The sequence below is a fragment of the Streptomyces sp. CNX435 genome (assembly GCF_059570575.1).
Map to the genome: position 1 here is coordinate 115,343 of NZ_JCANTA010000006.1, position 110,680 is coordinate 226,022.

Annotated in this window: 109 protein-coding genes, 4 tRNA genes and 3 pseudogenes (1 of these 116 only partly in view); 53 read left to right on the forward strand and 63 right to left on the reverse strand. The window is 73.3% G+C overall.

Going from position 1 to position 110,680, the window contains the following annotated elements:
* Positions 1–38 precede the first annotated feature (38 nt).
* Positions 39–320 (forward strand): HU family DNA-binding protein, encoded by a 282-nt coding sequence (locus T328_RS13075; RefSeq protein WP_027741684.1) that lies wholly within the window; start codon positions 39–41, stop codon positions 318–320.
* 132 nt (positions 321–452) lie between these two features.
* On the opposite strand, the gene murA is transcribed toward T328_RS13075, so the two are convergent.
* Positions 453–1,817, reverse strand: a complete 1,365-nt coding sequence (gene murA, locus T328_RS13080; RefSeq protein WP_496496171.1) for a UDP-N-acetylglucosamine 1-carboxyvinyltransferase — start codon at positions 1,815–1,817, stop codon at positions 453–455.
* A 643-nt stretch (positions 1,818–2,460) separates the two neighbouring features.
* Between murA and T328_RS13085 the strand changes: the two genes are divergently transcribed.
* From T328_RS13085 to T328_RS13110, 6 genes are all read left to right on the forward strand, one after another.
* The gene (locus T328_RS13085; protein WP_496496172.1) at positions 2,461–3,057 is read left to right on the forward strand and encodes a YqgE/AlgH family protein; all 597 of its coding nucleotides are present in this window, start codon (positions 2,461–2,463) and stop codon (positions 3,055–3,057) included.
* A 30-nt stretch (positions 3,058–3,087) separates the two neighbouring features.
* Positions 3,088–3,399, forward strand: coding sequence for a DUF3039 domain-containing protein (locus tag T328_RS13090; protein ID WP_496496173.1), 312 nt, complete (start codon positions 3,088–3,090; stop codon positions 3,397–3,399).
* 110 nt (positions 3,400–3,509) lie between these two features.
* Positions 3,510–5,183: a beta-N-acetylhexosaminidase gene (locus tag T328_RS13095; RefSeq protein WP_496496174.1), complete on the forward strand. Its 1,674-nt coding sequence runs from the start codon at positions 3,510–3,512 to the stop codon at positions 5,181–5,183.
* A 252-nt stretch (positions 5,184–5,435) separates the two neighbouring features.
* Complete coding sequence (locus T328_RS13100) at positions 5,436–6,347, forward strand: FAD binding domain-containing protein (RefSeq protein WP_496496175.1); 912 nt, start codon at positions 5,436–5,438, stop codon at positions 6,345–6,347.
* On the forward strand, positions 6,344–8,104 hold the full coding sequence (locus T328_RS13105; protein ID WP_496496176.1) for a 2Fe-2S iron-sulfur cluster-binding protein: 1,761 nt from the start codon (positions 6,344–6,346) through the stop codon (positions 8,102–8,104). The genes T328_RS13100 and T328_RS13105 overlap by 4 nt, the downstream gene beginning before the upstream one ends.
* A gap of 421 nt (positions 8,105–8,525) precedes the next feature.
* The gene (locus T328_RS13110) at positions 8,526–10,835 is read left to right on the forward strand and encodes a xanthine dehydrogenase family protein molybdopterin-binding subunit (RefSeq protein ID WP_496496177.1); all 2,310 of its coding nucleotides are present in this window, start codon (positions 8,526–8,528) and stop codon (positions 10,833–10,835) included.
* 70 nt (positions 10,836–10,905) lie between these two features.
* Here the strand turns inward: T328_RS13110 and T328_RS13115 are convergent, their stop codons facing one another.
* Positions 10,906–11,268 (reverse strand): DoxX family protein, encoded by a 363-nt coding sequence (locus T328_RS13115; protein ID WP_496496178.1) that lies wholly within the window; start codon positions 11,266–11,268, stop codon positions 10,906–10,908.
* Positions 11,269–11,348: 80 nt separating this feature from the next.
* Between T328_RS13115 and T328_RS13120 the strand changes: the two genes are divergently transcribed.
* The gene (locus T328_RS13120; protein ID WP_496496179.1) at positions 11,349–12,200 is read left to right on the forward strand and encodes a LysR family transcriptional regulator; all 852 of its coding nucleotides are present in this window, start codon (positions 11,349–11,351) and stop codon (positions 12,198–12,200) included.
* Between the two features lie 166 nt (positions 12,201–12,366).
* Here T328_RS13120 and T328_RS13125 read toward each other — a convergent pair whose 3' ends face one another.
* The gene (locus T328_RS13125) at positions 12,367–12,681 is read right to left on the reverse strand and encodes a DUF1330 domain-containing protein (protein WP_496496180.1); all 315 of its coding nucleotides are present in this window, start codon (positions 12,679–12,681) and stop codon (positions 12,367–12,369) included.
* Between the two features lie 78 nt (positions 12,682–12,759).
* Here T328_RS13125 and T328_RS13130 point away from each other — a divergent pair, with 78 nt between their 5' ends.
* Positions 12,760–13,482 (forward strand): TetR/AcrR family transcriptional regulator, encoded by a 723-nt coding sequence (locus T328_RS13130; RefSeq protein WP_496496181.1) that lies wholly within the window; start codon positions 12,760–12,762, stop codon positions 13,480–13,482.
* 376 nt (positions 13,483–13,858) lie between these two features.
* Here T328_RS13130 and T328_RS13135 read toward each other — a convergent pair whose 3' ends face one another.
* Together T328_RS13135 and T328_RS13140 are read right to left on the reverse strand one after the other, a co-directional pair.
* Positions 13,859–16,240, reverse strand: coding sequence for an NB-ARC domain-containing protein (locus T328_RS13135; protein ID WP_496496182.1), 2,382 nt, complete (start codon positions 16,238–16,240; stop codon positions 13,859–13,861).
* A 345-nt stretch (positions 16,241–16,585) separates the two neighbouring features.
* Positions 16,586–16,714, reverse strand: a complete 129-nt coding sequence (locus tag T328_RS13140; protein WP_496496183.1) for a hypothetical protein — start codon at positions 16,712–16,714, stop codon at positions 16,586–16,588.
* 6 nt (positions 16,715–16,720) lie between these two features.
* Here T328_RS13140 and T328_RS13145 point away from each other — a divergent pair, with 6 nt between their 5' ends.
* Entirely contained in the window at positions 16,721–16,876 is a 156-nt protein-coding gene (locus T328_RS13145) for a hypothetical protein (protein ID WP_496496184.1), read from the forward strand.
* Between the two features lie 129 nt (positions 16,877–17,005).
* Here the strand turns inward: T328_RS13145 and T328_RS13150 are convergent, their stop codons facing one another.
* Entirely contained in the window at positions 17,006–17,872 is an 867-nt protein-coding gene (locus tag T328_RS13150; protein WP_496496185.1) for a dihydrofolate reductase family protein, read from the reverse strand.
* On the reverse strand, positions 17,859–18,569 hold the full coding sequence (gene folE, locus T328_RS13155; RefSeq protein WP_496496186.1) for a GTP cyclohydrolase I: 711 nt from the start codon (positions 18,567–18,569) through the stop codon (positions 17,859–17,861). Before folE ends, T328_RS13150 begins: the two co-directional genes overlap by 14 nt.
* 342 nt (positions 18,570–18,911) lie before the next feature.
* Between folE and tal the strand changes: the two genes are divergently transcribed.
* Together tal and T328_RS13165 are read left to right on the forward strand one after the other, a co-directional pair.
* Positions 18,912–20,054, forward strand: coding sequence for a transaldolase (gene tal, locus T328_RS13160; RefSeq protein ID WP_496496187.1), 1,143 nt, complete (start codon positions 18,912–18,914; stop codon positions 20,052–20,054).
* On the forward strand, positions 20,051–21,289 hold the full coding sequence (locus T328_RS13165; RefSeq protein WP_496496188.1) for an NAD(P)/FAD-dependent oxidoreductase: 1,239 nt from the start codon (positions 20,051–20,053) through the stop codon (positions 21,287–21,289). Before tal ends, T328_RS13165 begins: the two co-directional genes overlap by 4 nt.
* A 21-nt stretch (positions 21,290–21,310) precedes the next feature.
* Here T328_RS13165 and T328_RS13170 read toward each other — a convergent pair.
* A pseudogene (locus tag T328_RS13170) lies at positions 21,311–22,139 on the reverse strand (uracil-DNA glycosylase).
* Positions 22,140–22,359: 220 nt separating this feature from the next.
* Here T328_RS13170 and T328_RS13175 point away from each other — a divergent pair.
* Positions 22,360–22,731, forward strand: coding sequence for a DUF488 domain-containing protein (locus T328_RS13175; RefSeq protein ID WP_496496189.1), 372 nt, complete (start codon positions 22,360–22,362; stop codon positions 22,729–22,731).
* Between the two features lie 341 nt (positions 22,732–23,072).
* On the opposite strand, the pseudogene T328_RS13180 reads toward T328_RS13175, so the two are convergent.
* The 4 genes and pseudogenes from T328_RS13180 to T328_RS13195 form a co-directional block, all read right to left on the reverse strand.
* A pseudogene (locus tag T328_RS13180) lies at positions 23,073–23,231 on the reverse strand (hypothetical protein); the annotation flags it as partial.
* Positions 23,191–23,262, reverse strand: a tRNA-Cys gene (locus T328_RS13185). The gene T328_RS13185 and the pseudogene T328_RS13180, both read right to left, overlap by 41 nt.
* Positions 23,263–23,543: 281 nt before the next feature.
* Positions 23,544–24,023: a pyridoxamine 5'-phosphate oxidase family protein gene (locus T328_RS13190; protein ID WP_496496190.1), complete on the reverse strand. Its 480-nt coding sequence runs from the start codon at positions 24,021–24,023 to the stop codon at positions 23,544–23,546.
* Positions 24,020–24,898, reverse strand: a complete 879-nt coding sequence (locus tag T328_RS13195; protein ID WP_496496191.1) for an NAD(P)-dependent oxidoreductase — start codon at positions 24,896–24,898, stop codon at positions 24,020–24,022. Before T328_RS13195 ends, T328_RS13190 begins: the two co-directional genes overlap by 4 nt.
* Positions 24,899–25,005: 107 nt before the next feature.
* On the opposite strand from T328_RS13195, the gene T328_RS13200 reads away from it, so the two are divergent.
* The 4 genes from T328_RS13200 (at position 25,006) to T328_RS13215 (ending at position 31,550) form a co-directional block, all read left to right on the forward strand.
* Positions 25,006–26,004 carry a GlxA family transcriptional regulator gene (locus T328_RS13200; protein ID WP_496496371.1) on the forward strand — a complete coding sequence of 333 codons (999 nt, stop codon included), beginning with the start codon at positions 25,006–25,008 and terminating at the stop codon, positions 26,002–26,004.
* A 71-nt stretch (positions 26,005–26,075) separates the two neighbouring features.
* Positions 26,076–27,533: an MFS transporter gene (locus T328_RS13205; protein WP_496496192.1), complete on the forward strand. Its 1,458-nt coding sequence runs from the start codon at positions 26,076–26,078 to the stop codon at positions 27,531–27,533.
* A gap of 59 nt (positions 27,534–27,592) precedes the next feature.
* Complete coding sequence (locus T328_RS13210; protein ID WP_496496193.1) at positions 27,593–29,368, forward strand: serine/threonine-protein kinase; 1,776 nt, start codon at positions 27,593–27,595, stop codon at positions 29,366–29,368.
* 400 nt (positions 29,369–29,768) lie between these two features.
* Positions 29,769–31,550 carry a DEAD/DEAH box helicase gene (locus T328_RS13215; protein ID WP_496496194.1) on the forward strand — a complete coding sequence of 594 codons (1,782 nt, stop codon included), beginning with the start codon at positions 29,769–29,771 and terminating at the stop codon, positions 31,548–31,550.
* Positions 31,551–31,862: 312 nt separating this feature from the next.
* On the opposite strand, the pseudogene T328_RS13220 reads toward T328_RS13215, so the two are convergent.
* Positions 31,863–32,471, reverse strand: a pseudogene (locus tag T328_RS13220) (MFS transporter); the annotation flags it as partial.
* Here T328_RS13220 and T328_RS13225 point away from each other — a divergent pair.
* Complete coding sequence (locus T328_RS13225; protein ID WP_496496372.1) at positions 32,436–32,900, forward strand: TetR/AcrR family transcriptional regulator; 465 nt, start codon at positions 32,436–32,438, stop codon at positions 32,898–32,900. The pseudogene T328_RS13220 and the gene T328_RS13225 overlap by 36 nt on opposite strands.
* A 29-nt stretch (positions 32,901–32,929) precedes the next feature.
* On the opposite strand, the gene T328_RS13230 is transcribed toward T328_RS13225, so the two are convergent.
* Positions 32,930–33,397: a winged helix-turn-helix transcriptional regulator gene (locus T328_RS13230; RefSeq protein ID WP_496496195.1), complete on the reverse strand. Its 468-nt coding sequence runs from the start codon at positions 33,395–33,397 to the stop codon at positions 32,930–32,932.
* A 24-nt stretch (positions 33,398–33,421) separates the two neighbouring features.
* Between T328_RS13230 and T328_RS13235 the strand changes: the two genes are divergently transcribed.
* Both T328_RS13235 and T328_RS13240 read left to right on the forward strand, forming a co-directional pair.
* The gene (locus tag T328_RS13235; protein ID WP_496496196.1) at positions 33,422–33,832 is read left to right on the forward strand and encodes a YybH family protein; all 411 of its coding nucleotides are present in this window, start codon (positions 33,422–33,424) and stop codon (positions 33,830–33,832) included.
* Between the two features lie 26 nt (positions 33,833–33,858).
* Positions 33,859–34,500: a GyrI-like domain-containing protein gene (locus T328_RS13240; protein ID WP_496496197.1), complete on the forward strand. Its 642-nt coding sequence runs from the start codon at positions 33,859–33,861 to the stop codon at positions 34,498–34,500.
* 194 nt (positions 34,501–34,694) lie between these two features.
* Here T328_RS13240 and T328_RS13245 read toward each other — a convergent pair whose 3' ends face one another.
* The 4 genes from T328_RS13245 to T328_RS13260 form a co-directional block, all read right to left on the reverse strand.
* A complete protein-coding gene (locus tag T328_RS13245; RefSeq protein ID WP_496496198.1) occupies positions 34,695–35,747 on the reverse strand; it encodes an SGNH/GDSL hydrolase family protein in 1,053 nt (350 codons plus the stop codon).
* Between the two features lie 164 nt (positions 35,748–35,911).
* The gene (locus T328_RS13250; protein ID WP_496496199.1) at positions 35,912–36,823 is read right to left on the reverse strand and encodes a DUF8692 domain-containing protein; all 912 of its coding nucleotides are present in this window, start codon (positions 36,821–36,823) and stop codon (positions 35,912–35,914) included.
* A gap of 162 nt (positions 36,824–36,985) precedes the next feature.
* Positions 36,986–37,495 carry a DinB family protein gene (locus T328_RS13255; RefSeq protein WP_496496200.1) on the reverse strand — a complete coding sequence of 170 codons (510 nt, stop codon included), beginning with the start codon at positions 37,493–37,495 and terminating at the stop codon, positions 36,986–36,988.
* A 751-nt stretch (positions 37,496–38,246) separates the two neighbouring features.
* A complete protein-coding gene (locus T328_RS13260) occupies positions 38,247–38,630 on the reverse strand; it encodes a winged helix-turn-helix transcriptional regulator (RefSeq protein ID WP_496496201.1) in 384 nt (127 codons plus the stop codon).
* Positions 38,631–38,722: 92 nt separating this feature from the next.
* Between T328_RS13260 and T328_RS13265 the strand changes: the two genes are divergently transcribed.
* The 5 genes from T328_RS13265 to T328_RS13285 all read left to right on the forward strand — a co-directional run bounded on the left by T328_RS13265 (position 38,723) and on the right by T328_RS13285 (position 42,147).
* Positions 38,723–39,415: an NADPH-dependent F420 reductase gene (locus T328_RS13265; protein WP_496496202.1), complete on the forward strand. Its 693-nt coding sequence runs from the start codon at positions 38,723–38,725 to the stop codon at positions 39,413–39,415.
* 208 nt (positions 39,416–39,623) lie between these two features.
* On the forward strand, positions 39,624–40,376 hold the full coding sequence (locus tag T328_RS13270) for a phosphotransferase family protein (protein ID WP_496496203.1): 753 nt from the start codon (positions 39,624–39,626) through the stop codon (positions 40,374–40,376).
* Between the two features lie 134 nt (positions 40,377–40,510).
* Entirely contained in the window at positions 40,511–41,077 is a 567-nt protein-coding gene (locus T328_RS13275) for a COG4315 family predicted lipoprotein (RefSeq protein ID WP_496496204.1), read from the forward strand.
* 27 nt (positions 41,078–41,104) lie between these two features.
* Entirely contained in the window at positions 41,105–41,641 is a 537-nt protein-coding gene (locus tag T328_RS13280; protein WP_496496205.1) for a DUF6529 family protein, read from the forward strand.
* Positions 41,642–41,664: 23 nt separating this feature from the next.
* Positions 41,665–42,147 carry a pyridoxamine 5'-phosphate oxidase family protein gene (locus tag T328_RS13285; RefSeq protein WP_496496206.1) on the forward strand — a complete coding sequence of 161 codons (483 nt, stop codon included), beginning with the start codon at positions 41,665–41,667 and terminating at the stop codon, positions 42,145–42,147.
* 1 nt (position 42,148) lies between these two features.
* Here T328_RS13285 and T328_RS13290 read toward each other — a convergent pair whose 3' ends face one another.
* Both T328_RS13290 and T328_RS13295 read right to left on the reverse strand, forming a co-directional pair.
* A complete protein-coding gene (locus tag T328_RS13290; protein WP_496496207.1) occupies positions 42,149–42,355 on the reverse strand; it encodes a DUF397 domain-containing protein in 207 nt (68 codons plus the stop codon).
* Entirely contained in the window at positions 42,352–43,194 is an 843-nt protein-coding gene (locus tag T328_RS13295; RefSeq protein ID WP_496496208.1) for a helix-turn-helix domain-containing protein, read from the reverse strand. Before T328_RS13295 ends, T328_RS13290 begins: the two co-directional genes overlap by 4 nt.
* Before the next feature lie 174 nt (positions 43,195–43,368).
* Between T328_RS13295 and T328_RS13300 the strand changes: the two genes are divergently transcribed.
* Complete coding sequence (locus T328_RS13300; protein ID WP_496496209.1) at positions 43,369–43,800, forward strand: ATP-binding protein; 432 nt, start codon at positions 43,369–43,371, stop codon at positions 43,798–43,800.
* Between the two features lie 16 nt (positions 43,801–43,816).
* On the opposite strand, the gene T328_RS13305 is transcribed toward T328_RS13300, so the two are convergent.
* Positions 43,817–44,437: a hypothetical protein gene (locus T328_RS13305; RefSeq protein WP_496496210.1), complete on the reverse strand. Its 621-nt coding sequence runs from the start codon at positions 44,435–44,437 to the stop codon at positions 43,817–43,819.
* Between the two features lie 176 nt (positions 44,438–44,613).
* Between T328_RS13305 and T328_RS13310 the strand changes: the two genes are divergently transcribed.
* Both T328_RS13310 and T328_RS13315 read left to right on the forward strand, forming a co-directional pair.
* Positions 44,614–45,903, forward strand: coding sequence for an ankyrin repeat domain-containing protein (locus T328_RS13310; RefSeq protein WP_496496211.1), 1,290 nt, complete (start codon positions 44,614–44,616; stop codon positions 45,901–45,903).
* A gap of 116 nt (positions 45,904–46,019) precedes the next feature.
* Positions 46,020–46,466: a DUF1877 family protein gene (locus T328_RS13315; RefSeq protein ID WP_496496212.1), complete on the forward strand. Its 447-nt coding sequence runs from the start codon at positions 46,020–46,022 to the stop codon at positions 46,464–46,466.
* Positions 46,467–46,471: 5 nt separating this feature from the next.
* Here T328_RS13315 and T328_RS13320 read toward each other — a convergent pair whose 3' ends face one another.
* Together T328_RS13320 and hppD are read right to left on the reverse strand one after the other, a co-directional pair.
* On the reverse strand, positions 46,472–47,908 hold the full coding sequence (locus T328_RS13320; protein ID WP_496496213.1) for an FAD-binding oxidoreductase: 1,437 nt from the start codon (positions 47,906–47,908) through the stop codon (positions 46,472–46,474).
* Positions 47,909–47,978: 70 nt separating this feature from the next.
* Positions 47,979–49,124 carry a 4-hydroxyphenylpyruvate dioxygenase gene (gene hppD / locus T328_RS13325; protein WP_496496214.1) on the reverse strand — a complete coding sequence of 382 codons (1,146 nt, stop codon included), beginning with the start codon at positions 49,122–49,124 and terminating at the stop codon, positions 47,979–47,981.
* Positions 49,125–49,249: 125 nt separating this feature from the next.
* On the opposite strand from hppD, the gene T328_RS13330 reads away from it, so the two are divergent.
* The gene (locus T328_RS13330) at positions 49,250–49,792 is read left to right on the forward strand and encodes an Lrp/AsnC family transcriptional regulator (RefSeq protein ID WP_496496215.1); all 543 of its coding nucleotides are present in this window, start codon (positions 49,250–49,252) and stop codon (positions 49,790–49,792) included.
* Here T328_RS13330 and T328_RS13335 read toward each other — a convergent pair.
* The 3 genes from T328_RS13335 to T328_RS13345 form a co-directional block, all read right to left on the reverse strand.
* Positions 49,776–50,282 (reverse strand): FBP domain-containing protein, encoded by a 507-nt coding sequence (locus tag T328_RS13335; RefSeq protein ID WP_496496216.1) that lies wholly within the window; start codon positions 50,280–50,282, stop codon positions 49,776–49,778. The two genes, T328_RS13330 and T328_RS13335, sit on opposite strands and share 17 nt — an antisense overlap.
* Positions 50,283–50,357: 75 nt before the next feature.
* A complete protein-coding gene (locus T328_RS13340; protein WP_496496217.1) occupies positions 50,358–51,137 on the reverse strand; it encodes a S16 family serine protease in 780 nt (259 codons plus the stop codon).
* 148 nt (positions 51,138–51,285) lie between these two features.
* Positions 51,286–51,945 carry an IclR family transcriptional regulator gene (locus T328_RS13345; protein WP_496496218.1) on the reverse strand — a complete coding sequence of 220 codons (660 nt, stop codon included), beginning with the start codon at positions 51,943–51,945 and terminating at the stop codon, positions 51,286–51,288.
* Between the two features lie 308 nt (positions 51,946–52,253).
* Between T328_RS13345 and T328_RS13350 the strand changes: the two genes are divergently transcribed.
* The 3 genes from T328_RS13350 to T328_RS13360 all read left to right on the forward strand — a co-directional run bounded on the left by T328_RS13350 (position 52,254) and on the right by T328_RS13360 (position 56,568).
* Positions 52,254–53,294, forward strand: coding sequence for a GlxA family transcriptional regulator (locus T328_RS13350; protein ID WP_496496219.1), 1,041 nt, complete (start codon positions 52,254–52,256; stop codon positions 53,292–53,294).
* A 103-nt stretch (positions 53,295–53,397) separates the two neighbouring features.
* Complete coding sequence (locus T328_RS13355) at positions 53,398–55,287, forward strand: RDD family protein (protein WP_496496220.1); 1,890 nt, start codon at positions 53,398–53,400, stop codon at positions 55,285–55,287.
* 69 nt (positions 55,288–55,356) lie between these two features.
* On the forward strand, positions 55,357–56,568 hold the full coding sequence (locus tag T328_RS13360) for an RDD family protein (protein ID WP_496496221.1): 1,212 nt from the start codon (positions 55,357–55,359) through the stop codon (positions 56,566–56,568).
* A gap of 126 nt (positions 56,569–56,694) precedes the next feature.
* Here T328_RS13360 and T328_RS13365 read toward each other — a convergent pair whose 3' ends face one another.
* A complete protein-coding gene (locus T328_RS13365; protein WP_496496222.1) occupies positions 56,695–56,919 on the reverse strand; it encodes a hypothetical protein in 225 nt (74 codons plus the stop codon).
* A 373-nt stretch (positions 56,920–57,292) separates the two neighbouring features.
* Between T328_RS13365 and T328_RS13370 the strand changes: the two genes are divergently transcribed.
* Positions 57,293–59,704: an immune inhibitor A domain-containing protein gene (locus T328_RS13370; protein ID WP_496496223.1), complete on the forward strand. Its 2,412-nt coding sequence runs from the start codon at positions 57,293–57,295 to the stop codon at positions 59,702–59,704.
* Positions 59,705–59,818: 114 nt separating this feature from the next.
* On the forward strand, positions 59,819–60,124 hold the full coding sequence (locus tag T328_RS13375) for a hypothetical protein (protein WP_496496224.1): 306 nt from the start codon (positions 59,819–59,821) through the stop codon (positions 60,122–60,124).
* Positions 60,125–60,251: 127 nt separating this feature from the next.
* Here T328_RS13375 and T328_RS13380 read toward each other — a convergent pair whose 3' ends face one another.
* The gene (locus T328_RS13380) at positions 60,252–60,839 is read right to left on the reverse strand and encodes an isochorismatase family protein (RefSeq protein WP_496496225.1); all 588 of its coding nucleotides are present in this window, start codon (positions 60,837–60,839) and stop codon (positions 60,252–60,254) included.
* Positions 60,840–60,932: 93 nt separating this feature from the next.
* Positions 60,933–62,267, reverse strand: a complete 1,335-nt coding sequence (locus T328_RS13385; RefSeq protein WP_496496226.1) for a nicotinate phosphoribosyltransferase — start codon at positions 62,265–62,267, stop codon at positions 60,933–60,935.
* Between the two features lie 137 nt (positions 62,268–62,404).
* On the opposite strand from T328_RS13385, the gene clpS reads away from it, so the two are divergent.
* The 3 genes from clpS to T328_RS13400 all read left to right on the forward strand — a co-directional run bounded on the left by clpS (position 62,405) and on the right by T328_RS13400 (position 64,818).
* A complete protein-coding gene (clpS, locus tag T328_RS13390) occupies positions 62,405–62,713 on the forward strand; it encodes an ATP-dependent Clp protease adapter ClpS (protein ID WP_018834043.1) in 309 nt (102 codons plus the stop codon).
* On the forward strand, positions 62,713–63,312 hold the full coding sequence (locus T328_RS13395; RefSeq protein WP_496496227.1) for a DUF2017 domain-containing protein: 600 nt from the start codon (positions 62,713–62,715) through the stop codon (positions 63,310–63,312). Before clpS ends, T328_RS13395 begins: the two co-directional genes overlap by 1 nt.
* Positions 63,313–63,384: 72 nt before the next feature.
* Positions 63,385–64,818, forward strand: a complete 1,434-nt coding sequence (locus T328_RS13400; protein WP_496496228.1) for an amino acid permease — start codon at positions 63,385–63,387, stop codon at positions 64,816–64,818.
* A 59-nt stretch (positions 64,819–64,877) separates the two neighbouring features.
* Here the strand turns inward: T328_RS13400 and T328_RS13405 are convergent, their stop codons facing one another.
* The 5 genes from T328_RS13405 to T328_RS13425 form a co-directional block, all read right to left on the reverse strand.
* Positions 64,878–65,828, reverse strand: a complete 951-nt coding sequence (locus T328_RS13405; protein WP_496496229.1) for a PLP-dependent cysteine synthase family protein — start codon at positions 65,826–65,828, stop codon at positions 64,878–64,880.
* The gene (locus T328_RS13410) at positions 65,828–66,133 is read right to left on the reverse strand and encodes a MoaD/ThiS family protein (RefSeq protein ID WP_496496230.1); all 306 of its coding nucleotides are present in this window, start codon (positions 66,131–66,133) and stop codon (positions 65,828–65,830) included. The genes T328_RS13405 and T328_RS13410 overlap by 1 nt, the downstream gene beginning before the upstream one ends.
* 117 nt (positions 66,134–66,250) lie before the next feature.
* Positions 66,251–66,385 carry a putative leader peptide gene (locus T328_RS13415; protein WP_496496231.1) on the reverse strand — a complete coding sequence of 45 codons (135 nt, stop codon included), beginning with the start codon at positions 66,383–66,385 and terminating at the stop codon, positions 66,251–66,253.
* A 71-nt stretch (positions 66,386–66,456) separates the two neighbouring features.
* A complete protein-coding gene (locus T328_RS13420; RefSeq protein WP_496496232.1) occupies positions 66,457–66,909 on the reverse strand; it encodes a M67 family metallopeptidase in 453 nt (150 codons plus the stop codon).
* Positions 66,910–67,009: 100 nt separating this feature from the next.
* Entirely contained in the window at positions 67,010–67,453 is a 444-nt protein-coding gene (locus T328_RS13425; protein ID WP_496496233.1) for a type II toxin-antitoxin system PemK/MazF family toxin, read from the reverse strand.
* A 199-nt stretch (positions 67,454–67,652) separates the two neighbouring features.
* Between T328_RS13425 and T328_RS13430 the strand changes: the two genes are divergently transcribed.
* From T328_RS13430 to rdgB, 4 genes are all read left to right on the forward strand, one after another.
* Positions 67,653–68,405, forward strand: a complete 753-nt coding sequence (locus T328_RS13430) for an MBL fold metallo-hydrolase (protein ID WP_496496234.1) — start codon at positions 67,653–67,655, stop codon at positions 68,403–68,405.
* 168 nt (positions 68,406–68,573) lie between these two features.
* Entirely contained in the window at positions 68,574–69,332 is a 759-nt protein-coding gene (gene rph, locus T328_RS13435) for a ribonuclease PH (protein WP_496496235.1), read from the forward strand.
* Positions 69,332–69,718: a hypothetical protein gene (locus T328_RS13440; protein WP_496496236.1), complete on the forward strand. Its 387-nt coding sequence runs from the start codon at positions 69,332–69,334 to the stop codon at positions 69,716–69,718. Before rph ends, T328_RS13440 begins: the two co-directional genes overlap by 1 nt.
* Positions 69,715–70,335, forward strand: a complete 621-nt coding sequence (rdgB, locus tag T328_RS13445; RefSeq protein WP_496496237.1) for an RdgB/HAM1 family non-canonical purine NTP pyrophosphatase — start codon at positions 69,715–69,717, stop codon at positions 70,333–70,335. Before T328_RS13440 ends, rdgB begins: the two co-directional genes overlap by 4 nt.
* Positions 70,336–70,413: 78 nt before the next feature.
* Here rdgB and T328_RS13450 read toward each other — a convergent pair whose 3' ends face one another.
* The 4 genes from T328_RS13450 to T328_RS13465 all read right to left on the reverse strand — a co-directional run bounded on the left by T328_RS13450 (position 70,414) and on the right by T328_RS13465 (position 74,181).
* Positions 70,414–71,271: a fumarylacetoacetate hydrolase family protein gene (locus tag T328_RS13450; RefSeq protein WP_496496238.1), complete on the reverse strand. Its 858-nt coding sequence runs from the start codon at positions 71,269–71,271 to the stop codon at positions 70,414–70,416.
* Between the two features lie 48 nt (positions 71,272–71,319).
* Positions 71,320–72,138: a membrane protein insertase YidC gene (yidC, locus tag T328_RS13455; protein ID WP_496496239.1), complete on the reverse strand. Its 819-nt coding sequence runs from the start codon at positions 72,136–72,138 to the stop codon at positions 71,320–71,322.
* A 136-nt stretch (positions 72,139–72,274) separates the two neighbouring features.
* Positions 72,275–72,589 (reverse strand): DUF6412 domain-containing protein, encoded by a 315-nt coding sequence (locus T328_RS13460; protein WP_496496240.1) that lies wholly within the window; start codon positions 72,587–72,589, stop codon positions 72,275–72,277.
* A gap of 287 nt (positions 72,590–72,876) precedes the next feature.
* On the reverse strand, positions 72,877–74,181 hold the full coding sequence (locus tag T328_RS13465) for a DUF445 domain-containing protein (protein ID WP_496496241.1): 1,305 nt from the start codon (positions 74,179–74,181) through the stop codon (positions 72,877–72,879).
* A 141-nt stretch (positions 74,182–74,322) separates the two neighbouring features.
* Here T328_RS13465 and T328_RS13470 point away from each other — a divergent pair, with 141 nt between their 5' ends.
* The 3 genes from T328_RS13470 to T328_RS13480 are packed head-to-tail and all read left to right on the forward strand — an operon-like array spanning position 74,323 to position 77,866.
* Entirely contained in the window at positions 74,323–74,865 is a 543-nt protein-coding gene (locus tag T328_RS13470) for a TetR/AcrR family transcriptional regulator (RefSeq protein ID WP_496496242.1), read from the forward strand.
* Positions 74,866–74,910: 45 nt separating this feature from the next.
* On the forward strand, positions 74,911–76,494 hold the full coding sequence (locus T328_RS13475; RefSeq protein WP_496496243.1) for an MFS transporter: 1,584 nt from the start codon (positions 74,911–74,913) through the stop codon (positions 76,492–76,494).
* 58 nt (positions 76,495–76,552) lie between these two features.
* Complete coding sequence (locus T328_RS13480; protein ID WP_496496244.1) at positions 76,553–77,866, forward strand: SGNH/GDSL hydrolase family protein; 1,314 nt, start codon at positions 76,553–76,555, stop codon at positions 77,864–77,866.
* Between the two features lie 75 nt (positions 77,867–77,941).
* On the opposite strand, the gene T328_RS13485 is transcribed toward T328_RS13480, so the two are convergent.
* The 3 genes from T328_RS13485 to T328_RS13495 are packed head-to-tail and all read right to left on the reverse strand — an operon-like array spanning position 77,942 to position 80,568.
* Positions 77,942–78,904, reverse strand: a complete 963-nt coding sequence (locus tag T328_RS13485) for an ABC transporter ATP-binding protein (protein WP_496496245.1) — start codon at positions 78,902–78,904, stop codon at positions 77,942–77,944.
* A 10-nt stretch (positions 78,905–78,914) separates the two neighbouring features.
* Complete coding sequence (locus T328_RS13490) at positions 78,915–79,730, reverse strand: ABC transporter permease (RefSeq protein ID WP_496496246.1); 816 nt, start codon at positions 79,728–79,730, stop codon at positions 78,915–78,917.
* A complete protein-coding gene (locus T328_RS13495; RefSeq protein WP_496496247.1) occupies positions 79,723–80,568 on the reverse strand; it encodes an ABC transporter permease in 846 nt (281 codons plus the stop codon). Before T328_RS13495 ends, T328_RS13490 begins: the two co-directional genes overlap by 8 nt.
* Before the next feature lie 160 nt (positions 80,569–80,728).
* Between T328_RS13495 and T328_RS13500 the strand changes: the two genes are divergently transcribed.
* Entirely contained in the window at positions 80,729–82,840 is a 2,112-nt protein-coding gene (locus tag T328_RS13500) for a transglycosylase domain-containing protein (RefSeq protein ID WP_496496248.1), read from the forward strand.
* Between the two features lie 91 nt (positions 82,841–82,931).
* On the opposite strand, the gene T328_RS13505 is transcribed toward T328_RS13500, so the two are convergent.
* Both T328_RS13505 and T328_RS13510 read right to left on the reverse strand, forming a co-directional pair.
* A complete protein-coding gene (locus T328_RS13505) occupies positions 82,932–83,234 on the reverse strand; it encodes a GroES family chaperonin (protein WP_101426562.1) in 303 nt (100 codons plus the stop codon).
* 55 nt (positions 83,235–83,289) lie between these two features.
* On the reverse strand, positions 83,290–83,634 hold the full coding sequence (locus T328_RS13510; RefSeq protein ID WP_496496249.1) for a DUF3618 domain-containing protein: 345 nt from the start codon (positions 83,632–83,634) through the stop codon (positions 83,290–83,292).
* Positions 83,635–83,736: 102 nt separating this feature from the next.
* Between T328_RS13510 and bcp the strand changes: the two genes are divergently transcribed.
* Positions 83,737–84,216, forward strand: coding sequence for a thioredoxin-dependent thiol peroxidase (bcp, locus tag T328_RS13515; protein ID WP_496496250.1), 480 nt, complete (start codon positions 83,737–83,739; stop codon positions 84,214–84,216).
* On the opposite strand, the gene T328_RS13520 is transcribed toward bcp, so the two are convergent.
* The 4 genes from T328_RS13520 to T328_RS13535 form a co-directional block, all read right to left on the reverse strand.
* Entirely contained in the window at positions 84,200–84,859 is a 660-nt protein-coding gene (locus T328_RS13520; protein WP_496496251.1) for a class F sortase, read from the reverse strand. The genes bcp and T328_RS13520 overlap by 17 nt on opposite strands.
* Positions 84,849–85,457: a hypothetical protein gene (locus T328_RS13525; protein WP_496496252.1), complete on the reverse strand. Its 609-nt coding sequence runs from the start codon at positions 85,455–85,457 to the stop codon at positions 84,849–84,851. The genes T328_RS13520 and T328_RS13525 overlap by 11 nt, the downstream gene beginning before the upstream one ends.
* 141 nt (positions 85,458–85,598) lie before the next feature.
* Positions 85,599–86,378, reverse strand: a complete 780-nt coding sequence (locus T328_RS13530; protein WP_496496253.1) for an HAD-IIA family hydrolase — start codon at positions 86,376–86,378, stop codon at positions 85,599–85,601.
* A 216-nt stretch (positions 86,379–86,594) separates the two neighbouring features.
* Positions 86,595–87,740 carry a hypothetical protein gene (locus T328_RS13535; protein WP_496496254.1) on the reverse strand — a complete coding sequence of 382 codons (1,146 nt, stop codon included), beginning with the start codon at positions 87,738–87,740 and terminating at the stop codon, positions 86,595–86,597.
* A 245-nt stretch (positions 87,741–87,985) separates the two neighbouring features.
* On the opposite strand from T328_RS13535, the gene T328_RS13540 reads away from it, so the two are divergent.
* Both T328_RS13540 and T328_RS13545 read left to right on the forward strand, forming a co-directional pair.
* Complete coding sequence (locus T328_RS13540) at positions 87,986–89,098, forward strand: Gfo/Idh/MocA family protein (RefSeq protein WP_496496255.1); 1,113 nt, start codon at positions 87,986–87,988, stop codon at positions 89,096–89,098.
* Positions 89,099–89,142: 44 nt separating this feature from the next.
* Positions 89,143–89,216: transfer RNA gene (locus tag T328_RS13545), tRNA-Lys, on the forward strand.
* 194 nt (positions 89,217–89,410) lie between these two features.
* On the opposite strand, the gene T328_RS13550 is transcribed toward T328_RS13545, so the two are convergent.
* Positions 89,411–90,097, reverse strand: coding sequence for a nucleoside/nucleotide kinase family protein (locus T328_RS13550; protein WP_496496256.1), 687 nt, complete (start codon positions 90,095–90,097; stop codon positions 89,411–89,413).
* Positions 90,098–90,209: 112 nt separating this feature from the next.
* On the opposite strand from T328_RS13550, the gene T328_RS13555 reads away from it, so the two are divergent.
* Positions 90,210–90,294: transfer RNA gene (locus T328_RS13555), tRNA-Leu, on the forward strand.
* Positions 90,295–90,896: 602 nt separating this feature from the next.
* On the opposite strand, the gene T328_RS13560 is transcribed toward T328_RS13555, so the two are convergent.
* From T328_RS13560 to ehuB, 5 genes are all read right to left on the reverse strand, one after another.
* Positions 90,897–91,694, reverse strand: a complete 798-nt coding sequence (locus T328_RS13560; protein ID WP_496496373.1) for an IclR family transcriptional regulator — start codon at positions 91,692–91,694, stop codon at positions 90,897–90,899.
* A 250-nt stretch (positions 91,695–91,944) separates the two neighbouring features.
* Positions 91,945–92,754, reverse strand: coding sequence for an ectoine/hydroxyectoine ABC transporter ATP-binding protein EhuA (ehuA, locus tag T328_RS13565; protein ID WP_496496257.1), 810 nt, complete (start codon positions 92,752–92,754; stop codon positions 91,945–91,947).
* The gene (ehuD, locus tag T328_RS13570; protein WP_496496258.1) at positions 92,741–93,391 is read right to left on the reverse strand and encodes an ectoine/hydroxyectoine ABC transporter permease subunit EhuD; all 651 of its coding nucleotides are present in this window, start codon (positions 93,389–93,391) and stop codon (positions 92,741–92,743) included. Before ehuD ends, ehuA begins: the two co-directional genes overlap by 14 nt.
* The gene (gene ehuC / locus T328_RS13575; RefSeq protein WP_496496259.1) at positions 93,388–94,134 is read right to left on the reverse strand and encodes an ectoine/hydroxyectoine ABC transporter permease subunit EhuC; all 747 of its coding nucleotides are present in this window, start codon (positions 94,132–94,134) and stop codon (positions 93,388–93,390) included. The genes ehuD and ehuC overlap by 4 nt, the downstream gene beginning before the upstream one ends.
* Positions 94,134–95,051, reverse strand: a complete 918-nt coding sequence (gene ehuB / locus T328_RS13580; protein WP_496496260.1) for an ectoine/hydroxyectoine ABC transporter substrate-binding protein EhuB — start codon at positions 95,049–95,051, stop codon at positions 94,134–94,136. The genes ehuC and ehuB overlap by 1 nt, the downstream gene beginning before the upstream one ends.
* Before the next feature lie 97 nt (positions 95,052–95,148).
* Between ehuB and T328_RS13585 the strand changes: the two genes are divergently transcribed.
* Complete coding sequence (locus tag T328_RS13585; RefSeq protein WP_496496261.1) at positions 95,149–95,649, forward strand: DUF3830 family protein; 501 nt, start codon at positions 95,149–95,151, stop codon at positions 95,647–95,649.
* 85 nt (positions 95,650–95,734) lie between these two features.
* Here the strand turns inward: T328_RS13585 and T328_RS13590 are convergent, their stop codons facing one another.
* Positions 95,735–97,210 carry an amidase gene (locus T328_RS13590; RefSeq protein ID WP_496496262.1) on the reverse strand — a complete coding sequence of 492 codons (1,476 nt, stop codon included), beginning with the start codon at positions 97,208–97,210 and terminating at the stop codon, positions 95,735–95,737.
* 17 nt (positions 97,211–97,227) lie between these two features.
* A complete protein-coding gene (locus tag T328_RS13595) occupies positions 97,228–98,169 on the reverse strand; it encodes a D-2-hydroxyacid dehydrogenase (RefSeq protein ID WP_496496263.1) in 942 nt (313 codons plus the stop codon).
* 237 nt (positions 98,170–98,406) lie between these two features.
* Here T328_RS13595 and T328_RS13600 point away from each other — a divergent pair, with 237 nt between their 5' ends.
* Positions 98,407–99,378, forward strand: a complete 972-nt coding sequence (locus T328_RS13600; protein ID WP_496496264.1) for a maleate cis-trans isomerase family protein — start codon at positions 98,407–98,409, stop codon at positions 99,376–99,378.
* 82 nt (positions 99,379–99,460) lie between these two features.
* Positions 99,461–100,201: a maleate cis-trans isomerase family protein gene (locus tag T328_RS13605; RefSeq protein ID WP_496496265.1), complete on the forward strand. Its 741-nt coding sequence runs from the start codon at positions 99,461–99,463 to the stop codon at positions 100,199–100,201.
* A gap of 130 nt (positions 100,202–100,331) precedes the next feature.
* On the opposite strand, the gene T328_RS13610 is transcribed toward T328_RS13605, so the two are convergent.
* Positions 100,332–102,092 carry a putative bifunctional diguanylate cyclase/phosphodiesterase gene (locus T328_RS13610; RefSeq protein ID WP_496496374.1) on the reverse strand — a complete coding sequence of 587 codons (1,761 nt, stop codon included), beginning with the start codon at positions 102,090–102,092 and terminating at the stop codon, positions 100,332–100,334.
* Between the two features lie 446 nt (positions 102,093–102,538).
* On the opposite strand from T328_RS13610, the gene T328_RS13615 reads away from it, so the two are divergent.
* Positions 102,539–103,906 (forward strand): M6 family metalloprotease domain-containing protein, encoded by a 1,368-nt coding sequence (locus T328_RS13615; protein ID WP_496496266.1) that lies wholly within the window; start codon positions 102,539–102,541, stop codon positions 103,904–103,906.
* Between the two features lie 98 nt (positions 103,907–104,004).
* Here T328_RS13615 and T328_RS13620 read toward each other — a convergent pair.
* The 7 genes from T328_RS13620 to T328_RS13650 form a co-directional block, all read right to left on the reverse strand.
* Positions 104,005–104,078, reverse strand: a tRNA-Lys gene (locus T328_RS13620).
* Between the two features lie 75 nt (positions 104,079–104,153).
* On the reverse strand, positions 104,154–104,534 hold the full coding sequence (locus tag T328_RS13625) for a DUF8844 domain-containing protein (protein ID WP_496496267.1): 381 nt from the start codon (positions 104,532–104,534) through the stop codon (positions 104,154–104,156).
* 110 nt (positions 104,535–104,644) lie between these two features.
* Positions 104,645–106,198 (reverse strand): AAA domain-containing protein, encoded by a 1,554-nt coding sequence (locus tag T328_RS13630; protein WP_496496268.1) that lies wholly within the window; start codon positions 106,196–106,198, stop codon positions 104,645–104,647.
* On the reverse strand, positions 106,195–107,721 hold the full coding sequence (locus tag T328_RS13635; protein WP_496496375.1) for a hypothetical protein: 1,527 nt from the start codon (positions 107,719–107,721) through the stop codon (positions 106,195–106,197). The genes T328_RS13630 and T328_RS13635 overlap by 4 nt, the downstream gene beginning before the upstream one ends.
* A 5-nt stretch (positions 107,722–107,726) precedes the next feature.
* Complete coding sequence (locus T328_RS13640; protein ID WP_496496376.1) at positions 107,727–109,121, reverse strand: hypothetical protein; 1,395 nt, start codon at positions 109,119–109,121, stop codon at positions 107,727–107,729.
* A 291-nt stretch (positions 109,122–109,412) separates the two neighbouring features.
* Positions 109,413–110,477: a phosphatase PAP2 family protein gene (locus tag T328_RS13645; protein WP_496496269.1), complete on the reverse strand. Its 1,065-nt coding sequence runs from the start codon at positions 110,475–110,477 to the stop codon at positions 109,413–109,415.
* A gap of 169 nt (positions 110,478–110,646) precedes the next feature.
* Positions 110,647–110,680: the 3' end of an NsdA family TPR-like regulatory protein gene (locus tag T328_RS13650; protein ID WP_496496377.1), read on the reverse strand. Its footprint extends 1,289 nt past the window's final position; the window shows 34 of its 1,323 coding nt (coding positions 1,290–1,323); its start codon lies off the right edge, out of view; the stop codon is at positions 110,647–110,649.

The following is a 110,680-nucleotide window of genomic DNA, read 5'->3' on the forward strand; positions in this document are numbered from 1 at the left end:
TCTCACGCCTCAATGGCAAGAAAACACGGGAGACAGATATGAACCGCAGTGAGCTGGTGGCCGCGATCGCAGAGCGCGCCGAGGTGACCCGCAAGGACGCCGACGCCGTGGTGGCCGCCCTCGCCGAGGTCGCCGGGGAGGTCGTCAGCAAGGGCGACGAGAGGATCACTATCCCCGGCTTCCTGACCTTCGAGCGCACGCACCGCAAGGCGCGCTCCGCCCGGAACCCGCAGACCGGCGAGCCGATCCAGATTCCCGCTGGCTACAGCGTGAAGGTCACGGCCGGCTCGAAGCTGAAGGAAGCGGCGAAGGGCAAGTAAGCCCGCAGACCGAGGAAGGGCGGCCGGACCCAGCGGGGGCGGCCGCCCTTCGCCCTTCTCTGCTCTCTGTGCCTGTGCCTGTGCCTGTGTGACGAACGTCTCTGCCTGCCCGACGCCCGTTCCGGCCTTACGTCACCCGGCCGCCACGGCGGCGCCGGCGGGGACGTTCGGCAGCTCGGCGCGGGCACCGAGGTCCGCGAGCTTCTGCAGGAAGTTCTCGTAGCCGCGGTTGATCAGGTCGATGCCGTGCACCCGCGAGGTGCCCTGCGCCGCCAGCGCCGCGATGAGGTACGAGAAGCCGCCGCGCAGGTCCGGGATGACCAGGTCGGCGCCCTCCAGTTTCGTCGGCCCGGAGACGACCGCGGAGTGCAGGAAGTTGCGCTGCCCGAAGCGGCAGGGCGTGCCGCCCAGGCACTCGCGGTAGAGCTGGATGTGCGCGCCCATCTGGTTGAGCGCGGAGGTGAAGCCGAGGCGCGACTCGTACACCGTCTCGTGCACGATCGACAGCCCCGACGCCTGCGTGAGGGCGACGACCAGCGGCTGCTGCCAGTCGGTCTGGAAGCCGGGGTGGACGTCGGTCTCCAGCGCGATGGCGTTCAGCGGGCCGCCGGGGTGCCAGAAGCGGATGCCGTCGTCGCCGATCTCGAAGGCGCCGCCGACCTTCCGGAAGGTGTTGAGGAACGTCATCATCGAGCGCTGCAGCGCGCCGCGTACGAAGACGTCGCCCTCGGTGGCCAGCGCCGCGGACGCCCAGGAGGCGGCCTCCAGGCGGTCCGGCAGGGCGCGGTGGGTGTAGCCGCCGAGCTTGTCGACGCCGGTGATGCGGATGGCCCGGTCGGTGTCCATCGCGATGATCGCGCCCATCTTCTGCAGCACGCAGATGAGGTCCTCGATCTCCGGCTCCACGGCCGCGTTGGACAGCTCGGTGACGCCCTCGGCCAGCACGGCCGTCAGCAGCACCTGCTCGGTGGCGCCGACCGACGGGTACGGCAGCCGGATCTTCGTACCGCGCAGCCGCTGCGGCGCCTCCAGGTACTGCCCGTCCGCGCGCTTGTCGATCCGGGCGCCGAACTGCCGCAGCACGTCGAAGTGGAAGTCGATGGGCCGGCCGCCGATGTCGCAGCCGCCGAGGCCGGGGATGAAGGCGTGGCCGAGGCGGTGCAGCAGCGGGCCGCAGAAGAGGATCGGGATACGGGACGAGCCGGCGTGCGCGTCGATGTCCGCGACGTGCGCGCTCTCGACGTGCGTCGGGTCGAGCACCAGCTCGCCCGGCTCCTCGCCGGGGCCGACCGTCACGCCGTGCAGCTGCAGCAGGCCGCGTACCACCCGCACGTCGCGGATGTCCGGGACGTTGCGCAGCCGGCTGGGGGAGCTGCCGAGCAGCGCGGCCACCATCGCCTTGGGCACGAGGTTCTTGGCCCCGCGGACGTGGATCTCGCCACGGAGGGGCGTACCGCCGTCGACGAGAAGGACATCGGCGCTGTCAGGAGCTGTCATGAGGCTCGCGATCCTGGAGACGGGCTGGGACAGACAGAAATGCTAATGCCCCGCGGGCACCCCTCACCCGCGCCGGGGGCGGGTAGCGGCGGCCCCAAGGGCCCGGGGGCCTCGGGGCGGAGCCCCCGAGGTTGGTGCGCGGACGCGCGAGGGGCCCGGGGGGCGGAGCCCCTGAGGTTGGTGCGCGGACGCGCGCCAAGGGGGGGCCTGGGGGCGGAGCCCCCGGTTTCGGGAAGGGGCGGGATCGGGGACAGACCCCCGCCCCGGGGCCCCGCGCTTGCGCACCCCGCCGCACCGCCCGGGGGCCCCGGGGGGCGGAGCCCCTGAGGTTGGTGCGCGGACGCGCGCGAGGGGGGGCCTGGGGGCGGAGCCCCCGGTTTCGGGAAGGGGCGGGATCGGGGACAGACCCCCGCCCCGGGGCCCCGCGCTTGCGCACCCCGCCGCACCGCCTGGGGGCCCGGGGGCGCGCCCAGCCCCCGACGCACGCGCCCGCACGCCCCGCCGGCGCCGCGTACGGACCCCGTGGGCCTGGAGAGGCGCCCGGGGCCGCCGCGCGCGGCGTGCGGCGGCGCGCGGTGCGCGCATTGCCGTATTCCTCGGCCGTCCGCTCCCCACGCGCCCGTAACTGCGGGATCATGTCCGCATGACGGAGGTGTCATCCCTGACGGGCCGGCTGCTCGTCGCGACGCCGGCGCTCACCGATCCGAACTTCACCCGGACCGTGGTGCTCCTGCTCGATCACGACGAGGAGGGGTCGCTCGGCGTTGTGCTCAACCGCCCGACGCCCGTCGGCGTCGGCGATGTGCTGCGGGACTGGGCCGACCTCGCCGGCGACCCCGGCGTGGTCTTCCAGGGCGGCCCGGTCTCCCTCGACTCGGCGCTCGGCCTCGCGGTGGTGCCCGGCGAGCAGGGCGACGGGCTCGGCGGCGGGCAGGGCGGCGGGGAGGGGCCGCTCGGCTGGCGCCGGGTGCACGGCGCCATCGGGCTGGTCGACCTGGACGCGCCGCCGGAGCTGTTGGCGGCGGAGCTGGGCACGCTGCGGATCTTCGCGGGGTACGCGGGGTGGGGCCCCGGGCAGTTGGAGGAGGAGCTGGACGACGGCGCGTGGTACGTCGTGGAGTCCGAGCCCGGCGACGTGTCCTCGCCTGCGCCGGAGGGGCTGTGGCGCGCGGTGTTGCGGCGGCAGCGCAGCGAGCTTGCCATGGTCGCGACATATCCGGACGACCCGAGCCTCAACTAATCCGCGGTGCCGTCGGTACCCTTGGCCAACATGAGCACTCCTCTCCCCGAGCCCGATCGCGGAACCGGCACCGGCACCCTCGTCGAACCGACGCCGGAGGTGTCGCATGGCGACGGCGACCACGAGCGCTTCGCCCACTACGTCCAGAAGGACAAGATCATGGCCAGCGCGCTCGACGGCACGCCCGTCGTGGCGCTCTGCGGCAAGGTGTGGGTCCCGGGTCGCGATCCGAAGAAGTACCCCGTCTGCCCCATGTGCAAGGAGATCTACGAGTCCATGGGCGCCGGTGGCGGCAGGGACAGCGGTAAGGGCAACGGTAAGGACAGCGGCAAGAAGAAGTAGCCGCACCCCGGCCGCGGCCAACGGGCCGCGGCCCCCGGTGCCGGGCCACGGCCACGGGCCACGGCCGGAATGGTCTAGTCCAAATCGCTTTCCTGGGGCAGGATGAATTCATGGACCTCATCCCCGCGCCCCGCAGCGCCGCCCGCTCCAGCGACACCGCGACCTTCGCCCTGGGCCAGGGCACCGTCCTCGCCGCAGGCGACGGGGCGGAAGGCGTCGCCCGGTGGCTGCGCGCCGAGCTCGGCGCGGCCACCGGGCTGCCGCTCGCCCCGGGGAACCCGGACACCGACGCCGCCGCCGGTGCCGTACGCCTCGACGTCGACCCCGCGCTCGCCCTCGCCGGCGCCCCCGCGGGCGCTGCCGGCCCCGAGGCGTACCGGCTGACCGTCGGCGCCGACGGCGTGCGGATCATCGGCGGCGGCCCCGCCGGGCTCTTCTGGGGCGCGCAGACCCTGCGCCAGCTGCTCGGCCCCGCGGCGTACCGCACCGCCCCCCTCGGCGAGCGCACCTGGGAGCTGCCGCACGGCAGGATCGAGGACGCCCCGCGGTTCGGCTGGCGCGGCTTCATGCTCGACGTCTCCCGGCACTTCCTCACCAAGCGCGAGGTGCTGCGCCACCTCGACCTGATGGCCGCGCACAAGCTCAACGTGCTGCACTTCCACCTCACCGACGACCAGGGCTGGCGCATCGAGATCAAGCGCCACCCCAGGCTCACCGAGGACGCCGGCTGGCGCCCGCGTACCCGGGTCGGGCACGGCGCCTCCGACGTGTGGGACGAGCGCCCGCACGGCGGCTTCTACACCCAGGACGACATCCGCGAGATCGTCGCGTACGCCGCCGCCCGGCACATCACCGTCGTCCCGGAGATCGACATCCCCGGCCACTCGCAGGCCGCCATCCACGCCTACCCCTGGCTCGGCAACACCGACGTCGTCGACACCGAGGCGCTCGGTGTGTGGTGCGAGTGGGGCGTCTCGGAGAACGTCCTCGCGCCCACCGAGGAGGTGCTGCGCTTCTACGAGGGTGTCTTCGAGGAGGTGCTCGACCTCTTCCCCGCCGACATCGCCGAGCACGCGGCCTTCGTGCACGTCGGCGGCGACGAGTGCCCCAAGCACCAGTGGAAGTCCTCGCCGGCCGCCCAGGCCCGTATCCGCGAGCTGGGCCTGGCCGACGAGGACGAGCTGCAGTCGTGGTTCATCCGGCACTTCGACCGCTGGCTCGCCGACCGCGGCCGGCGCCTCATCGGCTGGGACGAGATCCTGGAGGGCGGCCTCGCCGAGGGCGCCACCGTCTCCTCCTGGCGCGGCTACGCCGGCGGCGTAGCCGCCGCCCGCGCGGGCCACGACGTCGTCATGTGCCCCGAGCAGCAGGTCTACCTCAACTACCGCGAATCGGGCGCCCCGGACGAGCCGATCCCCATCGCGCAGGTGCGCACGCTGGAGGACGTCTACCGCTTCGAGCCCGTACCGCCGCAACTCGAAGGCGAGGCGGCGAAGCACGTCATCGGCACCCAGGCCAACGTCTGGAGCGAGGTGCTCGAAAGCCCGCAGCGCTTCGACTACCAGGTCTATCCGCGGCTCGCCGCCTTCGCCGAGGTCGCCTGGTCCGCCCTGCCGTCGCCCGCGGAGCGGGACTTCGTCGGCTTTACGGCTCGCATGGCGGAGCACTACGGGCGCCTCGACGCCCTCGGCGTCGACTACCGCCCGCCCGGCGGCCCGCGGCCGTGGCAGCAGCGCCCGGGAGTGCTCGGACGCCCGATCGAAGGGCCGCCCCCGATCGTGTGAGCCGGTCAGCCACCCCGAGAAGTCATACAAGACTCCCCGAAGGGTGACAATCCCCACTCGGCGCCGACCAGGTCCCAATCCGGGCCCCCGAGTTGGGTGTCGAGCGGGGTACGCTCGTGTTCTTCCGCGCCGCCTTCAGGCGGCCCCCGACCGTGACAAATGTGCCAGAGTTGCCTCGTCCCGGCCGGGAGCCCGTACCGTACGGCGGAACGGCCGGAACTCCAGGGGGACACTGCGGAAGGGGCAGCAGGGTTGACCACTCATGCACCGCAGGCGGCGCAGACGGTGGTGCTGCCGGACTCGCTCGACGAAGCGGTCGCGGCGCTCACCGCCATGCCCGCCGCCGTGCCCGTCGCCGGCGGGACCGACCTCATGGCCGCCGTCAACGCCGGCCTGCTGCGCCCCTCCGCGCTCGTCGGCCTCGGCCGGATCAGCGAGCTGCGCGGCTGGCACTACCAGGACGGCGCCGCCCTCCTCGGCAGCGGCCTGACCCACGCGCGCATGGGCCGGCCCGACTTCGCCGCGCTCATCCCGGCGCTCGCCGCCGCCGCCCGCGCCGCGGGCCCGCCGCAGGTGCGCAACGCCGGGACGCTCGGCGGCAACATCGCCTCCGCCGACCGCACCGGTGACGCGCTGCCGGTGCTCGCCGCGCTCGACGCCACCGTGCTGATCGCCGAGCCCGCCGGCGGGCACCGCGAGATCCCCGTCAGCCACCTGCTCGCGGGCGTGGAGATGATGCGTGCCGGCGAGTTGATCGCGTTCGTACGGGCGCCGCTGCTGCACGCCCCGCAGGTGTTCCTGAAGGCCACGGGGCGCACCGGGCCGGGGCGCGCCGTCGCCTCGGTCGCGTTGGTGCTCGACCCGGCGCGCCGCTCGGTGCGGTGCGCCGTCGGCGCGGTGGCGCCGGCGCCGCTGCGGCCGATGGAGGCCGAGCAGTGGGTCGCCGGGCTGATGGACTGGGACGGCCACCGCGGGCTGCCCCCGGAGGCGCTGGCCGCCTTCGGCGAGTACGTCGCCGCCGCGTGCATCCCCGACCCGCCGCCCACGGCGGACGGCGGCGGGGCCGCAGGTGCAGCGCCGCCGCGGCTGCCGGCGACGGCGCTGCACCTGCGGCGTACGGTGGCGGCGCTGGCGCGCCGGGCACTGGGGAGGGCACTGTCGTGAGCCGGGACCAGACGGGCGGACAGCAGCCGGACGACCAGCAACAGCAGCAGTACGGCAGCGGGGGCTGGCAGCCGATGCCGCAGGGCGCGGACGGCGACCCGGACGCCACGGCGTTCGTGCAGCTGCCGCCGGAGGTGTTCGCCGAGGGCGACGCGGGTGTGCCGCTGGCGGCGCCGGGGCACGGGTACGTGCCGCCGCCGATAGCGGTTCCGGCGACGGACCCGGGGGAGACGGGGCAGTTCCAGATCCCCGAGGGTCTCAGTGCGCAGGCGGGCGGCCCGGCGGGTCCGGCCGACCCGGCCGAACCCGGGGGTGCGACCGGTCCCGGCGCGGGGGAGTACGGGCAGGGCGCGGCGTACGGATACGGGCAGGGGACGGCCGCGGGGCAGGGCGGCCGGTCCGGGGCGGGCGGCTTCGGGCAGGCGGGTAGGCGCGCGGTGGCGGAGAGCCGGCGCGCGACGCGGGCCGAGGGGTACGCGCAGGGCGACGCCGGCGCCGGGACGGTGCCGGATGCCGGTGCGTACGGACCGCCGGCCGCGGCGGCGCCGGCCGGTGCGGCGGAGGACCACGGCGCTCCCCGGTGGAGCGCGGGCCCGGCGGACCACCCCGCCGAGCACGCCCAGGGTGCGGGCACATGGCCCGGCGCCGCCGGCCACGCGGACCCCGGCGCCGGCCCGTACGACGCCGGCCCGTACGGCGACGTGCCCCCGGGTCCCGCCCAGCACCCCGCCGACCGCGAAGGGCCGCCCACCGAGGGGCAGATCAGCGCCTGGCGCCCGGTGCAGCCGGGCGAGCGCACGGCGCCGTCCTGGGCGATCCCGACCGCCCCCGACGACCTGCCGGAGGACTCCGGCGAGTACGCGCTGCACGACCGCTCCACGGCCGCCGGGCCGCCGGGCGGCGACACGGAGACCGGGTACGTACCCGGGCGGGCCGGGGACGGCGGCCCGCACGTGGAGACAGACGCCGGGACGGACGCCGGAACGGACGCCGGGACGGATGCCGCGGCCGGCACGGGCTCCGCCGCCCCCGACGGCGCCGGCGAGCCGGAGACGGCCCCGGCGCCGCCGCCCGCACCGGCCCCGCCGCCGGACGAACACCCCCTGGCCTCGTACGTCCTGCGCGTGAACGGCGCTGACCGCCCGGTGACCGGCGCGTGGATCGGGGAGTCCCTGCTGTACGTGCTGCGCGAGCGGCTCGGGCTCGCGGGCGCGAAGGACGGATGCTCGCAGGGCGAGTGCGGCGCGTGCTCGGTGAAGGTCGACGGCCGGCTCGTGGCCGCGTGCCTGGTGCCGGCGGCGACGGTCGCGGGCGCGGAGGTCCGCACGGTCGAGGGCCTGGCGGACCAGGGCGTGCACTCCGACGTGCAGCGGGCGCTGGCGGCGTCGGGCGCGGTGCAGTGCGGGTTCTGCGTGCCGGGCCTGGCGATGACCGTGCACGACCTGCTGGAGGGCAACCACACGCCGAGCGAGCTGGAGGCCCGCCGGGCGCTCAGCGGCAACCTGTGCCGCTGCACGGGCTACCGCGCCGTCCTCGACGCCGTCCAGGAGGTCATCGCGGGCCGCCGCGCCCCGGACGGCGAGCGCGCCCCGAACGGCGCGGACGGCGCGAGCGACGCGCACGGCGCGGACGACACCGGACGCGCCCGCATCCCGCAGCAGGCGGGCCCCGGCGAAGGCGGCGCGCGCCCCGTCGCCGAGGGCCTTCGCATGCCCCCGCCCCGCCCCCCGAACCCCGACGAGGGAGGCCCCCGGTGACCCACCTCCCCGCACCCCGAGGCCCGCAGGGCGCAGGGGCAACGCCGGCCGTGCCCCGCGGTTCGCGGCGCGCCGCGGCGCAGCCGCGCGTGCGTGCCGTCGTGGTCGCCTCCGCCCGACGCGCCCTGCCGCCTGCGGCGCACACCCCGGCGGCGGAGCCGCGGGCGCCGGGTGCCTCCGCGCACCCGCTTCCGGGGCTTCCGGGGTGCTTCGCGCCCGGAACGCCGCGTGCCCGTTACGTGCCTTCCGCCGCATCCGCGCGGCACCCCGCCGCCGAAGGCAGCCCGTCCTGTCGCGCTCCGCGCCCCGTGCAACCCGCAGGAGTGCAGCCCGCAGGACGTGCGCCGAGAGGCACCCGCCCGCACCGCTCCGCGCCCCGGCCGTGCGGCCCCCGCGCACCGCGCACGAGGGAGCGTCTGTCGTGACCGTTCCGCAGGAGCCCGGCACCGCCACACCCGCCGCCACGACCGCCGTCCCCCCCGGCGACCCGGAGGGACGCGGCATCGGGGCCTCCCTCACCCCCACCGACCTCGCCGCCAAGTCCGAGGGCACCTTCCCGTACGCCGCCGACCTGTGGGCCGAGGGCCTCCTGTGGGCCGCCTTGCACCGCTCCCCGCACGCCCACGCCCGCATCGTCTCCGTCGACACCTCCGCCGCCGAGGCCATGCCCGGCGTCCGCGTCGTCGTCACCCACCGCGACCTGCCCGACGCCGCCGCCCACGGCCGCGGCGTCCGCGACCGGCCGGTCTTCGCCCACGACGTCGTACGGCACCACGGCGAGCCCGTCGCCGCCGTCGCCGCCGACCACCCCGACACCGCGCGGCTCGCCGCCGCCGCCATCGCCGTCGAGTACGAGCTGCTCGACCCCGTCACCGACCCCCAGGCCGCCTTCGAGGCCGAGCCCCTGCACCCCGACGGCAACCTGATCCGGCACATCCCCCTGCGCTTCGGCGACCCGCAGGCCGCCGGCGAGGTCGTCGTCGAGGGCATGTACCGCATCGGCCGCCAGGACCCCGCCCCCATCGGCGCCGAGGCGGGCCTCGCCGTGCCGCGCCCCGACGGCGGCGTGGAGATCTACGCCGCCGCCACCGACCCGCACTCCGTACGCGACCAGGTCTCCGCCTGCCTGGGCCTCGCCCAGGACCGGGTCAAGGTCGTCGTCACCGGCGTCCCCGGCGCCACCGGCGACCGCGAGGACGGCTCCATGCAGCTGCCCCTCGGGCTGCTCGCGCTGCGCACCGGGTCGCCCGTGAAGCTCCTCGCCACCCGCGAGGAGTCCTTCCTCGGCCACGCCCACCGCCACCCCACCCTCCTGCGCTACCGCCACCACGCCGACGCCCGCGGCAAGCTCGTCAAGGTCGAGGCGCAGATCCTCATGGACGGCGGCGCCTACGCCGACACCTCCGCCGAGGCCCTCGCCGCCGCGGTGTCCTTCTCCTGCGGCCCGTACGTCGTCCCGCACGCCTTCGTCGACGGCTGGGTGGTCCGTACGAACAACCCGCCGTCGGGCCACGTCCGCGGCGAGGGCGCGCTGCAGGTCTGCGCCGCGTACGAGGGGCAGATGGACAGGCTCGCCGCCGCGCTGGGCATGGACCCGGCCGAGCTGCGCGCGCGCAACGCCATGGCCACCGGCGACCTGCTGCCCACCGGTCAGACCGTCACCTGCCCGGCGCCCGTCGCCGAACTGCTCACCGCCGTACGGGAGACGCCGCTGCCCGCCGAGGCGCCTGCCGGCTCTTCCGGCGAGCTGCTGCCCGGCGGCCCCGAGGGCGCGGGCGAGCCGGGCGTCGTGCGCCGGGGCGTGGGCTACGGGCTGGGCATGGTGCACATGCTCGGCGCCGAGGGCGCCGACGAGGTGGCCACCGCGACCGTGCGCGTCAGCGGCGGCGTCGCCACCGTCATCTGCGCGGCGGTCGAGACCGGCCAGGGCTTCACCACCCTGGCCCGGCAGATCGTGCAGGAGGTGCTCGGCGTCGACGAGGTGCACACCGCGCCCGTCGACACCGACCAGCCCACCGCGGGACCCGCCTGCCACGGGCGGCACACCTGGGTCTCGGGCGGGGCGGTGGAGCGGGCCGCGAAGATGGTCCGTACGCAGCTGCTGCAGCCGCTGGCGCAGAAGTTCGGGATGTCCGCGGAGCTGCTGACGATCGCCGACGGCAAGATCACGTCGTATGACGGCGTGCTGTCGACGACGGTCGCGGAGGCGCTGGAGGGCAAGGAGCTGTGGGCCACGGCGCAGTGCCGCCCGCACCCGACGGAGCCGCTGGACGGCAACGGGCAGGGCGACGCGTTCGTGGGCCTGGCGTTCTGCGCGGTGCGCGCGGTGGTGGACGTGGACGTGGAGCTGGGCGCGGTGCGGGTGGTGGAGATGGCCGTCGCGCAGGACGTCGGCAAGGTCCTCAACCCGCGGCAGCTGGCGGCCCGTATCGAGGCGGGCGTCACCCAGGGCGTGGGCGCGGCGCTGATGGAGAACCTGCGCACGAACAAGGGCATCGTCCGCCGCCCCGACCTCACCGGCTACCCGCTGCCCACGGCGCTCGACGCGCCCGACGTGCGGATCGTGAAGCTGGTCGAGGAGCGGGACGTGGTGGCGCCGTTCGGCGCGAAGGCGGCGAGTGCGGCGCCGGTGGTCACGTCGCCGGCGGCGATCGCGGCGGCGGTGCGGGCGGCGACGGGGCGGCCGGTGAGCCGGCTGCCGATCAGGCCGCAGTCGGCGGCGGTGCAGTAGGGGCGGGCGCTGCCCCGACGGGCCCGAGTTCACCTACGGCTGCCGCCCCCGGGGCCCTCGCGGGGCGGCGTCACAGCCAGGTGGTCGCCAGCCAGGCGGTCACGGCCGCGGTGGCGATGAGCACGAGGTTCAGCGCGATCTGCCGCTCTCCACGGCTCAGGTGCACACCGGCCGCGCCGAGCTGCGAGACCACGTAGCCGACGGCCGCGGCCAGCGCCAGCCCGGGGGCGATCCCGGTCAACGGCGGCAGGACCAGGCCGAGCGTGCCGAGCAGTTCGACCGCGCCGATCGCCCGGACGGCCGGCATCGGCATGCTGTCCACCCAGGCCATCATCGGCCGGAGCTGCGCACGGCTGCGGACGACTTTCAGGCCGCCCGCGTAGACGTAGAAGAGGGCGAGCAGGGAGGCGACGATCCAGTAGGCGACGTTCATGCTCCGATTGCACGACCGGGGCGCCGCGGCTGTCCAAGACCCGTTGCGCGACGCCGATACCGTACGGGTATCGTCGCACCATGGAGCTACGCACGCTGCGCTACTTCGTGGCGGTCGCCGAGGAACTCCACTTCGGCCGGGCAGCCGCCCGGCTGCACATGAGCCAGCCGCCGCTGAGCCGGGCGATCAAGCAGCTGGAGCACGACCTCGGGGCCGCGCTCCTCGACCGCTCGCCCGCCGGCGTCGCGCTCACCCCGGCGGGCGCGGTGCTGCTGCGCGAGGCCCGTGCCCTGCTCGACCACGCCGACCGGGCACGCGCCCGCGTGGCCACCGCGGCCGGCGCCGCGGTCCTCACCGTCGGCATCCTGGGCGACAGCACCGACCCGCGCCTCACCCGCCTGGCCGCCGCCCACCGCCGCCGGCACCCGCACACCGAGATCCGCGTCCGCGAGACCGACCTGACCGACCCCACCTGCGGACTGCACGCCGGCACGGTCGACGTGGCGCTGACCCGCGGCCCGTTCGACCAGACCGGGCTGACCGTCCGCGAACTGCGCACCGACCCGGTCGGCGCCCTCCTCCGCACCGACGACCCGCTGGCCCACCGCCCCACCCTCACGCTGGCCGACCTCGCCGACCGCCGCTGGTTCCGCTTCCCGCCGGGCACCGACCCCCGCTGGCAGTCCTACTGGCACGGCGGCGAGCCCCGCGAGGGCCCGGTGGTCCGCGCCGTCCAGGAATGCCGCCAAGCCGTCCTCTGGAACGGCACGGTCGGCATGACCCTCCTCGACCACGAGCCACCCCCGGGCCTGACGGTGATCCCCCTCACGGACATGCCCCCAAGCCCGGCGATCCTCGCCTGGCCCGCCGCCACCACCAACCCCCGTGTCGCCGCCTTCACCCAGACCGCACTCGCCGCCTACCACCCCTGACGGCCCAGGGCACCCGCCACCTCCCCACCGACCCGGCGACGGTGGACACCGTGATCGCCACCGGCTTCGCCCCGTCCCCGACGGACCCGTACGACGAGTTCACCTACGGCGACTGACCGCTCGCGGCATCTGGGAAGCCTTCCCTGCCACCGCACCCGCGGCACGGCTAGGCCGGGAGGGAGAAGCCCTCGGGCGGCGAGCCTTCGGCGAACAGCATGCCCACCCGGACCTTGTCCTCGCGTATCTCCCGGGCCCGCCGGTACTCGGGAGAGTCGTACCACTCCCGGATCCGGGCCATGTCGGGAAACTCGATGAGCAGGAACCGGAGGGAGTCCCAGGTGCCTTCGACAGGCTCGGGCGTGGGGCCCGCGACCAGGTAACGGCCGCCGTGGCTGAGGACGGACTGCTGGGCCACGGGGGCGTAGGCCCAGCCGGCCTCCTCATCGAGCACCTCGACGTTGACGACGACGTAAGCAGGCATGCGAATTCTCCGACTCTTTGGACACGGCGTGTACTAATGTCACGGCAGAGACTATCGCACCCCTGTAGCCTTTCCCGGGTGAGCATCGACAAGGGCGGATCCGTCCCGGCCGTGATGAGCCGCCGGGAGCGGCTGCGGGCCGAGACGACCCGGGAGATCAGGGCCATCGCGCTGCGGCAGATGACGGAAGGGGGGCCCGGAGCGATCTCCCTGCGCGGCATCGCCCGCGAGATGGGGATGACCGCTCGCGCGATCTACAGCTACTTCCCCACCCGGGACGACCTGATCACCGAGCTGATCAGCGGAGTCGCCGCCTCGCTCGCGGAGGCGGTGGAAACGGCCGCCAACGCCGTGCCCGAGACCGATCCCGGCGGCAGGCTGCTGGCCTGGGGCCAGGCGCTGAGAGAGTGGGCGCTGGCTCACCCGGAGAGCTTCCGGCTCTTCTACGGCCACCCCGTCCCCGGCTACCAACCCCCTGAGGAAGGTCCGGTGGACCAGACGGCACGCCGCGTGTGCCGCGAACTCACCCGCCTGGTGGCCGCGGCCTGGCCCCAGGCCCGGCACCGGCAGCCCGAGGAGACCTCCTGGTCCGACCTCCACCCGGACTACGTCGCAAAGATCCAGACGGATCTCCCGGACGTGCCACCCGCTGCGGCGGCGCTCGCGCTGCGTGTCTGGGGCCGGATGCACGGCCTGGTGGCCCTGGAGGTCGACGGCCACATCCACCCCGTCGCGGGCAATCCGGCCGCCCTGCACCGCGCCGAAATGCTCGACCTGGTCAGGTCGCTGGGCCTGGCCTAGGCACCGCCCGCCTGGGCGATCCGGGGCCTCGGCCTATGCCTTCCGGGCGGCCGTCCCGACGAGCGCCGCGTCGGCGTGGCCGGCGACATTGGTGAAGAGGACCCGGGGCGTGCGATGGTGCGCAGGTCCACCAGCGGCTGGTCAGAAGGTGGAGGCCGTGGCGGGAATCGAACCCGCGTCGACCTCAATGGCGACCTGCTTCTCACTTCGCGCCATGCTTGGGCTTTTCATGGGGCGTCGACCTCTTGGCGCTGGCGCGGTGACATGGGCAGTCGCACGACTCGTAGGTGATGCCGGCGGCTGCGCATGGCTGCGTCGCGGCGCCTGGCATCCGCGCAGCTAGCCTGAGTTTTCACCTGCTGGCCGTTGCGTGCGGTCAGGGGTGGAAGCGGCAGAGATACAGTCCGCGATTCCCCGCCACTGCAAGGCGGCGGCCATCGGGCGCCCAGGTGCACTGGTCCAGAGACCCGTCGAATCGTACGGCGGCGATGACACTCTCCGTGCCGATGTCCCAGATCCGTACCGTGTCGTCGTGGCCCGTGGTGGCGAGCCAGGTGCTGTCGGGTGCGATCGCCACCGACTGCACCCAACCGGTGTGGCCTTCGAGGGTGGTGGTGCAGGTGCTGGTGGTCGGGTCCCAGATCCGTACCGTCCTGTCGCGGCTGCCGGTGGCGAGCCAGGTGCTGTCGGGTGCGATCGCCACCGACCGCACCCAATCGGTGTGGCCTTCGAGGGTGGTGGTGCAGGTGCTGGTGGTCGGGTCCCAGATCCGTACCATCCCGTCGGTGCCGCCGGTGGCGAGCCAGGTGCCGTCGGGTGCGATCGCCACCGACGACACCCAATCGGTGTGGCCTTCGAGGGTGGTGGTGCAGGTGCCGGTGGTCGGGTCCCAGATCCGTACCATCCCGTCGGTGCCGCCGGTGGCGAGCCAGGTGCCATCAGGCGCCACCGCCACCGACTCCACAGGGTCGGCGTGGGCCGCGAAAGTGCGTTGGAGGGCGGGGTGAGGGATGTCGGGTGGCCGCCATTCATTGGTCAGTCGCGGGCGCAGGTCGGGATCTTGTTGTCGGGCGGCGACCTGATCGTGCCATGCGGGGAGGGGTGCGAGGCGGTTGTGGAGAGTGTTGATCAGAGCATGGGCGGGGGTGATGGGTGTGAGCAGGTGGGCGGCTTGGGCAAGGGTACGGGCGCGGGCGGCGGCGGTGGGGGTGGGGATGTGGGTGAGGTCGCTCCAGGGGGCGGTGGGACCGCGCTGGGTGAGGCGGGTTTCGACCCAGCGGAGGTCTGCAGCCACCGTCTCGGCCAGATCTGTGCGTCCGGCCGCCAGGAGGTGCTCGATGAGGTGGTCCAGTAGGTAGCCGTCGCTCAACTCCCACCAGGCGTAGCCGGGGTCCGGCGCCGATGCGGCCAGCGGTCCGGCGGCGGGCAGGCCGGTGGCGACTGTGTCGACGAAGGTGGCGTTCAGGGCGGTCAGCTCGCTCTCGCCGAGTTCGGCGCGCAGGTAGTCGCGAAGCACGTCGTGCAGGCTGATCAGCCCGCCGTTTTCCGGGGCCAGGGTGAGGAGGGAGAGCGCCTGAAGATCCCGGCACAGAGTGCGGGTTTGTTCTTCGGTCAGACCGTTGGTGGCCCGCCACAGCCGTGCCACCAACGCCACCGGTACTGCCTCGTCCTCTGCGAAGACGGCCAACTCCGCGTAGCGGCTGGCACCGCCCGAAGGCAGTCGGGTGGTGGCCGCTTCCACAGTGGCGCGTACTGCCTGGCTGCGGCCGGCGGGGTCGTCCAGATCCAACACGCCGGTCGGGGAGTCCACGCCGGCTGGCCCGTCGGCTCGCAGTTGCTGCAGCAGTGTGGTCGCGGCGTGGGTGGTGTCGGCGCCGGTGGCTGCCTGATCGGCGATGACGCGGTTGGCCAGCCGCAGCAGCAGCGCCCACCTGCCGGTCGCCCGCAGCAGGTCCTCAGCAATGTCCTGCGGCAGAGGCGACGGCAGCTCCCAGGTCAGCACCTTCATCGCCTGGGCGTGGGACATCTCGTCGACCTGGATCGGCTGCGCGCCGGCCGGCAGCAGGCCGGGGATGCGTGTCGTGATCAGCCGTACGCAGGAGCGGCCACCGTGCAGGAACGGCGCGAGTTGCTCGCTTTCCCACACGTCGTCGAGCACCAGCAGCGTGCGGGGCCGTTCGTCCAGTAGCCGGCCCAGGTGGGCACCGGCGTGGTCTGGGTCGTCGAACTCCTGGGTGTCGCCGGTGATGAACCGGGTGGCCTGCGCGACTTTTGCCGCGATCGCCGCCCGCCCCCGCACATCCCGACCGATGGTCACCACATACACCCGGCCGCGAAACCGCCGCCGCACCCGAGGATGCGCGCACACCTGCATCGCCAGCGTCGTCTTCCCGAAACCCCCGGCACCCCATAAGGACGTGGTGACCCCCACCGCACGCCGATCGCCGCATACCGCGGCCACCGCCTCGCGTGCCTGCGCCCGGTCCACCACCCACGGCGGCACCACCGGCGCGGCCGGCGGCGGCGGATCCCCCGCCACGGCAGCAGGTCGCTCCTGCAGGTATGCGGCCACCGCCGCCGTCCCGACAGCGAGTGCCGTCAGACCCCCCACCGACCACCACGGATACCGGCGCAGCAGATCCAGCGCCCCCGGCCAGGACTCCGCACCCGTGGCGGCATTCGCCGCCAACGACCCCAACGCACCCACCAGTACAGCGATACTGGCCAGCATCACCATCGCCGGGACACGTACACGCACTATGCACCCCCGCCGGGCCACAAACTTCGACGACCCGACCCTACCGACCACGCCATCGGTGACACCTACGGATGAGACGTCGAGCACCGCACAGCCCTGCCGCATCCCTGGGCCGGCGTCCCGCGGCAGGTTGACGGACTGATCTGGAAGGCCGATGCGACGGACCCGCCGGAAGACGACGGCGAAGACGACGGCGTGACCGCGTTCGACGCCCACCCGTGCCACCCGCGCCCCTCGTCGCCGGTGCCGGACAGTCGCCGCCGCGAGCAGACGAATGTCTGACGTCACGGCCGCCCCGTCACGTGGGGACGGGTAGCCCGAGGTGCCCTATACACCCGCCCGCCGCTACCTTCCCGGCACCAACGTGCTGGAGACCACGTTCACCACCGCGGTCGGCACCGCCCGGCTGACCGACTCGTCCACGGCCTGTTCGCCGTCACCGGGCTGGTCGACATCCTGCTGCCCCTCGTCCACCCGCGCATGGGCACACCGCAGACCAGCGCCCCCGATGTCGCGCTGCTCGAACCACCCGGCTTCCTCATGCTCAGCTACGGCCCTGGCACACCGACCATCAGTCTTGCCGCGCACCTCGCCTACGGCACCATCATCGGAGGGTTCCTCGCCTGGCCGGGCTGACAACCCCCCGGCCGACACCGCTCAAGTGCCTGTCACCGAACGCCCTCTACCCGGTAGGCCACGTCGGCGCGTGGCGCGGCTCGAAATCATCTCCCGTTACTACGTGTGACGTCGGAAGAAGCGGAGTACTCACCTCGGCGGAAGGGGGGGGTGGGGGAGTTGGTAGCGCAGGAACAGGTACGACTCTCGTCGCCGGGCGCTGACGAGGTCGGCTGTCTGGCGGTGGGCGGGTAGCAGTTCGAGACCGGCGATCAGGCCGGGTCGGGTCGTGTTCGCGCGGCCGGCCAGCACGGGGGCGGTGGTCAGGAACAGCTCGTCCAGCAGCCTCTCGCGGATGAGCTGCCCGATCAGGTGTGGGCCGCCCTCTGTGAGGACCACGCCGTGTCCGCGGGCGCGGACGGCGTCGATCACGTTGGTGATGGGCAGGCGGGGGCCGTGCCCGGCTGCCAGGACGGTGCAGGTTGCCGGGAGGCGTTGACGAAGGTTTCCGGCGTTTTCCGCGGTGGTGATGATGACGGCGCCGGCTGGGAGGGCGGGGTGCCCGGTCGGTAGGTCGCCGCTCGCGGTGACCACGACGAGTTCCGGGTCGGGTTCGCGGCGTCGGCGGTGGCGGAGTTCGGCGAAGTCGGCTGTGGCGGCCGGGTAGACGTGCTGGGGCGTCCACAGGTGGTGTGGTGAGGCGCGCAGTGTGCCTGCTCCGATGACGACCGCGTCGGCGCAGGCCCGCAGCAGCCCCATGACGAAGCGGTCCGCTGCCTCGCCTCCGCTGATGACCGAGCCGGAGGAGGGGTGTTCGGGGCCGAGGGCGACCACTCCGTCGAGGGAGGCGACGAAGTTGGCGTAGATGACGGGTTCGGCGAAGCCCAGGTCGCTTCCGTAGAGGGCGGTGAGCACTGGTGGCAGGCTCCAGCGCGGTAGCTGGGGTTCCTCGTACAGCGGCATCAGGTGCTGTGCCTGCGTGCGCGCGGAGTCGGCGCCGGTGTCAGGCCCGGCCATGTCCCGCGCTCCTTGGCCCGGCGAGTTCGAAGAACTCCATCCTCAGCTGGCTTTCGGTGTCGTAGGTGCCGCGCCAGTAGGTGGTGCGGGTGGTGGACTCGATCTCGCGGACGCCGCGCATCTGTGTGCACAGGTGGACCGCCTCCAGGTGCACTGCGACGCCGTGGGGGAGCAGGATGCGTTCCAGTGCGTCGGCGAGTTGCTGGCCGATGCGTTCCTGTACGGAGAAGCGGCGGGCGAACAGCCGGAGCAGGCGGGTCAGTTTCGACAGGCCCAGGATGTGTTCGTGGGCGACGTAGCCGACGTACGCGGTGCCGAAGAAGGGCAGGGTGTGGTGCTCGCACAGGGAGAAGAAGGGGATCGGTCCTTCTACCACCTGGCTGATGCGGCAGTCCGGGCCGCCGCGGCATTCGGTCGGGAAGGCGGTGACGAGTTTCTCATCGCCCTCGTATCCGCTGGTGGCTTCGAAGATCGCGCGCAGGTAGCGGCGGGGGGTGTCGGCCGTCGCTGGTGATCCGTCGGGCATTCCCAGTGCGGTGAGGATCTCCTGCATGTATCCCTCGAATCGCTGCCATTGCTCGGGGGTGATCTGCCGGGGGCGGACGGCGGCCCATTCCCCGCTGTCGTAGCCGATGTCGTCGCCGGCCAGGCCGCCCACGGTGGGCGTGTCGATGGGGTGATGTTGCTGATGAGTCACATGCCACCGCTTTCCTGCGGGTCCGTTTCCCTGTCGCATGGCCGTCCGGGCCCGGGACTGCGAGCGCCGGCGCCGCTTTCGCGCATGCCCCGGGGCAGTGATCGATGGGATCGGCCTCCAGTGCTCGTGTCCGCATCTCTCGACGCCTTGAGCATGCAGCGGCGATCGAGATGGCGCACCCGGGGGCCGCCGCGCGGTGGACCAGGGGGTCTCACCTGGTCCCGCACCGTCCGAGGTGCGTGGCCCCGGCTGATGGGCGAGTCTTGATCCGATGCGGCGTTTCGCGGGTTGGTGACGTCCGCGGGCGACTGAGGCGAGGTGCGGCGAGATGAGGAGCGGATGGTGACCGGCACTCTTGCGCGGCTTGCCGCCTCCGGGGTGTCGGTCTGGCTGGACGACCTGAGCCGGCAGCGGCTGGCGGACGGCAGCCTGGCCAGGCTGGTGCGCGACCGGCACGTGGTGGGTGTGACGACCAACCCGACGATCTTCGCGCGCGCCATCGAGGGCAGCGGCTCCTACGACGAGCAGCTCACCGATCTCTCCCTGCGCGAGGTCGGGGTGGGGGAGGCGTTGCGCGCCATGACCACGTTCGATGTGCGGTGGGCCTGCGATGTGCTGCGGCCGGTGTGCGAGGCCACCGGGGGTGTGGACGGGCGGGTGTCGATCGAGGTCGATCCGCGGCTGGCGCACGACGAGTCACGTACTGTCGCCGAGGCGCGGGCGCTGTGGTGGCTGGTGGACCGGCCGAATCTGTTCGTGAAGATTCCCGCGGCCAAGCAGGGCCTGGGAGCGATCAGCGCATGTCTGGCCGAGGGCATCAGCATCAACGTCACGCTGCTGTTCTCGCTGGATCGCTACGACCAGGTGAGGGAGGCGTTCCTGACCGGCATGGAACGCGCCCGGGAGGCCGGGCGTGACCTGTCCGGCATCGCGTCGGTGGCGTCGTTCTTCGTCTCACGGGTGGACACCGAGATCGACCGGCGGCTCGACCGGCTGGGCGGCGACCAGGCCGCCGCGCTGCGCGGGCAGGCTGCCATCGCCAACGCCCGGATCGCCTACGAGCACTACGAACGGATGCTTGCCACCGAGCGGTGGCAGCGGCTGGAGCGGGCCGGTGCCAGGCCGCAGCGCCTGCTGTGGGCGTCCACGGGCGTGAAGGATCCGGCGTACGACGACACTCACTATGTCGTGGACCTGGTCGCCCCTGATGTGGTCAGCACCATGCCGGAGGCGACGCTGAACGCGGTCGCCGACCACGGCGAGGTGCCGGCCAGCGGCATCCGCGAGGGCTACGGCCAGGCGCACCAGGCGCTGGCGGAACTGTCCGCACTCGGCATCGACTACGCCGACGTCGTGCGGGTTCTGGAGGACGAGGGCGTGGAGAAGTTCGAGGCCAGCTGGGACGAGTTGGCCGGCAAGCTCGCGGAGAGCCTGCGTGCTCCCGGCCCCTCTCAGTCCCACGGCAGCAGGGAGCAGCACACATGAGGGCCAAGCAACGCACGTTCGTGATCGCCGGGGCGAGCCTGGCCGGGGCCAAGGCCGCCGAGGCGCTGCGCGGCCACGGGTTCGACGGTCAGCTCCTGCTCATCGGCGACGAGCCGGACCCCCCGTATGAGAGGCCGCCGCTGTCCAAGGGCTACCTGCGGGGCAAGCAGGACCGCGAGACGATCTTCGTTCACCCGCCTCGGTGGTACACCGACCAGGACATCGATCTGCGCTTGGACACCACGGTCACCGCGATCTACCGGGACCGGCGTGCGGTCACCGTCTCCGGTGGCGAGAGGTTCGCCTACGACAAGCTGCTGCTGGCCACCGGCGCCTCACCGCGCCGCCTGCCGGTGCCGGGCGCCGATCTGGACGGCGTCCTGTACCTGCGCCGCGTCGGCGACTGCGAACGCATCAAGGACACCTTCCGCACCGCCTCCCGCGTCGTCTTCATCGGCGGAGGCTGGATCGGTCTGGAGGTGGCCGCGGCTGCCCGGGAGGCCGGCGTCGAGGTGACGGTCTTGGAGGCGGACGAACTGCCGCTGCTGCGCGTCCTGGGGCCGCGGATCGCACCCGTCTTCGCCGAGTTGCACCGCGAGAACGGCGTGAACCTGCGGCTGCGCGCGCGGCTCACCGAGATCGTGGGCGCAGGCGGAAGGGTCGCCGGGGTGCGGCTTTCGGACGGCACCCGCATCGACGCCGACGCGGTCGTGGTCGGCATCGGCGCCGTTCCCCACACCCGGCTGGCCGCCGAAGCCGGTCTGCGCATCGACAACGGCGTGGTAGCCGACGCATCCCTGCGCACCTCGGACCCCGACATCTACGCGGCCGGTGACGTGGCCAACGCCCTCCACCCCATGCTGGGCAAGCACATCCGCGTCGAGCACTGGGCCAACGCCCTCCACCAGCCCGGGACGGCCGCGCGGTCCATGCTCGGCGAGCCCGCGTCGTACGACCGCGTCCCGTACTTCTTCACCGACCAGTACGACCTGGGCATGGAATACGCGGGCTACACCGAGCCCGGCCACTACGACGACGTGGCCGTGCGCGGGGACCTGACCGGGCGGGAGTTCATCGCCTTCTGGCTGTCCGACGGCCGTGTGCTGGCCGGCATGAACGTCAACATCTGGGACGTCAACGACGCGATCCAGCGCCTGGTCCGCTCGGGTGACCGCATCGACCGGGACAGGCTCACCGACCCGGACATCCCCCTGGACCAGCTCACCGCAGGGTGACACGTCGCTCCGGCCGGTGGATCACCCGGCCCTCCCGCCCCGGCCCTGCCCATCCGGTAGCCCGGCGATCGCGGCGCCGCGCCGCAGCACATCGCGCAGCATGGCAGAGGTCAGTCTGCCGGTGGAGATGTTGCGCTGACTGGGGTGGTAGCAACCCAACAGGTGCACCCGCCGGTCTCCGTGAGCGTCGCCGAGCACGACGTGGGCCCTGTGCCCGAAGGCCGGCCGCGGACGCGGCAGCTGGAACCCGGCTGCCTGGAGCACCGGCAGCAGCGCCTGCCAGGCGAACCCGCCGAGCACGATGATCGCCCGCAGGGCCGGCCGCAGCAATCGCAGCTCGCGTGCGAGCCAGGGGCGGCAGGTGTCGCGCTCCGTGGTGGTAGGGCGGTTGGCGGGCGGTGCGCAGTGCACCGGGACCGTGATCCGCACACCGAGCAGTTCCATCCCGTCACCGCGGTGTGTGGCCGTGGGCTGGGACGCAAGCCCCACCGCGTGCAGAGCGGGATAGAGCACGTCACCGGAGGGGGTCCCCGGTGAAGATGCGTCCGGTGCGGTTGCCGCCGTGCGCGGCCGGAGCCAGCCCGATGATCACCAGTGGCGCGTCCGGAGGGCCGAAGCCGGACACCGGGCGGGCCCAGTAGTCCCAGTCCTGGAACGCCCTGCGCTTGACCCGGCCGACCTCCTCGCGCCAGGCCACCAGCCGTGGGCACGCCCGGCAGGTGGCGACCGCCGCGTCCAGCCCCGAGACGGCATCCATCCGCGGCGCGGTCACGGCCGGAAAGCTACGCTCCTCCGGCGTGGGTGACGTGTACGGCCTCTGCCCACCGCTACCGGGTCGGCCGCTCCGCATACGCTCGGTCCTCTCCTCGCTGTGCCTCGCCGGACGGCCGTCGTCAGCCGACGACCTGCCAGCTGGGTCAATCACCCATAAAATGGACGAACTGGACATGTGTCGAAGTCACGCCGACCGGTGGCCCGCTCACGCCGGCCGCCGCTCGCGCGAACTCACCGGATAGCACGGCGCTCCCAGCTCACAGGGCAGGGCGGCCTGCCCCGGAAAGGTGCGGATGATGACCAAGAAGATCACCTACCGCAGAGTCTATGAGGAGACCTCCGCCAAGGACGGCAAGCGGATACTCGTCGACCGCGTCTGGCCACGGGGCATGCGCAAAGAAGACGCCCACCTGGACGAATGGCTGCGCGATGTCGCGCCCTCGACAGAACTCCGCAAGTGGTACAGCCACGAACCCAGCCGCTACCCCGAGTTCCGCCGCCGCTACATGGCCGAACTACGCGACCCCGGACACCGGCAGGCAGCCGAGCATCTGAGTGACCTGGCAAGCCACGACAGGCTCACCCTGCTGACCGCCAGCAAGGACGTGGACCACAGCCAAGCGGCCGTACTGGCCGAATGGCTCACCGGCAGCGGCTCCTCCACCTGATCCGTCAGAATCGGGCAAGCGACCACCGCGTCACCGCCATCGAACGCTCGGCCCGGTGCGTCGTGCGCGGCGCTGGCGCCGCAGGTGCTGCGGCAGGCGCTGACGATCGCGCTGCTCGGCAACGGCGTCGTGATCGCCTCCACCATGGCGCTGCTGACGCTGGGCGAGCTCTGAGATCGTGCTTGTCCGAGGCGGTCCCCGCGTTCGGCACCGTAGGGCTGTCCGCCGGGCCGGCGTGCGACGAACTGGCCGGCGTACGGGCGGGCCACGGCCAGGACGTTCTTGCCGAAGTCAGTCAGCCGCATCCAGTGTCCGCGCTGCCCGCGGATCAGGAGCTGCCCCTGGAGGTCTCGTTCCAGCTGCTGAATCTGCGGGGTCAGTGCGTACGGGGAGATGTTCGCGTCGCGGCAGTACGCCGCAGAGAAAGCCGCACCTTCGTCTACCTGGGCACCGGCGCTGAGGCCGTGGCGGGATTCGAACCCACGTAACTCGCTTTGCAGGCGAGCCCCTCAGCCACTCGGGCACACGGCCTTGCTTCCGGATCGAGCGTAAGTGGGGGAGGGGCACGGCTCAATGCGGAGCGGGGGGATGTCACACGGTGGCAACAGGGTGTGCACACGGGTGGGGTGTGGGGCCGGGGGCGTGCAGGCACGCATCGGAGTTCCGGCGCCGGCGCAGGCGGACGTGCGGGAGAGCAGCATCGCTGAGAGCACTGGTGAGCGGATCGATTCGGAGACGGGAGGGGTGCTCGCCCCGTACAACGGGGCCACCTGGCCCGGCGGCGCCAGGCTGATGGCTTCTTGCGTCGGTGTTCAGTCCGCCGTGCGCCAGATTCGGCTGCGCAGGTCGCTGCCCCGGATGACCTTGATGCGCCACGGCGTCAGGCGGAGTACGTGCAGCTGCGGGTCTGCTGGCGTGGTCCAGAAGTTGCCGAGGGGGTAGCCGGCGCCGCGGGGGCTCGTCCTGCGGTAGAGGTCCCACACGAGTTTCTTGGTCGGCAAGGTGTTGTCCCACTCGGCAAGGGCGTCGATGGCGACCGAGTTGTTTCCCGGAGCCCGGTAGGAGAAGTTGGTGTGTGGGTTACCAGCTATGTGTGCTGTTTTGACCGGGGTCTTGTAGGTGGCCAGCCAGCCGCGTGGTTGACCGTCGATCTTCTCCCATACCGGGATGAGTACTCGGGTCCGCGGGCGGTTCCCGGCGTCGACCGTGACCATGGTGGCGTAGTTGATGGCTCCGACGTACGCGTTGAACTCGGTTTCGACGTCGGTGAAATACCGCACGGTCGTGCTCATACATCGCTCCTGAGCGATTCGACGGCTCGTGCGAGGCTGGCGGCGCCGTGGCCGGCGGCGACCTGCTGGTCGATCAGCTCCCTGAGCGGGAAGAGGAGCGACGCCGGGATGCCCAGCGACGTACTGGCCGCGATGACCGTGGCCAGGCCGGACTGGTTCATGGCCAGGCTGGACTCCTCGGTGGTGTAGTCCCCGCCGTCGATCTCGTCGGCGAAGGTGGCGAGGGCCGGAAAGACATCCGTCAGCCAGGACACCAGCATCGGGGTGAGCTCGGTTGCGCCGACGCCGGCTGCCCGCGCCAGCGCGGTGGCGTGCAGGAAGCCGCCGAGCATGCCGTACATCCCAGCGAGGATGGCCACGTCGTAGCCCGAGGCGCGACCGGGGTCGGCGCCGAGGAAGGTGGCCTTGCCCAGGATCTCCAGTCGGGTCTGCCAGCGCTGGTGGAGGGCGGCCGAACCGCTGTAGTTGATCGAGGACTCGGTGGTGCCGATCGTTTGCGGCACCGCGTAGACGGCTCCGTGGAGGTACTCGGCACCGTGCTCGACCGCCCAGCCGGCCAGCTCCCGCGCGTCCTGCGGGCCGCCGGAGGTGAGGTTCACCAGTGCACGTCCGCGAATCGCCTCGGCAGCCGCGCCGGTCAGTACCTCCCGGGCGACCGCAGGGTCCAGCAGGGCGACGACCACCAGCTCGCTGGCTGCGATCGCGTCGGCCGCGGTGGCCGCCGCCTTCGCGCCGCCCGCGACCAACGTCTCGGTCTTAGCGGCGGAACGGTTCCAGACGGTGGTGGGATGGCCGTTGCTCAGGAACGTCTCGGCCAGCGCGCGGCCCAGGTTGCCAAGTCCGATGACGGTGACGGGTTCTGGTGTGGTGCTCATGCGTCCATGCTTGCGACACCGCGGCCGACGCGGCCAGTGACACTGGTGACCGGCACCACCAAATTCCTGCCATTACGATGGTGGGCGTGAGCGCCGGTTCCGTTGCCCTGATCGTGCCCGAGGAGATCGGCGTCGCGTTCTGGGACCTGTACGAGGTGAGCATCCCCGCCACCGTCTTCGGGATGCCGCAGCCCGATCTCGCCGACCCGTGGTACGACCTGCGGTTGTGCGGCACGGGCGACCGGTCGGCGGTGCCACCCGCCGCGGCGGGCTTCGGGCTGCGTACCCGGTACGGGCTGGACGATCTGGCCGGCGCCGACACGGTGATCGTGTCGTCGGTGCCGGACGCCTGCGTCGAGGACGTCGTCCCGCAGTCGCCGCGGCTGATCGAGGCGTTGCGTGGGGCGTACGAGGCGGGCGCCCGGATGGTGTCCCTGTGCACCGGTGCGTTCGCGCTGGCCGAGGCGGGGCTGCTCGACGGCCGCCGCGCCACCGCTCACTGGATGCACACCGCCCAGCTCGCCGAGCGCTACCCGAAGGTGCGGGTGGACGACTCGGTGCTCTACGTGGACGACGGCGACGTGCTCACCAGCGCGGGCATGACCGCCGGGCTCGACCTGTGCCTGCACCTGGTCCGCCGCGACCTCGGCGCCCACGTCGCCAACCAGCTCGCCCGCCGCATGGTGGTGCCCGCCCACCGGCCCGGCGGCCAGGCGCAGTTCATCGACCTATCGGTGCCCCTCACCGACGACGAAGGGCTGGCGCCCGTGCTGGAGTGGGCGCAGGCGCGCCTCGACCAGCCGCTGACGGTCGAGGACCTGGCCCGGCAGGCGGCGGTGAGCCCGCGCACCCTCTACCGCCGGCTGCAGCAGGCCACCGGGACGACGCCGCTGCGGTGGCTGCTCAACCAGCGTCTCGGCCGGGCCCAGAGCCTGCTGGAGTCCACGGACCTGCCGATCGAACGGATCGCGGAGCTGAGCGGACTCGGCACGGCGAACAACCTCCGCCACCACTTCCTCAAGCACGTCGGCGTCGCCCCGACCGACCACCGCCGCGCCTTCCCCCGGCAGCCGCAACCGCAGGCGAGGCCGCCGGCGTCTGCCTAGGACCAAATGACCAGGCGGTGCCCGTCCATCGACAGGGGCACTTGTCGGTGTCGGGCCTTACCCTGCTGCTCATGGCCAGCCTCGAATCGCGCGACACCGACGTCGCCCCCACCGGCGCCCCGGCCGCCCCCGAGGGCGTGCTGCGGCGGCCGTACCGGGCGCTCAGCATCGGGATCGTCACCGTCGTCCTGCTCATCGCCTTCGAGGCCACCGCCGTGGGCACCGCGATGCCCGCCGCCGCGCACGACCTGGACGGCATCGGGCTCTACGCCTACGCCTTCTCCGCGTTCTACACCACCGCGCTCTTCGCCATGGTCTTCTCCGGTCAGTGGTGCGACCGCAGCGGGCCGCTGCATCCGCTGACCGCCGGGATCGGCGCGTTCGCCGTCGGGCTGCTCATATCGGGGACCGCGCAGGCCATGTGGGCGTTCGTCGCCGGGCGGGCCGTGCAGGGGCTCGGGGGCGGGCTGGTCATCGTCGCGTTGTACGTGACCGTCAGCCGGGCCTATCCGGAGCGGCTGCGGCCGTCGATCCTCGCCGCGTTCGCCGCGTCGTGGGTGGTGCCGTCCGTCGTGGGGCCGCTCGCGGCCGGGGGCGTCACCGAGCACCTGGGGTGGCGCTGGGTGTTCCTCGGCATACCGCCGCTGGTCGTCGTGCCGCTGGCCGTCGCCCTCCCCGCCATCCGCCGGCGCGCCCGCGGCCCCGTCGACCCCGCCGCGCCCCCCGCCCTCGACCGGCGCCGCATCCGGCTGGCGCTGACCATCGCCGCCGGCGGCGGGCTGCTGCAGTACGCGGGGCAGGACGTGCGCTGGCTCTCGCTGCTGCCCGCGCTGGCCGGCGCCGCGCTGCTCGTCCCCGCGGTGCGCGTGCTGCTGCCGCGCGGCACGTACGTCGCCGCCCGCGGGCTGCCCACCGTCGTGCTGATGCGCGGCATCGCGGCGGGGTCGTTCATCGCCGCGGAGAGCTTCGTGCCGCTGATGCTGGTCACCCAGCGCGGGCTGGCCGTGACCGAGGCCGGCATGTGTCTGGCCGTCGGCGGCGCGACGTGGGCGCTGGGCTCTTGGACGCAGGCCCGGCCCCGGCTGGATCCGTACCGAACGCGGCTCGTCCGGATCGGCATGGTGCTGGCGGCCACGGCCATCGCGACCGCGCCGCTGGTGCTGGTGGAGTCGCTGCCGGTGTGGATCGTCGCCGTCGAGTGGGCCTTCGGCTGCTACGGGATGGGGATGGTCATCTCCGGTACGAGCGTGCTGCTCCTGAAGCTCTCCGCCCCCGAGGAGGCGGGCACCAACTCCGCGGCCCTGCAGCTCTCCGACAGCCTCGCCAACGTCGTCCTGCTGGCCGTCGCCGGCGTCGTCTTCGCCGCCCTCGGCGGCGCGGCGGTCGGCCACGGCGCACTGGACGCGGGCGGCGACGCCCGGCCGGGGGCGTTCGTGGCGGTGATGCTGCCGATGGCGGCGGTGGCGCTGGTCGGCGCGGCGGTCGCGGGACGGCTGCGCACGACGGGGGCGGCGCCGGTGCCGCGTTGACGTTGGCAGGCCGATCTTCTGCTCTGCCTCGTGCACGCCGCTCTGCAAGAGTGGTGGGCGTGGAGAAGTTGAGAAGCCAGGATCCCAGGCGTCTGGGCGAGTTCAGGCTGCTGGCCAGGCTGGGTAGTGGCGGCATGGGGCGGGTGTATCTGGGACGGTCGCCGGGTGGGATGCAGGTGGCGATCAAGGTGATCCGCGAGGATTTCGCGGAGGATGCCGATGTCCTGGTCCGGTTCCGGCGTGAGGTGGCGACGGTGCGGGTGGTGCGCAGCCCGTACACCGCTCGTCTCGTCGGTGCTTCCCTGGACGTGCCGCCGTATTGGCTGGCGACGGAGTACGTGCCGGGCCCGACGCTGCTGAAGGCATCACGCGGCACGTCCCTCGAACCCACCCTGTGCATGGGGTTGTTCGCGGCGCTGGCGGAGGCGCTGGCGGCGGTGCACGGGCACGGGGTGGTGCATCGGGACGTGAAGCCGCACAACGTCATCCTGGCCCCGGGAGGGCCGCAGTTGATCGACTTCGGTATCGCCCGGGCGGCGGAGCACACGCAGCTCACCCGCACGGGGCAGATGCCGGGTACCCCCGGTTATACCGCGCCCGAGGTGCTGCTGGGCGGCGAGGCGGGCCCGGCGGCGGATGTGTTCGCGCTTGGCGCGACGATGGCCGCCGCCGCGACCGGCCGGCCGCCGTACGGCGGCGGGGAGTGGCCGGCTGTGAGCTACCGTGTCGTGCACGGCGAGATCGATGTCGACGGGGTGGAATCCGGGCTGGCCGCGCTCATCCGGCAGTGCGTCGCCCGGGACCCGGCGCGGCGGCCTGACCCGCTGGATATCGTCCGGCGGTGCGGCGTGACGTACGCGCTGGCGGAGTTACCGGAGTACCGGCGGCTGACCGGGGTGGCGCCGCCGGCGCTCCCGGCACCGCCGCCGCGACGCCGGGGCTCGTTGATGGCCACGGCCGCCCTGGCCGTCGGAGCGCTCGCGGTGGCGACGACGGTATGGCTGCTGCCGTCGGGCGGTGACGGCGCGACAGCGGGCGGCTCGCCGACCGAGTGCGCCACCGACTCCCGGTCCGAGTCCGGCTCCGGTGGTGTCAGGGGGCGGGAGAGCCTGACGATCGGCATCATGCCCGACCGGTCGACCATGAGCTACTGCGACCGGGACGGGGACTACGCCGGATTCGAGGTCGACGTCGCCAGATACATTGCCGGCGAACTCGGCGTCGAAGTCGAGGACATCACGTGGCGGGAAGTGTCTGCCACCGAGCGTACGGACGTCCTTGTGCGCGGCGAGGTCGACTTCGTCGTCGCGAGCTATCAGATCACCGACATGCGGAAAGAAGAGGTCGACTTCGCCGGCCCTTACCTCTCCGCCCGCCAGGACCTGCTGATGCGCGCCGACGACCGAGCCTCCGATGTGACGGACCTCAACGGCATGAAGCTGTGCTCGGTCACCGGCTCCACCTCCGCGCAGGTCGTGAAGGAGGGACGCGCACCGGGCGCGGACCTCACGGAGCGCGCCTCCTACGCGGAATGCCTCACCGCCCTGGACAGAGGCGAGGTCGATGCCCTGACCACCGACGATTCCCGCCTCGTCGGATACGCCGCCCAGAGCGGGAATTCCAGTGACTACCGGCTGGCCGGACTGGAACTCAGCGCCGAGAACTTCTACGGCGTCGGGGTACCCAAGGGCGAGACGGAGCTGCGCGACGACATCGACAAGGCGATCGGCCAGATGATCGCGGACGGCTCCTGGGCGATGTCCGCCGAAACCTTCCTCGGGGGCGTGGCCAACTACGATGCCCAGCCGCCCGAGCAGGCCCCGACAACCGGCTGACCTGGCACGAAGTGGCCGCAGGTCGGGCGGTCAACTCATTCTCCTGTCCCACATGGCCGGGCAGAGGCCACCGTCCGTGAGAACGTGAGAAAGGGACAACGGAAATGCGAGCCCTGGACCTGGCGGAGCATGCCAGTGCCGGACAGCGTGTGGCCGTACGCGATCTCGGGCTGCCCCAGGGCGCTCCGGGCCCTGCGGCGGGGCGACTTGGGCGAACCGGACGCCACCCGCCCGGGCTTCGTGTGAGCCGAATCTCGTCCGGTCGCCCCGGGAGTGGCACGGCGGGCACCGGTAGGCTGACGCGGTTGCCGCCGCCGGCGTGCGCGTCGGCGACGGCCCGACCGCCCGGCCCTACCGCCTGACCGGCCCACCGCCCGACCGAGAACGACCCCCGGAGACCGTGAGCACCACCTCTCATCACCTCTCACCGGCCTTCCCCGGCCGTGCCCCCTGGGGCACGGCCGGCAAGCTGCGCGCCTGGCAGGAAGCGGCCATGAACCGCTATCTGCAGTCCCAGCCCCGGGACTTCCTCGCCGTCGCCACCCCCGGCGCCGGCAAGACGACCTTCGCGCTCACCCTCGCCTCCTGGCTGCTGCACCACCACGTCGTCCAGCAGATCACCGTCGTCGCGCCCACCGAGCACCTCAAGACCCAGTGGGCCGAGGCCGCCGCCCGCATCGGCATCCGCCTCGACCCCGAGTACAGCGCCGGCCCGGTCAGCCGGAGCTACCACGGCGTCGCCGTCACCTACGCCGGCGTCGGCGTACGGCCCATGCTGCACCGCAACCGCTGCGAGCAGCGCAAGACGCTCGTCATCCTCGACGAGATCCACCACGCCGGCGACTCCCGCTCCTGGGGCGAGGCGTGCCTGGAGGCGTTCGAGCCCGCGACCCGGCGGCTCGCGCTCACCGGCACCCCGTTCCGCTCCGACACCAACCCCATCCCCTTCGTCGTCTACGAAGAGGGCAACGACGGCATCCGCCGCTCCTCCGCCGACTACACGTACGGCTACGGCAACGCCCTCGGCGACGGCGTCGTCCGACCCGTCATCTTCCTCTCCTACAGCGGCAACATGCGCTGGCGCACCAAGGCCGGCGACGAGGTCGCCGCCCGCCTCGGCGAGCCGATGACCAAGGACGCCACCGCCCAGGCGTGGCGCACCGCGCTCGACCCCCGCGGCGACTGGATGCCCAACGTCCTCAAGTCCGCCGACCGCCGCCTCACCGAGATCCGCCACGGCATCCCCGACGCCGGCGGCCTCGTCATCGCCGCCGACCAGGACTCCGCCCGCGCCTACGCCAAGCTCCTCAAGGAGATCACCGGCCATCGCGCCACCGTCGTCCTCTCCGACGACGCGGGTTCCTCGAAGCGCATCGAGGAGTTCACGGGGTCGGAGGACCGGTGGATGGTCGCGGTGCGGATGGTGTCGGAGGGCGTGGACGTGCCGCGGCTGGCGGTCGGGGTGTACGCGACGACGATCTCGACGCCGCTGTTCTTCGCGCAGGCGGTGGGCCGGTTCGTACGGTCACGGCGGCGCGGTGAGACCGCGTCCGTGTTCCTGCCGACGATCCCCGCGCTGCTCGGCTTCGCGCACGAGATGGAGGTCGAGCGCGACCACGTCCTCGACAAGCCGAAGCCGGACGGCGAAGAGGATCCGTACGCCGAGAGCGAGAAGGAGCTCGCGGAGGCGGAGAAGCAGCAGGACGAGGACACCGGCGACCAGGACGAACTGCCCTTCGAGGCGTTGGAGTCGGACGCGGTCTTCGACCGGGTCGTCTACGAGGGCGCTGAGTTCGGCATGCAGGCCCACCCGGGCAGCGAGGAGGAGCAGGACTACCTCGGCATCCCCGGGCTGCTGGAGCCGGACCAGGTGCAGACGCTGCTGCAGAAGCGGCAGGCGCGGCAGATCGCGCACAGCCGGAAGAAGCCGGCGGAGGACGCGGACCTGCTGGAGCTGCCCGCCGACCGGCGGCCGGTGGTCACGCACCGGGAGCTGATGGAGCTGCGCAAGGAGCTGAACTCCCTGGTCGGGGCGTACGTCCACCAGAGCGGCAAGCCGCACGGCGTGATCCACACGGAGCTGCGCCGCGTCTGCGGCGGGCCGCCGAGCGCGGAGGCGACGCCGGGGCAGATCCGGCAGCGGATAGCGAAGGTGCGGGAGTGGGCGACCCGGATGAAGTGAGCACGGGGGACCGCCCGCGGCGGCTGCCGGCCGAGTGCGTACCCGACGCGGAGTCAACGGCCTTCGCCGAGTTCCGTGGTGACGGCTTCGGGGGCAGGCCGTGCCGTGACGGCGCCCCGGTGCGCGGTCACGGCCGCGGCGCAGAGGGCGATGACGCCGGCGACGACGAACGCCGTCGTGTAGCCCGATTCGCAGGGGCGGCTGGCCGGGCGCGGCTGCCGATGACGCCACGATCACGGCGGCGAGCACGGAGCCGAGAGCGCCGCCGACGGTACGCAGGATGGTGTTGATGCCCGTGGCCGTGCCCGTGTGCTCCCGGCCGACGGCGCCGACGACCAGGCCGCCGAGCGAGGCGAAGGCCAGGCCGTAGGCCAGACCCAGAAGAGCGCACCAGACCAGCACCTCAGGGATGTGCTCGTGGAGCAGGCCGAGCCCGCCCAGCGCGAGAGCCGCGAGGACGGCGCCCGACCGGAAGGCGGTCTTCGGCCCCCGGGCGCGCGACATCCGTGCCGCGAGCGGCGCCGCGAGCAGCATGCCGACGGCGATCGGGGCCATCAACAGCCCCGTCCGGGCGGGGGAGTAACCGAAGCCGTAGCCGAGGGCGGCGGGTGTCTGGACGTACAGCGGGAGAAGCGTGACCGCGGCGAACATCCCCACGCTCACCACCAGGGTGGCGACGTTCGTGACGAGCAGCCGCGGCCCGACGAGCAGGCGCAGGTCGACCAGCGGTGCCACGACGCGCCGCTCGGCGAGCCCGAACGCGGCGGCGAGCGCGACCGCGGTGCGTCCGTGAAGGCGAAGACACCCAAGCCGGGCCGCCCGGCGCGGCTGAGCCGGGACCAGATCGTCGAGACCGCGCTCGGCTGCGACCTGCGGACCGTGACCATGCGCGACATCGCGGAGCGGCTCGGCGTCTCCCACTCGGCGCTCTACCGGTGGGTCGGCAACCGCGACGAACTCCTCGACCTCGTGGGCGAGGTCATCGTCGAGCGCATCCTGCCGACGGCCGAGCCGACGGCCGACACCTGGCGGCAGTGGCTTGCGGACCTCGCCTGGCGGATGCACGACCAGTTCCTGGCCGTGCCCGGGTACGCGGCGCACGTGGCGATGCCGCACCGCCACAACGCGCAGGCGCTCGGCCGGCTGCGTGACCGCGTCGTCTCGGCGTTCAAACTCGCCGGCGCTTCCGACAGCCTCGCCGAGCAGAGCTGGTACGTCTTCGGCCTGGGCGTCGTGCAGTGGCTGGGCGCCCAGCAGAGGGGCCACGACCTCGGCCCGGACGCGCCGCGCTTCGACCTCTTCCTCGGTGTGCTGCTGCGCGGGCTGCCGGCTCGGGAGGCGGGGCCGTAGTCATCCGGCCGAGGGCGTGCGGGAATCGTCTATGTGTGTGATGTGTGTGATGTGTGTGATGTGTGGGAGGCGTAGGAGGCGTCTGGCGCGTACGACGTGCTCAGCCGGGACAGCTCGGCCCCGGTGCGGTACAGCTCCAGGAGCAGCGGCCGCAGCGCCTCGCCGGCCTGGGTGAGGGTGTAGCGCGTACGGACCGGAAACCCCGGGAGCCGCTCCTGCGTCAGCAGCCCGCGGTCGCGCAGCGCGTACAGCCGCTCGGCGAGCACCTTCGGGCTGATCTCCGGCAACCGGACGCGCAGCGCGCCGAACGAGTGCGGGCCGCACATCAGTTCCCGCAGCACCAGGGTCGTCCAGCGCCCGGTGACCGCGGCCAGCGCGACCTCCACCGGGCAGCCCGGATCGGGCCGGGCGGTGCGCCCGGCGAGCGTCGGGACCAGCTCCTCGTCCCAGGTCTCGCATTCTCCGCCGGGCGCGTGGGTTTCCGTTTGGTGAGCCACGTCGCGCTCGGCTTGGCTGCATCCATGACCAGCCACCCGCAGTCCCTTCTCCCGTACGAGGCGGAGCAGCTCCCGCACGCCTTCGCCGCCGCGTTCAACTCCGGCAGCCCCGACACCTTCTCCCGGATCTACGCCGACGACGCCGTCTTCGTTCCTCGCCCGGGCACGTGCGTCTCGGGCGAACGGCTCGTCGCCGCCAACACCGCGTTCCAGTCGCTGGGCGTGCCCATCCGCGTCCAGCCGCGGCATGTGTACGTCAACGGCACCGGAGACACCGCCCTGCTCCTTGTCGACTGGGTCATCGACGGCCGAGGGCCGGACGGCGAGCACCTCCACATCGAGGGCACCGCCACCGACGTCGCGCGCCGGGGCGTGGACGGGGTCTGGCGCTACGTGATCGACAACCCCTTCGGCACGGCGGCGGACGCGGCCTGACACCCCGGCGGTCTACGCTGATCGGGATGCCTCCACCGGACAGCAAGTTCGACGTCAAGCGCGCGCTCAAGCAGTTCTACGCGCCCACGAACACCGACTGGGCCCTCGTCGACGTCCCTGCCCAGCGCTTCATCGCCGTCGACGGCCACGGCGATCCCAACACCAGCGCCGACTACACCCACGCGGTCGAGGCGCTGTACGCGGTCGCGTACACGATCAAGTTCGGCAGCAAGCGCACCCTGGGGCGGGACTTCGTCGTCGGACCGCTCGAAGGGCTGTGGTGGGCGGACCGCCCGGAGGTGTTCGTCGCGCGGGACAAGGCCGCGTGGCAGTGGCGCATGCTCATCAGCCTGCCCGAGTGGATCACCGACGACTTCGTGGCGGAGGCCAGGCAGGCGGCGCTGGCCAAGAAGGGCCTCGCCGCCCTTCCCGCGCTGGCCGACCTCCGCCCCGAGGCCCTGCACGAGGGCACCAGCGCCCAGCTCCTGCACGTCGGCCCGTACGACGACGAGGGGCCGGCGCTGGCCAGGCTGCACGACGAGTACCTGGCCGCGAACGGCCTCCGTATGACCGGGTATCACCACGAGATCTACCTCAGCGACCCGCGGCGTGCCCGGCCGGAGAGGCTGAAGACCGTACTCAGGCAGCCGGTCGCCCCGGCGCGCTGACGGGCGGCGGGGCGCCCGGCCGCCCGTCCGCCCCGCCGCGTCTCCTCGCTCCGCGAGGCGGGCCCGGCAGACGGAGGCGCCCCGAAGCCCGGGGACTCGACCGCCGAGGTTCCGGACGCGGTCCCTCATCTGCACGTCGTCCGCGTGCAGATGAGGGACCGGGACCGGGACGGCCGGAGGGGGCGCGTGCCCCCTTACCGGTTGAGGACCTCTTCGGCCTTGTCGGCCACCTGCTCGGCCTGGATGTCGCGGCCCTTCTCGTTGGGGTGCGCGTACCAGGGGAGCGGGTAGTCGCCGATCACGACCTGGGAGTCCTCCAGCAGGCCGCCGATGGCCCGGTCGGCGCCGTCGCACGCCGTGTTGCCGCCGGTGTGGGCGTAGAGGTCGACGAAGTCGGCGCCGCCTTCGACGTCAGCGACGGCCTGCTTCGTGACGTCGTTCAGCCGCTTCTGGATCTGGTCCAGGACCGGCAGGGCGTCCTGCGGGATGTCGGCGAACGGCAGCTCCGTCTGACCGGGCGCCGGGGTCAGGCACTTGGCGGTGTCCTCGGGCACGAGCCTGGGGTAGCCGACCAGGACCGGCATGGCGTCGGGGGCGAAGTAGCCGATGCGGTCGAGCATCTCCTGCAGGTCCCATCGGACGCGCTCGAACTGGCCGTCCAGCCACTGCTTTCCGTCCCCGGACGCGAAGAACTCAGCGCAGTTCGCGGCCGGCTCGTTCCCGTTCACCGCCTCCCCCGGCAGCAGACCGTGGTCCGAGCCCCGGAGCTTGTCGGAGCACTGCTTCAGGATGCTGCTGAAGCCCACCGTGTTGCCGCCGATGCTTCCCACGGCCAGCTGGGTGTCGGCCTTGAGCGCATTCTGCTGGGGCGGGACCGTCATGCCGCTGCCGGGCAGCAGCTCCTGGTCTTCCCAGAAGTGGTGGACGAGGGTGCCTCCGCAGGAGACGTCCGACTGGACGTCGAGCGTGATGCTCTTGTCCGCGAGGCGCCGGGTGGCGACGGCGGGATAGTTCTCCTCCGACTGGAAGCAGAGGCTCGTCTCGCCACTCCCCTGGTGCCAGGGGGCGATGCCGAAGTTGGCGGTGTACGAGTCGCCGAAGAAGACGGTCGGTACCGGGTCGGCGGGCGCCGTGTCGGCACTTGCCACCGAGCCGGCGAGCGCCAGGCAGCTGCCCAAGGCTACGGCTGCGGCGGTCAGCCGCCGTGCCATCGGTGATTTCGTCGTCTTGCGCATGGCCGAAGGCATGGCTTTGCCCTTTCCATGAGGCCCACGAGGGAGATGAACGAGCCGGGACGCTGCGTATTCACTCACATCCGGAATGTGATATTCCAGTTGCTGGGGTGCGGCAACCGAGTGTTCTTGCGCAACGCCTCAGCTCGCCCAAGGCCCGAAGACCAAAGAGACCCCGATCAGGCGACCCCCTGAGAGCGGAGGAGGGCCGTCGCGCGGCCTGTGACCGGGTCGCGCTCCAGGACGACGTAACGGCCGAGGACCGCGAGGGCCACGACGCAGGCGCCCATCTCCAGACCCTCCTCCACGAGGGTGCCGAGCATGAGGGTGAGGCTGTGGTCGTTCTTGTGCGCCCAGCCGTTGAACGCCTCGACCACCAGCGCACCCCCCAGGTACACGCCCAGGGCCACCAGCAGCCCCCACCGCAGGTCCCGCGGCAGCCCTCTGGCCCACAGCACCGCGCACACGATGCCCGCCGCCGCGAGGATCGCACCGGGCAGCACCCAGGCGTGCGACGGGAGCGCCACCCCGGCCGTCTCCTTCCACGACTTGCCGACCTCGCCGAGGCGCTCGTGGAGCGAGACGGTCTCGTCGATGCTGAGGAGGGCGGTGGCGGCGGCGAAGCCGAGCCACGACAGCCGCCCGGGGCGGGTGGCCCGCCCGCTGAGCAGCGCGGCGGCCAGCGCGACGCCGGCGACGGCGAGCAGGAGGGTGCTGTTCCACCAGGTGGCGAGGTTGGCTTCGAGGTCGACGTTGAGCATCCGGCGGACGCTGGGTATGTCCACGTACGCGTTGATGCCGCGCGATACGAGGTCGGCGGCGAGGACCGCGAGGGTGATGCCACCGGCGCCCCAGAGCACCCAGCGCGTACCGCCGCCGGGCGGGCGCGTGGCGGAGGTCCCGGGTTCGGGTTTGGGCTCGGGCAGGGCGGCCGGGGGGACGCCTTCGGCGGCTTCGGCGAGCGTGCTGGCGCTTTCGTCGTCTCCGGCGGGTTCGGCGGGTTCGGCGGCAGCCTCGGTCGTGGACGCGGATTCGGCGGGTTCGCCGCCGGTGCCGTCCGCGTCCGGCTGATGGATCTCAAGCTCGGTCATAGTCGCGGAGATTAACGGCACGGCGCGGGCGCGATCTGCCCGGGGTGCCCTTGTATAAAGATGAGGTGAACTCACCCCCGACAGCGGAATATCGGGTAACGAGCACCAAAGGTCGCTTCATCAGCACGTTGTTCCCCGGGCGGGGACCGGTGACCTGCGTACTCAGGCGCCCACGGTTCCGTCGACACCCTCGCGCAGGAAGTCCGCGTGCCCGTTGTGCCGGCCGTACTCCAGGAGGACGTGCACCATCACCATCCGCAACGACACCTCCTGGCGCCACCTCGGCTGAAACCCGGGCTGGTCCAGGGAGGCCGCCTCTCGCTCGATACGGCGGGAGTTCTCCACCTCCGCCTCCCAGGCGGTGAACGCCTCGTCTCTGGTCGAGGCGCGGGCGTCGTACGCGGCCTGGAAGTCGATCTCGTCGGACCAGACCATGGGCGCTTCGTCGTCCTCGAACACCCGACGGAACCAGGCACGCTCCACCTCCGCCATGTGCCGCACGAGTCCGAGCAGCGACAGCGTGGACGGCGGCATCGACTGCTGCCGCAGTTGGTCGTCGGTGAGGCCCTCGCACTTCATGGCGAGGGTCGCGCGGTGGTAGTCGAGGTAGGCCCGCAATGTGTCGCGTTCGGTTCCGGAAAGGGGTGGTTCTGGGCGTTGGTCGCTGGTCATGGAGGGGCCCCTGATTCGGTGCGGGTGGCGGGACCAGTATCCAGGCGGGGTTGCGGGTCTCGGGCTGCGGGTCTCGGGCCGGGGGCGGCCGGTCGTGGGTCGTGAGTCGGCGGTCGGACGGCTCCGTAGAGGATCCCGGCGCCGGCGTTGACGCGAATGCGGCGGGACGATATACGCCAAAGCCCTCATATCCGGCCCACATTCGCGCCCAAGTGCGGACTGCCACCGCCCCACCCCCACACCGCACCCCCCGAACCGGGCTCTCCCGCACCTCGTTACCGCACCCACCCCGGCACACCGGGAGCGCGGAACGGGCGGCTGAAGCTGGTGAGCTGGCGTTGTCGGAGGGGCGGCATACCCTTGGGCGGGTGTGCGGGGGACGCGTGGGTCGGGTGGGCGTCGGTGTCCGGGGCGACTCGCGCGAAGCCCTGACGTCGCTGCGTGGGACGGCCCGCCGTCGGTGAGGGCGGCGGGCCGTCAGGCTCACCAATCGGATGAGCCAACCGTAGCAGTCCTGTGGCAGAGTGTGACACGCACGCCCGGCGCCCAGGCGACGTCGGGCACCCTCCCCGGTCAGCACCTGGGTGTCTGGTCGGTCAGCGCCCGGAGGGACGTGCCACGCGGGCCGACGGACTCGTCCATCGGCACCAGGGCACGAAGGCGATTGGCCTACATCTCTGAGCAACACTGGGGATCACTAAGCCAATCAGAGACGCTGAGACTCCGGCCGTGGCGTGTCGGCGTCGGACACCTAGCCCGACAGGCGGGACTCCGGGTCCGGGTCGGACGCGCAGGCCGCCTCCTGGGCTGCCATGACCTCATCGCCATGCGCGAAGGCCCAGGCGCCGAAGGCGTCGATGGGCGCCAGCAAGGTCTGCCCCAGATCCGTCAGCCGGTAGTCGACCCGTGCGGGCGCACCGGGGCGCGCCCGCCGCTCGACCAGCCCGTTGAACTGCAGGCGCCGCAGCGTCTCGGTAAGGACCTTGGAGCTGATCCCCCCGATCCGCTCCCGCAGTTCCACCGGCCGGCTGGGGCCGTCGCGCAGCGCCCACAGCACCACGGCGTTCCAGGTGTGGGAGAGCAGGTCGAAGGCGAGGCGGGCGCGGCAGTCGGCGAGGAATACATCAGTGGTCACGTACCAAATGGTGCCCGAACAGCCTCCTAGCGTCGGTGTGGACGGCAACAGCCGAGAGGAAAGGGGAATCGGCAATGGAAGAGGCACACTCGATGAGAATCGGCGTACTGGGCACGGGCAACATGGCCGACGCACTCGCCACCCACTGGGTACGGGCCGGGCACCGGGTGACCATCGGCGGCCGGGACCTCGCCAAGGCCCGCCGCCTCGCCTCCCGCATCGGCACCGGCGCAACGGCCGCCGGCCTGCGCACCGCCGCCGAGGCCGGCCAGGACGCGGTGCTGGCCGCGCTGCCCTTCGGGGCGGGCGCACACGTCGTACGGGACCTGCGCGCCGCCCTGGACGGCAAGGTGCTGCTCGACTGCTCCAACCCCGTCGGCCCGGCCTTCCGCCTGCTGACGGAAGGCGGCCCCTCGGCCGCGCAGCGGCTCGCCGCGGCGGCGCCCGGAGCCCACGTGGTCAAGGTCTTCAACCTCTGCCACGAGGACGTATGGCGCATGCGCCCGCCCGTCTTCGACGGCCGCCCCCTTGCCGTGCCCGTCTGCGGAGACGACGAGACGGCCCTCGCTCGCGCCCACGAGCTGGTACGGGCCGTAGGCTGCGAACCCGTCGCCGGCGGCGGGCTCGAACGCGCCGGGCTCCTGGAAGCGACCGCCGCGCTGTTCATCGCCCTCTGGGTCGGCGAGGCCGCGGACGTGCAGGCGATAGCCCCGCCGCTGGCGTACGCAACCGGGGCCGCCGCCGGCGGTCACCGGGAGAGCCAAGGCAGTACGGAGGATGCCTGACCGGGGATGCCTGCCCGGGGCCGCGGTCGGCCGATGGGCGGGTCGGCATCCTGTCGCCCCCGGCCCGTCCCGGACTCGCCCCCGGCCCGACCCCTCCCCGGGTCGCCCCCGACCGCCCCCGACGCAGCGCTACACGGTCGGCGCTACGCCATCGCCCACCCGCGAAAACCCGGCGACGCCGCCGATCACCCCCGGGATACTGGTCGCCATGGACGAGGTACAGGTCGTCGTCGCCCACTCCGAGTGCGCGACCCTCCGCGTCGGCGACGTCTTTCTGAAGGTGGACGCCGATCAGGCGCGCACCGACATCGAGGTCGAGGCGATGGACCTGGCGCCGGTCCCGACCCCGGAGGTCCTGTGGCGCAAGCCGCCCGTGCTCGCGATCGCCGCCGTCCCGGGGACGACCCTCGGCCGCCTCGGCGAGCCGTCGACCGCGCCGCCGACGGCGTGGGCCGCGGCGGGCGCCGCCATCCGGAAGCTGCACGACGCGCCGCTGCCGCCCCGGCCCGGCCGGGCCGGCCGCGGTCCCGACGTGCTGGTGGCGGAGCTCGACGTCGAGTGCGCGTGGCTCGTCGCGAACGACGTCCTGCCCGCCGACCTCGTCACCCGCAACCGCGAAGTCGCCGAGGCCGCGCTACGGCCGTGGACCCCGGCGTTCACCCACGGCGACCTGCATGTCGCCCACGTGTTCCACGACGGTGACGAGATCACGGGCATCATCGACTGGTCCGAGGCGGGCCGGGGCGACCCCCTTTACGACCTCGCCACCTTCACCCTCGGACACGAGGAGCACCTCGGCGACGTCTTCGCCGGCTACGGCGCCGACCCCGACGTCGACCTCGACGTGATCCGCGCGTGGTGGTCGCTGCGCAGCCTGCTGGCAGTCCGCTGGCTGATCGAGCACGGCTTCGACCCGTTCACGCCGGGCTGCGAGGTCGACGTGCTGCGGGCCCGGATGTGACGAGCGCGGCCGTGCCGCCATCCCGGTGAATCTCGGGGCGGCCACGGAAACCGTGCGCGGCAGAAATCCCACGATCAGGGAATATGCACCCACCGGCCCCTGAGACCTCGGGCCTCATGAGTTGTGGAGCTGTGATGAGGCGATTCCGCCTGGCCGTCGTGGGGACGGCCGCGTTCATGACGATTACCGCTGTAAGCGGATGTGCCAGCGATGACGGTGGCTCCTCGGCCTCGACGGCGGCGCCGCCGTCGAGCAAGGCGTCGAGCAAGGCTTCGAACGTCTCGCAGGCCGACGAACGGGCCACGGTGAAGACCGACTCGGCCGGCGACCTCGGCACCATCCTCGTCGACGAAAAGGGCCGCACCCTGTACCTGTTCGAGGCCGACGAGTCGACGACCTCGACCTGCGACGACGAGTGCGCCGAAGCCTGGCCGCCGCTGCTCACGACCGGGGAGCCGAAGGCCGACGGCGAGGCGCAGTCCAAGCTGCTGGACACGTCGAAGCGATCCGACGGCAAGACGCAGGTCACGTACAACGACCACCCGCTCTACCGGTACGAGGAAGACTCCAAGCCGGGCGACACCAACGGCCAGGCCCTCGACCAGTTCGGCGCCGAGTGGTTCGTCCTCGACGCGGACGGCGACAAGGTCGAGAAGGGTGAGACGGACGGGACGGACGAGACGGGCGGGCCGGGATACTAGTCACGGCCTGGCGAACGGGCGATCGACGTGACCTCGAAGACCGTACGCGGAGCCGCCCTTGTCCTCGGCGCCGCGCTGCCGGTGGCCACGGCGGTGGCGATCTGGGTGATCGGCCAGAACCATACCCCTCAGTACACGACGGACCTCTTCGGCGAAGAGGGCACCGACGCGGTCACCCTCAAGGCCCGCCTGGCCACAGCCCTGTTGGGCCTCGCGGTCATCCAGGTCCTGCTGGCCGCCTGGATGTACGGCGCCGGGTCCCGCCCCGTCCGCATCACGCACCGCGCAGTGGGATGGGCCGCCTTCCTGCTGTCGGTGCCCATCGCCGTCCACTGCGTCCGCACCTACGGCGTCGAAACCACCGACACCCGCGTCCACCTGCACTCGATCGCCGGCTGCGCCCTGTACGGAGCCTTCGTCGCGAAGGTCCTGGTCGTACGCAGCCGCCACGCACCCGGCTGGCTGCTTCCCGTAGCGGGCGGTGCGCTGTTCGTCGCGGTGGGGCTGCTGTGGTACTCGGCGGCGCTGTGGGTGCTGAACGACTACAGCGTTCCCGGTCTCTAGCCTTCGTGTGTACGGTCTACGCCATGGACACCGGGAATCTTGACGCCATGGGGCGGGCGATCATCGACGGCAACCGCTTCATGACGCTGGCGACCGCGAACGCGGACGGCGAGCCCTGGGCGTCGCCGGTCTTCTACGTGGCCGACGGGTACTCGACGTTCTACTGGATCTCCTCACCCGAGGCGACGCAGGTCCGCAACATCGCGGTGCGGCCCCGGGTCGGCATCGTGGTGTTCAACTCGCAGCAGAAACCGGGCTCCGGCGAGGCGGTCTACATGGCCGCCACCGCGTGCGAGCTGACCGGAGCCGAACTGGACCGGGGCCTGGACATCTACCTGGGCGCGGCACCGTTCGGCAAGGGCCCGGAGGCGTTCCGGCCACCCGGCCGGTACCGGGCGTACCGGGCATCGGTGACCGAACATTCCATGCTCTGCCCACAGGCATCCGGTGAGCCCTGCCCGGTACACGGCCGCACGTCCGACCACCGCGTGACGGTGGTCCTCTAGGCTAAAGCGCGCGGGCGTACGCGACGAAGGCGGCCCAGGCGTCGGGGGTGAAGTGGAGTATGGGGCCGTCAGTGTCCTTGGAGTCGCGGACGTGGATGGTGTGGGGCGTGGGGGCTACCTCGATGCAGTCGCCGCCGTCCTGGCTGCTGTAGCTCGACTTGAACCAGGACAACCCTGAATCCTGGTCCTCGGTCTTGGTGATGCTCATAGCTCTCCTGCCACTTGCTCGATCAGGCGGATCGACTCCTCAGTGCTGAGGGCGAATGCGCGCATTGAACCGTAACGGAGCCAGAAGGCGCTCGTCTGGTCCCGGCCAACCCGAGACATCACGCAGCCTTGTGCCTCGACGTAGATGTACTGCTTTCCGTCGGCGGTTTCCAGCAGCACCATGTGCCCGTTCAAGCCGCCGTGCACCGCTCGTGCAGAGGGCATGATCTGGATGTCGACATTGCGCAGCTTGGCACACTCCAGCAGTCGGTGGAGCTGCGCTCGCATCACCTCGCGGCCCCCCACCATGCGACGCAGCGTCGCCTCCTCGATGATGAAGACGAACGCCACCAGGGGCTTCTTGCGGGTGAGCAACAACTGTCGGGCGAGGCGTGCCGTCAACCACTCTTCGACCGTCTCGTCATCGATGGGCGGGTAGGCGGCGCTGAGTAAGGTTCGTGCGTAGTCTTCCGTCTGAAGTAACCCCGGGATCACAAGGGGGTCGTACGAGAACCGGACCACTGCCTCCTTCTCCAGCACCGCCAGGTCGTGGAAGAACGTCGGCAACTGGGCGAAATCCACCTCATCCTGCAACTCCCACAACACACCCCCCGCCTCCACCACTTCCTCCGCCCTCCCCGTGAACTCCGCCTTCGCCGGGCGTCGTCCCTGCTCCACCGACGCGCAGTGGTCCACCGAGTAGCCCATCCGGTCGGCCAACTCCTCCTGCGTCAGCCCCGCCTTCGTGCGGAAGAACTTGAGCAGCTTGCCGTACGCGACCCAACTCCCCGGCCTGTCGTCGTCGTTGATGCGCTTTCCCCGGCGGCGGTTGTTCCCCATCTGACTCACACCCCTGCCTCGTTCGTCGCACGCGCGTGCTACCCGGGTACAACGACACGCATCGGCAAGGGTTATGGTCATCGGCTCGTACAAAGCACGCCACCGCTCGTACGTAACGCTCCTGCCTCTCGGCGACCCTGCCGACCCCTCCCCGCCCCCCGCCACCGTTGCCCCATGCACGCACCCCCCGCCGACCCCGCCCTCTCCGTACTCCTCAGCCCCACCCCCCGCGGCGCCCGACGCGCCCGGCTCCTCGCCGTGCACCAGCTCGGCGAGTGGGGCATCCCCCGCGCCACCCCCACGGCCGAGGCCGTCGCCGCCGTGACCGCCGAGCTGGCCGCCAACGCCGCCGTGCACGCGCGGCATCGGGGGCGGTACTTCCGGCTGCGGCTGTACCTGGAGGAGCACGTCGTACGGATCGAGGTCTCCGACGCTCGCCCGGAACGCCCCGTGCCCACCGCCCCGCCCCACGCCGCGGCCGGCGAGGCCGACCGCGGGCGCGGGCTGGTTCTCGTCGCCGCTTTCGCCGAGCGGTGGGGTTGCTTCCAGCCCAACGCGGCCGTCAAGACCGTCTGGGCCGAGGTCCACCGCCGGGACTCGCGGTAGATCCGGCGGTCAGAGGTCAGTAGCAGGCGCGGGGCTCCCAGTCCGGTACGCCCAGGCGGCGGGCGATCTCCCTGATGGGCCGTATCGGCTCGGCGACGAAGCCCCCGTCCCAGCTGAAGAACGGGTTGGCGAATGCGTCGGCCAGGCTGCGGAACGCATCGGTCGCGGCGTCGCCGGTGGCCGGGAGGTCGGTTGGATCCGGGCAAACGGGGATGGTACTCAGCGGCTGTCCTCTGAGGAGACCGGTGCTGGTCTCGCGCAGGTCGAGTCCCACGGCCACCGAATACCCGGGCCATGCGGCGCGCAGCCAGGCGAGCAGCCACCGCCGCCCGTCCGGGTCGCCGCCGTCGGACACCTGGCGAAGTACGGCATTGTCGTCGTCCATGATCTCGGGTGTGTAGTGCGACCAGTGGTCGTACCCGATCAGGAGGACGCGTCGAGGCTCGTCGATGGCGACCCACCCCTCGATGAAGACCTCGTCGAGGGGACTGTCCGGGCCGTCCCACACGCCGTGCAGAACATCATCCGGGCCCCTTCCGACGATCGACGGCACCGCTTCCGAGCCGTACTTCATGGACCAGTATTCCGTGTTGCCATCGGATTTGGCCCATATCACCTGCACCATTCCACCGCTCATGGTGGAGGAGTATGCCAGCGCGCGCACCCCGATGTTCCGTCGACGGCCACATGAGATTTCGTCAAGGTTTTGTACAGCATGCGCCGTTAGCATCCGCGGGGCACTTTCCGGAAAAGGCGTGCGACGCGGAATCCGTGGTAGACCAATCACATGTCCAACTAGTGAGGAACCACAACATGTGGGATGCGGACGACCTAATGGATCAGGTCGTACGGAAAGAGGACTGGGACCTCGCGAACCAGTTGTTCTCAGACATCGGGTACGACGACCAGGCGGAGTATCTGGTCCAGGACTACTGGAACCTCAAGGAATGGCCCCAACGCCTTATTCTGGCTTACCTGCTGCAAGCGCAGACAGTCTATCGTGACTACGAGATCGATCCTGGGATCCTCTGGTTCGATGTGCTGCGTGCCCCGGTGCCGGAAGAAGGTGACGACCAAGTCGACTTCACCAAGATGAGCGCCCTTGCCCATCTTGCGGAGCGCTACGACACCATGCAGCGCTTCTACGACGACCGCGAGCTGCTCCATCGCACCGTGGACGAATTGCTGGGCCAGCATGGTGTCACCGTCGAGCCGCCGCCCCCACCGCGGCCCGTATCCGATGAAGCCCCGCCCGCGGGTGATCCGGTCGCCGTCTTGGAGCACGCCGTCGAAAACGGGGACTTGCCTGCTGTTCAGGCACTGCTCGATGCCGGCCTCGATGTCGACTGCCCCATCAGCGACCGCAGATCCTGGGCAAACGGCGTGCCTGTCTTTATCCTTGCGCGGTTGCCAGCGGGCAAGCACTCCGACGGCAGCCTTTCCCCCCTGACCCTTGCCGCTCTCAAGGGACACCGTCCGCTGGTCGAGGCTCTCATCGAGCGCGGGGCAGATGTGACCGCGCCCGGTGACGGCCAAGGGAGGACGGCGCTTTGGTACGCCGCGTGGTACGGCTGGTTGCCGGTAGTCGATGCCCTGCTGGAGCGCGGCGCCGAGCCGGCGGCTGCTGATCGTGACGGCGGGACTCCCCTCATCAACGCTGTGGAGCGGGGACACCTGGACGTCATCCAGCGGCTGCTCGACGCCGGAGCCCCGCTCGAACTACACGAAGCGCCTCTGCTCGTGGCCGCCCGTCACGGCCGCACAGCCGTGGTCGAGTATCTGCTGAGCATGGGCTGGGACATCAACGGCGTCCAAAACGACGACGGTTCCTATAATTCTCCCCTTGCGCTTGCGTGCGAGATGAACCATCTGGACCTGGTCGAGATGCTGCTGCACCGGGGGGCACCGGTGGACGCTCGCAACAGCGAAGGGCGCACGCCCCTCCTGCTCGCCGCCGTGAGTGGCTTCCCCACCGTCATGAAGCGTCTGCTCGACGCGGGAGCCGACGCGACGGCGAAGGACAATGACGGCAGGTCTGCAGGCGATCTCGCCGGTGGCCTGCGGGCAGATGGCGTACGCCGGTTGCTGGCCCGCATCGGGTGACGCCGCCGTCTGGCATGCGCGGGCCCGGTGCCCGGATCGTACGGTCCGGGCAAGGACCGCGTTTGCCTGCCGGTCACAGCTGGCGAGTTCGAGGAAATCTTCCTAGCATTGGCGCCATGTCGATGACCGCTCGCCTCCGTTCTGTGCCCGAAGCCGATCTTGCGGAGTTGCGTACACTGCCGAACCTGCCTCAGGACTTCTGGGATTACCCCGAAGTGGATTTGGACCAGGCCTGGGATGTGCTGACACGTGTGCTGAGTGCCGACGACCGAGGTGGCTCTGGCTGTGCTGGACGCGCGATCCTCGGTGGCACGCCATTCGGCGAGGACCAGGGGTTCGGGCCGTCGCGGACGTTCAATGCAGAAGAGGTCGCCGCTATCGCCGAGTCGCTTGAATCGATCGACCACGAACGCTTCAAGCAGCTGTTCACCATGGCTGATTTGACCGACTGCTACAGCGCACAGAATTATGACGTTGACAAGGCGATGAGGGAATTCGAGTGGCTGCGTGATTGCTACCAGACCGCCGCGGAGGTGGGTCGAGCAATGACGTTGTATATGTGATCGCGTCAGAACAGCTTGCCCGGGTTCATGATGCCCAGCGGGTCGAAGACCCGCTTGATGTCCCGCTGCAGCTCCAGACCCACCGGCCCCAGCTCCTTCGCCAGCCACTCCTTCTTCAGCAGCCCCACCCCGTGCTCGCCCGTGATGGTGCCGCCCAGCTCCAGGCCCAGGGCCATGATGGCGTCGAAGGACTTCCGCGCCCGCGCCGACTCGTCCGGATCCCGGGGGTCGAAGCAGACGTTGGGGTGGGTGTTGCCGTCGCCCGCGTGGACGCAGGTGCCGATGGTCAGGTCGTACGTGGTGGCGATCCCGGCGACGCCGTCGAGGAAGGCGCCGAGGCGGCTGCGGGGGACGCAGACGTCGTCGATCATCGTGGTGCCGGTCGTCGCCTCCAGGGCCGGGAGGGCCGCGCGGCGGGCGGCGAGGAGGAGTTCGGACTCCGCGGTGTCCGCCGCCGGGACGACGTCCGTGGCGCCGGCCGCCGTGCAGAGGGCGCCGAGGGCGGCGAGGTCGGCGCTCGGGTCGGGGGTGTCGAAGGCGGCGAGGAGGAGGGCCTCGGTGGACTCGGGGAGGCCCATCTTCGTCAGGGCGTTGACGGCTCGTACCGTCGTACGGTCCATCAGCTCCAGCAGCGACGGCACGTGCCCGCCTGCCATGATCCGGCAGATCGCGTCGCACGCCGCCGCCGCGGACGGGAACTCCGCCGCCAGCGCCAACTGCGGCCCCGGCGCCGGCTTCAGGGCCAACGTGGCGCCGACGACGGCGCCGAGGGTGCCCTCGGAGCCGACGAACAGCCGGGTCAGGTCGTAGCCGGCGACGCCCTTCGCCGTGCGGCGGCCGGTGGTCAGCAGCCGGCCGTCCGCCAGGACGACGTCGAGGCCGAGGACGTACTCGGCGGTCACGCCGTACTTCACGCAGCACAGGCCGCCCGAGCCGGTGCCGATGTTGCCGCCGATCGTGCACTCCTCCCAGCTCGACGGGTCCGGCGGGTAGAACAGGCCCTCGGCGGCCACCGCGCGCGACAGCGCGGCGTTGACGACGCCGGGTTCGACGACGGCGATCCGGTTGACGGGGTCGATCTCCAGGATGCGGTCCATCTTCACGAAGGACAGCACGACGGCCCCGTCGTCCGCGTTGGCCCCGCCGGACAGGCCGGTGCGGGCGCCCTGCGGGACGACGGGGACGCGCATCTCGGTGGCCGTGCGCAGGACGTGCCGCACCTGCTCGACCGTCTGCGGCAGCACCACGGCCGCGGGCGTGCCGGAGGGGCAGAACCCCGCCATGTCGCCCGCGTACGAAGCGGTGACGTCCGGGTCGGTCAGCACCGCCGCGGCGGGGAGCCCGGCGCGGAGTGCGGCGTGCAGCGCTTCGTACGGGGAAGCCCCCGCCGCACTCCGGCCCGCACTCCCGCCCGCACTCCGGTCCTCGGTGAGATCGCTCATACCCTCCAGCGTGCAATGCCGTCGTGCCGGACGGAACCCCACCATCGGGTGACCTGCGGCAACTGCGCAGTCAGAGGTTGCCGCGCTTGTCCTGCTCGCGCTCGATGGCCTCGAAGAGCGCCTTGAAGTTGCCCTTTCCGAAGCCCATCGAGCCGTGCCGCTCGATGATCTCGAAGAACACCGTCGGCCGGTCCTGCACCGGCTTGGTGAAGATCTGCAGCAGGTACCCGTCCTCGTCGCGGTCGGCGAGGATCTTCAACTCCCGCAGCTCGTCGATCGGTACGCGGGTGTCGCCGACCCACTCGCCGAGGGTGTCGTAGTACGCGTCCGGCACTGCGAGGAAGGCGACGCCGGCCGCGCGCATGGTCCGTACCGTGCTCACGATGTCGTTCGTGGCCAGCGCGATGTGCTGCACGCCGGGGGAGTTGTAGAACTCCAGGTACTCGTCGATCTGGGACTTCTTCTTGCCCGGCGCCGGCTCGTTGATCGGGAACTTGACCTTCAGCGTGCCGTCGGCGACGACCTTCGACATGAGCGCGGAGTACTCGGTGGCGATGTCGTCGCCCACGAACTCCTTCATGTTCGTGAAGCCCATGACCTTGTTGTAGAAGGCCACCCACTCGTCCATCTTCCCCAGCTCGACGTTGCCGACGCAGTGGTCGACGGCCTGGAACGTCCGCCGCGCGGGCGGGGTGACCAGGGGCTCGGCGGGCGCGTAGCCCGGCAGGTACGGGCCGTCGTAGCCGGTGCGCTCGACGAGGGTGTGGCGGGTCTGGCCGTACGTCGCGATGGCCGCGAGCACCACCGTGCCGTGCTCGTCCTTCAGCTCGTACGGCTCTTCCAGGCCGGTGGCGCCCCGGGCCACCGCGTGCGCGTACGCGGCGCGGGCGTCGGGGACTTCGAGGGCGAGGTCGACGACGCCGTCGCCGTGCTCGGCGACGTGCGCGGCGAGGGACCGGCCGCGGTCGGTGGCGGCCTTGATGACGGAGGTGAAGACGAACCGGGCGGAGCCGTTCTCCAGGACGTAACCGGCCGTCTCGCGGCTGCCGTTCTCCGGTCCGGAGTACGCGACCAGCTTCATGCCGAACGCCGTGGAGTAGTAGTGGGCGGCCTGCTTGGCGTTGCCGACTGCGAACACCACGGCGTCCATCCCCTGCACCGGGAAGGGGTCGTCCTGCCGGGTCTGCGGAGCGGGCTGATCAATGATCTCGGTCATGGTCAAAAGGGTCTCTCTGGTTGGCAAGGTGTGCAATAGTTGCCGAAATTGCTGGGCAGATTGACCGGTGATACCTCGCGCTTGCCTGGCTATCTGTACAAGCTGACCAATGAGGAGTCCGCGAGATGATCGATCAGCTCGACGGCCGGCTGCTGGAGCTGCTCGCGAACGAGCCGCGCATAGGCGTCCTGGAGGCCAGCCGCCGCCTCGGCGTCGCCCGCGGCACCACCCAGGCCCGGCTGGACCGGCTGCGGTCCGGCGGCGTCATCCGCGGCTTCGGCCCCGACGTCGACCCGGCGGCCCTCGGCTACCCGGTGACCGCGTTCGCCACCCTGGAGATCAAGCAGGGCCAGGGCGCGGACGTACGCGGCCACCTCGCGCGGGTGCCGGAGGTGCTGGAGCTGCACACGATCACGGGGCACGGCGACATGCTGTGCCGGCTGGTGGCGCGGTCGAACGCGGACCTGCAGCGGGTGATCGACCTCGTCGTGGGGTTCGACGGCATCGTGCGGGCGTCGACGGCGATCGTGATGGAGAACCCGGTGCCGCTGCGGATCGTGCCGCTGGTGCGGCAGGCGGCGGGCGGTAGCGCGGCCGGCGGCCCGGACGGCAGTGCGGGCGGGAGCCCGGGCGGCGGCCCGGGGGACAGTCCTACGCGGCGGCCGTGACCTTTGTGATGAAGTCCTCCAGGTTGCCCCACATCCGCGCGACCCGCTCGGCCTCCGTCAGCGACTCCTCCTGCGGCACGGTACGCAGCTTCGGCTGCCGCCTGCCGCGCAGATAGAGGGAGCAGGCCAGGTCGGCGCACACGTACACGCCGACCGTGTTCCCCTGCCGCCCGCGCGCGCCCGCCAGCGGGGCGGCGAGGAGGCGGACGCCGGAGGCGGAGTGCGCGGTGAGGCAGAGCTGGCACATGCGGGAGCGCACGGCGCTGGCGCGGCCCGCCGCCGGGACGCGCAGGGCGATGCCGAGCGGGCCGTCCGGGCGGGGGACGACGAGATGGGCGCGGAGCGGGGCGCCGGGGTCCACCCAGCCGAGGAAGTCCAGGTCCGCCCAGGGCAGCTCGGCGAAGTCGAGCGGCAGCCTGAGCCGGGCGGCGTCGCCTTTGGTGCCGTTCACGAAGGATGCACGGATCTGTTTCTCGCTGAGCGGTTCCACGTCGGCAGACGTTACGGAGCTCGCGTACGGACCGCACGCGAATTCCGCGCCGGCCGTACGGGGAGCGGCAGCGGATCAGCAGCCGGGTACGTCGCCGTCGCCCGACGCCAGCGCCTCCAGCGACGCCACCGCGTCCGACAGCTTCGCCACCGGCACCAGCCGCAGCCCCTCCGGCAGCTCCGACTCCGCGTCGGCGCACTCCTCCTCGGGCACCAGGAACACCGTCGCGCCGTCGCGCTTCGCCGCCTGCGTCTTCAGCGGCACGCCGCCGACCGCGCCGACGGTGCCGTCCGGCTCGATCGTGCCCGTACCGGCGATGACCTCGCCGCCCGTCAGGTCGCCGGGGCCGAGCTTGTCGACGATCCCCAGGGCGAAGAACAGCCCGGCGCTGGGCCCGCCGACGTCGGCGAGGCGCAGCTCGACGTCGACGCTGCCGGGGTCGCGGCCGAGGTGGCGCAGGGCGGCGGTGACGGCGGTGTTCTGGGACTCCCGCATCTGTTCGGCGTTGTACTCCCGGATCTCCTTCTTGGAGTCGCCCACGGGGTACACCGCCTCCTTGGGCATCACGGCCTCGTCGGTGGCGAACCAGCCCGAGGCGATGTCCGCGATCCGCAGGGAGACCTCCGGGCCGGTCGCGGCGATCGTCGTCATCCGCAACTCGCCCTCGGTCGGGTGCTGTTCCGCCCCGGAGACGAGGATGACGGGATCGCCCCGGTGCTCGCCGAGCACGTCGGCGGTCATCCCGGGCTGGGCGCGGGAGAACGGCAGCGGGGCGAACGCCGCGGCGGCGAGCAGCCCGGCCACGGGCACCGCGGCGAGCGCGAGGATCACACGACGAGAGAGCACGGCTAGCACGGCTCCAATCTACGGTGCCCTCGCCGGGCGGGCGCCGCCGGATCGGCCGGGGCAGGCCGTACGGGACGGGCTGCGGGCCCGTGCCCGGCCGGCCGCCACCACGTCACGCCGCATGTGCGGGCACCGGTCACGCCGCGCCCGCGCGGGCTCAGCGCAAGGCCTGGGCGACCTCGCGTGCCGCCGAGACCACCCGCGGGCCCACCTCGCCCGGCACGATCTCGTGCAGCATCACCACCCCCACGCTGCCCTCGATCCCCGACACCCCCAGCAGCGGCGCCGCCGCCCCGCTCGCGCCCGCCTCCAGCTCGCCGTGGGTCAGGGCCAGCGCCAGCTCCGCGTCGTTCTCGGCTGCGCCCGGGCCGAGGCCGCGGCCTTTGAGTATCGCCCGGCCCGCCGCGCCCTGGTCCAGCGCGTGCCGGAAGCCGGCGCGGTAGGCGACGTGGTAGTCGGTCCAGCTGGGTTCGACGACCGCGACGGCCAGCGCCTCGCTGCCGTCGACCAGCGTGAGGTGCGCCGTGGCGCCGACGTCCTCGGCGAGCGAGCGCAGCGCCGGCAGCGCCGCCTCCCGTACCAGGGGGTGCACCTGCCGGCCCAGCCGCAGCACGCCGAGCCCGACCCGCGCGCGGCCCCCGAGGTCGCGGCGGACGAGGGCGTGCTGTTCCAGGGTCGCGAGCAGGCGGTACACGACGGTGCGGTTGACGCCGAGCTTGTGCGACAGCTCGGTGACGGTGAGGCCGTGGTCGGTGTCGGCGAGCAGCTTCAGCACGCGGAGTCCACGGTCGAGGGTCTGGGAGGTCTCTGCGGGCACGCCGCCTCCTCAAGTGATGTGCGGCCCTTCCCGCGCCGGTGCACCTGTCCCGTGCAGCACCGGCGTGAGAGCCGCCGGTCCCAGGTGGCACCGGCTGTCAGTTCCACGGCGGGTCCGCCGCGGATCTCTTCAGCCCGCCTCCGCCTGCTCGGCGGGGGTGTGCGAAAAGCTAGCGAGCAGCACCGCTCAGCGGAAGACCCCGTCCAGAATCCGGTCAGGATCTTCCACGCCGGTCACCATCCGTGATCATTGCGCGGGGCGCAATGCCCTCGAATGGCCGGATTAATCTCACATGAAAGAATCGTGCCATGACCGGCTTCGCGAAGAACGTCACCACCACCGCCTCGCCGCACCGCGTCGCCGTCCTCGTGCGGGACGGGGTCATGCCGCTCGAACTCGGCCTCGTCCACCAGATGTTCGGCTCCGCCGAGGCCGCCGGGCGGCCTTTGTACGAGGTCGTCACCTGCGCGCTGCGGCCCGGCCCGGTGCGTACGAACGCCGACTTCCCGGTGGTCGTCGAGCGCGGCCCGGAGGCGCTGGACGACGCCGGGACCGTGGTGGTGCCCGCGTCGCACGCCGCGGACGCCCTGGAGGGCGCCGCGGACGGCACCGGGCACGGCAGGCCGTCGGCGGCGCTGCGGGCGGCCCTCGCGCGCGTACGCCCCGAAGCGCGCGTCGCGTCCGTCTGCACCGGCGCGTTCGTGCTCGCCGCCGTCGGCCTGCTCGACGGGCGGCGGGCCACGACGCACTGGAAGTCCGCCGAGCTGTTCCGCCGCCGCTTCCCCGCCGTCCGGCTCCGGCCCGACGTGCTCTACACCGAGGACGGCGGCGTCCTCACCTCCGCGGGCGAGGCCGCCGGCATCGACCTGTGCCTGCACATGATCCGCACCGACCACGGCGCCGCCGTCGCGGGCGACGTGGCCCGGCGCACCGTCGTGCCCCCGTACCGCGACGGCGGGCAGGCCCAGTACGTGCCCCGGCCGGTGGCCGAGCCGGAGCTGTCCACCACCGGGCGGGCCCGCGCCTGGGCGCTGACGCACCTCGACCGGCCCCTCGCCCTGCGGGAGCTGGCCGCGCGGGAGTCGATGAGCGTACGGACCTTCAGCCGCCGGTTCCGCGAGGAGACGGGCGTGACGCCGCTGCAGTGGCTCACCCGGCAGCGGGTGGAGCGGGCCCGGCAGCTGCTGGAGGAGACGGACCGCAGCGTCGACCGGGTCGCGGCGGACGCGGGGTTCGGCACGGCGGCGTCGCTGCGGCAGCACATGCAGGCGGCGCTGGGCGTGTCGCCGACCGCGTACCGCGGGACGTTCCGCGGCCCGGGGCAGCTGCCGGCGGGGGCGGCGGCGTAGCCACGACTTCCGCAGAGTTCCCCCGATCGTTTGACAAGTCTCATAAGGCGGAACGGGGGCGAGGCGGACCCGGCTGTCCGCGGGTTCTGGTAGATGTGGACCCATGAGCGCCCCGACACCACCCTCCGGCGGCGGGATCCCCGGCCCCGGTTACTACCCCGACCCCTCCATTCCGGGCTACGTCCGGTACTGGAACGGTGCGGCGTGGGTCCCCGGCACCAGCCGCCGCACGCAGGAGGGCGAAGAGGACCTGTTCGCGTCGGCGGAGCACGCGGGCGCGGGCGCGGGCGGCGCGGAGACGCCGGAGAGCCCGGCGGACGCCGTGCCTGCCGATGCCGTACCCGTGGACGCCCTGTCCGCGGACGCCGTGTCTGCGGACGCCGTGCCCGCGGACGCCCTGTCCGCGGAGCCCGCCGCCCCGGCCGCTCCGGCCGTGAGCGAGACCGGCCCGGTCTTCCTCGACGAGGAGGAGCCGCAGGACGCCCCGCCCGCCGTGCCCGCCTCCCGCGGGCGGCACGCGCGCGCGGGCGGCGAGGCGGACGACGTACGGGACGCCGCCGAGGCGGCGGCGTCCGTCGAGGCCCCCTCGGACGCGCAGGGCGGGTGGCAGGCGGTCGACGTCGTGGACGTCGCGGAGCGGGCCGACGGCCGCGTCGCCTGGGGCGCGCAGGACCGGCAGGACCCGCCCGCGCTCACGGTGCCGGCCGAGCTGGGCAGGGGCGCACCCGGGCCGGGCCGTGCCGAGGACGAGCCCCGGCTGCCGGGCGCCCGGCGGGCGGAGGACGGTGCGGAGGCGGACGCCGGGGCCGGGAGCGCGGGTGCCGGGAGCGTGGGTGCCGCCGGTGCCGGGTCGGCGGGCGGGCAGGCCGCGGCCGGGGCGTACGAGCAGGACCGGCCGGGCGGGCCGCTCGGCCGCGACCCGCGCGTCGGCGGCGGCTCGTGGGGCGAGCAGGTGCGGCGGCTGGCCGGGCCCGCGCCCGTACCGGCGCCCGCGACGCCGCCCGAGCCGGAGGCCGGCGCCGGGAGCGGGACGGGGAGCGGGAGCGGGACGGGCGGCAGGATCGGCGGCGCGGACCCGCGGCAGGCCGCCGGCGGCTACGCGCCGTCGCCGACCGCCCCGGACGCACCGCCCGCCCTCCCCGCGCCGACCACCCCCGACCTGCCGCGGGCACAGCCCTCGCCGACGACCCCGGACCTGCCCGCCGTGCGGCCGGCGACCCCGTCGCCGACCACGCCGGACCTGCCGCAGCCCCGCCCCGCGCAGCCGCAGCTCGCGCCGCAGGCCGGCCCCACGGCGCCGCCGCTGACCCCGGCCGCGCGGACGGCCCCGCCGACGGCCCCGCCGACGCCCTCGCCGCCGCGGCAGTCCGCCGGGCGGCTCCCCGGGCGGGCCGCCCGCGCCGAGCTGCCGCAGGGCGGCGGTGCCGGCGCCGGGGCCGGGGAGCCGCCCGTCGTGCCGTGGCGCCCGCCGGCCAGCGACCCCTTCCTCAGCGCCGCACAGGGCACCGCCCCGCCAGCCGGTCTGGGCCGCCGGCTCGGCGCCCGGCTGGTGGACGCGCTGCTGGTCGGCGGGGTCGTCGGCGCGGTCGCGACGCCGCTGGTGAGCAAGTCCGTGGACCACGTCCAGGACAAGATCGACGCCGCCGAGGCGTCCGGCAAGACAGTCACGGTCTGGCTCGTCGACGGCACCACCGGTCCGTATCTGGCTGTCGTCCTCGGCCTCTTCCTCGTCCTCGGCCTGATCGTGGAGGCGCTGCCGACGGCGAAGTGGGGGCGTACGCCCGGCAAGCGGCTGTTCGGCGTGCGGGTGCTGGACATCGAGTCGCAGGACCCGCCGGCGACCGGCTCGGCGCTGCGGCGGTGGCTGACGTACGCCGTGTTCGTGCTGCTGCCGCTGGTCGGGTTGCTGAACGTGCTCTGGTGCGCCTTCGACAAGCCGTGGCGGCAGTGCTGGCACGACAAGGCGGGGCGCACGTACGTGGCCCGCGGCTGACGGTCCCGCCGCAAGCCGTTCGGCCCCGCCCGGGATGCGGGGCGGCGGCGCCCGGGGTCGACTCGGTGCATGAGCTCCGACGACCACGGCGAGGGCGCCGACCCGCACCGCGGCAGGCCCACGCGCGCGCAGCAGCAGCGACAGCCCGGCCCGCCCGCCGACGGCACGCAGTGGCCGGAGGGGGAGGCGGAGGCGGAGCCGTCGCCCGGTGGCGAGCAGGAGGCGCGCGGGGTGCCGTCCGGCGGCAGCGGTACGACGCGGCCGGTGGGCGGCCCGACGAGGTCCGAGAGACCGGGCGCGGGGGCCCCGGCGCCGTCACCCGCCCCCGGGCCGCCGTCCGGCAGTGACACGGGCCCGGGCCCGGGCCCGGCGCACGGGGGCGGGGAGTCCGCCGACGGCGGTCCGTCGCAGGGCGCCGCACCCGGCCCCGGCGTCACCCCGCCCACCGGGCCCGGGGCCACCTCGTCGTCCGGTCCCGGCGCAACTCCGCCCGCCGGTCCCGACGCAACCTCTCCTTCAGGTCCCGGCGCTACTCCTCCCACCGGGCCCGGGGCCACCTCGTCGTCGGGTCCCGGTGCGACCCCGCCCCCCGGCCCTGGCGCTACCTCGTCCTCTGGTTCCGGTGCGACCCCGCCCCCCGGCTCCGGCGCCACCCCGCCCCCCGGCTCCGGCGCCACCCCGCCCCCCGGCGCCGGTTCCCCGTACGACCAGCCCCCCGGCGCCATGCCCCCGCCCCCGCCGACGTACGGCGTCGACGACACGGGCGGCGCCGGCTACGGCGGTGCCGCGTACGGCGCGCCCGATCCGCGGCTCGCCGGGATGCCCCCGCTCGCCGGCCTCGGCCGCCGGCTGCTGGCGCGCGTCATCGACGGCCTGATCGTCTACATCCCGGTGTCGCTCTTCCTCACCCTCATCGGCCGTATCGACGACTTCGGCGACTCCGACAACACCGGCCCTCAGTACGGCTGGGGCCTCTTCGGCATCGTCGTCTACCTGGTGTACGAGGGCCTGATGCTCACCCGCAGCGGCCAGACCGTCGGCAAGAAGCTCATGGGCATCCGCGTCGGCATGCTGGAGAACGGCGCAGTCCCCGCCGGAAACCCGGGCTGGATCCGCGCCGCCGTCTACTCGCTGCCCGGCATCGTGCCCTGCCTCGGCGTCCTGTTCTGGCTCTACAACGTGCTGTCCTGCACCTGGGACAAGCCGTATCGCCAGTGCGTGCACGACAAGGCGGCCAAGACCGTAGTGGTCTCCACCGAGGGCCAGCGCTTCACGCCGTAACGCGGTCGTCGAACGGGCAACCCCCCCGGCGCACGGAAGCGGCCGGCGACCCTCTGGTCGCCGGCCGCCTCACGTCGTGCCTCGGCCGTCCCCCGTCGGCGCCCTCGCGGGCGCCGTCGCACCGTCTCAGTGTCGCGCGGGCTGCGCGCCGACCGGCCGCCGGTCCGCCGCGGGTGCGGCGATCCCCTCCGGCCGCGGCACCACGACCGGCTGCTCCGCCTGGACGGCGGAGGAGGCGCGGCGGGAGCGCGGCGGGGGAGCGGTCAGTGCGACGAGCACACCGAGCGCCAGGGCGGTGACGCAGATCGCCACGAGGGCGAGGGCTGCGCCGGCCTGCGAGAGCAACAGCATTGCTGCCGCTGAGGCGATGACTGTGGCCGACCCGTACAGGATTTGGGAGAGAGTCGGACGCGGCATGGCGGCCCCCTGGTGGGCTCAGCATCGGTACGGACGGGTGAACGTGCCGAAGGGCGGCTCCGTGCGTGCAGCCGCCCCCCACTACCCAAGGCGGTGCCCGCCCGGGAACGCAAGTAAGCGTGACCTTACCCACTCGGGGGGAGCACGAGGGGGCGCACGGTGTCATGCCGGGGTGAGCAACGGCGTCACCAGGGCCCGAGCGCCGTAGCCCCCTGAAGTGTCCAAGTCAAGACTGTCATTTCTCTGTTCACTCCGGTCGAATGCTGGCACACCTATTCGTGCGTGATGCGGGAGGGGCAGCGCAAACGTGAATACCAGGCGCAGAAAGTTGTCAAAAACGGTCGTCACCACGGCGATCGCAGCCGCGCTCGGCGCGGCTCTGCTGCCTCTGGGGCAGGCGGCGGCCGACACCGACGACGGCGCGGCCCAGATCGAGCGCCGTGATCCGGCGCGCGCGCCGAAGCACCAGCGGCACGACCTCGACGGCCCGTTCAGCAAGCAGCAGGAGGCGCGCGAGCAGGCCGCGCTGCAGCAGCTGCTGTCCGGCGAGACCGAGGCGCAGCCGCGGGCCGGGGAGAACGGCTCCACGGTCGTCAAGCTCGACAACGGCAAGTACGCCGAGCTGGGCCGTGCGGCGAAGACCGACAAGATATTCACCGTGCTGGTCGAGTTCGGCGACGACGTCGACAACGAGACCATGCACGACCCGGACGGCCCCGAAGGCCCCGAGCCGCCCGTCGTGAAGTACGGCGGCGACCCCGGCCCCGCGCACAACGAGATAGCCGAGCCGGACCGGGAGACGGACAACTCCACGGACTGGAAGGCCGACTTCGACCGCCAGCACTACCAGGACCTCTACTTCTCCAAGGACGCGGACAAGCAGTCCATGGCGAAGTACTACGAGAAGCAGTCCTCCGGGCAGTACACGGTGGACGGCGAGGTCACCGACTGGGTCTCGGTGAAGTGGAACGAGGCCCGCTACGGCTCCAACTACTGCGGCGACTCCACCTGCTCCTCCGTCTGGGACCTGGTGCGCGACGCGACCGCCAAGTGGGCCGAGGACCAGAAGGCCGCCGGCAAGACCGACGCCGAGATCAAGGAGCAGCTCGCCCAGTACGACCTCTGGGACCGCTACGACTTCGACGGCGACGGCGACTTCGACGAGTCCGACGGCTACATCGACCACTTCCAGCTCGTGCACGCCGGCGAGGACGAGTCCGCCGGTGGCGGCGTACAGGGCGAGGACGCCATCTGGGCGCACCGCTGGTACGCCTACGGCACCGACGCCGGACAGTCCGGCCCCGGCGAGAACAAGGCCGGCGGCGCCCAGATCGGCGACACCGGCGTGTGGGTCGGCGACTACACCATCCAGCCGGAGAACGGCGGACTCGGCGTCTTCGCCCACGAGTACGGCCACGACCTCGGCCTGCCCGACCACTACGACACCGCCGGCGGCGAGAACTCCACCGCCTTCTGGACGCTCATGTCCTCCGGCTCCTGGCTCGGCCGCGGCGAGGAGGCCATCGGCGACCTGCCCGGCGACATGACCGCCTGGGACAAACTGCAACTCGGCTGGCTGGACTACGACACGGCCAAGGCGGCGACGCCCTCGAAGCACACCCTCGGCCGCGCCGAGGAGCAGAAGGGCGGCAAGCCGCAGGCGCTCGTCGTCGAGTTGCCGGAGAAGTCCGTCACCACCACCATCACCGCGCCCGCCGAGGGCACCAAGCAGTGGTGGAGCGGCATGGGCGACGACCTGTCCAACACCGTGACCCGTACGGTCGACCTGACCGGCAGGTCCGCCGCGTCCCTGGCCCTCAAGGGCTGGTGGGACATCGAGGAGAACTACGACTACCTCTACGCCGAGGTCTCCACGGACGGCGGCGCCACCTTCACCCCGCTCGACGGCACCGCGAACGGCGCGCAGATCCCGCGCGACGGCGGCGACCGCCCGGCGCTGACCGGCGTCTCCGGCGAGTACCGCGACCTCGTGTACCCGCTGGACGCGTACGCCGGCCAGGAGATCCAGCTGCGCTTCCGCTACCAGACCGACGGCGGGGTGGCGCAGAAGGGCTTCGCCGCCGACGCGTTGACGATCACGGCGGACGGCGAGGAGGTCTTCGCGGACGGCGCCGAGGGCGACGACGCGGGATGGACGGCGGACGGCTTCTCGCGCGTCGAGGAGTCCTTCACCAAGGACTACCCGCAGTACTACATCGCCGAGAACCGGCAGTACGTGTCGTACGACAAGACGCTGGAGACCGGCCCGTACAACTTCGGCTGGGTGACCGACAAGCCGGACTGGGTCGAGCACTTCCCCTACCAGAACGGCCTGGCGGTGTGGCTGTGGGACACCTCGCAGCTGGACAACAACACCAGCGTGCACCCGGGCGAGGGCCTGCTGCTGCCGGTCGACGCCCACCCGGAGCCGGAGAAGTGGGCGGACGGCTCGATGATGCGCAACCGCATCCAGGCGTACGACATCACCTTCAGCACCCGGCCGACCGACGGTGTCACCCTGCACCAGGACGGGGTGCCGGCGGAGATCGCGTCGAAGGAGGGCGTCTCGGTCTTCGACGACCACGAGGGGACGTACTGGAACGAGGCGAACCCCGGCGGCAGCGTGAAGGTGCCCGACACCAACACGGAGATCGCCATCGTCAAGGAGCCCGCCGATGGCCGGACCATGACAATCCAGGTGGGCCCCTCCGCTCAGTGATTCGGTAAAACTGCAGGTCAAAGACGTATCGGCCGCTGCCCCTGGCGGGGCGGCGGCCGATCGCGTAAAGATGGCGTGGGTATCTGGCCGACGAGACGTCACGCGAGGAGCGCTATGGGCGGAGGAGGATTCACCAGGCTGCCGGACGGCAGCATGGTCGTCGCCGTCTCACTGCCGGCCCCCGCGGGAGGCCGGCGGATACGTGTGCTCGTCCACGCCGTGAACCGCGCCCGCGCCCTCACCCGGCTGCGCAACCTCGGCCTGCGCTCCGTCTACCTCCGCGGCAACGCGCACCCGCCCACGCCCGACGAGGTGACGGCCGTGCTGTGCCACCCCGACGGCCTGGTCTGGCGCGGCTCGCCCGCCGGCGAGACGGAGTCCTGGCGCCCGATCGGGGCCCTGTTCCGGCTGGCGACGTAGAAGGCGCACGCAGGCGCAGCCGCGGGCCACGCAGGCGCCGGCCCCGCGGGCCCGCAGCCCCCGCAGCCGCGGGGTCGCGTACCCGGCAGACCCGGCAGATCCGACAGGCGCGGCGGGCACCGTGGCGTCAGCCGACGACCGGCTTGCCCGTCAGCTCCACGCCCGCCTCCGCCAGCTCCCCCAGCGCCCGGTGCGTGGTGTCCTCGGCCACCCCGGCCGTCAGGTCCAGCAGCACCTGTGTGCGGAAGCCCGCCGCCGCCGCGTCCAGCGCCGTCGCCTTCACGCAGTGGTCGGTGGCGATGCCCACGACGTCGACCTCCGTGACCTCCCGGGCGCGCAGCCAGTCCGCCAGCGGCGTCCCGTTCTCGTCCGCCCCCTGGAAGCCGCTGTACGCCGCCGCGTACGCGCCCTTGTCGAAGACCGCCGAGATCGCGCCGGAGGCGACGGTCGGGGCGAAATTGGGGTGGAATCCGACGCCCTCCGTGCCCGCCACGCAGTGCCGCGGCCAGGAGCGGACGAAGTCCGGGTGCGCGGAGAAGTGGTCGCCCGGCTCGATGTGGTGGTCGCGGGTGGCGACGACGTGCTGGTAGCCGGCGGTGGAGCGGCCGATCAGGTCGGTGATCGCGGCGGCGACGTCCGCACCGCCGGTCACCCCCATGCTGCCGCCCTCGCAGAAGTCGTTCTGCACGTCAACGACGATCAGTGCCCGATGCATGGTGCGATGCCCTTCGTGAGTCGGCGTCGGAAGGACGGAGCGCTGGGGAACGAAGCGCTGCGCATCCCGGTTCTCTGCCCGCTGGACCGGGCCTCATACGTGTTCCGCTACGTACTCCGTCGGCAGAACCGGCTCGCCGCTGGAGAGCTGGGTGGCGGACAGCGGGAGCCCGTCCCGCGCCACGATGTGCCGGGCCCGGGCGTCGTCCATCGGTTCCCGCCCCACGACCTTCCCGCCCCGCACCAGCGGCACCAGCAGCTCCCGCCCCGCCAGCTCCGCCGGCACCTCCCCGGTGCCGACGACCTCCGCCTCCGCCACGCCGTCCGCGTCGAGCCGCCGGGCCGCCCACTTCCGCCCGCCGATCGACGTCTTTCCGCCCGTGGACTTCTTCGCCACCGGCGTGAGCGGCGCGCCCGGGTCGTCGGAGGCGGCCCGGGCCACCAGCTTGTAGACCATCGAGCACGTCGGGTGCCCGCTGCCGGTGACCAGCCGGGTGCCCACCCCGTACGCGTCCACCGGCGCGGCGGCGAGCGAGGCGATGGCGTACTCGTCGAGGTCGCTGGTGACGATGATCCGGGTCCGGTCCGCGCCCAGCTCGTCAAGCTGCTGGCGCACCCGGTGCGCGACCAGCAGCAGGTCGCCGGAGTCGATGCGCACGGCGCCCAGCTCCGGCCCCGCGACCTCCACGGCGGTACGGACCGCGGCGGCCACGTCGTACGTGTCGACCAGCAGCGTCGTCCCCGCCCCCATGGACTCCACCTGGGCGGTGAAGGCGTCCCGCTCGCTGTCGTGCAGCAGCGTGAAGGCGTGCGCGGCGGTGCCGACCGTGGGGATGGCGTAGCGGAACCCGGCGGCCAGGTCGGAGGTGGAGGTGAAGCCGCCGACGTACGCGGCCCGGGCGGCGGCCACCGCGGCCAGCTCGTGGGTGCGCCGGGCGCCCATCTCGATCAGCGGCCGGCCGCCGGCCGCGACGGCCATCCGGGAGGCCGCGGCGGCGATGGCGGAGTCGTGGTTGAGGATCGACAGCACCACCGTCTCCAGCAGCACGCACTCGGCGAAGGTGCCCTCGACCCGCAGCACCGGGGAGCCGGGGAAGTAGACCTCGCCCTCGGGGTAGCCCCAGATGTCGCCGGTGAAGCGGAAGTCCGCCAGCCAGTCCGCGGTCGGGGCGTCGACCACGTCGTGCGCGCGCAGGAAGGCGAGCACCTCGGGCTCGAAGCGGAAGCTCTCCAGCGCGTCCAGCACCCGGCCGGTGCCGGCGACGACGCCGTAGCGGCGGCCCTCGGGCAGCCGGCGGGTGAAGGTCTCGAAGACCGAGCGTCGCTCCGCGGTGCCGGCGTGCAGCGCGGCCTGGACCATGGTCAGCTCGTAGTGATCGGTGAAGAGGGCCGTCGAGGGAACGGTGACCGGCAGCTTCAGTTCCGACATGCTGTTGATCCTACGCCAATACTCGTCACTCTGACGATTTCTGGTGTCCGAATGGCTGCGGAACGGTCTCGGGTGGCAGCATGGGGAGCGTCAGGGCTGCGGTCGCAGCCGGAGCTAACGAGGAGTTGCCGCCAACCGTGAGCGTCGCACCCACGGAGATCGAGCGCCCGGAGACCGTCGAGTCCCAGTCACCCGCGGCGGTGCCTGAACCGGACGTCCCCTGGGTGACGATCGTCCACAACGACCCGGTGAACCTCATGAGCTACGTGACGTACGTCTTTCAGGCGTACTTCGGATATCCCAGGGAGAAGGCACGCAAGCTCATGATGGACGTACACACCAAGGGGAGGGCCATCGTCTCCAGCGGCAGCCGCGAGGAGATGGAGCGGGACGTGCAGGCGATGCACGGCTACGGCCTGTGGGCCACCCTCCAGCAGGACCGCTGATGGCGGGGCAGTTCGAGGCGGTGCCGGGCGGCGGCGCGGCCGTCGCGCTGGACGAGCTGGAGATCTCCATCCTGCGCACCCTGACCGTGCAGCTGCTGGAGCTGATCGGCCCCGGCGACGCCCCCGCGGACGCCCCGCCGGCCGCCGACCCGCTGGACGCGCTCTTCGCCGAGGGCCCCAGCAAGCCGCCGTCCGACCCGGCGCTGGCACGGCTCTTCCCGGACGCGTACGGCGAACCGGGCAAGGGCCCGGACGACGAGGAGCGGGCCCGCTCGGCGGAGTTCCGCCGCTACACCGAGCCGGACCTGCGGGAGAGCAAGCGGGAGAACGCCCTGGCCGTCGTCCGCGGGCTGGACTCGCTGACCGTGCAGGGCGAGGGCGGCGCGGTGCTCAAGGTCGGCCCGGAGGAGTCGCGGCAGTGGCTCGGGACGCTCAACGACCTGCGGCTGGCCATAGGCGCGCGGCTCGACATCCGGGACGACGACGACGGCGAGGTGCTGTTCCGGCTGCCGGACGAGGACGAGCGCAAGCCGATGGTGATGGCGTACCTCTGGCTGGGCGGGCTCCAGGAGACCCTGATCGAGACACTGCTGCAGTAATGTGCACATAGCCGCCCTTTTCACGTGGTAAAGCTGCAGTCGGGGACTGCACGGGAAAGGGCACAACTCCACATGACCACTGCCAAGGTCCGTCGGGGCGGCGGCGCGGCCGTCACCTCCGACGAGGGCTACGAGCGCGGGCTCGGCAGCCGCCAGGTCCAGATGATCGCCATCGGCGGCGCCATCGGAGTCGGCCTCTTCCTCGGCGCCGGCAAGATCATCGAGAGGGCCGGCCCCAGCCTCGTCCTCATGTACGCGGTGGCGGGCGTCGTCGTCTTCTTCATCATGCGGGCGCTCGGCGAACTACTGCTCTACCGCCCGGTCTCGGGCAGCTTCGCCGAGTACGCGCGCGAGTTCCTCGGCCCGTTCTTCGGCTACGTCACGGGCTGGACGTACTGGCTGGTGTGGGCCGTCACCGGCATGACCGAACTGACCGCCGCCGCCATCTACATCAACTACTGGTGGCCCGGCGTCCCGCAGTGGATCAGCGCGCTGGGCTTCCTGGTGCTCCTCTTCGGCGTCAACCTGATCTCGGTGAAGATCTTCGGCGAGCTGGAGTTCTGGTTCTCGATGGTCAAGGTCACCGCGATCATCGGCATGATCGTCATCGGCGTCGGCGTGCTCACCTTCGGCTTCTCCGCCGCCGGTGCCACCGCCACCCCCGCCAACCTCTGGGACCACGGCGGCTTCTTCCCCCACGGCATCGGCGACAGCCTCATGGCCCTGCAGGGCGTGATGTTCGCCTACCTCGCCGTCGAACTCGTCGGCGTCACCGCGGGCGAGAGCGCGGACCCCGAGAAGACCCTGCCCAAGGCCATCAACACGCTGCCCTGGCGGATCGTCATCTTCTACGTAGGTTCGCTGATCGTCATCCTGTCGGTCGTCCGGTGGACCGAGTTCGGCGAGGGCGTCAGCCCGTTCGTCGCGGCCTTCGGCAAGATCGGGGTCCCGCTCGCGGCCGGCATCGTCAACTTCGTCGTGCTCACCGCGGCCCTGTCGTCGTGCAACTCCGGCATGTACTCCACCGGCCGCATGCTGCGCGACCTGGCCGCCAACTCCGAGGCGCCGAAGCGCTTCGGCAGGCTGAGCCCCCGCCGGGTGCCGGCCGCGGGCATCGCCGTGTCGGTGGTCGTCATGTCGATCGGCGTGGTGCTCAACTACCTCGTGCCGGAGAAGGCGTTCGGCTACGTCATGTCCGTGGCCACCGCCGCGGGCATCTGGACCTGGGCGATGATCCTCGTCAGCCACATCCGCTACCGCCGCCAGGTCGCCGCCGGCCGGCTGCCCGCCTCCTCGTTCCCGGCGCCCGGCGGGGCGGTGTGCAGCTGGATCGCGCTGGCGTTCCTCGCCCTCGTCACCGTGCTCACCGCGCTGGACGAGGACGCCCGCGTCTCGCTGTACGTGGGCGCCGGCTGGGCGGTGCTGCTGTCGGCGGGCTGGGCGGTCAGCCGGCGCGCCGGAGCGCGCGGCGGCGGGCCGGCGCCGGAGTACGCCGGGACGCCGTAGGCGCCGCGGCGGGGGCGCCCGTGCCCGTGTGCCCGTGCCCGTGCCCGTGCCTGCACGCGCTACGCCCAGAGCTGCCCCTGCAGCGCGGCGACGGCCTCCTCCGTGGTCGCGGCGGTGTAGATGCCCGTCGACAGGTACTTCCAGCCGCCGTCCGCGACGAGGAACGCGATGTCGGCGCGCTCCCCGGCCCGTACCGCCTTGCGGCCCACGCCGATCGCCGCGTGCAGGGAGGCCCCGGTGGAGATGCCGGCGAAGATGCCCTCCTCGCGCAGCAGCTCGCGGGTGCGGATGACGGCGTCCTCAGAGCCGACGGAGTAGCGGGTGGTGAGCACCGACTCGTCGTACAGCTCAGGGACGAAGCCCTCGTCGAGGTTGCGCAGCCCGTAGACGAGGTCGTCGTAGCGCGGCTCGGCGGCCACGATCTGCACGTCCGGGCGCTGCTCGCGCAGGAACCGGCCGGCGCCCATGAGGGTGCCCGTGGTGCCGAGGCCGGCGACGAAGTGGGTGATCGAGGGCAGGTCGGCGAGGATCTCGGGGCCGGTGGTGGCGTAGTGCGCGCCGGCGTTGCCGGGGTTGCCGTACTGGTAGAGCATCACCCAGTCCGGGTGCTCCGCGGCCAGCTCCTTGGCGACCCGTACGGCGGTGTTGGAGCCGCCGGCGGCCGGGGAGGAGATGATCTCCGCACCCCACATCGTGAGCAGCTGGCGGCGCTCCTCGCTGGTGTTCTCCGGCATCACGCAGACGATGCGGTAGCCCTTGAGCCCGGCCGCCATGGCCAGCGAGATGCCGGTGTTGCCGGAGGTCGGCTCCAGGATCGTGCAGCCGGGGGTGAGCCGGCCGTCCTTCTCGGCCTGCTCGATCATGAACAGGGCCGGGCGGTCCTTGACCGAGCCGGTGGGGTTGCGGTCCTCCAGCTTCGCCCAGATCCGCACCTCGGGGGCGGGGGAGAGGCGGGGCAGGTGGACCAGGGGCGTGTCGCCGACGGCCGCGAGGGGGCTGTCGTAGCGCATCAGGCGCCGGCCCTGCGCTTCACCGCGGGACCCGAGCCGCCCGCGACGGCGGGCAGGATCGTCACGCTGTCGCCGTCGGCAACCTTGGTGGAGATCCCGTCGAGGAAGCGGACGTCCTCGTCGTTGAGGTACACGTTGACGAAGCGGCGCAGCTCGGCGCCGTCGACCACGCGCTCGCGGATCCCGGCGTGACGGGACTCCAGGTCGTCGAAGAGCTCGGCCAGCGTGGTGCCGTCGCCCTGCACGGCCTTCTCGCCGTCGGTGTAGCTGCGGAGGATGGTCGGGATGCGGACCTCGATGGCCATTTCGGGGCTCCTGTGGGATGCGGGGAGTCGGGGCTGCGGGCGCGGGTCGGCCACGCGCCGCAGGGGGGGCGGGGACGTACGCGGCCGGGGCTCCCGGACGCCGGAGTCGGGTCGGCGTCAGACGAGGCCGGGCGCGCGGGGCGGCGCGGTCGGACAGGCGGCGCTGGCGAGACGGCAGAGGTCGACGTGCAGACGGGCCACGAGCAGCACCTGCCGGCTCGGCGGTTTCCGGGTCACGTCGTGGTCAACCATGGATTCATCGTATCGATTCCCCGTCCGCGGGCCGGATCGCCGTTTCACCATGCGGACTCAGCGCGACGGACTCAGTGCGCGGGGGCTTCGTCGTACGACGCCACCACGGCCACGTCCTCCTCGGCGACCACACCGTTCACGATGCGGAACGAGCGGAAGGACACGGGTCCTTCGCCGGCGCCGGACTCGGCGACGGAGACGAGAACGTAGTGTGCGCCGGGCTCCTGGGCCAGCTCGATGTCCGTGCGGGAGGGGTACGCCTCGGTCGCGGTGTGCGAGTGGTAGATCACCACCTGCTCCTCGCCCCGCTCCCGCAGCTCGCGGTCGAGCCGGAACAGGTCCATCGAGTCGAACTCGTAGAACGTGGGCGAGCGGGCGGCGTTGAGCATGGGGATGAAGCGCTCGGGACGGCCGTCCGCGGGGGCCGGCTCCGCGCCCGCCACCACGCCGCACGCCTCGTCCGGGTAGTCCTTGCGGGCGTGCGCGACGATCTGCTCGTACAGCTCCTCCGTGATGGTCAGCATGGCCGCAAGGATGACACGGCCGCGGTGGGCGTACGGCGTACGTTCCGAACGCTGAGACGAATCCGCCCGGATGTCGGGCGGGTTCGGTCGCGGGGGCGGCTCAGCCGTCGGCGAGGTGGCGGACCTGGTCCCACACCGCCGGGTCGACCGGGCCGGACCTGCGGCGGAGGTCCCGGACGCCGACGTCGCGCAGCTCGTCGGTGTCCAGAAAGCGGGGGCGGTCCTCGTCGTCGTCGACGGAACCGGGCGGCAGCGGGATCACGCCGGGGCGGCCGTCGCGCTGCCGGGTGGTGAGGGGGGCCACCGTCACGGTCTCGCCGGCGGTCTTGAGCACCAGGCACGGCAGCTCGCCGCCCGCGGCGTCCGCGTCTGCGTCCGCGTTCTCGTCCTCGTACGGGATGTGGGCCCACCACACCTCCCCCGGCCGCGGCTCCGCCGCCGGCCGCCGGTGCGCGCGCCGTACCCGCCCGAAGCTGTCGACGAGCCCGGCGACCACGGCCAGCACCACCACGGCCGCGACGGCCGGCCACCATGAGGCGTCCATGCGCCCGATCGTAGAGGCGCCCCGCCGCGCGGAGCGACCCCGCGCAGGTGGGCGCGCGGGCCGTACCCCGTCGCCATACTGGTGATTCCGCCCACAACCGGGCTGGCCGGGGGACCGCCGCGGCCCGTCCCGGCTTACCCTCGGCAGAGCCGGCGGGGCATCGTCGCCCCGTCCCGACCGTGCCGGAGGTCCCTCGCCGATGAAGCTGACCGTCGTCGGTTGCTCGGGCTCGTTCCCGTCCGCGGACTCCGCGTGCTCGAGCTACCTGGTCGAGGCGGAGGGCTTCGTGCTCCTGCTCGACATGGGCAACGGCGCGCTGGGGGCACTGCAGCAGCACTGCGGACTGTACGACCTCGACGCCATCGTGCTGAGCCACCTCCACGCGGACCACTGCATCGACATGTGCGCCTACTTCGTCGCGCGCTACTACCGCCACGACGGCGGCCCCGCCGAGGTGCTCCCCGTCTACGGACCCAAGGGCACGGAGCAGCGGCTGACCACGGCGTACGCGGACACCCCGTCGGAGACGTCGATGAGCGAGGTCTTCGACTTCCGGGCGCTGGAGCGCGGCGCGTTCGAGATCGGCCCGTTCACGGTGACCGCGGACCGGGTGAGCCACCCGGTCGAGGCGTACGCCTTCCGCATCGAGCACGGTGGGCGCAGTCTCGTCTACTCCGGCGACACCGGCCCCTGCGGGGCGCTGACCCAGCTGAGCGCGGACGCCGATCTGCTGCTGTGCGAGGCGGCGTTCACACTCGGCCGCGAGGCGATCCCGGACCTGCACCTCAACGGCCGCGAGGCGGGCGAGGCCGCCGCGGCGGCGGGGGTGGGGCGGCTGGTGCTCACGCACATCCCGCCGTGGACCGACCCGCAGGTGAACCTGCGGGACGCCAAGGAGGCGTACGAGGGCCCGGCCGAACTGGCCCGCGCGGGCGCGGTGTACGAGATCTGAGGCCGGGGCCCGGCCCCGGCCCCCGTAACGCGCGCGCCCCGTCCTGGCGCACATGCGGGCCCGTTTTCTTCACTCTTGCCCCATATGAACCTGCCCACTTCGTCCCTCTCGCCGGAGCGGTCCGGACGGGGGCGTTGGCCTTCATGTGTGCCGGGTAGGGTCGGGGCCATGCCTACTCCCGAGCCCTCCGCCGGCTCCCCCCGCTTCGACGGACGTACCCCCGCCGAGCTGCGCCCGGTGGCGCTGGAACGCGGCTGGAGCAAGCACGCCGAGGGGTCCGTGCTGGTCTCCTTCGGGGACACCCGCGTGCTGTGCACCGCCAGCTTCACCGAGGGCGTGCCGCGGTGGCGCAAGGGCAGCGGCGAGGGGTGGGTCACCGCGGAGTACGCGATGCTGCCGCGGTCCACGAACACCCGCGGCGACCGCGAGTCCGTACGCGGCAAGATCGGGGGGCGTACGCACGAGATCTCCCGGCTCATCGGGCGCTCGCTGCGCGCCGTCATCGACTTCAAGGCCCTCGGCGAGAACACCGTCGTCCTCGACTGCGACGTCCTCCAGGCCGACGGCGGCACCCGTACCGCCGCCATCACCGGGGCGTACGTGGCCCTCGCCGACGCCGTCGCGTGGGGCCGCCGGAACAAGCTGATCAAGTCCAAGGCGACACCGCTGACCGGCACCGTGGCCGCCGTCAGCGTCGGCATCGTCGGCTCCGCGTCGCTGCTCGACCTCTGCTACGAGGAGGACGTGCGGGCGGAGACCGACATGAACGTCGTCTGCACCGGCGACGGACGTTTCGTCGAGGTGCAGGGCACGGCGGAGGGGGAGCCCTTCGCCCGGGCCGAACTCGACGCGCTGCTCGACCTCGCGGTCGGCGGCTGCGCGCAGCTCGACGAGCTGCAGCGCAAGGCACTGGAGGGAGACCGGTGATGGGGAAGAAGCTCTGGACCCGCGCGGGCGCCGCGCTCGCGGCGGGGGCCGCCGCCGTGACGCTCACCGGCGCGTGTGACGCGGTCAACAAGGCCATAGACTGCGCCCAGCTCGCCACCGAGATCGCGGCCGACGTCGACCGGCTGCAGGAAGCCGTCTCCGGCGCGGGCGAGGACCCGCAGGCCGCCGCCAACGCGCTCGACGAGATCGAGCAGAACCTCGACGACTTCGGCGACAAGACCGACAACGCCGACGTCGGCAAGGCCGTCGACGACCTGCAGCAGGCCGTCGACAACGCCCAGCAGGCCGCCGACCGCGGCGAGGTGCCCGACTTCCAGCCGGTGGGCGACGCCGCCGGCGAGCTGACGAACGTCTGCACCTCGTGACCGCGCACCGCCTCGTCCTCGCCACCCGCAACGCGGGCAAGGTCACCGAGCTGCGCGCCATCCTCGGCGAGGCGGGCGTCGCCGCCGAACTGCTCGGTGCCGACGCCTTCCCCGACGTACCGGACGTGCCCGAGACCGGCGTCACCTTCGCCGAGAACGCGCTCCTCAAGGCGCACGCGCTAGCGCAGGCCACCGGGCTGCCCGCGGTCGCCGACGACTCCGGGCTCTGCGTCGACGTACTCGGCGGTGCGCCCGGCATCTTCTCCGCCCGCTGGGCCGGCCGGCACGGCGCCGCCGATCAGGACGCAGCGAACCTCGCCCTGCTCCTCGCCCAGCTCGCCGACGTCGGCCCCGAGCACCGCGCCGCGCACTTCGCCTGCGCCGCGGCGCTCGCGCTGCCGGACGGCACGGAGCGCGTCGCGGAGGGGCGGCTGGAGGGCACGCTGCGGTACGAGCCGGCGGGCAGCGGCGGCTTCGGGTACGACCCGGTCCTGCAGCCGCTCGGCGAGAGCCGTACGTGCGCGGAGCTGACCCCGGCGGAGAAGAACGCGATCAGCCACCGGGGCAAGGCGTTCCGCGCGCTGGCCCCGGCGGTGCGGGAGCTGCTCAAGGACTGACCGGCTACGCGCACACGCGCACACGCGCCGCGGGCGCCGCCGGAGTCCGCCCGGCGGCGCCCGCGGCGCGTTCTGCCGCTACGCGGCCCCGACCTCCTGGCGCTGCCGCCCCAGGCCGTCGATCTCCAGCTCCACCACGTCGCCCGCCCGCAGGTACGGCTTCGGCTCCGGCATGCCCATCGCGACGCCCGCCGGCGTGCCGGTGTTGATGACGTCGCCCGGGTACAGGGTCATGAACTGGCTGAGATACCGCACCACATGCGCCACCGGGAAGATCTGGTCCGCCGTCGTGCCGTTCTGCCGCTTCTCACCGTTCACCCACAGCCGCAGCCCCAGGGCCTGCGGGTCCGGCACCTCGTCGGCCGTCACCAGCCACGGGCCCAGCGGGTTGAACGTCTCGCAGTTCTTGCCCTTGTCCCACTGTCCGCCGCGCTCCAGCTGGAACGCGCGCTCGGAGACGTCGTGGGCCACCGCGTAGCCGGCGACTGCGGCCAGCGCGTCCGCGTCGGACTCCAGGTAGCGGGCCGTACGGCCGATGACCACCGCCAGCTCCACCTCCCAGTCCGTCTTCTCGCTGCCGCGCGGCACGAGCACCGGGTCCTCGGGCCCCACCACCGTGTCCGGGGCCTTCATGAAGAGGATCGGCTCGCCGGGGATGGCCGCGCCGGTCTCGGTGGCGTGGTCGTGGTAGTTCAGCCCGATGCACACGATCTTGCCGATCCGGCCCACCGGCGGACCCGTCCGCAGGCCCTCGGCGTCAAGCGCCGGCAGCTCGCCGGCCGCGGCGGCGTCCCGTACGCGGGCGAGCGCCGCGTCGTCGGACAGCAGCGCTCCGTCCACGTCGGACACGACACCGGAGAGGTCCCGCAGGGTCCCTCCGTCGTCCAGCAGGGCCGGGCGCTCGCTCCCCGACGGTCCGACACGCAGCAGCTTCATGGTGGTGACTCCCCTCTCCGCGATCGATCGATCATCCGTGGCCGCCGTTCAGTCTGCAAGACCCTGTTCAGCTCGTGGACCGGGGTGGCGGTAGAGGAGGGTGCGTTCGGCGGCCGTCCAGGCCGTCGTGGTCGCCAGGTAGAGGCCCGCGGCGAGCGGCACGATCGCGGCCGTGACCAGGGTGCCGAAGGACAGCAGGGGCAGCCAGCGGGTCAACCCCGCCGCCGGACCCGGGGGTTCGGCGGGCAGCGCGGCCTTCGCCATCCTCCCGCTCTTCCCCTTCCTTCCCTTCTTTTCCGTCGCCCGCGCGGCCTTCTGTACGGCTTCCGCCTCCGCCTTGCGCTCCGCCAGCATCCGCCGGCTCCGCCAGAACGTGTACGCCGCCACCGCCGCGATCACCGCGAACAGCCCCGCGTACACCCTCCCGTGCGCCCCGAACACCCCGCCGTCCGCGAGCGCGTCGGACCACCGGCCGCCCAGCGGGGCGCCGAGCAGGGTGTGGGTGAGCAGGTCGTGGTCGTGGCCGGTGAAGAGGCGGTACATCACCATGAACACCGGGATCTGCAGCACCATCGGCCCGCAGCCCGCCAGCGGCGAGGCGCCGGCGTCCGCGTACGTCTCGGTGAGCGCCCGACGCAGCCGCTCGGGGTCGCTTCGGTGCTTGCGCTGGATCTCCGCCAGCTGCGGCGCGAGAGCCCGGCGCACGCGGTCGCCGCGGGCGGCGGCGCGGGCGAGGGGATGCAGGGCGAGGCGTACGCACAGGGTGAAGACGATGATCGCGACGGCGGTGGCGGAGGCGCCGAAGAGGGGGTCGAGGGTGTCTGCGAGCGTGGACAGGAGCGAACTGAGCGCGCCGAATACGGACATGGAGGGACTCCACAGGTCTCGTCGTGCCGGATGAGGGGCGGCGTGACGAGCCGTGTGGGCGGCGGGTGGGGTACATACGGGCTGCGTACGCGTGCGAACGCGTACGAACGCGTACGAAGAGGTGTCGGCCCGGCGCCTACACGGCCGTCGGCAGGCGACGGCCGGGGGCCCGGGGCCGCGGGCGGCCCGCGGCGTCGGGGTCCCGCTGGGGCAGGAAGGCGGTGCGGAGTGCGCGTTCGCGCAGTGCGGTACGGATCTGCGCGGGCGAGGGCGGCGGTGCGGCGGCGGCGACGAAGGCCAGCGCGGCGAGCAGGGTCAGCGCGGCGGAGGCGGCTGCACCGGCGAGGCCGGTGGCGACGCCGGTCTCGTCGAGGACGACGTCGGCGACGAGGAGGAGCAGCGCGACGGCGACTGTGCGCCAGCGCGTGGCGGCACCGAGGATGCGCAGCACCGGGGCCGTCCTCCCTTCGCTTCGCCGTCCCATACGAGGCCGTACGAGGCCGTACGAGGCGAACGTACGTCTGCGCGCATCCTAACGCGGCGCCGGTGGACCGGGGCGGCCCGGGAGGGCGACCGCCCGCCTCGGGCGCATGGCGCGCGCCCCCCGCAACGCGGGACCGGGCAACGCGGGACCCGGCACCGCGCGACCCCGCACCGCGGGACCGGGCGCCGCGCGGGGCGAGGCCCGCGTGCCCGCGCTCGGCGCGGTCCCGCCCCCGGTTCCGTCCGGGCCGCGCCTCAGCCCGCGATCGCCCGGTACACGGTGTAGATGAACAGGCCCGCGAGCGCGCCCACCACCGTGCCGTTGATGCGGATGAACTGCAGGTCCCGGCCGATGTGCGCCTCGATCTTCCGCGACGTGTGGTCCGCGTCCCAGCCCGCCACCGTGTCCGAGATGAGCGACGTGATCTGGTGCTGGTACGTCGTCACCACGTGCGTCGCGACGTCCTCCGCCCAGCCGTCGACCTTCGCCTGCAGCCGCGCGTCCGCCGCCATCCGCTGCCCGAACGACAGCAGCGCGGCCCGCGCCCGCAGCCGCAGTTCGCTGCGCTCGTCCTCCGCCGCGCCGACGATCATGCCGCGCAGCGACGTCCACGCCGAGGCGATGAAGTCCTGCACCTCGTCGCGGGCCAGGATCTCGCCCTTGAGCCGCTCGACGCGCGCCCGGGTCGCGGTGTCGCCCTGGAGGTCGGCGGCGAAGTCGGAGAGGAACCGGTCGAGCGCGCCGCGCGCCGGGTGCTCCGGCGCGTCGCGCATCTCGCCGATGAAGCGCAGCAGTTCCTTGTAGACCCGCTCGCCGACCCGGCGGTCGACGAACTTCGGGGTCCAGCCCGGCGCACCGCCGGCGACGGCGCCGACGACCGAGGGGCCGTTGAGGATCAGCCAGCTCTCGGCGCGCTCGCAGACCAGGTCGACGACGCGGCGGTGGCCGCCGTCCGCGACGACCTTCTCCAGCAGCTTGCCCAGCCCCGGGCCGACCTCCAGGGCGGCGGCCCGGCGGTTGATGGCCTCGCCGACGACGGCCTGCACGTCGTTGTCGCGCAGCACGGCGAGCGCGCCGCGCAGCACGGTCGACGCCTCGGCGGTGACGCGGTCGGCGTTGGCGGGCTCGGCGAGCCAGCCGCCGACGCGGCTGCCGAGGCCGAGGGCGTGCAGCCGGCTGCGTACCACCTCGGCGGAGAGGAAGTTCTCGCCGACGAAGTCGCCGAGGCTCTGGCCGAGCTGGTCCTTCTTGGTGGGGATGATCGCGGTGTGCGGGATGGGCAGTCCGAGGGGCCGCTTGAACAGCGCGGTGACCGCGAACCAGTCCGCCAGCGCGCCCACCATGCCCGCCTCCGCCGCCGCGGCGAGGTATCCCGACCAGGCGCCGGCGCCGTTGTGCTGGGCCCAGCGGGCGAGGGTGAAGACCACGGCGGCCAGCAGCAGCAGGCCGGTGGCGATGGTCTTCATCTGGCGCACGCCGCGCCGCTTCTCCGCGTCGACGTCCGTGTAGGCGTCCGCGGCGGCGAAGCCACCCGGTCTGTCCGCTGTCGGCCGATCCATCCCGCTCCGTCCGCTCACGCCGTCCCACCGTTCCCCGACGGCCATTGTCCCCGGGCCCGTCACCATCTTTCACTTCCGGGCCGGGCCAGGGGTTCCCGAGCCCGTCGTAACTTTACCTTTCGGATGGTAAAGTTACGGACTATGCGACCCAGCTCCCGCACCCAGATCCTCGAAGCCGCCGTCCGCGTGGTCGAGCGGGCGGGGATCACCGCCCTGACGCTCGACGCCGCCGCGGCCGAGGCCGGGCTGACCAAGCCCGGGCTGATGTACCACTTCCCCAACCGCGACGCCCTGCTGACGGCCATCCAGCAGTACCTGACCGAGACGTTGGACCAGTGGCTGCTCGCCGAGCTGGGCAAGCCGTTCGAGGAGGCCACCGCCCGCGAGCGGGCCGCCGCCTACGTGCGGATCTGCGGGCAGAGCGGGGGGAGGGCCGACTTCGCCTTCATGGTCGCGTCGGCGACCCGGCCGGAGCTGGCGCGGATCTGGGACGAGATGGCGGACCGCTGGGCGCCCCAGCCGCCGGGGCCGGAACCGGATCCGGAGGCCCTCGACCTGTTCCTGGCCCGGCTGGCGGCGGACGGCCTGTGGCTCTTCCACGCCACCGCGCACAGCACGCTCGCCCCCGAGGTCGAGGAGGCGGTGCGCCGGCGGCTCACCGCGCTCACCGACCCGGCTTCCTGAGCCCGCCCCGTACGCGTACATCCCACAGAGAAAGGACGGTGCCCCGTGATCAAGGCGCGACGCTGGTGGATCCTCGCCACCGTCTCGGCGGGACTGCTGCTCATCTCGCTCGACATGACGATCCTCTACACCGCGCTGCCCACCCTCACCGCCGACCTGCACGCCGACGCCTCGTCGAAGCTGTGGATCATCAACGCCTACCCGCTGGTGATGGCCGGGCTGCTGCTGGGCGCCGGCACGCTGGGCGACCGCGTGGGCCACAAGCGCATGTTCCTCGTCGGGCTCGTCGTCTTCGGCGTCGCGTCCACGGTGGCCGCGTTCGCCCCCTCGGCGGCCGTGCTGATCGGCGCCCGCGCCTTCCTCGCGGTCGGCGCTGCGGCGATGATGCCCGCGACGCTCGCGCTGATCCGGCTCACCTTCGACGACGAGCGCGAGCGCGGCATCGCGATCGGCATCTGGGGCACGATCGCCGTCGTCGGCGCCGCGCTCGGGCCCGTCGCGGGCGGGCTGCTGCTCGACCACTTCTGGTGGGGCTCGGTCTTCCTCGTCAACGTCCCCGTCGTGCTGGCCGCGCTGGTCGCGACCGCGGTGCTCGCGCCCGGCGGCTCCGGCAGCCGGGACCGGCCGTGGGACCCGGTGGCCTCCGTGCAGGTCATGGCCGGCCTCGTCGGCCTCGTCTACGCGATCAAGGAAGCCTCCCGGCCGGAGCCCGACCCGCTGCACATCGCGGTGGCGCTGGCCGTCTCCGCGGCCGGCTTCACCGCCTTCGTACGCCGCCAGCGCACCCGCACGTACCCGCTGATCGACTTCGCGCTCTTCCGCAACCGGCAGCTGCTCGCCGGCGTGCTCGGCGCCGGGCTCTCGATGTTCGCCACCGCCGGGATGGAGCTGATCCTCGCCCAGCGCCTCCAGCTCGTGCTCGGCCTCAGCCCGCTGCGCGCGGGGCTGCTGGTCGCCGCCTCCGCCCTCGGCGCGCTCCCGGCCGGCGTCATCGTCGGCGGCCTGGTCTACCGCATACCGGCGCGGCACCTCATCGGCGGCGGGCTGCTCCTCGGCGCCCTCGGCGTCGCGCTGACCCTCCTGCTCACCCCGGGCGCCGGCCCGCTGCTGGACGCCGGGCACGCCGCGGGCTGGGTCGTCCCCGGCATGGTCCTGGCGGGCCTCGGGCTCGGTACGGTCATGACCGCGGCCTCCGCCGCGATCATCGGCGGCGCGCCGCCGCACCGGGCCGGCATGGCGTCGTCGGTCGAGGAGGTCTCGTACGAGCTGGGCAGCCTCACCGGCGTCGCGGTCCTGGGCAGCGTCCTGACCGCCGTCTACACCGCGACCGTCGACCTCCCCGCCGGCGCCCCCGGCGCGGCGGCGGACAGCCTCGACGAGGCCCGCGCCGCCGCCGCCGGACTGCCGCCGGGCGGGTCCGGGCCGCTGCTGGAGACCGCCTTCGCGGCCTTCGACAACGGCTACGCGCTCACGCTGGCCATCACCGCCGCCGCGCTGGCCGCCGGCGGTGTCGCCGCCCGCGTCCTCCTCGGCCGCCGCACCGCCACCGCCGCACCGCCGGAGCAGACCTCCGGCGACGGCCCGGGCGCCGTCGGGGCCGTGATCGGAACGCCTCCCTCCCCTCGCTAAGATGGCGGACCGCCGGGGAGGCGGCGCGCAACATCGAAACACCGGGGGGCGGGCTGACGTGACGACGACCAGACCGGGGTACGCCGTGCTCGCCGCCCTCGTGGCGGTCGTGGCGCTGCTCACCGTCGGCGTCTACGCCGTCACCGACCGCCCGGACGCACCCGCGCCCCCCGGCGCCGGCAGCAGCGCCGACGCCGCCGCCCCCGCCTCCGTCGGCGGCTGGGCCGGCACCTGGGCCGCCGCGCCGGCCGCGGCCGAGCCGGGGACGCGGGACGGGTTCGCGGGGATGTCCATACGCAACGTCGTGCACACCTCCATCGGCGGCGCCCGGGCCCGGATACAGCTGTCCAACGAGTACGGCGACACCCCGCTGACCCTCACCCGCGCCAGCGTCGCCGTCGCCGCCGCGGCCGGCGCCCCGGCGGCGCAGCCGGAGACGATGCGCACGCTGACCTTCGCGGGTGCCGACTCGGTGACCATCCCGGCCGGCCGGACGGCGACCAGCGACCCCGTGCGGCTGCGGGTGCCGGCCGGCACGGACCTGCTGGTGACGACGTACGCGCCGGCGCCGTCCGGCCCGGTCACGTACCACCCGCACGCGCTGCAGACCTCCTACCTGGCCGCCGGCGACCGCACCCGGGACAGCGAAGGCACCGCGTACGACCGGGAGTTCCGGTCCTGGCGCTACGTCACCGCCGTCGACGTCTGGAGCGAGCACGCCACCGGCGCCGTCGCCGTCCTCGGCGACTCGCTCACCGACGGCACCACCTCCACCCCCGGCGCGAACCGCCGCTGGACCGACTACCTCGCCGTGCGCCTGCGCGAGGAGGCCGGCGCCCCGCGCTACGGGGTGCTCAACCTCGGCCTCAGCGGCAACCGGGTGCTCACCGACGGCGGCACCCGCTACCCGGACAACGGCCCCTCCGGGCTCAGCCGCCTGGACCGCGACGTGCTCTCCCGCACCGGCGTGCAGGCCGTCGTCGTGGAGCTGGGCGTCAACGACATCCTCAAGACCCCCCGGACCGCCGACGCGGACGCCATCGTCGCCGGCCTGCGCGAGACCGTCCGGCACTCCCGCGACCGGGGCCTGCGGGTGCTGGGCGCGACGCTGATGCCGTTCCGCGGGCACCCGTCGTACACGCCGCGGGCGGAGCGCGTACGGCAGGAGGTCAACGAGCGGATACGCGCGGGCGACGTCTTCGACGCGGTCCTCGACTTCGACGCGGCGCTGCGCGACCCGGAGCGCCCGGCCCGGCTGCACGCGCCGTACGACTCGGGCGACCACCTGCACCTGAACGACATGGGCTACCGCAAGATGGCCATGACCCTGGACCTCGCCGACCTCAGGCCGCGCGCCCAGGCCGTGCTCTGACCCGCCGGCACCGTAAGTCCCGGACTACTCCGGGCGCTTACGGCGCTCCTGTCCCGCGCACCCTCCGGCAGGTGCTCATCGCTCGTCAGGGGACCGGGCCGATGCGTACATGCGGGCGATGACGTCCTCGATGTCGGGCTCCCGCACCGAGAGGTCGACCAGCGGCCACCGCTCGGCCACCTCCGCGACGAGCGGCGCCGCGCTGGCCCCCGCGGGGAACGCGAGCCACTGCCGCGGGCCCTCCACCTTCACGGTGCGGCAGCCGGCGACGTCGATGGGCGGCAGCTCGCGCTCCAGGTCGACGACGAGCATCCGCTCGCTCTCGCCGGCCGCGTGCAGCCCGTCGAGGTCGCCGTCGTACATCAGCCGGCCGTGGTCGATGACCATCACCCGCCTGCACAGCTGCTCGATGTCGGACAGGTCGTGCGTGGTGAGCAGCACCGTCGTGCCGCGGTCCGCGTTCAGCTCGCGCAGGAACTCCCGCACCTTCGCCTTGCTCAGCACGTCGAGCCCGATCGTCGGCTCGTCCAGGTAGAGCACCTCGGGGTCGTGCAGCAGGGCCGCCGCGATGTCGCCGCGCATCCGCTGGCCGAGGGACAGCTGCCGGACCGGCACCTCCAGCAGCGCGCCGAGGTCGAGCAGTTCGGTGCAGCGCTCCAGGTTCTCGCGGTAGCGGTCGTCGGGGATGCGGTACATGCGGCGCATCAGCCGGTACGAGTCGATCAGCGGCAGATCCCACCACAGGGTGGTGCGCTGGCCGAAGACGACGCCGATGCGCCGGGCCAGCCGCGTCCGCTCGCGGGCGGGGTCGATGCCGGCGACGCGCAGCCGGCCGGAGCTGGGGGTGAGGATGCCGGTGAGCATCTTGATGGTGGTGGACTTGCCGGCGCCGTTGGGGCCGATGTAGCCGACCATCTCGCCGCGCGGCACGGAGAAGCCGATGCCGCCGACGGCGCGCACCTCGTGCTTCGTACGACGCAGCCGGCCCGCCCGGCGGCGTACGACGAAGACCTTCTCCAGGTCCTCGACCTCGATCACGGATCCCCTCCTAGCTTCCCGTGCTGCGGTAGCCGCGCAGCCCCGTGCGCCACGCCAGCCCGGCCAGCGCGCAGCAGGCGACCGCGACGAGCGGCGAGGCGAAGTCCACCCAGCCGGGCAGGCCCAGCGGGTCGTCCCGGCCGAGTATGTGCAGGGCCGGCAGCCAGTTCACGAACGCCAGCGGCACGACGAACGTGACGCCGCGCACCAGCTCCTTGCTGAAGATCGTCGGCGGGTACTGGGTCAGCAAGTTGCCGCCGTACGTGAACGAGTTCTGCACCTCCGCCGCATCGGTGGCCCAGAACTGGAACGCGGCGCCGCACGCGAACACCGCCCCGAAGATCGCCGCCCCCGACACCACCATCACCGGGACCAGCAGCACCGCGACCGGCGTCCACGCCACGCCGTCCAGCGCCGTCAGCGACCAGCCCAGCACGATCAGCCCCTGCAGCACCCGCCCCACCCGGCGCAGCGCGAAGCGGTCGGCGGAGATCTGCGCGAACACCGGCACCGGCCGGACCAGCAGCGTGTCCATCGTGCCGTCGCGGATCCGCCCGCCGATCCGGTCCAGGTTGCCCAGCAGCAGGTCCGCCAGGCCCAGGGAGCTGGACGTGGTGCCGTAGAGCAGCGCCACCTCGGCGAGCGTGAAGCCGCCGAGCACGTCGGTGTGCGAGAACATGATCGCTATCGTGGCGAAGTCGGCGGCGGTCAGGAGCAGATTGCCGAGCACGGATATCGCGAACGACATGCGGTACGTCATCGTCGTACGCACCCACATCGCGACGATCAGCCCGTACCCCCGCACCCCCGCGGCCAGTTCAGCCACCCTGCACCACCACCTTGCGGGTCGCGACCGCCTGCACCGCCCGCCCGGCGGCCAGCAGCGCCGCCGCCCACGCCGCCTGGAACGCCAGCGCCCCGGCGACGCCCGCGCCGGTGTGCCGGCCCAGCAGCACGTCGGCGGGGACCTGCAGCATCGCCGCCCACGGCAGCAACTCGGCGATGTCGCCGAAGGCGCCGGGGAAGACGGTCAGCGGCAGCAGCGTGCCGGACAGGAGCATCGCCACCAGTGAGTTCATCAGGTTGATCCCCTGGCCGTCGAGCAGCCAGAACGCGGCCAGCCCGACCAGGTAGCGGACGGCGAAGCTGACCAGGCAGCCCAGCGTCACGGAGAGCAGGAACAGCAGCCAGGTATGCGCCGCCGCGGGCAGCGCCAGCTCGAACGCCAGCGCCCCCGCCGCCATCGGGACGATGCCCCGGCCGAGCAGCTGGAACGCGGCCCGGCCCAGGTCGTGGGCGAGCCACCAGAGCTGCAGGTCCGCGGGCCGGTAGAGGTCCACGGCCACGTCGCCGGAGCGGATGCGCCCCTGCAGCTCCTCCTGGAAGCCGAAGCCGAGGAGGGCCGCGGGCGCCAGCAGCGCCTGGCCGACCCAGACGAAGGTGAGCGCCTGCGCCTGGTCGTAGCCGCCGAGCTGCGGGCGCTCGTGCCAGAGCGCGACGAAGGTGTACGCCAGGATGAAGCCGAAGACGGTGTTGGTGATGACGCCGGCGGCGGTGGCCGCGCGGTACGTCGCGAACCGGCGGAAGCCGCCGGCCGCCACCAGTCCGTACAGCCGCAGGGCCTGCACGGCGGGCGCGTCCCGCAGCGCGTCCGTGCCGCGCACTCACACCACCCCCCTGGCCCCGGCACAAAGCCACCGACTTTAGTCCAGTCGGGTTGAGCGCTGCGACCGGATATTCGCACCTCCCGGGTGTCTGCGTGCTTAATGACAAGCTGGTGCGTAAAGGTCATATCAGACGACAGAACGAGCCCACGGACTGCACATGAGCCACACGGACATGCGACAGGGCGTCCGGAGCTTCGGCCCCGACAACGAGCCGGGCGACGACCGCGGCGCGGACGACGAGCCGGCACCCCCGCCCGCCCCGCCGCGGCGGCGGCGCGCGTACCGCAGGACCTGGTGGAAGATGCTGCTGGGCGCCGCGATGCTGACGGTGGCGCTGGCCTCCGGGGCGTTCGCCGTCGGCTACCTGACCGTCGACATCCCGCGGCCCAACGACATGGCGACCGCCCAGAGCAACCACTACTTCTACGCCGACGGCTCCAAACTCGCCGTCAAGGGCGAGGTCGACCGCGAGAGCGTGCCGCTGCGGCGCGTCCCCGACCACGTGCGCATGGCCGTACTGGCCGCCGAGGACCGCAGGTTCTACTCCGACTCCGCCGTCAACCCCATGGCGATGGTCCGCGCCGGCTTCAACACCCTGACCGGCAAGGGCACCCAGTCGGGCTCGACCATCACCCAGCAGTACGTGAAGAACTACTACCTCGACCAGGAGCAGACGATCAGCCGCAAGCTCCGCGAGGCGTTCATCGCGATCAAGCTGGACCGCGAGGTCACCAAGGACGACGTCCTGGAGGGCTACCTCAACACCAGCTACTTCGGCCGCAACGCCTACGGCGTGCAGGCCGCGGCCCAGGCGTACTACGACAAGGACGTCGAGGAGCTGACGGTCGCCGAGGGCGCGTACCTCGCGACGCTGCTGCAGGCCCCGACCACGTACGACGTCACCGTGCACCCCGGCAACCGGCCCGCCGCCGAGGCCCGCTGGCACTACGTGCTGGACGGCATGGTCAAGGAGGGCTGGCTGGCGCCGCGCACGCGCGAGCGCATGGAGTTCCCCGTGCCCGGGGAGTCCCGTCTCGACCCCGGCCTGTCGGGGCAGCGCGGCTACCTCGTCGAGGCCATCAACAGCTACCTCGTCGAGCACCGCATCATCGACGAGAAGTCCCTCGCCGCGGGCGGCTTCCGCATCGTCACGACGCTGCAGCCCGACAAGCAGGACGCCTTCGTCGCCGCCGTGGACGAGCAGCTGACCTATCAGCTCGACCCGGAGTCCAACCCCGCCGACGCCTACGTGCGCGTCGGCGGCGCCTCCATCGACGTCGAGAGCGGCAAGGTCGTCGCGCTGTACGGCGGTGCGGACTACACCCAGCAGTACGTCAGCAACGCCACCCGCCGCGACTACCAGGCCGGCTCCACCTTCAAGCCGTTCGTCTTCACCGCCGCCGTGCAGGAGAACGCGAAGAACTGGGAGGGCAAGCGGATCACGCCGCGGACGATGTACGACGGCGACACCGACCGGCGGGTGATCGGCAGGAAGGGCAAGCCGCTGCGCTACTCGCCGGACAACCAGGACGACGTCTCGTACGGCCGCATCAACGTCGCCGACGCCACCAACGAGTCGGTCAACTCCGTCTACGCGCAGATGGCCCAGGACGTCGGCCCGAAGAAGGTCCGCGGCACCGCCGTCCGGCTCGGCCTGCCGCCCGCCACCCCGGAGCTGAAGGACCACCCCTCCATCGGCCTCGGCACCGCCACCCCCAGCGCGCTCGACCTCGCGCAGGCGTACGCCACGCTGGCCGGCCACGGCGACCACGGCGGCTACCGGCTCGTCGACAAGCTCAGCCGCAACGGCGAGATCTTCCAACTGCCGCCGCGGCGCCCGCACCCCGTGGTCTCCCGCACGGCGGCGGACGCGACGACCGCGATGCTGCAGAACGTCGTCGAGAACGGCTCCGGCCGGGAGGCGCAGATCGCCGAGCGGCCGGCGGCCGGCAAGACCGGCACCGGCGAGCACGACCGCTCGGCGTGGTTCGCGGGCTACACGCCGGAGCTGGCCACCGTGGTCGGGGTGATGGGGCAGGACCCGGAGACGGGTGCGCAGAAGTCGCTGCACGGGGTGCTGGGGGAGGACCGGATCAGCGGCAGCGGGGTGCCGGCGAAGATCTGGGGCGCATACACGAGGGACGCGCTGTGGGACGTACCGGCGAGCGACTTCGACCTGGAGGCCGGCCACCGGCAGCGGATGCCGGCCACGCCGCCCCCGGCCCCCGCCGCCCCCGCGGCGGTCCCGGCACCGCCGGCGCCGCAGTAGCGGGCGGTACGGGAGGCGCAGGATCAGTGACCGGACGCCGCTTCAGCCCGGGTCACGCCAGCGGCAGCGAGCCCGCGACGGGGGTGGGCCGCTACAGGTACAGCCCCGTGGAATCCTCGGTGCCCTCCAGCCGCTCCGAGGCCACCGCGTGCAGGTCGCGCTCGCGCAGCAGCACGTAGCCCACGCCCCGCACCTCGACCTCGCCGCGGTCCTCCGGGTCGAACAGCACCCGGTCGCCCGGCTCGACCGTCCGTACGTTCTGCCCGGTGGCCACCACCTCCGCCCAGGTCAGCCGGCGGCCCACGGCCGCGGTGGCGGGGATGACGATGCCACCGCTGGACCGGCGCTCGCCCTCCGCGGTGTCGGTGCGGACGAGTACCCGGTCGTGGAGCATCCGGATGGGCAGCTTGTCGTGGGGCGTATTCACGTACCCGACGGTACCCGCGCCGCTAGCGGCGCCGACGCCTGCCCCGGGACTTCCCGGGCCGGCGCGACCCCGCTGCCAGCAGTCCGGCGACGGCCACGACGGCGACCGCGACCGGCACTATCCGCTTCAGCCGGGGGGCGCCGTCGGGGGCGACGAGCACGCCGCGGGCACTGGTCACGGCGCGGTTCGCGACCACGAACGCCTGCCCGGCGGTGTGGTCCACCATGCTCTTCGTACGCGCCTTGGCCTCGCCCACCAGGGTCGAGGGGCTCACCCGCAGCGTGATCTCGTCGAGCGTCGCGGCGAGATCCTGCCGCCGGCGTGCGATGTCCGCCTCGATCTGCGCGGGAGTCCTGCCGTCCGACACCGCCGTGCCTCCGTCCTCGCCGTCCGTCTGCTGGTCGACAGTCTGTCAGCCGTTACCCTCGGGTGCGACATCCGCCCCGCACCCTGGAGTAGGGAAAGCACCATGAGCGAGCGACTGCAGCCCGGCGACACCGCCCCCGACTTCACCCTCCCCGACGCGGACGGCAAGGACGTGTCGCTCGCCGGCTACCGCGGCCGCAAGGTCATCGTCTACTTCTACCCGGCCGCGCTCACCCCGGGTTGCACCAAGCAGGCGTGCGACTTCACCGACAACCTCGACGTGCTCGCCGCCGCCGGCTACGACGTCATCGGCGTCTCGCCCGACAAGCCGGCGAAGCTGGCGAAGTTCCGGGAGAAGGAGTCGCTGCGGGTGACGCTCGTGGGCGACCCCGACAAGGCGGTGCTGGAGGCGTACGGCGCCTTCGGCGAGAAGAAGCTCTACGGAAAGACGGTGACCGGCGTCATCCGCTCCACCGTCGTCGTGGACGAGAAGGGCACCGTCGAGCGGGCGCTGTACAACGTCAAGGCCACCGGTCACGTCGCGAAGCTCCTCAAGGACCTCGACGTCAGTTCGCCCGCGTGAGGTAGCCGGAGACCACCAGGTTGCCCGTGTAGGTCCGCTCCCTCGGCTCGTACGCGCCGCCGCAGGTGAGCAGGCGGATCTCGGCCCGGCCGCGCTGGTGCTGCCCGTAGACGCGCTGGGCGTCGAAGTCGTCCCTGGCGACGGTCTCCACCCGCTCGACGGTGAACACGGCCGTGCGCCCGTCCGCGCGGGTGACCGTGACCTCCTCGCCGGGGCGCACGTCGCCGAGCCGGTAGAACACCGCGGGCCTGGCGCGGGTGTCCATGTGCCCGACGAAGACCGCGACGCCGGCGGCGCCGGGCTTCGCGCCGCCGCGGTACCAGCCGATCTCGTTCGCGTTGCCGAACGGCGGCGCGGCCACGGCGCCGTCGCCGTCCAGACCGCGGCCGACGACCGGGCCCGCCACCCCCACCGACGGCACCGCGAGGCCCGCGGGCACCGAGTCGGCCGGCGCGCCGGGCAGCGGGCGGGCGGCCGGCGGTCCCGAGCGCAGCACCTGCGCGCCGGCGCCGCCGTCGGAGACCGTGCCGCCGCCCTCGCGCTCGTCGAGGTCGCGGCCCCAGAGCCACAGGCCGAGCAGCAGCACGGCCCAGGCGGCGGGGGTGACCAGGCCGGGCCGGCGGCGGGCGGCCTCAGCGGCCATCGGGGGTGCCCGCGTCCGTGCCGGCCGCGGCGCCGCGGGTGCGGCGGCGTACGAAGGTGACGGCGAGGACCGCCGCGCCGCCGACGAGGGCGAGGGGCGGGGCGCCGGGCAGGGCGCCGGTCAGCGGGCCCTTCTCGTCCCCGGCCGCCTCGTCCCCGGCCGCCCGCGCGGTCTGCGCCGTGCCGCCGCCGCCGGCCGTCACCGGCGACCAGGGCTGGTGGTGCCAGTTGTTCTTCCAGTGCTCCGGCCGCCGGTGCGGGTCCTCCACCACCACCTCGCCGCGCGCCACCCGCCGGCCGCCGTCGCAGTCGACCCACACCGGGTACGTACCGGCCCGCGCGGTCCACTTGATCTTCCCGCGCCCGGTCAGCCCGCCGTGGTTCACCGGGCGCAGGTTCACCGGCGCCTCGAACACCTCCGAGGTCGCCGAGGCGTGGCCGCCCCGGCACACACCGGTGCTGACCTCGACGGGATCGCCGCGCTGCACGCGGTGCGGGGTCACGGTCACGTCGCCCTGCGCGTGCGCGTCGGCGCAGGAGACGGCGGCGCCGCCCGTCAGCAGGAGAAGGGCGGCGAGGCAGACACGGACCGGGCGCATGGGACCTCCGGGAACTCTCCCTCCCAGGGTCGCGACCCGCCGGGCCCGCGCATCCGCACGGCGCCAGCACTACGCCGGTCCGGTGGCCGCCCACCCGAACGGCGGGCGGGGGGTGGTGCCTTGAGCGCGGTCCCGGCCGGCTCAGATCAGCTCGACGAGGTCGGCGATCGAGTCGGCGATGTGCGAGGGCCGGTACGGGAAGCGCTCCACCTGGTCCGCCCGGGTGAGCCCGGTCAGCACCAGGTACGTCTCCATGCCCGCTTCGAGCCCGGCCAGGATGTCGGTGTCCATCCGGTCGCCGATCATCGCGGTGGTCTCGGAGTGGGCGCCGATCTGGTTGAGCCCGGCGCGCATCATCAGCGGGTTGGGCTTGCCGACGAAGTACGGGTCCTTGCCGGTCGCCTTGGTGATGAGCGCGGCGACGGCGCCGGTCGCGGGCAGCGGGCCCTCGGTGGACGGCCCGGTCTCGTCCGGGTTGGTGGCGATGAAGCGGGCGCCGTCCTCGATCAGCCGGATGGCCTTCGTCAGTGCCTCGAAGCTGTACGTGCGGGTCTCGCCGAGGACGACGTAGTCGGGGCGGTGGTCGCTGAGCACGTAGCCCTGGTCGTGCAGCGCGGTGGTCAGCCCGGCCTCGCCGATGGCGTACGCGGTGCCCCCGGGGCGCTGGTCGTCGAGGAACTTGGCGGTGGCGAGCGCGGAGGTCCAGATGTTCTTCACCGGCACGTCCAGGCCGATGCGGAAGAGCCGGGCGTGCAGGTCGCCGGGCGTGTACATGGAGTTGTTGGTGAGCACGAGGAAGGGCTTGCCGGAATCGCGCAGCCGCTTGATGAAGGCGTCGGCGCCGGCGATCGGGATGCCCTCGTGCATGAGCACCCCGTCCATGTCCGTCAGCCAGGACTCGACCGGCATGCGCTCCGCCATCTGCTCTCTCCCACGGTGCTCGAGGACGGGGTCACCAGCCTAGACGCAGGAGCGGGGGGACAGCGGGGGCGGAGGGGAAGAGCGGGGGCGGGGGCGGTGTGCGCGGGTGCGCCGCGCCGCGCGCTGAAGCCGGCGGGCGCCGGCCCCCGCGGCGCCGGGTCCGACGGCACCGCACACCCCGCCGCGCCCCGCGCACCGTGCCGCGGACGGGCGGGGTCAGCGGGGCGGCGGGCCCGGTGGGGTACGGGGTGCGGGGTGGTCGCGGCGGAGGCGGCGGGAGGCGTGGAGGAGGGCGGTGCCGAGGAGGAGCGAGGCCGCGGCGCCCGCCGTGGCGGCGGCGGTCGGGCGGGGGCCCGTATCCGCCAGGCTCTCCGGCATCGGTGCGGCGCCGGGGAGCCGTGGCGGCGGCTGCGGTACGTCGTCCGGCCAGCGCGGTACGGCGCCGCCCCCCGGCGCCGCGGGGGCGTCCGGTCTGCCCGGGACCGTCGGGGCGTCCGGGGCCGCCGGGCCCGTCGGGGCGTTCGGCGGCGCCGGGACGTCCGGGGCACCGGGCCGCCCGCGTTCTCCAGTGCCCCGCGGGGTCGGCGGGGTGCCCGGTTCCGCCGGGCGCCGCTGCGGGCGTTCCGGTGTCGCCCCCTCCCGCGGCGTCGTGGTGCGCGGCGGCGCGGGGCGCTCCGACGACTCCGGACGCCCCGGCGACGCCGTCCCGCCGCAGCACGACGTCCCCGGCTCGATCCGGACCTCGTAGTCCTCCGACTGCCCGATCCACTCGCCGTCGTCTCCGCGGCGCTGCACGGTGGTCACGTTCACGGTCACCCGCCCCCCGGGGGCGTCCTTCGCGAAGCCCAGCCGCACCGGCACGTCCCGGCCGCCGCCCGCCGGCAGCGCGAAGCCGCGGAAGCCCCTCGCGAACGCCCCGGCGTTCTCGTCCGCCCCCGTCCGCTCGAACGCCACCGACCGCCAGCGCCGCGCCCCCGCGTCGTAGAACCGCAGCCGGATGTCGCCCGGCAGGAGGCGCGCGCCGTCCTCGTGGCTGAACACCGCCACCGGGTGCACCCCTCGGCAGGGCCGGTCCGAGGTGTTGTGCAGCCGCAGCGTCAGGCTGTGCCGCGCGCTCCCGGCCCGCAGCGCGGCGCCGTCGCCGCGCAGCGCCGTCGCCACGGGGAAGCCCCCGGCCCCGGGGTCGCCGCAGCGCGGCGCGAGCGGGCCGAGCGGGCCGGTGGGCGGCTGCGGCAGCGGCGCTCGCGGAGGTGCCGGCACGGGTGCCTGCGCGGGCGGCTGCGCCGCGGCGGTCGCCGGTGCGGGGGAGAGGAGGAGGGCTGCGGCGGTGGCCGTGAGGGCGAGTGCGGAGCGCGGTCCCATGATCGCGACCGTGTCACGGACCCCGTACCGGCGATCGGCCGGGCGACTCTGAACGGCTCAACGCACGCCCGCATAACGCCCGTCCGGCGCAACCCCCCGGCCCGTACGGACACCGCGGCGGCCACCGCACCGGCACCCGGCCCGTGGACGCCCGCCTGAACGCCCCGCCCCCGCCCCCGCCCCCGCCCCGCCCCTGCCCTCGCCCCCGCCCGCCCGGCCGCGGGCGGTGTGGTTGAGTGACGGCCATGGATGGCACCCCTGGCACCCCCCTGCGCGTCGGTCTCTTCGGTTACGGACTCGCCGGCGCCGTCTTCCACGCCCCGCTCGTCGCGGCCACCGACGGCCTCGTCCTCGACACCGTCGTCACCGGGAACCCGGAGCGGCAGCGGCAGGTGCGCGCCGCGTATCCGGACGTGACCGTCGTCGCCACCGCCGACGACCTTCTCGCCCGCGCCGACCGCCTCGACCTCGCCGTCGTCGCGTCCCCCAACCGCACCCACGTGCCGCTCGCCACCGTCGCGCTGGAGGCCGGGCTGCCCGTCGTCGTGGACAAGCCGCTGGCCGCCACCGCCGCCGAGGCCGACGAGCTGGCGACCCTCGCCGACGCCCGCGGGCTGCTGCTCTCCGCCTTCCACAACCGCCGCTGGGACAACGACTTCCGCACTCTCCGCGCCCTGCTCGCCGACGGTGCGCTCGGCGACGTCCACCGCTTCGAGTCCCGCTTCGAGCGCTGGCGCCCCGCGCTGCGCGGCGGCTGGCGCGACTCGGCCGACCCGGCGGACGTCGGCGGACTGCTCTACGACCTGGGCAGCCACCTCGTCGACCAGGCACTGACCCTCTTCGGCCCGGTGACCTCCGTCTACGCCGAGTCCGACGCCCGACGGTCGGGCTCGGAGGTGGACGACGACGACTTCGTCGCGCTGGTGCACGCCGGGGGAGTCCGTACGCACCTGTGGATGACCGCGATGGCCCCGCAGCTCGGGCCGCGCTTCCGGGTGCTCGGCAGCCGCGCCGGATACGTGAAGTACGGGCTCGACCCGCAGGAGGCGGCGCTGCGCGAGGGCCGCCGGCCGGGGGACGGCGGCGGGACCGGGGCGGACGGGCCCTGGGGCGCGGAGCCCGAGTCCGCCTGGGGCCGCCTCGGCGTCGGGGAGTCCCCGCTCACCGGCGGCGGCGAGCCGGTCCCCACCCTCCCCGGCGACTACCCCGCCTACTACGCCGGCATCGCCGAGGCCCTGCGCACCGGCACGCCACCGCCCGTCACCGCCGCCGAGGCCGCGGCGACGCTGCGGGTGCTGGCGGCGGCCCGCCGCTCGGCGGGGGAGGGCCGGGTCGTACGGCTCGCGGAGGGTGCCTGAGCACCCGCGGGGAGCCGGTATGATTGACGGCGTCGAGGCGACCTGCGCCGCTAGCTCAGTTGGTTAGAGCAGCTGACTCTTAATCAGCGGGTCCGGGGTTCGAGTCCCTGGCGGCGCACGCATCCCGAAGAGCCCGGGCCGGCCGGCCCGGGCTCTTCGCGTTGTCCTGGCCCAGCCGGTACGTACCGGCCGCGACGGCGTCGCGTACGGCCGCGGCGGTCGCCTCCGGCGGCTGGCCGCCGGTGTCCGGCGCGTGCGCCCCGTACGCCCCCGGTGAACTCCCGGTCATCGCCGGCACCGGCTCGGGGCCGGTCAGCGCCTCGGGCCCGGCGCGGGAGGCCGGGCCGGCGGGTCGGCGGCATCCTGGGCGCCCGCCCCGGCCACCACCCGTTCGCACCGCGCCCGCGACGCCTTCACCAGCTCCGCGTTGGGCGCGTCGTTCGCGTCGATCCACGCGCGGGACGCGGCGGCCGTACGCCCGAAGCCCACGTGCCGCTCCATCAGCCGTGCGTCGCGCACCTCGTCCGGGGCGTCCACGTACCAGACCTGCGCCATCAGCTCCCGTGCCGCGCGCCAGCCCGGCAGGTCGCAGGCGAGGTAGTTGCCCTCGGTGACGATCAGCCGGGTGCCCGGCGCGACGCGGTGGCGCGCGGCGACGGGCTCGTCCAGCGCGCGGTCGAAGTCCGGTACGTACACCTCCGCGTCCGGCTCCGTCACCAGCCGGCGCAGCAGCGCGGCGTAGCCGGCGGCGTCGAAGCTCGGCTCCGAGCCCTTGCGGTCGCGCAGGCCGAGCCGGTCCAGCTGGGCGTTGGACAGGTGGAAGCCGTCGAGCGGCACGTACGCGGCGGCGCCCGCACCGTGCCGCGCGCGCAGCGCCGCGACGAGCGCGCGGGCCAGCGTCGACTTCCCCGCCCCCGGCGCCCCGGCGAGCCCCAGCACCACCCGCCCCCCGCCACCGCGGAGCGCCCACGCGTCGTCGGCCAGCCGTTCGGTACGCATGGCCGCACCCTACGACGCCCCCGCGCGCCCCCGCACGCGCGTTCCGGCGGGCCCGGGGGGCCAACCCGCCGTAACCGGGCCGCGATCCGCGGCCGGGTAACATTCCGGGCGAGCGGCGGTGGCGCAATGGCTGACGCAGCAGACTTAGGATCTGTGGCCCCTGACCGGGCTTGAGGGTTCGAATCCCTCCCGCCGCACGCGAATCCGCTGCGCGGGGCGCGGCGGGGTGCGCGGTGCCGTCGGACCCGGCGCCGCATGGCCCGCTGCGCGGGGGCGGGGGCGGGATCTGAGGCCGGTGGCCGGCGGGCGTGGTGCCGCGCGGACTGTGAGGCCCGGGAGCCCGGGCCTCGACCCGCTGCGCGGGGGCGGGGCACGGCGCGGTGAGCGCCGCCGTCGAGCCCGGCGACGCGGGGCCGGCGTTCGTGGGCGCTGGCCCGCCGCGCGGGGCAGCCCCGCCACCGCGGAGCGGCCGGTGGGCCCACACCGCCGCCTCCCGCCGCGGAGGGTCGTGTCCCACGGCGTGGTGTAGGGCGACGCGCGTCCACGGGGCGGCCGGCTGTCCGGCGCCGCGCGCCGTCGCCGCGCTCAGGGGGGCGGGGAAGCCGCCGCCCGCCAGGGCGGGCTCACTTCGTGGTCGGGCGGTACCCGGGGGCCGGTGCTGCTGCCTGCGCAGTCGTAGCCCCACAACCGGCTACACCACGTCGCGGGACGCGATCCCGTGGAGCGGCCCCGGGGTCCGCCGCCGCTCGACCCGCCGCCCACCTACCCCGCCGTCCCGCCGCGGAGCGGCGCCCGCGCCCTACAGCGACAGCGCCAGCAGCAAGCCGCCCGCCGCGCTGTTCAGGCGGTCCGCCGCCGCGCGGAGGCGGTAGGTCTCGGCGAGCGGGAGGGACAGGGCCACGCAGCCGATCTGGCGGCCCGCGGTCAGGGGGACCGCCGCGCAGACCGTGCCGACCGCGTACTCCTGCAGGTCCAGCGTCGGGACCGTCGCCGCCTGCCGGTCCAGCGCCGCCAGTACCGCCTTCTCGCTGGTGATCGTCCGCGACGTCAGCCGGGCCGGGCGGTGCCGGGACAGGTGCTCGCGGCGGGCGTCGTGGTCCAGCTGCGTCAGCAGGCACTTGCCGATCGCCGTCGCGTGCGCCGCCGAGCGGAAGTCCACCCACTCGTTCGCCCGCGGCGTCCCCGGTGCCTCAGCGACCTGCGTGACGCGGACCTCCCCGTCCTCGTACCGGCCGAGATAGATCGCCGCCCGCGTCGCCTTCCGCAGCTCGTCGATGCCGCGCTGCACCTTGTCGTGGACCGCGCGGCTTCGGTCCCCGCCCGCGCTGAGCAGCACCAGCGCCTCGCCGATCGTGTACGAGCCGTCCTCCTGCCGCTCCAGGTACCGCTGCCGGCGCAGCAGCCGCAGCAGGGGCGCCAGGTGCCCCGGTGGCAGGCCGGTCTCGCGGGCGAGCTGGGCCACGGACACCCCCGCGCCGTGCCGGGCGGCGGATTCCAGTACGCGGAAGGCGTGCCGTACGGAGTGGAAGGGCGCCGCGGGTTCGCCCGTCCGCCCGGGTCGCGGGCCCGGGGGCTGTCCCCCTTCGGCCGGGTGCAGGACCGCCACATGGCCTCCCTGACAGGTCTCCTCGGAATGATCCCCGCACCGCGGGGCCTGTCCGGGGCCGCGGTGCCGTCATCGCTGCCCGTAGCCGGGCCGTAACCCACCATAGCGGCCCGACGCCCCACCGCCCCCTGCCCGGTCACCCGCGAACACCCGGTCGCGGACGCGCCGGCGGGCGCCCTCCGTCGCCGGAGGGCGCCCGCACGATGGCCGGTCGGCGCCGGTGTACGGCGTCCGCCGTGCCTCAGAGAATCGCGTTGAGGAACTGCTGCGTACGCTCGTGCTCCGGTTCGCTGAAGATCTTCTCCGGCGGCCCGGACTCGATGATCTTTCCGCCGTCGAACATCAGCACGTCGTCGGAGATGTCCCGCGCGAAGTTCATCTCGTGGGTGACGCACAGCATCGTGATGTCCGTCGTCCGGGCGATGTCCCGCAGCAGGTCCAGCACGCCCGCAACCAGCTCCGGGTCCAGCGCCGAGGTGACCTCGTCCAGCAGCAGTATCTGAGGCCGCATCGCCAGCGCGCGGGCGATCGCCACGCGCTGCTGCTGGCCGCCGGAGAGCTGGGTCGGGTACTTGTCGATGTGCTCGGTGAGCCCCACCAGCTCCAGCAGCTCCCGCGCGCGGGTCTCCGCCTCCTCCTTCGGCAGCCCCAGCACGTGCACGGGGGCCTCGGTGATGTTGCGCATCACCTTCATGTTGGGGAAGAGGTTGAACTGCTGGAACACCATCCCGATGTTCTTGCGCACCTCGCGGATGTGGTTCTCGCCCGCCGGCTCCAGCTTGCCGTTGCGCTCCTCGTGGAAGAGGTAGTCGTCGCTGACCTTGATGGTGCCGCTGTCCGGCGTCACCAGGGTCATCAGCAGGCGCAGAATCGTGGTCTTGCCCGACCCGGACGGTCCGATGAGCGTCACGTGCTTGCCCGACGAGACGTCGAAGCACAGGTCGTCCAGGACGACGTTGTCGCCGAACCGCTTGGTCACGTTGTCGAAGCGGATCAGCCGGCTGCCGTCGACGGGCGGGTTCTTCTCGGGGGTGGAGTCAGGTGTTGACAAGACGACGCTCCAGGGCTCGGATCAAAAGGGAAGCGGGGTAGGCGATCACGATGAAGGCCACGCCGACCACGGTGATGGCCTCGGTGGTGAAGGTCTCGTTGCTGAACTGCCGGGCCTCGCCGAGCATGTCCAGCGCACCGATGACCGCGATCATCGGCGAGTCCTTGAGCATCGCGACCACGTAGTTGCCCAGCGCGGGCACCACCCGGCGGATGGCCTGCGGCAGGATCACGGACGTCCACGTCCGCCCGCGCGTCAGGCTGAGCGCCTTGCACGCCTCCCACTGGCCGACCGGCACGCCGTCGATACCCGCGCGGTACACCTCGGCGGTGTACGTCGAGTAGTGCAGGCCCAGGCCGACGATGCCGGTGGTGAGCGGGGACATGGACGGACCCCACTCGGGGACCACGTAGAAGAGGAAGAAGAGCTGCACCAGCAGCGGCGTGTTCCGGATGAACTCGGTGACCGCGGTCACCGGCCAGCGGACCCACCGCTGCGGCGCGCGCTGCAGCATGGCCCAGACCAGGCCGAGGGCGAAGGCGATCAGCGTGCCGAGTGCCAGGGCCTGGAGCGTGACGAGCACGCCGTCCCAGAACAGTGGCATGAACTCGTCGACGACATCCCAGTCGAACGTCATCCGACACCTCCGGCGGCCTGAGTGCTCGCCTGCACGGTCTCGCCGCGGTCGGAGAGCTTACGGGTGAGGAAACCGCTCTTCTTCTCCGGAGCCCGGCCCACCCCCGCTTTGGCCCGGCGCTCCAGCATCCGCATGAGGCGGGTGAGGATGAACGCGAGAACGAAGTACAGCACCAGCAGCAGCGTGTAGATCGGCGGGCTGTCGTTCGTCGCCAGCCGCAGCAGGTTGCCGGCGAACGTCATGTCGGCGACGGCGATGACCGACACCAGCGACGTGCCCTTCAGCAACTCGATCAGCAGGTTGTTGAACGGCGGGATCATCTCCGGCCACGCCTGCGGCAGCTCTATGCGGCGCAGCCGCTGCCAGCGGGTGAAGCTGAGCGCGATGCCCGCCTCCCGCTGTGCCGGGGGCACCGCCGCCAGCGCGCCGCGCACGATCTCGGAGCCGTACGCACCGTAGGTCAGGCCGAGCGCCAGGGTGCCGGTCCACAGCGGCACGAACTGCCAGCCGAGCATCAGCGGCAACGCGAAGGCCATCCAGAACATCAGGATCAGCGCGGACATGCCGCGGAAGACCTCGAAGTACGTGCCGGCGAGGAAGCGCACGATCCAGAACCGCGAGGTCCGCAGCGTACCGACGACGAACGCCACGACGGCGGCCAGCACCGTGCTGTAGATGAGCACCTGGATCGTGATCCAGATGCCCGGGAGGAACCACTCCCGGAAGAACTCCCAGCTCATCATCAGGGGCACAGCTCCTTCAGCGTCATGTCCGTCATTTCCTTCTCGGTGAAGCCGAAGGGCTTGACGATGCGCAGCAGCTCGCCGCTGTCCTTGAGCTTGTGCAGCTCCTTGTTGAAGGCGTCGCGCAGGTTCTTCTCCGAGAGCCGGAAGGCGAAGCCGCCGGCGCCGAACTGGGGTTCGCCGTCGACCATCGGCTGGAAGGGCGTGGACCCTTCGGCCCGGTTGGAGCCCCTGACCGCGTTGGTGACGGTGACGCTGGTGCCGGCGAAGGCGTCCACGCGGCCCTGCTGGACCGCGTCCAGGCCGGCCACCTGGTCCGGGAGGACCAGGACCTCCTTCACGCCGTTGGCCTTGGCGTAGTCGATCTCGATGTACGCGGTGCCGCTGGCGAGCTTCAGCCCTTTGTCGGCGATGTCCTTGTAATCCCTGATGTTGTGGGGGTTGCCCTTCGCGACGATGAAGGCGTCCAACATCAGATAGTCGGGGTCGGAGAAGAGCACCTGGGCACATCTGTCCGGGGTGATGTACATTCCCGCGGACACGACGTCGAACAGCTGCACCTTCAGCCCCGGGATCAGCGCCCCGAACTCCACCGGCACCGGTTCTATCTTCGGGACGCCCAGCCGCTTGAAGATCACCTCGGCGATGGCGGGCGCCTCGCCGACGGCGTTGCCGTCCTCGTTGATATAGCCGAAGGGCACCTCACCGGAGATGCCGACCTTGACGACGCCGCGCTCCCGCAGCTTTTCGAGCAGGTCACCCCCTTCGACGCTGCCGTCCGCCTCGGCGGTCCGGCTGCAACCGGCGGCCCCGCCGATCGCGCCGGCCGCGCCGACGGCGGCGGCCGATGCGAGCAGCGAGCGGCGCCTGAGCCCGCCCGGCCCGCTTCTCGTCTTATTCTCACCACGTAGAACCATGGGCGCGCGGCTACCCGCCCCGGCCGAAGTTATGCGGGTCGGTTCCGGCCGGTGATCCTCCCGTTATCGTGGGATACACCGAACGAGGGAGTGGTGCATGCCTGCGCGATTTGTCGAGGTCTCTCTGGCCAAGCGGGGCGTCCGCTGTACGGCGAAGCTGCTCGACGACAGAGCCCCCGTGACCTGTGCCGCCGTGTGGGACGCGCTGCCGCTCGGCGGCGACGTGTACCACGCGAAGTACGCCCGCAACGAGATCTACGCCCTGCTCCCCGCCTTCGCACCCGCCGAGCCGCCCCTGGAGAACCCGACGGTCACCCCCATCCCCGGGGACCTGTGCTACTTCAGCTTCACCGACACCGTCCTCGGCACCGCCAGCTACGGGTACGAGGCCGAGGCCAAGCACCAGGGCCGGACGAGCGTCGTCGACCTCGCGCTGTTCTACGAGCGGAACAACCTGCTCATCAACGGCGACAGCGGCTGGGTCCCCGGCATCGTCTGGGGTTCGGTGGTCGAGGGGCTGGACGAGATGGCCGCCGCCTGCCAGGACCTGTGGCGGGCCGGCGCGCTCGGCGAGACGCTCAACTTCCGCCGGCTCTGACGCCGGGCGCGGTACGGGGCCGCCGGCCGCGGCCCCGTACCGCTACCGCTCAGCCGCACGTGAACGCCCAGCCGCCGGTGAACGCTCAGCCGCCCGCGGTGTGCGTCGCCGGCGGCCGGACGCCGTCCGCGATCCCCGACTCGTACAGCGCCTGCGCCGTGCGCAGCACCAGCGCGTCCCGGTGCCGCGCCGCGACGAGCTGCAGCCCCACCGGCAGCCCCGCCTCGTCCAGCCCGCACGGCAGGCTGACGGCCGGCTGCTGGGTGAGGTTGAAGGGGTACGTGAACGGGGTCCACCCGGTCCACCGCCGGTGGCCCGAGTCCTTCGGCACCTCCACCCCCGCCTCGAAGGCCGTGATCGGCACGGTCGGCGTGACCAGCACGTCGTACGTCTGGTGGAAGCGCCCCATCGCCTGCCCGAGCGCCATCCGCACGTCCACCGCGGCCAGGTAGTCCAGCGCGCTGTACCGCTCGCCCAGCTCCACGATCTCCTGCAGCCCCGGGTCCAGCTGGTCGCGCGCCTCGCGCCCGTACGGCTGCACCACCCGCGCGGCGCCGCTGAACCACAGCGTGTGGAAGGCGTCCTGGCACGCGGCGAGTCCGTCGCTCAGCCGCGGGTCGGTCTCCTCCACGTACGCCCCGAGGTCCGAGAGCCGCTCCACCGCGCCCCGCACCACCGCGGCCACCTGCCGGTCGACGGCGACCTGGCCGCCGAACGACGCGCTGTACGCCACCCGCAGCCCCCGCACGCTCTCCGCGGCGCCGTCGAGCGCGTCGACGAAGCCGCCCGGGGGCGGGCCCAGCTGCGACCAGTCCCGCGGGTCCGCCCCGCTGACCACGTCCATCAGCAGCGCGGTGTCCCGTACGTCCCGCGTCATCGGCCCGACGTGCGCCAGCGTGCCGAACGGGCTCGCCGGATACAGCGGCACCCTCCCGTACGTGGCCTTCAGCGCGACGATCCCGCAGAACGCCGCCGGGATCCGCACCGAGCCGCCGCCGTCCGTGCCGAGGCTCAGCGGCCCCGCGCCCAGCGCCACCGCCGCGGCGCTGCCGCCGCTGGAGCCGCCCGTGGTGCGCCCGGTGTCGTACGGGTTCGTGGTCACCCCGTTCAGCGGGCTGTCCGTGGTCCCCTTCCAGCCGAACTCCGGCGTCGTGGTCTTGCCGAGGAACACCGCCCCGTGCTCCCGCAGCCGCGCCACCGAGGGGCCGTCCTCGTCCCACTCGCGGTCCGGGTCGACGAGCCGGGAGCCGCGCAGCGTCGGGGTGCCGCGCTGCAGGATCATGTCCTTGACGGTCACCGGCACGCCGTCGAGCAGCCCGGCCGGCTCGCCGCGCTGCCAGCGGCGCGCGGACGCCTCGGCGCGGCCGAGCGCCGCGTCCCGTACGCCGTCGTCGAGGGTGACGAAGGCGTTGGTCAGCTCCTGCGCCCGGTCCGCCCGCGCGAGCACCGCGCGGGTGGCCTCGACGGGCGACAGCTCGCCGGAGCGGTAGCCGCGCAGCAGCTCCACGGCCGTGAGATCCGCCGGATCCGTGCTCCCCGTCGCCTTCGCGGTATCCCGCACACTGCCTCCGTTGTCCGTCACCGTACGTACCCCAGCTGCTTGTCCACGACGTTGAAGAGCGGCCGGCCCGCCGCCCACAGGTCGAACAGCTCCAGGAACTGGTCCGCCAGCGCCCCGCGCCAGCCCACCGTGTCGCCGCTCATGTGCGGCGACACGAACAGGCCCGGCACCTGCCACAGCGGATCCTCGGGCGGCAGCGGCTCGGTCTCGAAGACGTCCAGCGCCGCCGCCGCGATCTCCTGCTGCTCCAGCGCCGCGACCAGCGCCGGGGTGTCGACCAGCGGGCCGCGGCCGACGTTGATGAACCGGGCCCGGTCCGGCATCGCCGCGAACGCGTCCCGGCCGAACATCCCGCGGGTCTCCGGCGTCAGCGGCGCCGCGCACACCACCCAGTCGGCCTGCGCCAGCAGCGCCGGCAGCTCCGACTGCCCGCGTACGCCCTCGCGCGCCGTCCGGCCGACGAGGTCCGTACGCACCTCCAGGCAGCCCAGCGTCTCGGCGATGGCCCGCCCGATCGGCCCCGCGCCCACCACCACCGCCCGGGTCCCGGCCAGCCGCAGCGTCTCGCGGTGCTGCCAGCGGCGCTGCCGCTGCCGCTCCCAGGTGCCGGGGAAGTCCTTGGCCATGGCCAGTACCAGCCCGGCGACGTACTCCGCGATGGGCCGGTCGAAGACCCCGCGGGCGTTGGTCAGCACCGTGTCCGAGGCGGCGAACTCGGGGGAGAGCACGTGGTCGACGCCGGCGCTCGGGGTGTGCACCCACCCCGGCCGCGGGCCGGTGCCCGGCCAGGCTCTGCGCACCGCGGGCGAGGTGAAGTCCCACACCAGCACCACGTCGGCGGAGGGCAGCAGCTCGGCGAGCCGGTCCTCGTCCGTGGTGACCACGTGGGCCCGCCCCCGGAGTCGGGCCAGGTCGGGCGGCGGATCGTCATCGAGGACGAGCACACGGATATCGGACATAGGAAGGAAACCGTCCCGCAATATGGCACTGCTGCAATGGTCTCCAGTACGGGAAGCAGCACTGGATGTAGCCTAAATGAGAAGGCGGAAAAACGTCGGAGATGCGAGGATTGACCACGCTAGGGGTGTGCCTCTACCTTCGTCAATAACCGCATCTGTCACTGCGTCCCGGTCCCTCACCGGCTGCTCCAGTACGTTTTACCTTCCCCCAGCCCTCCGTACGAACGGGGCATCCTCATGGACGTCTCTTTTCTGGGCGGACCACAGCCACAGCGTGGTGTCGGTGTCGTAGCCCCTTTTGATTTCGCGCTCGACCGCGAGCTCTGGCGCTGGGTGCCGGACGATGTGTCCCTGCATCTGACGCGCACTCCTTACGTCCCCGTCGAGGTCAGCCTGGACCTGGCCCGGCTCGTCAGTGAACACCAGACCCTGCGCGAGGCGGTGCAGGCGCTCACCGCCGTCACACCCGAGGTCATCGCCTACGCGTGCGCGTCGGGCAGCTTCGCCGACGGCCCCATGGGCGAGCACGCCATGACCGCGGCGATGTCGTCCGCCGCAGCGGTGCCCGCGCTGACGACGTCCGGGGCCATGCTGATGGCGCTGAACGAGATCGGCGCCCGCCGCGTGGCGATCGTCACGCCCTACACGCCCTCGGTTACGGGCGCCCTGGAGGAGTTCCTCGAAGAGGGCGGCATCGAGGTCACCGGGCGGGCCAACCTCGGCCTGACCGGGCAGATCTGGCGGGTGCCGTACCGGCAGGTCGTCGAGATGGCCCGGCTCGCCGTCGCGCAGGGCTCCCCGGACGCCCTCTACATCAGCTGCACCAACCTCCCGACGTACGACGTCATTCCGCAGCTCGAAGCGGAGCTGCGGATGCCGGTGCTGTCGGCGAACCAGGTCACGGTCTGGGCCGCGCTGCAGCGCATCGGCAAGGACGCCGTGGGCCCGTACCAGGCGCTGCTGGACCCGGCGGCGCGGCTCGGCTGGGCGTCGATGGCGCCGCCGGACGCCACGGTGCTCCCCGACGTCACGGTGCTGACGGACGGGCCGGTGCTGCCGCCGGAGGTCCCGGCGCTGCCCGCGGAGGTGCCGTCGCCGCAGCCGCCGCCCGAGGCGGCGCTGGCCGGCTCCGCGCAGTCGCCGGACTCCGACGCCGGCGACGCCGTGGAGCCGCTGTGGCCCGACGATCCGGGGCAGCGGCCGGCGTAGGCCCGGCGCGCGGAACATCCACAACCCGGCGTGGGGGAGGACCCACGCCGGCAGACGCACGTTCACGTAGGACGGAGGCAGTGTGCAGCAGACCGCGAAGGCGACGGCGACCGTCGGTTTCCTCTACCCCGGGTACTCGGCCGAGGACGACTATCCCCGCATCCAGGACATGCTCGGCGGGGACACCGCCCTGCCGCTCGTCCACACCGACATCGGCGTGGACGCCCACCGCGTGGACGCCCTGCTGGAGATGGGCTCCGCCGCCCGGCTGGCGGCGGGCGTGGACCGGCTGAAGGCGCAGGGCGCGCAGGCGGTGGTCTGGGCGTGCACCAGCGCCAGCTTCGTCTACGGGCCGGACGGCGCGCGGGAACAGGTGGCGGAGCTGTCCGCGACCGCCGGGCTGCCGGCCTCCAGCACGTCGTTCGCGTTCGCGCACGCGGTGGCGGAGCTGGGCGTGCGCCGGGTGGCGGTGGCGGCGACGTACCCGGAGGACGTGGCGGAGCTGTTCGCCGTGTTCCTGAAGGCGGCCGGCGCCGAGGTGACGTCGACCCGCGGCAGCGGCATCATCACCGCCGCCGAGGTGGGCACCTGGGGCCGCGACGAGGTGCTGCAACTGGCCGCCGCGGGCGACCACCCGGACGCGGAGGCGGTGCTGCTGCCGGACACGGCGCTGCACACCGCGGCGTACGTGGCGGAGGTGGAGGCGGTGCTCGGCAAGCCGGTGCTGACGGCGAACCAGGTGACGGTCTGGGAGGGGCTGCGGCTGCTGGGCCGCCGGGCGGCGGAGCCGTCGCTCGGGCGGCTCTTCGCCGGGGCGGACTGAGCGCGTACGGGGCGGCGCGTACGGGGCGCGTGTACGGGGCGGCGCGTACGGGGGCGGACCGAGCGCGTACGGGCCGGGCCGACGGCCGTACGCCCGCCGCCCAGGGCGGCGCCGCCCGCCGGCCGCCGCCCTACAGCAGCCGCTCCACCCGCTCCGCCGGCACCGCCCGGGAGTAGAACCAGCCCTGGGCCGTGTCGCACCCGATCCGGCGCAGCCGCTCGGCCTGCTCGCCGCTCTCCACGCACTCCGCGGTGACGCTGATGCCCAGCCGGTGCGCCAGGTCGACCAGCGCCTCGACGATCGTCTCGTCCGCCGGACTCGGGTGCTCCTCGGAGCTGAAGCCCCGGACAAACGATCCGTCCAGCTTCAGCGCGGACACGGGCAGCCGGCTGAGGTAGGCGAGGTTGGAGTAGCCGGTGCCGAAGTCGTCGATGGCGATGCCGACGCCCATCTCGCTCAGCTCCTGCAACGCCTGCAGCGGCCGGCCCGCCGAGCCCATCACCGCCGACTCCGTCAGCTCCAACTGCAGCAGCCCCGGCGGCAGGCCCGTCTCGTCGAGGATCTCCCCGACGTCGGCGACCAGGTCGGAGTCCCAGACCTGGCGCACGGCGACGTTGACGCTGACGAACACCGGGTCCGCGGGCCGCAGCCGGCGCCAGCCGGCCGCGCGGCGGCAGGCGGTGGCGAGGACCCAGCGGCCCAGCGGCACGATCGCGCCGTTCTCCTCCGCCAGTCCGATGAACCGATTCGGCGTCAACGTGCCGAGCTTCGGGTGCTGCCAGCGCACCAGCGCCTCCACCCCGCGCACGCTGCCGTCGCCGAGGTCGATGAGCGGCTGGTAGTCGAGCGTGAACTCGTCGCGCTCGATGGCCGGGCGCAGCGTGGAGGAGAGCGCCTGCCGGGTCATCCGGTGGGCGTTGCGCTCCGGGTCGAAGAGGGTCCAGCGGGCCTTGCCGTCGGCCTTCGCCCAGTACAGCGTGGTGTCGGCGGCCTGCATCAGCGCCGTCGCCGTCTGCCCGCTGACCGCGCGCTCGACGACGCCGATGCTGGCCGAGACCGCCAGCCGCTGCCCGGCGAGGTCGAACGGCTCCGCCAGCGCGTCGAGCAGCCGCTGCGCCAGCTCGCCGAGCTGTTCCGTCCCCGCCGACCGGGCCACCAGCACCGCGAACTCGTCGCCGCCGAGCCGGGCGACCGTGATGCCGTGCTTCTCGGCCTGGCCCGCCTCCGCCGTGCAGGCCACCAGCCGGCGGGCGACGGCGGCGAGCAGCCGGTCGCCGACGCGGTGGCCGAGGGTGTCGTTGACGGCCTTGAAGCCGTCGAGGTCGAGGTACGCGAGGCCGATGCGGCCCCGCGCCCCCCGCGCCGCCCCCGCCCGCCCCTGCGGCCCGCCCTGGCCGGCGTCCCGGCCCGCGCCGCCGTGCTCGGCACCGGGCTCCTCGGCCTGCCGGGCCTCCTGCAGCGCGCCGGTGAGCCGCTCGAAGAACAGCTCCCGGTTCGGCAGCCGGGTCACCGGGTCGTGCATCTTCAGATGGCGCAGCTTCGCGCGCAGCTCGCGCTGTTCCGTGACGTCCGTCAGCGACAGCAGCGCCCGGCCGCCGGACAGCGGGGTGAGGGTCATCTCGACCGACAGCGAGCGCCCGCCCGCGTCCTTCATCCGCCGCGTACAGCGCAGCGAGGCGCGCCTGCCCTGCAGCACGTCCACGAAGCCGGCCCAGCTCCACGGCTCGTCGCGCAGCCCGGTCAGCTCCGCGGCCGAGGCGCCGGCCAGCTCGCCCTCGCCGGCGCCGAGCAGCTCCAGCATCCGGCTGTTCGCGGCCCGTACGAGGCCGTCGCCGCCCACGACGGCCATCGCCAGCTGTGCCCCGTCGAAGGCGGCGCGGAAGTCGTCCACGGGCGCGCCCGTGGCGAGGTGACGTTCCGTGACCGCCTGGAGTGAGGTCCCGGGCCCGCAGCCCGGCCCTTCGAGAGATACGCTCACCGCTCGCTCCCGCCCGTGGGGACCGCTCGGCTCCGCCGCTGCAGAGCCACAGCGCTGGAAATGTGCCCGATCATAGGGCTACCGGCTGTGTCGATCCAGTGACGCCGCTACGGCGTGGAAAGTGCTGAGCCGGATGGGGCCGGGAGTGATCGCACATGGCCGCCTCCTGCCGGGCGAATGACCAGATGTGACTTTGTGTTACCCGCACATGCTCCTGATCTCCCCTCCCGTCCGGCACCCGAGTCACCCGTGTGGGGCACCGGAACAGGACGGGCGGGAACAAATACCAACAAAGTGGTCTGTGTTCCCTACTCTTCCGAGCCGATGAGGTCGATGTGGCCCAACCATCCATACCCCCTGTGGAACAGGACCAGTCGCGCGCGTTGCACCGGGTCGCCGCCGTGGCCACTTCGCTGTGCGCCGTGATGGCCACCTCCCTCGTCGCCGACCCGGTCACCGCCCAGCCCGGCCACCCCTGTGCGCTGGCGCGCACCGCCGCCCACCACTCCGAGGGAGTCGCCGGCTGGGACCCGGCCTATCCCCGGCCGCGGAAGACCCTCGACGCGGTGATGGTCTTCCTTTCCTTCCCCGACTCCGCGCCCCTCACCTCGCCGGACGAGCTGACCGCGGACCACTTCCCGGCCACCTCCCGGTTCTTCGAGCGTGCCTCGTACGGGAAGTTCCGGCTGCGGGTGGACGCGCACGACCGCTGGATACGCATGCCGTCGGACTCCCTGTCGTACGGCATAGCCCGCGACTGGGATCCGGCGGCGCGCGCCCGGTTCCTGAACGACGCGGTCGCCACGGCCGACCGGAAAGTGGACTTCCGCGACTACGACGTCGTCTATCTCGTCGCCGATCCGGACGCCCCCGGCGTGGATTCCGACGCCACGAAAGTGGTCAACTTCGAAATCCCGATACGCGCCGACGGTACCGACCTGCACCGCATCGTCACCGTTTTCGAGCGGCACCCGCCCGACCGCAACGTCCTCGCCCACGAGACCGGCCACGTCTTCGACCTCCCCGACCTCTACCACCGCCCGGTCGACGGCAAGGCCGACTGGGACACCCACGTCGGCGACTGGGACCTCATGGGCAGCCAGTTCGGGCTGGCGCCCGACCCCTTCGGCTGGCACAAGTGGAAACTCGGCTGGCTGGGAGACGACCAGGTCGGCTGCGCCGTCGGCGCCGGGTCGGACCGCTTCACGCTGCAGGCGCTCTCCGCCCCCGTGAGCCCGCGGACACCCCCGCACGGTACGGCGGAGGCGGGTGCGCAGAACGGGACGGGAGCAGACGGCGGGGCCGGGGAGGACGGCGGGGCGGGAGGGGCTCCCGGTCGGGGAGGGGCGGGGGAGGACGGCAAGGGGGCGGCCGTCCTGCGGCGCGACACCCGGCTGGTGGTCGTGCCCACCGGCGCCACCAGCGCCGTCGCCGTCGAGGCCCGCGGCCGGTACGAGAACGACCGGTACGCCTGCACCGAGGGCGTCCTCGTCTACCGCGTCCACACCGGCACCGACTCCGGCGGCGGCCCCGTCGAGGTCGTCGACGGCCACCCGCGCTCCGCGGCCTGCCACGACACGTCCGTCTACCCGCCGCTCGCGGACGCGCCGCTGGGGGAGGGCGAGAGCCTGTACCTGAAGCGGGAGGGCGTGCGCGTGCAGGTCACCGGGCGATCGGCGGACGGGGGGTGGGGCGTACAGGTCGAGCGGGACGCGAAGCGCGGGTGACCGCGGGGCCCGTCACGGCACGGGCCGTACAGGCCGTACACGCAGACCGGGCGCTCTCGGATATCCGAAAGCGCCCGGGTCGACGGTCCTGCGTGCTGTACGCCGTCAGGGACTCGAACCCCGGACCCGCTGATTAAGAGTCAGCTGCTCTAACCAACTGAGCTAACGGCGCCTGTCGACGAGGACGACCTTAGCACCCGCGCCCCGGAGATCGAAAATCGGTATTCTGCCGGGCCGCGAGGCGGGGTCACAGGTCCGACGGGGACCCCGTGCCGCCGTTCGCGAGGAGGTCCCGGCCGTACTCGACCATCCGCTTCGCGTAGTCCTCCGTCCAGTCGGCCCGTTCGGCGATCGCCGCCGGCGTCAGCCGGTCGAAGCGCTTGGGGTCGGCCAGCTGCGCCGCCGCCATCGCCTGGTACTCGATGGCCCGGTCGGTCGCCGCCCGGAAGGCCAGCGTGAGGTCGGTGGCGCGGGCCAGCAGCTCGCCGGGGTCCTCGATCGCCTCCAGGCCGAAGAAGTGCTCGGCGTCGGGCTCCGCGAGCGGCGGCTCGAAGAGCAGCGCGGCGGGGCGGCGCGGGGTGCGCCGCTGCTCCGTCCGGCCTGGCCGAGCCGGGTCCGGCTCCGTCATAAGGATCCTCCACTCGCCTTGAGGGCCATCGCCCATTCTCCCCCGCCGCGCAACCCCGCCCCCGCGCTCCCCCGCAGGACCGCCCGAACGGGCGCGGGCGGCGCCGGCTTTCACGCCCGTACGCGATGGTCCGCGAGGTGCGCCAGCACCGCCTGATGCGCCTCCCAGCCGTCCGGGAACTTCACCGCCGCGCCCAGCTGCACCGGCTCCGTCGACGGGTGCTCGTCGAGCAGCTCCGGCACGCCCGCCCGGCACACCACGACGCACGCGTGCCGGTGCCGCGAGGCGAGCACGCACAGCCGGCCGGTCTCCAGGTGGAACGCCGTCGCGTCCGGCCGGCCGGCCAGCGGGTGCAGCACCACCGTGACGTCGAACTCCATGCCCTGCAGCCGGTTGGCGGTGTCCACCGTGACCGCCCCCGCCGCCTCCCCGGGCACGGCCCGCGCAAGCGCGCCCCGTACGGCCGCGGCCTGGTCCCGGTGGGCCGTGCCGACCGCGATCCGGTCCGCGGTCAGCGCGCCCTCGCCGCGCTCCGACGCCGTCGTACCGCGCCGCTCCAGCAGCCGCCGGACGACCTGCGCGACCGCCGCCACCGCCGCCGGGTCGGTCCGCGGCATGTGCGCGGCGGGCAGCTCCAGCAGCCCCCAGCCGCTCGCCGCCGCCTCGTCCACCACCCGGTCGGCGCCCGAGCCGTCCGACCGCCCGGCGAACGTCAGCCGCCGCTCACCCGGACCCGTACCGCTGCGGAACGGCGTGAACGGGTAGAACGCCCGCGACACCAGCGGCGCGGCCGAGGCCGGCAGCCGCCAGGACACCGGCAGCCGGTGCTGCGGCAGGCCGGGGTGGTGCGCCAGCAGCGTCGTCACCGCGCTGGCCGCCGGGTCCCAGGCCAGCCCCGACCACTGCTCGGCGCCGACCGCGCTGAACGGGTCGAGCTGCCCGGGGTCGCCGACGAACAGCGCACGCTCGAAGAGCCCGCCGACGGAGAGCAGCGCGTCGGAGCGCATCTGGTACGCCTCGTCGACGATCGCGTGCTCCCAGCGCTCGGCGCCGGCGCCGTCCTTCGCGCGGGCCGCCGCGACGAAGGCCCACTTCGCGGCCGTGGAGGCGATGACCGCGAGGCCGTCGAGGCCGGCGAGGCTCGCGGCGGTACGTACGGACTCGTGCCGGTCGAGCACGGGGTCGTAGGGCCGGGGGTCGCTGCTGTGCAGCCGGCCGACGGGCAGGTCGGGCTGCTCCCGGGCGATGCGGTCGACGAGGTCGTCGACCTGCGCGTTGGTCTGGGCCACGAGCACGAGCCGGCGGCCGGCGGCGGCCAGCTCGCGGGCGGCGCGGACGACGAGGGTGGACTTGCCGGCGCCGGGCGGGGAGTCGACGAGGACGCCGCGGGACGGGCCGTCGAGGGTGTCGCGGAGGATGGCCTCGGTGGCGAGCCGGGCGGCGGAGGCGGGGTCGAGGCCGGGGTCGGCGCCGGGGTCGGCAGGGGTGCCGGGAGCGGGGGCAGCGGGCCGCGGGGCGAGCGTGACCGCGGTACGCGGCTGTGGGCCGTGCCGGCCCGGCCCGGCCGCCTCGCGCGCGCCCGTCGGCGGGCCGTCCGCCCCGCCCGTCGCCCCGTGCGTCCCGGCCGAGCGCCCGCCCGGCCCTGTCCCCGGCCGCGTCGTCACAGGAAGTCCTCCGCCGTCACCCGGTCCGGCTCCTCCGCGGCCCGCCCCGGCGGGCTGCCGTGCGTCCACGGGACGTCCTCGGGCTCCGGCAGCGCCGGCCCGCGGCGGGCCGTGTGCTCGAACAGCGTCCACACCACCCGGTCTCCCGGCTCCGGCACGGAGCCCTCAGCGGGAGCGCGCGAGCGGCCCATGCCGTCCTGCAGTTGCACGGTGACCCGCCCCTCCCCGTACCCGGCGACGAGGGCCCGCTGCGTCCGCCCGCCGGCCAGCTCGCGGTAGACCCTGCCGCCGTCCTCCAGGTGCGGTGCGTCGTCGGTGACGACGGTGACCAGCGGCCGGGGCATCGGGCGGCGGCCCTCGGAGTACGTCATCTCCACCGATTCCGTACGGCACACGAACGCCTGCCCCGCGAGCCGCCGTTCCGCCATCGTCAGCGGGTCGTCCAGCGCCTCCTGGGCGTCCAGCTCGGCCAGCGCGCGCTCGCGCCGGGCCAGCTTGCGGGCGGCGGTCACCGCGTCGTCGCGGCGCGGCTGCGGGGGCTCGCCGGCGCGCAGCCGGTCGCGGTGGGCGGTGAACGACCAGCGGTCGCCGAGCCACCGGCCCGGGACGTGCGCGCCGCCGGGCAGGGCACGCAGCAGGTCGTACGACCGCCAGACCGCGTCCCACGTGGGCCGCAGCCGGCTCTCCACGAGCCGGGCGACGGCGTCCTCGGCGGCCAGGGTCGCGGCGGCGTCGCCGGCGGCGCGGGCGCGGTCGTAGCGGGCCATGGCGGGGGCGAGGAGCCGGTTGTCGAAGGCGGGGTCGGTGGCGGGGCCGGCCGGGGGCACGAGCAGTTGCCCGTCGGCGTCGCGGCCGGTCTCGGCGCGCTCCGCGGCGGCGGCGCCGTCGGTGATCCAGGCGAGCAGGGCGCCGAGGTGCTGGTCCTCGACGGTGCTCTGGCCGGTGGCCCAGTGCCGGGCGAGCAGCTCGGTCGCCGACAGCAGCAACGCGGCGCCGGGCACCCGCGCCCGTTCGCCGTAGTGCGAGAGCCACCGGCCGAGGAGCGGTACGCGCGGGGGTGCGGGGTGCGGTGTGCCGGGGTCGTCCTCGGCGGTCCTGCGGAAGCGCATGGAGCGGCCGAGCAGGCGCACGTACTCGACGCCGGCGCGGCTGGGCACGAGCAGCTGCGCGGCGTCGGCACAGGGCTCCTGGGCGGGTTCGGCACCGCCGTCCCTGTCGCCGTCGCTGTCGTCGGTTGCGGTGCCGCCGTCCTCCGCGTACGACTCGATGTACGGCAGCACCTCGGCCGCCAGCTCCGCCAGGAACGCGAACCGCAGGTCGCGGTCGCGCGGCTGCGGTACGACCAGCAGGCGCGGGTGCGCGCGGTCGCAGCCGACGAGCGCGCCGAGCGGGGCGGCGGCCTCGCCGGCGGCGGTCATGGGGACGAGGACGAGCGGCCGGTCGGACAGGTGGCGGTGCCGGACGGTGGCGAGCGCGGTGGCCCGCCCGGCGGCCACGGCCTCCGCCCGCGCGAGGGTGACCATGAGGCTCACGCCGCACCACCCCCCGCCTCCGGCGCGGAGCCGGGAACGCCGGGGCCGGAAGCGCCGGGGGCCGCGCCGGGTCCCACACCGGGGGCCGTGCCCCGGGCGGCAGCCGCCGCGGCCAGCGCCTCCGCGCGCAGCGCCGCGGCCCGCCGCACCGCGGCCACGGCGGGGTCGGCCGGACCGGGCTCCGGCCCGGCCGAAGCCGGGTCTGCCGGGCCGGGTTGCGGCTCGGGGCCGGGCCACGCCGAGGGCTCCCGGTCCACCGCGGCCGGTTCCGATCCTCGTGGCTCCTGCGCCACGGCGGCCGCCTCCGCCGCTCCCGCCTCCGCCGCTCCCGCCTCCGCCGCTCCCGCCTCCGGCGCCGCCCGCCGGCCCGACGCCGCCGCCACGACCTCCCGCACCGTGCGCAGGCCGCCCAGCTCGCTTCGTACGCCGCGGCCCAGCGTCGTCACGTCCCCGCGCTCGCGGGCCCGGGCGCGGCAGTGGAACGCCAGCTCGCACGCCGCCAGGCACTCCGGTGCGTACGCGGCGTCCACCGCCTCCACCGCCGCCGTGAGCCGTGGCGGCGGCTCGCGGACGTCCAGGCTGAGGTCCGCCGGCAGCGCCGCGGCGATCGCTTCGAGGCGGGTGAGCCGGGCGAGCTGGCGGCGGGTGGCGGCGAGTTGCGTGCGTACGTCCACGGGCTCGGCGACCGGCTGGTTGGAGAAGTCCTTCGGGCACACCAGCAGCACGCTGTCGCGCACCTCGCAGTGCTGCTGCAGCGCCAGCACGTACACCGCCGCCTGCCGGGCCGCGGCACCGACCTTCGCCGGGTCCGCGGAGCCGTCGAGGATCGGGAAGGACTTGATCTCGGCCACCGTGCAGCGCCCGTCCGGCCCGATCACCGCCGCGTCCGGCTCCAGGTACACCGGCGCGCCCGCGACCTCCAGGCTGACCATCGGGTGCCGCAGCAGCGTCCAGCCGCCGGATCGCACCGCCTCCGCGAGGGCCAGCCGGGTGCGCTCGGTGCGCCCGCGGGGGCCGGGGGCGGTGAGGTCGGGGACGTGGACGGCGGCGGGGTCCGGCGGGGTGTCGCCGGTGCGCTCGGCGAGCAGGCTCAGCAGCTCGGCGCCGTCGTCGGCGGTGATACGGGCCTCGAAGGCGTTGCCGCGGGCGAACGCGAACTGCGACTGCCCGAACGGCGCCGGTCTGCCCAGCGCCTCGGCCAGTGCGCCCTTGTCGATCCCGGCGCCGTCCAGCAGCGTCCGGCGCCGGCACCCGGGGTTGGCCGCCAGCGCGGCGAGCGCCCGCGCGTCCAGGGCGCGCGGCGGCACGTCCGCGCCGCGCAGCGCGTCGAGCCGGCGGCGCAGTGCGGGTCCCGACGCCCCGTCGGCCTCGCGTTCGCCGGTGTGGGCCAAGTCACCCTTAGCGGTCGTACGTTCCACGCGCCGCAGTCTGGCACGCCGCACCGACACCGCGGTCGCCCCGGGCCGGTAGCCGGCGACGCGGCGGGGGCGCCGGCGCGTCGACGCCCGTGCGCCGAGGGCAGCGGCCCGCCGCGGGCGGGCGAGCACGCCCTGCGCCGAGGGCGTGTGCCGCACAGCGGGGGCACACGCGCCGTGCGCCCACGTCGTCACCGTCGCCGGTGCGAGGCACGTATCCGTCGGCCGCCGCGCCCCCGCCCGCCCGGTACGCCGGCCGCCGGCGCCTCAGTACGCCAGCCTCTGGCACATCAACTGCGCCGCACCCCCGCGCTGCTCCACCGGCGCACGTCTCCCGCCCGGCGGCGTCGGCGGGTCGCCCGGGCCCGGCGCGTCGTCCGTGGCGCGTGGGCTCGGGATGTGTGGCGCGTCCGGGGCGTCGCCGGCCAGGCCGCCGCCCGCGCCCGTGCGGACCTTCTCCGGGGCGCGGTCGTCGGCCGGTACCTCGGCGCCGTCGGCGTCGTCGGCGTCGTCCGCGGCACCGTGCCGCGGGCCGCCGGCGGCCACCACGCCGCCGCCCGCTGGCGTCCCGAGGCCGCCGATGCGGGAGCCCAGCCGGTACACCCGGCGGCGGATGCCGTTGGCGATCCGCAGCGACGGGCGGAGCAGCAGCCAGCCGATGCCCATGACGGCGGCGCCGGCGACGGCGTCGAGGAAGTAGTGGTTGGCGGTGCCCATCACCACGATGGTGGTGACGAGCGGGTACGCGACGCCGAGCAGCCGCACCGGCGTGTGCGGCGCGTGCCGCCACAGCACCACCGCGCACCACAGCGCCCAGCCCACGTGCAGGCTCGGCATCGCCGCGTACTGGTTGGTCAGGCCGCCGAGCCCGCGCGGCGCGCTCGCCTCGCCGCCCCACCAGCCGTAGTCCGAGTACTGCGCCATCGTGTCGACGAACCCGTACGCCGGGTCCAGCAGCCGCGGCGGGCAGGTCGGCATGAGGATGAAGCCGACGAGGGCGACGACGGTGGAGAGCAGCAGCCAGGTGCGGTAGCGCCGGTAGTGGACGCGGTGGCGGAGCCAGACCCACACGAGGACCACGGGCGTGACGACGTAGTGGAGTGACGCGTAGATGAAGTCGGCGGGGACGCCGAGCACCGCGTGCGCCGTGAACAGTCTGTTGAGCGGGTCCTCGAAGTTGATGTGCAGGGTCTTCTCGATGTCGAGGAGCGCGAGGCCGTTGTCGACCGCCATGGGCACGTCACCGCGGGCCAGTAGCCGACCCATCGAGTACGCCACGTACACCACGACGACGAGCAACAGCTCCGTCCACCAACGCTGCCTCAGTCGCATGCTCCAGGCACTCCGTCTCCGCTTCCCCGCTACGGGCCGCCCCACGTAGCCCACGGTCAACCGTACGGTGTACGTCAGCCCACCGCACGGTGTATATCCCGTCCACCGAACAGTGGAGGGAGCCAGAAAGACGCTGAATGATCCGGAGAGGTTGCCCCGCGCTGCCGGATCAGGCGGAAATCAGCCTGATGTTCATCAGGAAC

What these genes read in the sequence shown, in the direction of transcription:
- murA (WP_496496171.1), bottom strand. Translation starts at nt 1,817, where the DNA reads ATGACAGCTCCTGACAGCGCCGATGTCCTTCTCGTCGACGGCGGTACG.
- bcp (WP_496496250.1), top strand. Translation starts at nt 83,737, where the DNA reads ATGAGCGAGCGACTGCAGCCCGGCGACACCGCCCCCGACTTCACCCTC.
- T328_RS13090 (WP_496496173.1), top strand. Translation starts at nt 3,088, where the DNA reads ATGAGCACTCCTCTCCCCGAGCCCGATCGCGGAACCGGCACCGGCACC.
- T328_RS13525 (WP_496496252.1), bottom strand. Translation starts at nt 85,457, where the DNA reads ATGCGCCCGGTCCGTGTCTGCCTCGCCGCCCTTCTCCTGCTGACGGGC.
- T328_RS13270 (WP_496496203.1), top strand. Translation starts at nt 39,624, where the DNA reads ATGGACGAGGTACAGGTCGTCGTCGCCCACTCCGAGTGCGCGACCCTC.
- T328_RS13595 (WP_496496263.1), bottom strand. Translation starts at nt 98,169, where the DNA reads ATGTCCGATATCCGTGTGCTCGTCCTCGATGACGATCCGCCGCCCGAC.
- T328_RS13350 (WP_496496219.1), top strand. Translation starts at nt 52,254, where the DNA reads ATGACCGGCTTCGCGAAGAACGTCACCACCACCGCCTCGCCGCACCGC.
- T328_RS13420 (WP_496496232.1), bottom strand. Translation starts at nt 66,909, where the DNA reads ATGCTGACCATCACGGAGGAGCTGTACGAGCAGATCGTCGCGCACGCC.
- T328_RS13145 (WP_496496184.1), top strand. Translation starts at nt 16,721, where the DNA reads ATGGGCACACCGCAGACCAGCGCCCCCGATGTCGCGCTGCTCGAACCA.
- T328_RS13300 (WP_496496209.1), top strand. Translation starts at nt 43,369, where the DNA reads ATGCACGCACCCCCCGCCGACCCCGCCCTCTCCGTACTCCTCAGCCCC.
- T328_RS13085 (WP_496496172.1), top strand. Translation starts at nt 2,461, where the DNA reads ATGACGGAGGTGTCATCCCTGACGGGCCGGCTGCTCGTCGCGACGCCG.
- T328_RS13585 (WP_496496261.1), top strand. Translation starts at nt 95,149, where the DNA reads ATGCCTGCGCGATTTGTCGAGGTCTCTCTGGCCAAGCGGGGCGTCCGC.
- T328_RS13175 (WP_496496189.1), top strand. Translation starts at nt 22,360, where the DNA reads ATGACCAAGAAGATCACCTACCGCAGAGTCTATGAGGAGACCTCCGCC.
- T328_RS13275 (WP_496496204.1), top strand. Translation starts at nt 40,511, where the DNA reads ATGAGGCGATTCCGCCTGGCCGTCGTGGGGACGGCCGCGTTCATGACG.
- T328_RS13165 (WP_496496188.1), top strand. Translation starts at nt 20,051, where the DNA reads ATGAGGGCCAAGCAACGCACGTTCGTGATCGCCGGGGCGAGCCTGGCC.
- T328_RS13190 (WP_496496190.1), bottom strand. Translation starts at nt 24,023, where the DNA reads ATGAGCACGACCGTGCGGTATTTCACCGACGTCGAAACCGAGTTCAAC.
- T328_RS13385 (WP_496496226.1), bottom strand. Translation starts at nt 62,267, where the DNA reads ATGTCGGAACTGAAGCTGCCGGTCACCGTTCCCTCGACGGCCCTCTTC.
- T328_RS13320 (WP_496496213.1), bottom strand. Translation starts at nt 47,908, where the DNA reads ATGAGCGATCTCACCGAGGACCGGAGTGCGGGCGGGAGTGCGGGCCGG.
- T328_RS13120 (WP_496496179.1), top strand. Translation starts at nt 11,349, where the DNA reads ATGGAGCTACGCACGCTGCGCTACTTCGTGGCGGTCGCCGAGGAACTC.
- T328_RS13440 (WP_496496236.1), top strand. Translation starts at nt 69,332, where the DNA reads ATGGGGAAGAAGCTCTGGACCCGCGCGGGCGCCGCGCTCGCGGCGGGG.
- T328_RS13195 (WP_496496191.1), bottom strand. Translation starts at nt 24,898, where the DNA reads ATGAGCACCACACCAGAACCCGTCACCGTCATCGGACTTGGCAACCTG.
- T328_RS13255 (WP_496496200.1), bottom strand. Translation starts at nt 37,495, where the DNA reads ATGACCAGCGACCAACGCCCAGAACCACCCCTTTCCGGAACCGAACGC.
- T328_RS13245 (WP_496496198.1), bottom strand. Translation starts at nt 35,747, where the DNA reads ATGCCTTCGGCCATGCGCAAGACGACGAAATCACCGATGGCACGGCGG.
- T328_RS13150 (WP_496496185.1), bottom strand. Translation starts at nt 17,872, where the DNA reads ATGGCCGGGCCTGACACCGGCGCCGACTCCGCGCGCACGCAGGCACAG.
- T328_RS13375 (WP_496496224.1), top strand. Translation starts at nt 59,819, where the DNA reads ATGGGCGGAGGAGGATTCACCAGGCTGCCGGACGGCAGCATGGTCGTC.
- T328_RS13240 (WP_496496197.1), top strand. Translation starts at nt 33,859, where the DNA reads ATGCCTCCACCGGACAGCAAGTTCGACGTCAAGCGCGCGCTCAAGCAG.
- T328_RS13265 (WP_496496202.1), top strand. Translation starts at nt 38,723, where the DNA reads ATGAGAATCGGCGTACTGGGCACGGGCAACATGGCCGACGCACTCGCC.
- T328_RS13205 (WP_496496192.1), top strand. Translation starts at nt 26,076, where the DNA reads ATGGCCAGCCTCGAATCGCGCGACACCGACGTCGCCCCCACCGGCGCC.
- T328_RS13465 (WP_496496241.1), bottom strand. Translation starts at nt 74,181, where the DNA reads ATGGATCGGCCGACAGCGGACAGACCGGGTGGCTTCGCCGCCGCGGAC.
- T328_RS13095 (WP_496496174.1), top strand. Translation starts at nt 3,510, where the DNA reads ATGGACCTCATCCCCGCGCCCCGCAGCGCCGCCCGCTCCAGCGACACC.
- T328_RS13535 (WP_496496254.1), bottom strand. Translation starts at nt 87,740, where the DNA reads ATGGGACCGCGCTCCGCACTCGCCCTCACGGCCACCGCCGCAGCCCTC.
- T328_RS13310 (WP_496496211.1), top strand. Translation starts at nt 44,614, where the DNA reads ATGTGGGATGCGGACGACCTAATGGATCAGGTCGTACGGAAAGAGGAC.
- T328_RS13225 (WP_496496372.1), top strand. Translation starts at nt 32,436, where the DNA reads ATGCGCGACATCGCGGAGCGGCTCGGCGTCTCCCACTCGGCGCTCTAC.
- T328_RS13530 (WP_496496253.1), bottom strand. Translation starts at nt 86,378, where the DNA reads ATGGCGGAGCGCATGCCGGTCGAGTCCTGGCTGACGGACATGGACGGG.
- T328_RS13305 (WP_496496210.1), bottom strand. Translation starts at nt 44,437, where the DNA reads ATGAGCGGTGGAATGGTGCAGGTGATATGGGCCAAATCCGATGGCAAC.
- T328_RS13645 (WP_496496269.1), bottom strand. Translation starts at nt 110,477, where the DNA reads ATGCGACTGAGGCAGCGTTGGTGGACGGAGCTGTTGCTCGTCGTCGTG.
- T328_RS13550 (WP_496496256.1), bottom strand. Translation starts at nt 90,097, where the DNA reads ATGCGTACCGAACGGCTGGCCGACGACGCGTGGGCGCTCCGCGGTGGC.
- T328_RS13355 (WP_496496220.1), top strand. Translation starts at nt 53,398, where the DNA reads ATGAGCGCCCCGACACCACCCTCCGGCGGCGGGATCCCCGGCCCCGGT.
- T328_RS13330 (WP_496496215.1), top strand. Translation starts at nt 49,250, where the DNA reads ATGATCGATCAGCTCGACGGCCGGCTGCTGGAGCTGCTCGCGAACGAG.
- T328_RS13540 (WP_496496255.1), top strand. Translation starts at nt 87,986, where the DNA reads ATGGATGGCACCCCTGGCACCCCCCTGCGCGTCGGTCTCTTCGGTTAC.
- T328_RS13075 (WP_027741684.1), top strand. Translation starts at nt 39, where the DNA reads ATGAACCGCAGTGAGCTGGTGGCCGCGATCGCAGAGCGCGCCGAGGTG.
- T328_RS13285 (WP_496496206.1), top strand. Translation starts at nt 41,665, where the DNA reads ATGGACACCGGGAATCTTGACGCCATGGGGCGGGCGATCATCGACGGC.
- T328_RS13410 (WP_496496230.1), bottom strand. Translation starts at nt 66,133, where the DNA reads ATGGCCATCGAGGTCCGCATCCCGACCATCCTCCGCAGCTACACCGAC.
- T328_RS13405 (WP_496496229.1), bottom strand. Translation starts at nt 65,828, where the DNA reads ATGCGCTACGACAGCCCCCTCGCGGCCGTCGGCGACACGCCCCTGGTC.
- T328_RS13315 (WP_496496212.1), top strand. Translation starts at nt 46,020, where the DNA reads ATGTCGATGACCGCTCGCCTCCGTTCTGTGCCCGAAGCCGATCTTGCG.
- T328_RS13425 (WP_496496233.1), bottom strand. Translation starts at nt 67,453, where the DNA reads ATGGACGCCTCATGGTGGCCGGCCGTCGCGGCCGTGGTGGTGCTGGCC.
- T328_RS13625 (WP_496496267.1), bottom strand. Translation starts at nt 104,534, where the DNA reads ATGACGGAGCCGGACCCGGCTCGGCCAGGCCGGACGGAGCAGCGGCGC.
- T328_RS13470 (WP_496496242.1), top strand. Translation starts at nt 74,323, where the DNA reads ATGCGACCCAGCTCCCGCACCCAGATCCTCGAAGCCGCCGTCCGCGTG.
- T328_RS13415 (WP_496496231.1), bottom strand. Translation starts at nt 66,385, where the DNA reads ATGGTTGACCACGACGTGACCCGGAAACCGCCGAGCCGGCAGGTGCTG.
- T328_RS13450 (WP_496496238.1), bottom strand. Translation starts at nt 71,271, where the DNA reads ATGAAGCTGCTGCGTGTCGGACCGTCGGGGAGCGAGCGCCCGGCCCTG.
- T328_RS13380 (WP_496496225.1), bottom strand. Translation starts at nt 60,839, where the DNA reads ATGCATCGGGCACTGATCGTCGTTGACGTGCAGAACGACTTCTGCGAG.
- yidC (WP_496496239.1), bottom strand. Translation starts at nt 72,138, where the DNA reads ATGTCCGTATTCGGCGCGCTCAGTTCGCTCCTGTCCACGCTCGCAGAC.
- ehuD (WP_496496258.1), bottom strand. Translation starts at nt 93,391, where the DNA reads ATGACGTTCGACTGGGATGTCGTCGACGAGTTCATGCCACTGTTCTGG.
- T328_RS13365 (WP_496496222.1), bottom strand. Translation starts at nt 56,919, where the DNA reads ATGCTGTTGCTCTCGCAGGCCGGCGCAGCCCTCGCCCTCGTGGCGATC.
- ehuB (WP_496496260.1), bottom strand. Translation starts at nt 95,051, where the DNA reads ATGGTTCTACGTGGTGAGAATAAGACGAGAAGCGGGCCGGGCGGGCTC.
- rph (WP_496496235.1), top strand. Translation starts at nt 68,574, where the DNA reads ATGCCTACTCCCGAGCCCTCCGCCGGCTCCCCCCGCTTCGACGGACGT.
- T328_RS13290 (WP_496496207.1), bottom strand. Translation starts at nt 42,355, where the DNA reads ATGAGCATCACCAAGACCGAGGACCAGGATTCAGGGTTGTCCTGGTTC.
- T328_RS13430 (WP_496496234.1), top strand. Translation starts at nt 67,653, where the DNA reads ATGAAGCTGACCGTCGTCGGTTGCTCGGGCTCGTTCCCGTCCGCGGAC.
- hppD (WP_496496214.1), bottom strand. Translation starts at nt 49,124, where the DNA reads ATGACCGAGATCATTGATCAGCCCGCTCCGCAGACCCGGCAGGACGAC.
- T328_RS13360 (WP_496496221.1), top strand. Translation starts at nt 55,357, where the DNA reads ATGAGCTCCGACGACCACGGCGAGGGCGCCGACCCGCACCGCGGCAGG.
- T328_RS13520 (WP_496496251.1), bottom strand. Translation starts at nt 84,859, where the DNA reads ATGGCCGCTGAGGCCGCCCGCCGCCGGCCCGGCCTGGTCACCCCCGCC.
- T328_RS13500 (WP_496496248.1), top strand. Translation starts at nt 80,729, where the DNA reads ATGAGCCACACGGACATGCGACAGGGCGTCCGGAGCTTCGGCCCCGAC.
- T328_RS13395 (WP_496496227.1), top strand. Translation starts at nt 62,713, where the DNA reads ATGGCGGGGCAGTTCGAGGCGGTGCCGGGCGGCGGCGCGGCCGTCGCG.
- T328_RS13635 (WP_496496375.1), bottom strand. Translation starts at nt 107,721, where the DNA reads ATGGTCACCCTCGCGCGGGCGGAGGCCGTGGCCGCCGGGCGGGCCACC.
- T328_RS13505 (WP_101426562.1), bottom strand. Translation starts at nt 83,234, where the DNA reads ATGCTCCACGACCGGGTACTCGTCCGCACCGACACCGCGGAGGGCGAG.
- T328_RS13125 (WP_496496180.1), bottom strand. Translation starts at nt 12,681, where the DNA reads ATGCCTGCTTACGTCGTCGTCAACGTCGAGGTGCTCGATGAGGAGGCC.
- T328_RS13115 (WP_496496178.1), bottom strand. Translation starts at nt 11,268, where the DNA reads ATGAACGTCGCCTACTGGATCGTCGCCTCCCTGCTCGCCCTCTTCTAC.
- ehuC (WP_496496259.1), bottom strand. Translation starts at nt 94,134, where the DNA reads ATGATGAGCTGGGAGTTCTTCCGGGAGTGGTTCCTCCCGGGCATCTGG.
- T328_RS13235 (WP_496496196.1), top strand. Translation starts at nt 33,422, where the DNA reads ATGACCAGCCACCCGCAGTCCCTTCTCCCGTACGAGGCGGAGCAGCTC.
- T328_RS13295 (WP_496496208.1), bottom strand. Translation starts at nt 43,194, where the DNA reads ATGGGGAACAACCGCCGCCGGGGAAAGCGCATCAACGACGACGACAGG.
- T328_RS13400 (WP_496496228.1), top strand. Translation starts at nt 63,385, where the DNA reads ATGACCACTGCCAAGGTCCGTCGGGGCGGCGGCGCGGCCGTCACCTCC.
- T328_RS13600 (WP_496496264.1), top strand. Translation starts at nt 98,407, where the DNA reads ATGGACGTCTCTTTTCTGGGCGGACCACAGCCACAGCGTGGTGTCGGT.
- T328_RS13250 (WP_496496199.1), bottom strand. Translation starts at nt 36,823, where the DNA reads ATGACCGAGCTTGAGATCCATCAGCCGGACGCGGACGGCACCGGCGGC.